This is a genomic window from Bordetella genomosp. 12, assembly GCF_002261355.1.
Taxonomy (GTDB): Bacteria; Pseudomonadota; Gammaproteobacteria; order Burkholderiales; family Burkholderiaceae_B; genus Bordetella.
Window position 1 is genome coordinate 1,767,588 of sequence record NZ_NEVU01000003.1, and the last position, 113,907, is coordinate 1,881,494.

Here is a 113,907-nt window from a genome sequence, read left to right on the forward strand (position 1 = left end):
AAATGCGCCCTCATTTCCATGGACTCCACCTTGCGCTCGAATATCTCGGTCGGGCTGCCCCTGGATCTGCTGGTCTATGAGGCCGCCACGCTGCAGGTCACGCATTTCGCCAGCATCGACGAGCAGAACGAGTATTTCGCCATGATTCGCGGCAGTTGGGGCGAACGGCTGCGTCAGGTGTTCGCGGAGATCCCGGATCCCCTCTGGAGCCGGCCGGAAGATCCGGATTCACTGGTGCCCGCGCATCGGGTGCATCAACCCATGCGCATCCGGCCCACGGGCCTGGCCGACCAACCCTATGCCGCCCCCCAACTGCTGGCGCAGGGCGCGAGTCCCCAGCAAACCGGCTAAACGCCGCAGCGCCGCCGGCGGCCTGCCAGCAAACGATCCAGCGAGCAGCCGGCGGCCCCGCAAGCAAAGAGCGCAAAGAGCATCAGGGCCAGCATCAAGGGAACCTTAAAGCCCAAGCCGTCGGCGGTCTCGATCTGGTTCCAGCCGGCCCAGCCCAGATCAAAGTGCACCGCATAGACCGCCACGAACACAATGTAGAGCAGCACACCCGCCGCCCAACGCGTGCCCAGCCCCACGATCAGGGCCAGCCCCAGGGTCAGCTCGAGCACGCCGGCGGTGACCCAGTTCACGTCGGCGGGCAGCCAGAGTTGCGGCACCGGCATATCCAGCCCACGAAACCAGGCCGGGGCCTGCAACCCGCCGCTGAGTTTGGTCCAGCCCGCGCGCGCAAACTCCAGGCCGGTCCACACGCGCAACAGCAACAAGGCCACCGCGGGTTCAAGCCGACGCGCGCGCGAGAAAATCTCGAAATTCATGCTGTAGGTCTCCGTAGAAAGGTGAGGTCCAGGCCGACTGGCGCACAAACTCCTCGATGAGCACGCGCCAGGCCGACTCACCCAGGCCGTCGCGCAAGCCGGGGAAGCTCGCATCCACCATCTGGCTGGCGCCCAGGTAGACCAGATAGCGATAGACGCGCATGCCCGCCGCGCTATAGCCCGGCGGAATCTGATCGCTCAGGCCTCTGACATAGTCATAAAACGCTGCAGACACGCCAGCTCCTGGTTGATCTCTTGCGGCCCGGGCAGGTCGTTGTCCCACTCGAGCAGGATGGCAAAGCCGTATTGCTCGTGCAGTTGCCGCGCCCAATGCGCGGTGCCCTCGGACACGCCGCGGCTATGCGTGTCGATATACATCCCAAAGCGCGGATCGAATTCGTGCCCGGCCACATGCATATAACTGACGCGTGCCAGATCGATGCGCGACAGAAAACGCGCGATGTCATCGCCGCCATGGTTTTTGTGATTGACGTCGATATTGTTCAGGTCGAGAAGGATGGCGCAATCGGCCCGATCCGCCACCTCGGCCAGAAACTCCGCTTCGCGCAGTTCGCCGACATTGGTGTACCAGGTGCTGTTTTCGATACCCAGGGTCAGGCCCAGGATGTCCTGCGCCTGCCGGATCCGGTCGGCCACACGGCGGGCCTCGGCGCGCGTGAAGGGAATGGGAAACAGGTCGTAAAGCTGATGAGCATCGCCGCTGGCGGCCAGGTGGTCGGAGTAATGACAGCTGCCCAGCTCACGCATCAGCGCGGCGACGGCCCGCAGAAAGCCGCCATCCAAGGCCGCGTGGCCGCCCAGATTGAGCGACACGCCGTGCAAAGCGAGGCTGCGGCCGCTGGCAAGCAGGCGATGCAACGGCGCGCGATCACGCCGCAACCAGTTTTCTGGCACCACCTCAAAAAAATCCGCCTTGACGGCGGACATATCCCAAGTGGACATCTCACGCCGGTAACCCAGACCGACGTGAGGCGTCGCTAACGCTTGGCGCACGAGGCGTCCTTTTTGCCGCAGCCTGCATCGGGCTGCTCTTTTGTCGAGGACGTTTTGCTGCCGGCCGCGGCTTTGTCTTGATTGTCTTTGCCGCCGTGCTCGCCTTTGGGTTGCGAGCTTTCTTTCTTGCCGCAAGCGCCGGCGCCGCAGGACTGATCGGCGCCCTCGGCCGCGGCGACCGACGCCACCAGCGTCGTGGCCAAGGCTGCAATGGTTTTGAGGTAGGCAGCGGAGTGGGACATGGAGGGGCTCCTTGCAGGGGCTATGCCGGGTTGGCGTTTTACTGACGTCTCAATGACACACTCATGCTCTCACCCACGCCCCGGCGATGGCAGCGCCCACCCGCAATATCGGACGTACAACCGGAGCCGGCGGTTTCGCCGCGCCAAAGAGGGCTTTCCGGAATCACGAATACCCAGGGTGGCCGCCCTCGCGCACACTAGGCAGTTACCGTCACCGCCAGCGCGCTCACAAGGATCGCCGCCAGTGACGGCCAGAACAAATGGAGTGAGACTTGATGACGCGTATCCCCGTTGGCCGCCGCGCGGCCCTGATGGCCCTGGGTGGGCTGCTGACCCTCAGCGCCCAGGCCCAGGACAAAAACTTCCCCACGCATGCACTCACCCTGGTGGTGCCGTTCGCCGCGGGCGGGCCGACCGACGTGGTGGCCCGTTCGCTGGGCGCATCCATGAGCAAAACGCTGGGCCAGCCCATCGTGGTCGAGAACCGCACCGGCGCCGGCGGCACGCTGGGCCCGTCATTCGTCTCGCGCGCCCAGCCCGATGGCTACACGCTGCTCATCCACCACAATGGCATGGCAACGGCGCCGGCGCTCTACAAGAAGCTGCCCTATGACCCGCTGAAGGATTTCGAGTATGTCGGCCAGGTCGCCGACGTGCCCATGACGCTGATGGGCCGCAAGACCCTGCCGCCTGGCGACATGCCCGCCTTCATTGCCTATGCACGCGCCAATGGCAACAAGATCAACCTGGCCAATGCCGGGCCGGGCGCGGTCTCGCAACTGTGCGGCACCCTGTTGCAGGATGCGCTGGGCACCCAGTTCACCGAAATCCCCTACGCCGGCACCGCCCCGGCCATGAGCGCCTTGCTGGGCGGTCAGGTGGATGTGCTGTGCGACCAGACCACGCAAACCCTGCCGCAGATCAAAGGCGGCGCCGTCAAGCTCTACGGCGTGACCACGCTCGACCGCATCAAAGCCCTGCCCGACGCACCGACCCTGCAGGAAAGCGGCCTGAAGGGCTTTGAAGTCATGGTGTGGCATGGCATCTATGCCCCCAAAGGCACGCCCAAGGCCGCCATCGACCGCATCAACGAAGCCTTGCGGATCGCGCTCAAGGATCCGGGCTTTGCCACCAAGATGAATGAACTGGGCGCCGAGATCGTCCCGCCTGCCAAACAGACGCCCGAGGGCCTGCACAGCTGGCTGCAGTCGGAGACGACCAAGTGGGGCGGCATGATGAAAAAGGCCGGCATCGAACCTCAATGAGGTTGCGCGCCGGCCCGGAGGCGGCACCCATGCGGGTGCCGTTTTTTTTGCCTAGCGTTGCAGGTTCTTCCAGATGCCCAGAATCGCTTCCGATTGATTCAGGGTATAGAAGTGCAGCCCCGGCACGCCGTTGTCCAGCAAGGTCTGGCACAACTCGGTCACCACGTCCTGCCCGAAGGCACGGATAGATGCCTTGTCGTCGCCAAACTCGGCCAGCCGCAGACGGATCCAGCGCGGCAGTTCCGCGCCGCACATTTCCGAGAAACGCGAAAGCTGGCTGTAGTTCGTGATGGGCATGATGCCCGGCACGATGGGAATGCTCACGCCGCGCGCCTGCGCCCGATCGACGAAGTCGAAATAGGCGTCGGCATTGAAGAAATACTGCGTGATCGCCGCATCCGCGCCGGCCTGGACCTTGGCCACGAAATGGTCGAGGTCGACCGACGGGCTGGTGGCCTGCGGATGCATCTCGGGATAGGCCGCCACTTCGATGTGGAACCAGTCGCCGGTTTCTTCGCGGATGAAGCGCACAAGCTCGCTGGCATAACGCAGCTCGCCGGCATCGCCTCCCATGCCCGAGGGCAGATCGCCGCGCAGCGCCACGACGCGATGCACGCCGGCCTGCCGGTAGTTGTTGAGGATCTCGCGCAATTGCTCGCGCGAAGCCCCGATGCACGACAGATGCGGCGCCGCATCGCAACCGAGGTTGGTCAAGGTCCGCACCGTGTCTTCCGTACCGGCGCGGGTGGAGCCGCCCGCGCCGAAGGTCACGCTCACATAACGCGGCTGAATGGCCAGCATCTGCTTGGCCGCGCGCACCAGCCTTTCCTGGGCCGCGATATCTCGCGGCGGAAAGAACTCCAGGCTGAACGCGGGAGAGGTTGAGTCGGTCATCAAGGTATCAGGTAGGACAGCAGGCCCGAGATGATGCTGTACAGAATCGCACCCGCCACGGCCCACCAGAAGCCGTTGACCTGGAAGCCGCGCAGAATCGAGCCGGCCAGCCAGAACAACAAGGCGTTCAGGATAATCAGGAAGAGGCCGAGCGTGACGATGGTGATGGGCAACGTCAGCACGACCAGGACAGGCTTGACCAGCATATTCAACAGACCCAGCACCAGCGCGGCCACCAGTGCCGAACCGAAACTGGCCACCGCGATGCCAGGCAAAAGATAGGCTACGGCCAACAGCGCCACAGCATTCAGAACCCAGACCAGAATCAAAGCCATATCGATCTCCTGTAGGAAAGGTGGCCCCAAGGGCCACCCCTATTGTGCTACATCCCTCGGATTAGTAGCGATAATGACCCGGTTTGAAGGGGCCTTGGACCGGCACGCCGATGTATTGCGCCTGCGCGTCCGACAAGGTCGTGAGTTTGACGCCGAGTTTCTTCAGGTGCAGGCGGGCGACTTTCTCGTCCAGATGCTTGGGCAGCACATAGACCTGCCCGCTGGTGTACTGGTCGTTGCGCGTGAACAGCTCGATCTGAGCGATCGTCTGGTTGGCAAACGAGGAAGACATCACGAACGAGGGATGGCCGGTGGCGCAACCCAGGTTGACCAGACGGCCCTTGGCCAGCAGGATGATGCGCTTGCCATCCGGGAAGATCACGTGATCGACCTGGGGCTTGATCTCTTCCCACTTGCAATCCTTCTCGATTGCCGCGACGTCGATTTCGTTGTCGAAGTGGCCGATATTGCAGACGATGGCCTGATCCTTCATGGCGTCCATGTGGGCGCGGGTGATCACATGGTAGTTGCCGGTGGCCGTCACGAAGATATCCGCGTGGGCCGCCGCTTCTTCCATGGTCACGACCTTGAAGCCTTCCATGGCGGCCTGCAGGGCGCAGATCGGGTCGATTTCGGTGACCCACACCTGAGCGCGCAGCGCGGCCAGCGCCTGGGCGCAACCCTTGCCCACGTCGCCATAACCGGCGACCACAGCGATCTTGCCGGCCACCATCACATCGGTGGCGCGCTTGATGCCGTCGACCAGCGACTCACGGCAACCATAGAGGTTGTCGAACTTGGACTTGGTGACCGAGTCATTGACGTTGATGGCGGCAAAGGCCAGCTCGCCCTTTTGCGACATCTGATAGAGACGATGCACGCCCGTGGTGGTTTCTTCGGTCACGCCCTTGATCTGCGCCAGGCGGGTCGAGTACCACTTGGGATCGCGCGCCAGGGTTTCCTTGATGGCCGCAAACAGCACACGCTCTTCTTCGCTGCTGGGCTTGTCCAGCACCGAAATATCGCTCTCGGCCTTGGTGCCCAGATGCAGCAGCAGGGTGGCGTCGCCGCCATCGTCCAGAATCATGTTGGCGTGACGGTCTTGCGGCCACTCGAAGATCTTGTGGGTGTACTGCCAGTACTCTTGCAGGGTCTCGCCCTTGATGGCGAACACCGGCGTGCCGGTCGCGGCGATGGCGGCGGCGGCGTGATCCTGCGTCGAGAAGATATTGCACGAGGCCCAGCGCACTTCGGCGCCCAGCGCGACCAAGGTTTCGATCAGCACCCCGGTCTGGATGGTCATGTGCAGGCTGCCGGCGATGCGCGCGCCCTTGAGCGGCTGGGCGGCGGCGTACTCTTCGCGGATGGCCATCAGCCCCGGCATTTCGGTCTCGGCGATGGCCAGCTCGCGGCGGCCCCAGCCGGCCAGACCCATGTCGGCGACGAGATAATCGGAAAAGCCTTTGTCGGACACTGCGTTCACGGTGTAGATCTCCACGTAAAGATGATGAACGGCGCGCACTGGCCGACCGACGTGAAGAACCATGAAGCCATGGCGCCCTCACCTTGCCGGCCTAGCGGCTAAGGTGAGCGCCGTTGCAAAACGCCGCGCAAGGCGCGGCGCCTGGACAATGATTCCTGAGCCTGGCGAGCCGTACCAGCCGGCTTTCGTCGCAGCGCTCCTCAGGGATGAGCGGCATTGTAGCGGGTCGGACAAGCTGGCGGGAAGCCCCGGCCCGGGGATCAGACACCCAGTGCCTGGCGGGGCGCACTCTGCGCGGCCATGCCGTCGATGGGCACCAGCGCCGCCAACAGGTCGTGCGCCACGGCATCCCAGCTGCGCGTCACGGCCCAGTCGCGCACGGCGCGCCGGTCGAGGTGGCGCGCGGCCAGGCAAGCGCGCGCCAGATCGTCGTCCAGCACCCCGGTCTGCCCTTCGCGCACCACGGCCATCGGCGCCTCACTGCGAAACGCGGCCACGGGCGTGCCGCAGGCCATGGCCTCGAGCATGACCAGCCCAAAGGTGTCGGTCAGGCTGGGAAAGACAAATACGTCCGCCGCGCTGTAGAGCGCCGGCAATTGCGCATCGCCCTGCGCGCCGAGGAAATGCGCTTCGGGAAACTGGCGCCGCAGCCGGGCCAGATCGGGGCCCGCGCCGGCCACCACCTTGCTGCCCGGCAGTGTCAGCGACAAAAAAGCGTCCAGATTCTTCTCCCGCGCCACGCGGCCGACCGACAGCCAGATGGGGCGGGGCAGATGGGCCAGCAGTTCGGAGGCCAGCGGCTGAAAATGCGTGGCGTCCACGCCGCGCGTCCAGATCTTCAGATTGCCGATCCCGCGTGCGGCAACGACGTCGGCCACGGTGGGGGTGGGCACCAGCACCCGCTGGGACGGCCGGTGAAACCAGCGCATATAGCGCCAGGGCAAGCCGGCGGGGATGCCCATGCGGGCCTGGAGGTAATCGGGGAACAGCGTATGAAACGAGGTCGTGAATCGCCAGCCGCGCTTGAGCGCCATGCGGCGCGCGGCCAGGCCCAGCGGGCCTTCGGTGGCGATATGCAGGGCGTCGGGCACCCATTCGCCCATGAGGCGCCGCACCTGGCGCCGGGGCGTCAGGCACAGCCTGAGTTCAGGCTCGGAAGGCGCCGGCACGGTGCGGCTGCCCTCGGGGCTGATCACCCGGACTTCATGGCCCCAGGCATGCAGCAGCGCACACATGGCCGTCCAGGTGCGGACCACGCCGTTGACCTGCGGATGCCAGGCATCCGTTACAAGAGCGATACGCATGCCACAACTCCAAGGAGTGAATGGCGTCGATTAGGCCCGCAGCGTATGACAGGGCCAAGACAGCATGGCTCAGTTGTTGCGGCGCGGGTAGCCCTGGGCACGGATACGCACCCAGACCTCGCGTTTTTCTTCCTCGCTCATGAAGACCCAGTTGGCGACTTCCATGGCCGTACGGCCGCAACCCCGGCAGATATCGTCAAACAGCGTGGAGCACACGGCCACGCAGGGCGAATCGCTGGCGGTAAAAGCGCCAGGCTGGGCGGGTTCGGTGGGGTCTTCACGGCTACTCATGGCCGCAAGCTTAGCACCGGGCCTGCGTCCCTTTTTGCATAGCCCTATCGTCGACCGGCCCTTGCTTGACAGCAGAAAACCCCCGGCGCAGCACCTGCCGCGCCGGGCCGAGAATGATATGATCCATATATGAATCATATATTGGCAATCTCATGGGCATCGTAAATATCGACGACGAGTTGCACGACCAGCTCCGCAAAGCCAGCGCCGTGGCCTGCCGCTCCATCAATGCGCAGGCCGCCTTCTGGATCAAGATCGGCATGCTGTGCGAACTGAACCCCAACCTGTCTTTCAACGAGGTGCTCGCGGGCGAGTTGCGCGCCGCGGGCGTCCAGGCGCCGGCCCTCAGAGAGGCAGCGGCATGATCAAGCGGCCAGATGAAATCGCCTTGATGGCCGAATCGGGCCGACTGCTGGCGGCGGTGTTCGCTCGCCTGGATCAGTTGTCACTGGCCGGCATGTCCACCATGCAGGTCAATGACCTGGCCGAACAAGTCATCGTCCAGGAGCTGCAGGCGCGGCCGGCCAGCAAAGGCCAATATGGCTATGCCTACGCCCTGAATGCCTCGCCCAACCAGGTGGTCTGCCACGGCATGCCCTCCCATGACGACATCCTGCGCAATGGCGACATCGTCAACTTCGACATCACCCTGGAGAAAAACGGCTACATCGCCGACTCCAGCAAGACCTACCTGGTGGGCGAGGTCAAGCCCGCCGCCCGGCGTCTGGTGCAAGTGACCTACGAAGCCATGTGGCGCGGCATTCTGGCCGTGCGGCCGGGCGCGCGGCTCGGAGATGTCGGGCACGCCATCGAACAGCATGCGCGGCAACATGGTTACTCCGTGGTGCGCGAATACTGCGGCCACGGCATCGGCCGCAAGATGCACGAAGAACCGGAAGTGCTGCACTGGGGCCGGCCACGCACCGGCCTGGTGTTGCGCGAAGGCATGGTGTTCACCATCGAACCCATGATCAATCAGGGCGGCGCGGACGTGCGCACGGAAGACGACGGCTGGACCGTCGTGACCGAAGACGGCAAGCTATCGGCTCAGTTCGAGCACACGGTCGCCGTCACGGCCCACGGAGTGCGGGTGCTGACACTGCGCGCCGACGAAAAACGCAAATAACGCGCATAAAAAAACCCTGGCGCAAAGCCAGGGTTTCTCGGCGCTCAAGACCTCAAACGGCCTTTTTGAGCGTCTGCACCTTGTCGGTGGCTTCCCAGGAGAACTCCGGCTCGGAACGGCCGAAGTGGCCATAGGCGGCCGTCTTGGTGTAGATCGGGCGCAGCAGATCCAGCATGTTGACGATGCCCTTGGGACGCAGATCGAAGTGCTCGCGCACCAGCTTGGCGATCTGGTCGTCGGGGATGACGCCCGTGCCTTCGGTATAGACCGTGATGTTGATGGGCTCGGCCACGCCGATGGCGTAGCTCACCTGCACCTGGCACTGACGCGCCAGGCCGGCGGCCACTACGTTCTTGGCCACATAGCGGGCCGCATAGGCGGCCGAGCGGTCGACCTTGGACGGATCCTTGCCCGAGAAGGCGCCGCCACCGTGAGGGCATGCGCCGCCATAGGTGTCGACGATGATCTTGCGGCCGGTCAGGCCGCAATCGCCTTGCGGGCCGCCGATGACGAAGCGGCCGGTCGGGTTGACCAGGAACTTGGTCTTGGGCGTGATCAGGCCATCGGGAAAGCACGGCTTGATGATGTCTTCGATGACCGCTTCGTGAATGGCCGATTGCTCGATTTCGGGCGCGTGCTGCGTCGACAGCACCACGGTGTCGACTTCGACCGGGCGGCCGTCGACATAGCGGAAGGTAACTTGCGACTTGGCGTCCGGACGCAGCCAGGGCAGACGGCCATCCTTGCGCAGTTCGCTCTGGCGCTGCACCAGGCGGTGGGCGTACCAGATCGGCGCGGGCATCAGATCCGGGGTTTCATCGCACGCATAGCCGAACATCAGGCCCTGGTCGCCAGCGCCTTGATTGAGATAGTCCTCGGAGCTGCGGTCCACGCCCTGGGCGATATCGGGCGATTGCTTGTCGTAGGCGACCAGCACCGCGCAACCCTTGTAGTCGATACCGTAATCGGTGTTGTCGTAGCCAATGCGGCGGATCGTGTCACGCGCCACCTGGATGTAATCGACGTTGGCGCTGGTGGTGATTTCTCCGGCCAGCACGACCAGGCCCGTATTGCACAGCGTCTCGGCCGCGACGCGGGCGTTGGGATCCTGCGTGAAGATGGCGTCGAGAATGGCGTCGGAGATCTGGTCGGCGACCTTGTCGGGGTGGCCTTCCGAGACCGACTCGGAGGTGAAGAGAAAATCGTTATTAGCCACGATGCGTCCTTACGTACATGTCCGGCCGAAAGCCGGCCCTCAAGTTGAACGAGGCGCGTTGCGCCCCGGATCTTCCTGGCAAGAAGGGCATCTGGGCGCGACGCTTTAGCGGATTTGAAGCAGCATGCGCTGCAACGTCGCTCCGCAAGTTGTCGGTTAACTCAGCGACTTCGGGCATTTTAGGCGAAAATGAGTGTCCGGGCGAAGCAACCCTGTTGGCCGTAGCGTTTTTGCGGACGGACCCACGGCCCTGCCGCGCCATTTTTGACCACGACCACATGCTGCTCGCCTTTTTCCGCTTCATTGCCCTGTTGCCCCTGCCCGTCCTGCAGGCGTTGGGGCGAGGCCTGGGCAAGCTGGCCTATGCCTGGCCGGGCAAATACCGCCAGCGCCTGCAGGCCAATGCTGCGCAGGCCGGCTATCCCCAGCCGGCCTTCGCGCGCCGCGCGGCCGGCCAGATCGGCGCCACCATGCTCGAGTCGCCCTGGATCTGGTTCCGCGAGCAAGACAGCCTGCGCCGGATCCATCTGGATGACGCCAACCGCGCGGTGCTCGAGACCACGCTGGCCGAGCAGCGCGGCACGGTATTTCTGACGCCCCATCTGGGCTGCTTTGAAGTCATGGCGCGCTACCTGGCGCACAAAATCCCGCTGACGGTCATGTTCCGCCCGCCGCGCAAGGCCATCCTGGCCCCGCTGCTGGAGACGGCCCGCAACAACTCGGCCGTGCGCGCCGTGCCCGCCAACATGCAAGGGGTGCGTGAATTCGTTCGTGCCCTGCGCCGCGGCGAAGCCGTGGGCCTGCTGCCCGACCAGGCGCCAGGCGTGGGCGATGGGGTCTGGGCGCCCTTCTTCGGGCGCATGGCCTACACCGTCACCCTGCCGGGCAAGCTCGCCGGGCAGACACGCGTGCCCATCATCCTGTGCGCGGCTCAACGCCTGCCGCGCGGCCAGGGCTGGCAACTGCATTTCGTGCGCGTGCCCGAACCGCTGCCCGAAGACCCGCAGGCCCAGGCGGCCTTGCTCAATCAAAGCATGGAAGCGCTGATCCGCCGCTGCCCCGACCAGTATCTCTGGGGCTACAACCGCTACAAAACCCCGCGCGGCGCGCCGCCCGCGCCCACCTCGATATGAGTTCCGACTTCAAGACCCGCGCCCTGACCGGGCTGCTGCGCTGGTTTGGCCGCATGAGTCCGCGCGCGCGCCAGCGCGCCGGCGCCTGCGTGGGCTGGCTGGCGCTGCATCTGGCCAAGTCACGCGCCCGCATCGTCAGGCGCAACCTCGAGATCTGCTTTCCCGACGAGAGCCCGCAAACCCGCGAACGCTGGGCCCGCGAACACTTCCGTGCGCTGGGCCAGTCCATCGTCGACCGCGGCGTGCTCTGGTATGGCAGCCCCGAGGCCATACGCGAGATGGCCAGCGTCAGTGGCGCCGACACCATCAACGCCCTGACCGCCACCGGGCGCCCCGTCATCCTGCTGGCGCCGCATTTCATCGGCCTGGACGTGGCGGCCACACGCCTGACCATGGAAGTCCCCAGCGGGGCGACCATGTACACGCCGCAACGCGACCCGGCCGTCGACGCCATCGTGCGCGCCGGCCGCATGCGTTTTAACGAGGTCTTTCTCGTCAGCCGCAAGGAAGGCGTGCGCGACCTGATCCGCCATTTCCGCCAGGCCCGGCCGGTCTATTACCTGCCCGACATGGATTTCGGGCGCAATGGCTCGGCTTTCGTGCCGTTTTTCGGCGTACCCGCCGCCACGCTGGTCGCCACGGCGCAACTGGCGCGCAAATGGAACGCGGCCGTCCTGCCCATTCTCGACTTCTGGGATCCCGCCACCGGCCGCTATCACGTGGAAGTCCTGCCCGCCTTGGCTGACTTCCCAGGCGAGGCCAGCCTGGAAGAGGCCACGGCGCGCCTGAACCGCGAGCTCGAAAGCTGGATCCGCCGCTGCCCCAGCCAGTACTACTGGGTCCATCGCCGCTTCAAGACCCGCCCGGAAGGCGCGCCCAAGCTGTACTGACCGCCCGGCTGCCATGCGGGGAGGAATGGGTGATAATCCCAGCATGATCTGGAACTTCACCAAAATGCATGGCGCGGGCAACGACTTTGTCGTGCTCGACGGCGTGCGTCAAACCATCGACATGACCCCGGAGCGCGCGCGCGCCCTGGGCGACAGGCATTTCGGCGTGGGCGCTGACCAAATCCTGCTGGTCGAGCGCGCCACACGCCCGGACGCCGATTTCCGCTACCGCATTTTCAACAATGACGGCAGCGAGGTCGAACATTGCGGCAACGGCGCGCGCTGCTTCGTGCGCTTCGTACACGAGCAAGGGCTGAGCGACAAGAACCCGCTGCGCGCCGAGATCGTCAGCGGCGTGATCCTGCTCGACGAAAGCGCGGACGGCCAAGTCACCGTGGACATGGGCGTCACGCGCTTTGACCCGGCGGCGCTGCCCTTCGATGCCACCGGCCTGGCCACGCGCCAGCAAGGTCAGGACACGCTCTACACCTTGCCGCTTGACGGCGCCGAGGCGGACCTCTCGGCCGTGGCCATCTCCAACCCCCACGCCGTGCAAGTGGTGCCCGACGTGGCCACCGCCGCCGTCGCCCGCCTGGGTCCGCAGATCGAATCGCACCCGCGCTTTGCACGCCGCGTCAACGCCGGCTTCATGCAGATCATCGACCGCCACACGATCGCGCTGCGTGTCTACGAACGCGGCGCCGGCGAGACGCTCGCCTGCGGCACGGGGGCTTGCGCCGCCGTCGCGGCCGGCATCCGCCGCGGCCTGCTCGACAGCCCCGTGCGGGTGCAGACGCGGGGCGGGGTACTGACCATCGCCTGGGACGGCGCGCAACTGCGCATGACCGGCCCGGCCCAGTCCGTCTTCCATGGCCAGATCGATATCGACAAGCTGGTCTTTTCCATGGCGCTGAACCGCTGAGCGCGCCGCATCCATCAGGGCGACATGACCACCAACGATCCAAGCGCGCAGGATATTGCGCACTACCTGCAGGAACACCCTGCCTTCTTCGATGAGCATGCGGCGGTGTTCGCCACGCTGCATATTCCCAATCCTCACGGCGGGCGCGCGATTTCGCTGGCCGAGCGCCAGATTCTCACGCTGCGCGAGCGCAACCGCAGCCTCGAATGGCGGCTGAACGAACTGGTCCGCAATGCGGGCGACAACGAAACCATCAGCCAACAGGTCACGGCATGGTCCGAACGCCTGCTGCGCGAAACCGATGCGGCCCGCATCCCGGCCGAGATCACCCTGGGCCTGGCCCAGCAGTTCAACCTCGACCACGCCGGCCTGCGCCTGTGGAATCTGACCGGCCTGCAAAGTGATGGCGAACATGGCTACGGCGCTGCCGTGTCGGATGACGTGCGCACCTTCGCCGACAGCCTGAAAGCCCCGTATTGCGGCAACGACACCGGCTTCGAGGCCGTGCGCTGGCTCGATGGAACGCCCAAGTCGCTGGCCCTGGTGGCCTTGCGGCTGCAAGCCGATGCCCCCAGCGTAGGGCTGCTGATCCTCGGCTCGGATGACGCGGCACGCTTTACGCCCGACATGGGCACGGCGTTTCTCGACACCATCGGCCGGCTGGCTTCGGCCGCGCTGCACCGCCTGGCCTGATCGCCCATGAGCGAGGCGGACGCGCCGCTACAAGCCTGGCTGCGGCATCTGCAGACCCAGCGGCGCTATGCCGACCATACGATCGCGGCGTATCGCCGCGACCTCGACGCGCTGGCCGCCCTCGCACAGAGCGCCGGGCTGCCGCTCCAAGCCTTGTCCACCGGCCACATCCGGCAGGCCATCGCGCGGCTCCACGCACAAGGCCTGGGGCCGCGCAGTCTGGCGCGGCGCCTGGCGGCCTGGCGGGGTTTTTATCACTGGTGGGCGCCCCAAGCGGGCCTGGCCAGCAACCCCGTGGCAGGCGTGCGCGCCCCCAAGGCGCCCCGGACCCTGCCCAAAGCCTTGTCGGTCGACCAGGCTCAGGCGCTGCTGGACCATGCCCCGGCCCGACTGGCCAACGAGCCCGCAGGACTGCGCGATCACGCCATGTTCGAACTCTTCTACTCCAGCGGCCTGCGGCTCTCGGAGCTGATCGGCCTGGATACGCACTACCAGCGCGACGCCGGCATCGAGCCGCGCGGCTGGCTCAATCGCGGCGAAGCGGAAGTCATCGTGCTAGGCAAAGGCGGCAAGCGGCGCAGCGTCCCCGTGGGATCGGCCGCGCTGACCGCGCTGGACGCCTGGCTGGCGGCCCGCCCTGCCCTGCTCGCCGCGACCACGCCGCCCGCGGATCGGCATGCCCTGTTTCTCGGGGCGCGCGGCGCCCGCATCTCGCCGCGCGTGGTGCAGCAGCAACTGGCCCGGCTCGCGCAGGCCGCCGGCATGCCCGCGCATGTCCACCCGCACGTCCTGCGCCACAGTTTCGCCAGCCACGTACTGCAATCGGCCCAGGATCTGCGCGCCGTGCAGGAACTCCTGGGCCACGCCAATATCGCCACGACGCAGATCTACACGCGGCTGGACTTCCAGCACCTGGCCAAGGTCTACGACCAGGCCCACCCGCGCGCCAATCGCAAACCCGGCAGCAAGGACTGAGGCCCGCGCGTCAGTACGTCATGCGCACGCCCAGCAGGACCGAGCGCCCCGGCAAAGGCGCCGACGTCGCCAGGAAAGAGGCGTGGTTATAGGCCAGCTTATCGAGCAGATTGTTGCCGCGCAGATAGACGTCGTACTGGGCGCCTGCCGCCTTGAAGCGATAGCTCACCATGGCATTGACCAGGGCATAGCCCGGCGTCTCGCTTTCGTAGCTGGCGATGTCCTTCTGACGGAAGACATAGGCGTACTCCAGCCCGCCGGACCATTGCTGCCACTTGAGGTTGGCGCGCGCGCCCAGCCGCGCGGCCGGAATGCGCGGCAGATTCCCCTGCCCGCCGGTCAGCTTGCCGCGCACATAGTCGCCGAACACACCCGCTGAGAACAGCGGCGAGAACTGATGCGTGACCTGGCCTTCGACACCGGTGAACTCGGCGTCTTGCTGGGTGTATTCGATGAGGCGGAAGTCCTCGAAGCGGTCCAGCGTGTTGGCGTAGATGTAGTTCTTCACGCGATTGTGAAACGCGCTCAGGCTGAAGGTCGTGTCGCCCTCATGCTTGCGCAAGGTCAGGTCGATATTGCGCGAGGTCTCGCGGTCGAGTTTGGCATTGCCGATCTCGTAGGTATTGGTCGCCAGATGCACGCCATCGGCATAGAGCTCCTGCGCCGAAGGCAGGCGTTGCGACCGCGACACCGACAGGGCCAGCGCATAGCGCGGCGCAAAATCCCAGATCGCGGCAGCCGACAGCGAAGTGCCCGACAGGCTGGACTTTTCTCGCGGCCCGGCCGGCGAGACACTCTGCCAATCCTGCCGCGCCCCGGCCTCGAAGCGCCAGTCCGCGAGACGGTACGATTCGAGCAGGAAGATACCGTTGGCGCGGGTCTTGCTGCGGGGCAGGAAAGCTTCCTCGCCATCGGCCCTGAAGTCGCTGAAGGCCGTCTGCACACCCATGACACCACGCAGGCCCATCCAGGGTTGATGCTCCAGCTCCAGGCGCGCATCGAAACCTTCGTTGCGAAAGCGCGTGCCCACCGTACCGCCTTCGATTTCATCGTGCTGGTAGTCTGTCAGCCCGCTGCGCAACCGCAGCTTGCTGAAGCCGGGCAGCGGATCGAGATACTCCGCGCGCAGATCGACGCGATTGCTGCGCAGCTTCACGTAGGGGATATCTCCGCCTTCACCATGATCGTGATCATGGTCGTGCCCATCGTCATCGTCGTGATCATGCCCCCCGCAATGCAGGTGGTCGCCATGGGGGTGGCAGCTCTCATACTCATGATTGTGCCCGGGCAGGCCGTACTTGCTGTCGATGTGCGTGAACGCCACACCGATATAGCCGCGCGGACCGATCCATGACAGCCCGACGGAACCCTGAGTGGATTCGCTATATGAGCCGGCCAGTTTTCCGCCTGGCCAATCCGGCACGTCGTAATCGCTGGTGCGGCGCTTGAGGCCTTCGACGCGCACCACGAAATCGTCCGTGCCGCCAGTGATGCCGATCACCCCCGCGCGTTCTTTGGTGCCTGTGGCGCCGCGCAGTTCCGCTTCCGCAGCCAGGCCGGACTCGGGCTTTTCAGTGGGCACGCGTTTGTCGAGCACGTTGACCACGCCGCCTATCGCGCCCCCGCCATAGCGCAGCGTGGCCGGGCCGCGCAACACTTCGATGCGGTCGGCCAGCAAAGGCTCGATCGTGGTGGCGTGGTCGGGCGAAATCGACGAGGCATCCATCAACTGCGAGCCATCGGACAACACACTCACGCGCGGCGCAGTCTGGCCGCGAATGACGGGCCGGCTGGCGCCACCCCCGAAGGTATCGGCATGCACCCCGGGCAGACCGTTGAGCGTATCGCCCAGCGTGCCTTGGCGGCGCTGCACCAACTCCTGGCCCTCCAGGACCGAGGCCGGCAAGGCCGTGCTGTTCAGATCCTGCCCGAGCGGATCGGCGGAGACGGCGATGGGGGTCAGCGTGGCGGCCGGGGCGGTGCTCTGCGCCAGGGCGGCGGGTGAGGCGAACACCATGGCAAGCGCGACATGGCAAGGGCGCGGCGAGAACTTCATCCTCTTTTCCTAATGTTATATCATTTCAGTTCGGAGTCAGAATGATATAACATTCTAAAAGTGAAGCAAGTCAAAGCGGGACGAATTCAGCCCCCACCGGCGAGCTGCCCGCCCAGCAACAGGAGCCCCAACACCAAAACCGCCAGCGCCGCGAGCGATTCGATCGCGTAACGCAGCCGGGCCGCCAGCCGCGGCGACTGGCGCGCCTGGCGCGTGAGCGCATCGCGAGACCACACGGCCAGCATGGCCAGCACGGCCACCGTCAGTCCGGTGCCCAGCCCCATGGCCAGCGCCGCCACCACGCCCGCGCCAAAAATGTCCTGCGACAGCGCAAACACCAGCACGATCAAGGCGCCGCTGCAGGGCCGCACCCCCACGGCGGCCACCGCGGCCCCGGCGCGCCGCCAATCCAGCCGGCCACTCATCATGGCCAGCGGCGGCACATGGCCACAGCCGCAGGCCGCGTGATGCAGATGGCGCCGGCCGCCCGCGCGGGCGCCGATCCAGGGACGGACGGCCTTGGCCCACAGCAACCACGCGCCCAACACCACGATCAACCCATGCGAAGCCAGCTCCAGCCATTGCGTGCCGGCGTTCATGACGTGGGCGGTCACGTTAAAGAGCCCGGCCAGCAGCGCCACCATGACAATGGCCACCAGTGCCTGCAGCAAGGCCGACAGCAAGGCCAGGACCGCGCCGTTACGCGCGCTTTGATGATTGGCCAGCACAAAAGCGGAGATCACGGCCTTGCCATGGCCCGGCCCCAGGGCATGAAACACGCCATAGGCAAAGGACAGGCCGACCAGCAACCAGGAGCCTTCGTGCTGCCAGGCCCGCACGGCGCCGGTCAGCTGGCGATAGAAATGCGACTGCCAGACCGAGATCTGGGCAAACCATTGCGCCAGCCAGCCGCTCGACGGTGGCGCGCTCTCGGGGACGGCAAAGGGATGGGATTGCGCCCAGGACGCCCCGCTCACCCACCACAACGCCGCCGCCAACAGGACGGCCGGCCAGAGCGCACGCTTCATGAGCAGCGCAGCTCGTTGCGATGCGTCAGGCCCTTGGTGATGGCGAACAGCTCATCGGGCAGGGTATCGACATCGGACGGGATGGCGGCCAATTGCTGCATGGTTTTCCAATCCAGTGCCTGGGGCGGCCGGTAACTCTGGCGACAGTTGGCCGGCGCGTTGCTCAGCCGCCAGGCCTGCGGCGCATCGAAGGCATAGGCCACGAAATAGGTCGGATCGAAAACGTCGATACTCAATCCGCTGGCGCCGGGCGCGACGGGCTGTTTAAGCGGCAACGTAAACGACAGCGCCAGGCGTTGGCCATCCCAACGCACCTCGCTGTCGACCGGGGCGGCAAACGGCAAGGTCGCGCCGTTCTGCGTGACCCGTGTGAAATAGTGCGAGATCGGCTCGCCAAGCGCCTTCATCCAATCCTGCGCCATGCTTTTGCGCGTGCTCTCGGCCAGGCCGCCATCGGCCTGCCGGGGCAGGCCCTGGGTGGCATAGGCGCCGAACATCTCGTCGAACTGCCAGGTCTGCCGCAAGGCGCTCACCCGCCCCTGCGGATCGAAGATGACCTCGGCCTGGGCGTCCACCCACATATGCGGGTGAGCCCAGCCGGCCAGCGGCAACCCCGCCAGCATCAAGGCCGCAAGGCCGCGGCCAACTGCTGCACATTCCATTCAAACATTCCCAGATAGGTCGCGCCGGGCTGGCCGGGCTTGGCCAAGGCATCGGAATAAAGCGTACCACCCAGCCTGGCGCCAGACTCGCGCGCGATCTGCTCCGCCAGCCGGGAATTGCCGATGTTCTCGATGAAGATGGCCGGCACCTGCTCACGCTTGACGCGCTCGATCACGGCGGCAAAGCCCGCCGCCGACGGCTCGGACAGCGTGGACAGGCCGGCCACGGGAATGAAGCGCACCCCATAGGCGTCGCCGAAATAGCCAAAGGCATCGTGCGTACTGACCACCTTGCGCCGCGCCTCGGGGATGGCGGCGAAGGTCTGCTGGGTCTTGTCCTGCAAGGCCTGCAAGCGTGCCACGTAGGCCTCGGTACGCTGGCGATACTGCCCGGCATGCGCCGGATCAGCCTGCTCCAGCGCCCGGCCGATGTTGCGGGCATAGATCATGCCATTGCGCAGATCCTGCCAGGCATGCGGATCCTGGTTCCCGTGGTCATGCCCATGATCATGCCCATGGTCGTGGTCGTGGTCGTGGTCGTGGTCGTGGTCGTCATCATGCTCCTGCGCCTGGGCGAAGGCGCGCGGCTTGACTCCCTCCGAAGCGACGACCTGCCGCCCTTTGAATCCGGAAGCCTGCACCAGGCGCGCCAGCCAGGGCTCGAAACCCAGCCCGTTGACCACCAGCAGGCTGGCCCCAGCCAGTTTGCGCGAGTCGGCCGCGCTGGGTTCGAAACCATGCGCGTCGCCGTCGGCGCCGACCAGGGTCTGCACTTGGACATCCGGGCCGCCAATCTCGTTGGCCATGTCCTGCAGAATGGAAAAACTGGTCACCACCTTGAGCGGGGCGGCCCAGGCCGCCGCGGCAGGCAACATCGACAGCGTGGCGATCAACGCATAACGCGCCCAGACAGGTTTCATACTCAGACCTCTTTGGAAAAAGCCGGCCCCTGCCTGCGGCGCAACAAGCCGCCTTGCGGGCCCAGCATCAAGGAAAGGAGATAGATCAGGCCGGCAGCCAGAATGATGGCCGGCGACGCAGCCAGGTCGAACTGAAAGGACGCCACCAGACCGGCCCAGGACGCCAGCGCGGCCAATGCCACGGCCAGCGGCATCTGCGTGGCCACGCGCTGGGCCCAGAAGCGGGCGGCCAGCGCGGGCAGCATCATCATGCCCACCACCATCAAGGTGCCCAATATCTGGAACCCGGCCACCAGGTTGATGACCACCAGCGCCAGAAAACCGAAATGGGCGAGCCAGCCGCGTCCGCCAGCGGCACGCAGAAATCCCGGATCAAAACATTCGGCCACCAACAGGCGGTAGAGCAGCGCCAGGCCGAACAAGGTCAGCGTACTGACGGCGCCGGCCAGCAAGAGCGCATCGTCGTCCAGACCCAGCACGGTACCGAACAGCACGTGCAGCAAGTCGACGTTCGAGCCGCGCAGAGACACCAGCAACACGCCAAGCGCCAGCGATATCAGGTAGAACGCCGCGAAACTGGCGTCCTCGCGCAAGGGCGTCAGCCGCGTCACCAGGCCCGAGAGCAGCGCGACGGCCAGCCCGGTGGCGATACCGCCCGCCATCATGGCCCCGAGCGACAAACCGGCCAAGAGATAGCCTGCGGCCACGCCCGGCAGGATGGCGTGCGACATGGCGTCTCCCATCAGGCTCATGCGGCGCAAGACGAGAAACACCCCCAGCGGCGCGGCGCCGAATGCCAATGCCACCGCCCCGGCCAGGGCACGGCGCATGAAGCCGAAATCGAAAAAGGGCGCGGCCAGCGCCTGCCACAGACTCATGCGTACCCCAGATGCAACTGACCATGCGCCAGGCGCTCGGGCGCCAGCACCTCGGCCGTGGGGCCCCAGTCCAGCACCCGCCCCGACAGCAGCAGGGTCTGGCTGAAATATTCTTTGACCAGCGCCATGTCGTGCAGCACGGCGATGATGCTGCGGCCCTCCGCATTCAGGGCGCACAACAAGGCCATGAGCACCCGTGTGGTCTGCCCGTCCACGGCGGCGAACGGCTCATCGAGCACCAGAATGGGCGCATCCTGCATCAGCAGGCGGGCAAACAGCACCCGCTGCAATTGCCCACCCGACAGCGCCTGCAATGGCCGCGCCGCCAATTGCTCCAGCCCCACCCGGCGCAAGGCCTGATGCGCCCGCGCCGTCTCGCTGCCGCCCACCGCCCGCCAGGCGCCGATGCGACGCCAGCCGCCCAGCACGACGGCATCGAGCACGGAAATGGGGAAATCCCGGTCCAGCTCGGCGGCCTGGGGCAGCCAGGCAACGGCCTCGGGATCGCGCCGCAGCTGCCCGGCCATGGGCGCCAGCACCCCGGCCAGCCCCTTGACCAGCGTGGACTTTCCCGCCCCGTTGGGCCCGACGATGGCCGTCATGCAACCCGGCGCGAACCTGCCGCTCACGTCGCGCACGGCGGCATGGCCGCGCCAGCCGAAGGTCGCGCCCGTCAGCTCGATGGCCGCCGGCTTCAGCACATGGCCCATGCGAGCAGGCTCCAGATAAGCAGGCTGGCCGCCACGGCCCACCTCATGCGCCAGATAAAGCCATGGCGCAACAGCGACGATGAAGAAAACAGGGACATGGGGAGAAGGCGGTCACAATTCCATTATGTTATATCATACCAAACAGGAAGACGGACCCCGCGGTGCGAGGTTTTCTGATACCTTCGCCTCATTCCTGAACCGCCCCGAACCCTCTTATATGTCAGCCCCTGCCCGCAACAGCCGCGCCGACGACGTCGGCGAGCAACTACGCCTGGCCGAATCGCTCTGCGCCGAGCGCGGCCGCCGGTTGACCCCCATCCGCCGCAAAGTCCTCGAACTGCTGCTCACCCACGGACGCAGCCTCAAGGCCTACGAATTGCTCGACGCCATGCGCGCCGTGCATCCGGGCGCCGCGCCGCCGACGGTTTACCGCGCCCTGGATTTCCTCATGGACGAAGGCCTCATCCACCGCCTTGACGCCGTCAATGCCTGGACGGCCTGCCATGACGCAGCGGGTGCCCCGCACGATCTGCTGGTGGTCTGTACCGGCTGCGGCGCCGTCGCCGAAGTCAGCGATCCGGCCATGAGCCGGCAGTTGGCCGAGCGCGTGGCCCAGACCGGCTTTGCCCTGGCCACGCACGAGACCGAAATCCGGGCGCTCTGCCCCCAGTGCCAGAAAACCGCGCCCGCCGGCCACGCCCATCAGCACCATCACCACTAGCCTGCCCCCTTGCAAAGGCCGGATTTGCCCCCATTTGCGGGAATTACCCGAGATTGGCTGGCTAAGGGCCGCGATCTGCGCCAAAAATGACGCTAGGGCTGTTACGGGGTTTGCCCCTGACAGCCGACTGTGCTGTAATCCTGCGTCCGGTCGCGATTGGCTGCCCTTGTGCAGACCATCTCGGCAGCCCCAACTCAAGCCGCGAGTTGTCGCATTCACGTCGCAGGCGAGGGCTGGCAGCGCGCAGGGGTAGCCCCTTGCACCAGCCAGCCGCAGGCGGCGGCTCTTCCGATAGGCACCCGCCCGTCGGGCCAGCACTTTGCCCATCCCGCAGCCGTTTTAAGCATCCAGCATCGCCATGAACACCTCGCGCAGTTTGGACAAAATGGTTCCCGTCACCATCCTCACCGGCTTTCTCGGTGCAGGCAAGACCACCCTGCTCAAGCGCATTCTTACCGAGTTTCACGGTCGCCGCGTTGCGGTCATCGAAAACGAATTCGGGCCCGAGAGCATCGACAACGATCTTCTGGTGCAAGACAGCGATGAGGAAATCATCGAACTGTCCAACGGTTGCGTCTGCTGCACCGTGCGCGGCGATCTGATGCGCACGCTCAACGAGTTGCGCGTCAAGCGCGAAGCGGGCCAGCTGACCTTCGAACGCGTCATCATCGAGACCACGGGCATGGCCAACCCCGGCCCGGTCTGCCAGACCTTCTTCATGGACGACGACATCGCCGAGTACTACCGCCTGGATGCGGTGGTCACGGTGGTCGACGCCAAGCATGGCATGGCCACGCTGGACGCGCAGCCCGAAGCCCAGAAGCAGGTCGGCTTTGCCGATCGCATCCTGGTCTCCAAGCGCGATCTGGTCAATGACGCCGACTACGAAGCCCTGCGTGCCCGCCTGCTGCGCATCAACCCGCGCGCGCCCATCACGCCGGTGCACTTCGGCGAAGTCGAGCTGAAGTCCATCATCGACATCAGCGGCTTCAACCTGAACTCCATCCTGGACATCGACCCGGACTTCCTGGCCGACGAGCATCCGGATGCCAAGCACGACCACGATCATCATGATCACGGCCATGGCCACGACCATGACCATGATCACGACGGTGACTGCGGCGCGCATTGCAATCACGCCCACCATCATCATCATCATCACCAGCACGACGACGAAATCGGCGCCTTCGTGTTCCGCTCCAACAAGCCCTTCGACCCGGCCCGCCTGGAAGAATTCCTCGGCGGCGTGGTGCAGGTATACGGCCCGGACCTGATGCGCTACAAGGGCATCCTGTACATGAAGGGCATCAACCGCCGCATGCTGTTTCAGGGCGTGCACATGATGATGGGCGCCGAGCCCGGCAAACCCTGGACGGCGGCCGAAAAGCCGTCGACCAAGATGGTCTTCATCGGCCGCAAACTGCCGCAGGAGATTTTCACCCGCGGCCTCGAACAGTGCCTGGTGGGCTGAAGCCCATCCCGGCCCCGACCCGAAACGTACTGCAAGGAAAACCTTAGCGCCAGTACACAACAGGCCTGCCGGGCGGCATCTCAGGGTGCCGCCACGGATCGATTCATAGTGGAGTGTTTTCATGGCTACGAAGGCAGCAACCAAGAAATCAAGCAAGTCGACGAGCGATACGGCGATTGATCTGCCCAGCGAAGAAGAATTGCTGGCCATGCCCGAGTCCGACTACATGAACGAGCGTCAACTGGCGTTCTTCAAAGAGCGGCTCAAACAACTCGAACAGGACATCCTGGCCAACGCCGGGGAAACCACCGAGCACTTGCGCGAAACCCAATTCGTGCCGGACCCGGCCGACCGCGCGACCATCGAAGAAGAACACGCCCTGGAATTGCGTACGCGCGACCGTGAGCGCAAGCTGCTCAAGAAGGTGCAACAAGCCATCGCCCGCATCGACAGCGGCGAGTACGGCTGGTGCGAAGAAACCGGCGAACCCATCGGCGTGCCGCGTCTGCTGGCCCGTCCGACCGCCACGCTGTCCCTGGAGGCGCAAGAGCGCCGCGAAATGCGTCAGAAGCTTTACGGCGACTGAGCCTTTTACCCAGGCTGACTCAGGGGCTATGCGGGTGCAAACCGGCATGGCCCTTTTTCTTTACCCCCGACATTTGCCTGCAAAAAAGGACCACATCACGGGGGCAGCCTTGAAAAGCAGGACGCGCGCCCCCAGATAGGTCCTTCAAAGGAAGGAAAGCATGGAACAATTTCACGCCACCACCATTGTGTGCGTCCGCCGCGGCAACCATGTCGCCCTGGGCGGAGACGGCCAGGTGACCCTGGGCAATATCGTCATCAAAGGCACGGCCCGCAAGATCCGCCGCCTCTACCACGACAAGGTCCTGGCGGGCTTTGCCGGCGCCACGGCCGATGCCTTCACGCTGCAAGAGCGTTTCGAAGCCAAACTGGAAAAACACCAAGGCCATCTGATGCGCGCGGCCGTCGAGCTCACGCGCGACTGGCGCACCGACCGTGTGCTGCGCCGCCTGGAAGCCATGCTGATCGTGGCCGACGTCGAACATACGCTGGTGCTCACCGGCAATGGCGATGTGCTCGAACCCGAGCATGGCTTAGCGGCCATCGGTTCCGGCGGTGCCTATGCGCAATCGGCGGCGCTGGCCCTGCTGCGCAACACTGAGTTGCCGCCCGAAGCCATCGTCAAGCAGTCGCTGGAGATCGCAGGCGACCTGTGCATCTACACGAATCAGAATCACGTGATTGAGACGCTGGGCGGCCAGACCCGCTCCGCCTGAGGATCCAAGCCATGTCCGCATCGAACATGACCCCCGGAGAGATCGTCTCCGAGCTCGACAAATTCATCATCGGCCAGAACCGCGCCAAGCGCGCGGTCGCCGTGGCCTTGCGCAACCGCTGGCGCCGCCAGCAGGTCGCCGAGCCCCTGCGCCACGAGATCCATCCCAAGAACATCCTGATGATCGGCCCCACGGGCGTGGGCAAGACGGAGATCGCGCGCCGCCTGGCCAAACTGGCCAACGCGCCCTTCATCAAGATCGAAGCCACCAAGTTCACTGAAGTGGGCTACGTGGGCCGCGACGTCGACACCATCATCCGCGACCTGACCGAGTACTCGATCAAGCAGACGCGCGAAATCGAAATGCGCCGCGTGCGCAGCCATGCCCAGGATGCCGCCGAAGACCGCATCCTCGATGTCCTGGTGCCGCCGGCGCGCAACGCCATGGGCGAACCGCAGCGCGACGAAAGCAACACCACGCGGCAGACCTTCCGCAAGCGGCTGCGCGAAGGCTCGCTCGACGATCTCGAAATCGAAATCGACATCGCCCAGCCCATGCCGCAGATGGATGTCATGACCCCGCCCGGCATGGAAGAAATGGCCGAGCAGTTGCGCGGCATGTTTGCCGGCCTGTCACGCGACAAGACCAAGCCGAAGAAGATCAAGGTCAAAGAGGCCTTCAAGCTCATCATCGACGAAGAGGCGGGCAAGCGCGTCAATGAAGACGACCTGCGTGCCGCGGCCATCGCCAACGTCGAGCAGAACGGCATTGTGTTCCTGGACGAAATCGACAAGATTGCCGCGCGCCAGGAAAGCGGCGGCGCTGACGTCTCGCGCCAGGGCGTACAGCGCGATCTGCTGCCCCTGGTCGAAGGCACGACGGTCAACACCCGCTACGGCATGGTGCGCACCGACCACATCCTTTTCATCGCCTCGGGGGCTTTTCATCTGTCCCGTCCGTCGGACCTGATTCCCGAGTTGCAAGGCCGCTTCCCCATCCGCGTCGAGCTCGACTCGCTGTCGGCCGAGGATTTCGTGCGGATTCTGTCGGAGACCGACGCCTCGCTGGTCAAGCAGTACACGGCGTTGCTGGCCACCGAAGACGTGCAACTGGCGTTCACCGAGGACGGCATCAAGCGCCTGGCCGAACTGGCATTCTCGGTCAATGAGCGCACCGAAAACATCGGCGCGCGCAGGCTGTACACCGTGATGGAAAAACTGCTCGAAGAGCTGTCTTTCGATGCCGCCGCCAATGGCGGGCAGGCCGTGAAGATCGATGCCGCCTATGTGGAGTCGCAGCTTTCGGAGGCCGCCGCAAGCCAGGACCTGGCCCGCTACGTGCTCTGAGGCGCCGCGCCGCCTACCCACCCTGCCCCAGCCATGGGGCAGGGTTTTTTTTGGCCCGTGTTTACTTGGAAATCTCGGTCACGACGTATTTGCCATCCTTGCGGCTTGCCGTGAACTTGACCTTATCCCCGGGCTTGAGATGGTTCAGCAAGGCAGGGGCTGCCTGATAAACCAGCGTCATGGCGGGCAGATCGAGCGCGCTGATCGCGTCATGCTTGAGCGTGACCGTGCCGGCCGATGCGTCGACGCGCCGGACCTCGCCACTGGCCTGGGCCGATTGCGCCAGCACCTGCGGACTGGCCAGGCTGACAAAGGCCATGGCCGTCGTCATGGCCATGGACATGGTGTATTTGCGTGAAAACGCCATCGTGATTCCTCCTGCCGGGCCCAACTGGACCCTCAACTACAGAATACCGCGAGCGTGGCACCGCCAATCCGCTCGAAACGCTGCCAAGCACTGCGAATCGCAACAGTGATGACAATCCGCTGCAAGCCCTAGAATAGCGGACTTCGGGGGACACTCCCCCCGCCTTCAGACCCCAAGGATATTCATGGCAAACCGCCTCTCCGTCATTGCCACCCGCACCGGTGACGACGGCACCACCGGCCTGGGCGATGGCAGCCGCGTCGCCAAAGACGATGCCCGCGTCATTGCGCTGGGCGATGTGGACGAATTCAACAGCACGCTGGGCCTGCTGCGCTGCGAGCCGCTGCCCGAGGTGGTCGCGGCCGATCTGCTGACGCTGCAGCATGACCTGTTCGATATGGGTGCCGAGCTGTGCATTCCGGGGCATGTAGCGCTGTCCGAAGCGCAGGTGGCTTTTCTCGACGCGCGCCTGGCCTTCTACAACGCGGCCCTGCCCCCCTTGCGGGAGTTCATTCTGCCCGGCGGCTCGCGCGCCTCGGCGCTGGCGCATCTGGCCCGCACCGCCGCCCGGCGTGCCGAACGCTCGGTCATCACGCTCGGCGCCCAGGCCCCGGTCAATGCGCCGCTGCGGCAATACCTGAACCGCAGCTCCGATCTGATGTTCGTGCTGGCCCGCTATCTCAATCAGGCGGCAGGCCAGGCCGATGTGTACTGGAGCAGCCGCCACTCGCGCGTCAGCGCGGACTGAAACGCAACATCGCCCCGAAGGGCGATGTTGCCTGGGCCTTGCGCGGTCAGTTCACGCCGGCCGCGTGGGCCTGCTCATCCGCGTGGTAGGAAGACCGCACCATGGCGCCCACCGCCGCGTGGCTAAAGCCCATGGCATAGGCTTCGCGCTCGAACATCGCGAAGGTATCGGGATGCACATAGCGCAGCACCGGCAAATGGTGCTCGGAAGGCTGCAGATACTGCCCGATGGTGAGCATGTCCACGTTGTGCGCGCGCATGTCGCGCATGACGTCGAGGATTTCTTCGTCCGTCTCGCCCAGGCCGAGCATGAGGCCGGACTTGGTGGGCACATCCGGATGCAGCAGCTTGAACTCGGCCAGCAATTTGAGCGAATGCAGGTAATCCGACCCCGGGCGCGCCTGCTTGTACAGGCGCGGCACGGTTTCGAGATTGTGATTCATCACATCCGGGGGGCCGGCGTTGAGAATGCCCAGCGCCCGATCGAGGCGGCCGCGGAAGTCCGGCACCAGCACTTCGATGCGGGTAGTGGGCGAGAGCTCGCGGATCCGGGTGATGCATTCGACGAAATGCGCCGCGCCGCCGTCGCGCAGGTCGTCGCGATCCACGGAGGTAATGACGACATAAGAAAGCTTGAGCGCGGCGATGGTGCGGGCCAGGTTTTCCGGCTCTTGCGCATCGAGGGGGTCGGGGCGGCCATGGCCCACATCACAGAAGGGACAGCGACGCGTGCACTTGTCGCCCATGATCATGAAGGTGGCCGTCCCCTTGCCGAAGCACTCGCCGATGTTGGGGCAGGAGGCTTCTTCGCAAACGGTGTGCAGATTATGCTCACGCAGGATGCGCTTGATGTCATAGAAGCGCGAACCTGGCGCCGCCGCACGCACGCGGATCCATTCAGGCTTTTTCAGGCGTTCGGCCGGAATGATCTTGATCGGGATGCGAGCGGTCTTGGCCTGGGACTTTTGCTTTTGCGTGGGATCGTAAGCCGACGCAGCGGAGGCGCTGGTATCGGTCGTGGACTGGCTTGCATCAAGCGGCGTGGACATGGAACACCCTCTGGGCCGCCGCGGGCGTGACGACCAGGAACAAAAACGGCATTTTACTACCCCAGCACCGGCGCGCCCGCCGCCGATGCATGCGCGCCGGCGCGGCTCAGGCGCGCTACCAGCTCGTCGGCCAGCGCCTGGCCCACTTCGCGCAGGCTACAGGACACGCCACAGGATGCCATATCCGTGGTGCGCAGCCCTTCATAGCCACAGGGGTTGATACCGGAAAAAGGCGCCAGATCCATGGCCACGTTCAAGGCCAGGCCATGGTAGGCGCATCCATTGCGAATCTTGATACCCAAGGCGGCGATCTTGGCCGTGCCGCCCCCGTCCTGGCGGACATAGACGCCGGGTGCGCCGGGCTGACGCTCGGCCGGGATGCCGGCCTGGCGCAACACGGAGATGGCCGCCTCTTCGAGCAGGAACACGTAATCGCGCACGTACATGCCAGCGCGGCGCAGATCGAACAGACTGTAGGCGACGATTTGACCGGGCCCGTGATAGGTCACCTGGCCGCCGCGGTCACAGCGCACCACTTCGATTCCGCCGGGATTGAGGATGTGTTCCTCGCGCCCCGCCTGACCCAGGGTATAGACGGGCGCATGCTCGCACAGCCAGATTTCGTCTGGGGTGACCGGACTGCGACTGGAGGTAAAAACCTGCATGGCCTGCCAGACCTGGGAGTAAGCGACCCCCGCATCCAGCCAGGCCACGTTGACGTGCTTGCCCACGCTTACAGAACGATGGACACCATGGGGTGGCCATGCAACGCACGATACAGCGCGTCGAGCTGCTCGCGCGAGACGGCGCGCACGGTGAACGTCAGGCCGAGATAATTGCCGCCCTTGCTGGGCCGCATCTCGACCGAAGCCGGGTCGAACTCCGGGTCGAACTGCAGCACGACCTCGGTCAGCGTCTGGGCGAAATCCGGGTGTTGCTTGCCCATCACTTTGATGGGAAAGTCAGACGGATATTCGATGAGGGAATCTTCGGGGGGAATATGCATCATGAGCGTTTGCCTAACCGCCGGATGGCACGCCGGCCATCCGGCCTGAGGCCGCAATCAGAGCGCGGCGATACGGGCATCATAACCCGCGCGTAACAGGCGATAAACGGGGCCGGGCTTGCCGTCCCCCACAGGCTTGCCGTCGATGCGCGTGACGGGCAGGACTTCCTTGGTGGCCGAAGTCACCAGGACTTCATCGGCGCTTTCGACCTCGGCGCGCGGAATCGGCCGCGCCTCGAAGCTCACGCCGGCCTCTTCGGCCAGCTCGGCCATCAAACCGTAGCGTATCCCTTCGAGGATGAGGTTGTTCTTGGGCGGAGCCAGCAGCTTGCCGTCACGCACGACCCAGATATTGCTGGACGAACCCTCGGTGAGCAAACCATCGCGGTATTGAATCACTTCGTCGACGCCGGCTTCGACCGCTTGCTGGCGCGCCAGCACATTGCCCAGCAGCGACACCGACTTGATCTCACAGTGCAGCCAGCGCTCGTCTTCGATGGACACGACGGCCACGCCCTGCTCGCGCTGCTTGGCCGAAGGCAGCACCAGCGGCGTCACCATGGCGAAGACCGTCGGCGTGATGGGCTGGGCAGGAAAGGCATGGTCGCGCTTGTAGACGCCGCGCGTGATCTGCAGATAGACGATGCAAGCGGGACCGGCCGCGCTCGCGATGAGCCGGTCGATCACGGCGGTGAGCGCCGCGCGATCCATCGGCATGGGGATGCGGATGGCGGCCAGGCTGCGCTCCAGGCGCTTGAAGTGCTCGGCCATGCGGAAGGCCTTGCCCCGATAGGCCGGCACGACCTCGTAGATGCCATCGCCAAAAATGAAACCGCGATCCAGAACCGAAATCTTGGCCTGGTCGGCGCGGGTGAACTCGCCATTGAGATACACCAGGCTATCGCCCGGCATGCCCGGAATCATGAACAGCTCCTAGAAGGAAAGTGGCCGAGGCAAACGGAGATTTCCGCTCGCCTCACATGCCGGACATAGCTTACACCCGCGCGCGTGGACTGCTTACTGGAACCAGCGCTTGACCGTGTCGGTCATGCGGCCGAAGAAACCGGCGCGCTCGACATCCTCTTGCACGACCAGCGGCTCGGAACGCAACACCTTGCCATCGAGGGTCAGTTGCAGCGTGCCGACCTGCTGGCCCTTGACCAAGGGCGCGACCAGCGGGTCGGTGCGCTGCGCCACGGGCTTGATCTCGCTGCCCTTGCCGCGCGGCACCGCCAGCCAGATGGGGTTGGGCGGGCCCAGCTTGACGTTCTCGGCCTTGCCTTCCCAGACGCGCGCCTCCAGGCCCGGCTGACTCTTGTCGTAGAGCTTGACCGTGTCGAAGTTCTGGAAGCTCCAGTTCAGCAGCTTGAGGCTTTCCTCGGCGCGGGTGGATTCGCTGTCGGCGCCCACCAGCACGGTCAGCACGCGGCGATCACCGCGCAAGGCCGTCGACACCAGGCAAAAGCCGGCCGAATCGGTGTGGCCGGTTTTCATGCCATCCACGGAGGGATCGGCCCACAGCAGGCGGTTGCGGTTGGGCTGCGTGATCTTGTTGTAGGTGTAGCTCTTTTGTTTGTAGTAATGGAAGTATTCGGGATGGTCGGCCACCAGATGCGTGGCCAGCGTGGCCAGATCGCGCACGGTCGTGATGTGCTGCGGATCAGGCAGGCCGGTCGCATTCATGAAGTGCGTGCCCTTCATGCCCAGGCGTTCGGCTTGTTCGTTCATGAGCGCGGCAAAGGCGGTTTCGCTGCCACCCACGGCCTCGGCCAGCGCGACCGAGGCGTCATTGCCCGATTGCACGATCATGCCCTGGATGAGCTCGTCGGCCGTGACCGGCTTGCGCGGCTCGATGAACATGCGCGAACCGCCGGTGCGCCAGGCGTGTTCGGAGACAGGCACCTGCTGCTCGAGCGTCAGGCGCTTCTCGTCGAGCGCATTGAACACGACGTAAGCCGTCATGATCTTGGTCAACGAGGCAGGTTCGACCTTCTGATCGGGATTGGACGCGGCCAGCACCTGGCCGCTGTTGACATCGACCGTGATCCAGGCGCGCGCGGCGACCGTGGGCGCCGGCACCGAGGCCAGGTCACCGACCGGCACCACGGAGTCCGCCGGGGCTGCCGTGGCCGCGGTGGACATGGAGGCCGCGGGCGACACGGCGGCCGGCGTCTGTTGCTGGGCCAGGGCGGGCACGGAGCCGGCCAACATGACGGCCAGCACGGCACTCGAAATCACACGACGGGAAAATACGGTAGGAGCGGGGGCAGATTGGGACAAGGTCTTTATCGGCTATGAAGTTCAAAGAGGGCCGGCCGCGCTCACGGCGGCCAGAACAATTATAGGCAGCCTATCCGACTCTCTCGGCGGCGAAACGTTCCTCGTTGCCGCCGAACATGCAACCTGATGCAACGTCTGGAAAAATTCAGCCCAATGCCAGCTTCAGGCGCTGCGCGACCAGATTGCGCAAGGTGATGAGCTTGCCGTGAAAGAAATGCGAGGCGCCCGGGATCACGACCAGGGGCAGATTGCGCGGCCGTACCCAATCCAGCGCTTCGGCAAGCGGCACGACCTCGTCGCTCTCGCCATGCACGAGCAAGGTCTCTTCCGGCAGCTCGACGTCGCGGAACTGAAAGCGCCCCACGGCCGGACCCATCAACATGAGCGCGCCGGGTTGTGCCTGTTGTTCGGCCAGCGTGGCGTATACCTGCGCGGCCACGGCGGTGCCAAACGAAAAACCGCCCAACACCCAGGGCGCCTCGGCCAGTTCGGGCAAGGCCTGCCGGATCTGCGGAATCAGACCCAGCATGTCGGCGGTCTCGCCCACGGCATTGTCGAACTCGCCTTCGGACGCGCCCACGCCGCGGAAATTGGGCCGCACGACCACCAGGCCGGCGCTATTGCAGGCCCGAGCTATCGTGGTGACCACTTTGTTGTCGCGCGCGCCGCCGTGCAGAGGATGCGGATGCAGCACCAGCGCCCAGCCCCGGGGCTCGTCATCGGGATAATCCACGGCGCACTCGATGCGCCCGGCAGCGCCGGTGAAAGCCAGAATATCGGTGTGTGCAGCCATGAGTCGATCCGGACGGAAGCAAAACCGCGATGTTAACCGGCGCTCTGGGGCAGTACGGTGGGCAGCCAGGCGGCCAGTTGCTCCGCCGCGGCATCGGTGGCCTGGCGCAGCGCGGCCACACCGCCGGCGGCGTCCTGCGTGGGAGCGGCGGCCTGAGCGGCGAAACGCCGCTGACCCAGGATCTTGCCATCCTGGAGCAGCACGGCCTGCAGCACGACCTGCCCCTGGCTGGACGAGCCGTCCGCCGCGAAGACCTGCTCAAAGCGCGTGAGCGTGACGCGCAACTGCGGCGCGCCCGTGCCCGCGCCATCGGCCAGCACCGCGCCTTCCTGCGACAGCCTTTCCTGCAGCCGCTGCCGCACCAGGCTGGCGGGCGCTTCGCTCCAGCGGAAACCGGCATAGGCCTTGGGGGCCGTGCTGTCAGCCACCCGCCAGATCACGCCGGTATCGCTGAGCGACGGTGCGGCCGAGAAAGCCAGCACAATGGGCTGGCGCGCGGGCAATTGTGCGCTGGCGGCCGGCTCCGGCCCGAGGTCAAACAACGCGGCCTGGGGCGCGACGCGGCCCACGCCGCAGCCGCTCAATGCCAGGGCCAGCATGGCCATGAGGCAGATTCTCTTCATGGATTCATCTCCTAAAGCCGGCGAAGCCGGGCTCGCCCGGGCCGGGCTCGACAGGCGCGGGCCCGAACAATATGGACTGCGGCGTATCGCCCACGCGGCGCAAGGCGGACTGCGCGCCGCGCGCCGCGCCCGTCACCGACTGAGCCATCTCGGTCATGGCCGGCAGGGTTTCGCGATCGAGGCGGGCGGCGGCCCGCGCGATCTCCTGCAGGCTGCGCCCGGCGGTCGACAGCGGGCCGTCCGGCGCGTTCAGGCGCGCCAGCGATTGATTGGCCGATTGCATCAAGAGCGCCGCGTCGGCGGACGTTTTGTGCAGTGAATCCACCAAAGGACCGAGCTTGCGCAGCGACGGCGCCAGATCACGGCTGGCATCTTTGAGCTGGGTGCTGATCTCGGCGGTATTTTTGAGGGTCTGGCTAAGCGCCTCGATGTTGGCCGGGCTCATGAGCTGGCGCAACTCTTCGGCCGTGGTTTCGACCTTGGCCAACAGGGCCGAACCGCGCTGCTCCAGACGGTCGAACAGACCCGGCTTCAAAGGGATGTCGGGCGGCTGATCACCGTGGGCCACGAGCTGCTCGGTCGAGCCGCCGTTGTCACGCAGCTCGATGGTGGCCTGGCCGGTCACCCCCTGAACGCCCACTTCGGCCCAGGTCGAGGCCGTGATGGGCGTGCTGGGCGAGACGCCGATACGGATGCGCACCTGGCCAGGCCGGTTCGGGTCGAGCATCAGCGACTGCACCTTGCCCACGGGCACGCCTTGATAGCGTACGGTCGACTGCGCCGTCAGGCCGCTGACCGAGGCCGACGAAACGATGTCGTAGACCTTGACCGTCGAACGATCGCGGCCGACCCATATCGCCACCAGCGCGGCGGCCACGAGCAACACCACGGTGAAAATTCCCGCCAGCAAGGCATGACTACGGTTTTCCATTGCCTGCGTCCTTTGGTGCAAGATCCCCGAGCGCGCGTCTGCCGCGCTCGCCCAGGAAAAAACTTTGAATGAAAGGGTGGTCGATCTTCAGGATCTCGGCGACCGTATCGCAAGCGATGACCCGCTTGTCGGCCAGCACCGCCACGCGTGTGGCCAGGGCCAGCAAGGTATCGAGATCGTGGGTGACCATGACCACCGTGAAGCCGAGCTGCCGGTGCAGGCTGCGCACCAGCTCGACGAATTCGTCGGAGCGCAGCGGGTCCAGGCCCGCCGTCGGTTCGTCCAGAAAGAGCAGCTCGGGATCCAGCGCCAGCGCGCGCGCCAGGGCCACGCGCTTGATCATGCCGCCGGACAAATCGGAAGGATTTTTCAGAGCGTCGTTCGCATTGAGCCCGACCATGTCCAGCCGGCTCATCACCACGTCCTGGATCAGATCCTCGGGCAGCGTGCGCAGTTCGCGCAAGGGCAAGGCGATGTTGTCGAACACGGACAGCGCCGAAAACAGCGCGCCGGCCTGAAACAGCATGCCCCAGCGCTCCGACAGCCGCCGCCGCTCACGCATGGTCAGCGTGGTGATATCCCGGCCCAGAATGCGGATCTCGCCCGCGGCGGGCTGACTCAGCCCGATGATCTGCCGCAGCAGCACGGTCTTGCCCGAGCCCGACCCGCCCACCAGCACGAGGATCTCGCCGGGATAAACCGTGAGATTGAGATTGTCGTGCACGACGTGGTCGCCAAAGGCGGTGCGCAGGCCCGAGACCGAGATCACCGGCGTGACGGTCAGGCAATCATCGGGAATGAGGGCGGTATCCATCAGATGCCCATCTTGCTGAAAATCACCGCATACAGGGCATCGACCAGAATGACGCCGGTGATCGATGTCACCACGGACGTGGTCGTGCCGCGCCCCAGGCTTTCGGTGTCGGGCTTGATGCGCAGACCGAAATGGCAGGCCACCAGCGCGATCAGCACGCCGAAGGACACCCCTTTGAAGATCCCGATCCAATAATTGGTGAGCGTAATGGCTTGGGGCAGCGACTCGATGAACCATTGCGCCGATATCCCCAACTGCATCTGCGCGGCCAGCATGCCGCCCATGAGCGCCATGGCGTCGGTCCACAGCACGAGCAAGGGCATGGTCAGCGCCAGCGCGACCACGCGCGGCAAGATGAGCCGCTGGCTATGCGAAATGCCCATCACGCTCATCGCATCGAGCTCCTGGGTCACGCGCATCACGCCGATTTGCGCCGTGATGGCCGAGCCCGAGCGGCCGGCCACCAGAATGGCGGCCAGCACCGGCCCGAGCTCCCGCACGATGGAGACCCCCAGCAGGCGCACGATGAAGCGATCGGCGCCGAAGATCTGCAATTGCTGGGCGGACAGATAGGACAGCACCACACCGATGAGAAAGCCGACCAGCGCGGTAATGCCCAGCGCCTGAGCACCGGTGCGGTAGACCTGCGCGGAAATTTCACGCCAGGGGCCGCGCGAAGGACGCAGGACGAGACCGACGAAGTCGATCATCAACTGACCCAGCATGCGCACCAGCCGCAGGCCGTTATGGGCGGCGTCGAACAGCGCCTGGCCGATGGCCGTCAGCCAGCTCAGGCGATCCGGCGCCGGCTCGTGCGGCGCGGCCTGGCCAGGGTTGGCGGCCAGGGCATCGAACACCTCGCGCTGGCCGTCGGTCAGGCGCAGGCGCTCGGGCAGGCGTTCGCCCCAGGCGCGCCACAATACGTTCGCGCCTATGGTGTCCAGCCGCTCGATGCCGCGCAAATCCCAGCGCGTGTGCGCATCGGCTTGCGACAGGGCATCCCGGCGGGCTTTGACCTGGCCGCGCGCGGCCAGAGCCTGCAGGCTCCAGTCACCTGCCAGATAGATCACGGCGCCTTCCCTGCGCAGGGGAGGCGCCTGACAATCGCGGTCGGGCTGTCGTTGCTGATGCATGGCGTGATGAAAAACAGGGATTCTAGCCGTTACACATCATATAACGCCCAGATGACGCAGCCCGTTGCCCTACAATTCCGCCCATCATGCCCGTCCACGCCCTAGACCTGCCTGCCCCCGATGCGCTGCAACACGCCCTTGGGGCGCGTCTGCCCGGATTCACCCATGTGCAATGGGTGGCCAGCACCGGCTCGACCAATGCCGACCTGCTGGCGCGCGCGCGCCAGCACCGCGACGCCAAGCCCTGGCTGCTGGGCGCGCATCTGCAGGAAGCCGGCCGCGGCCGGGCCGGCCGCGCCTGGAAGAACCGCAGCGGCGCCACGCTGATGTTCTCCTGCGCCTTCGATGTGCGCCTGCCGCCCGCCCAGTTGCCGGCCATCTCGCCATTGGCGGGGCTGGCCGCCTGTGAAGCGCTGCGGCGCTTGAGCGGGCACCCCGGCGTCTGTGTCAAATGGCCCAACGATGTGCAGTGGCATGACGCCAAGCTGGCCGGCGTGCTGGCCGAGACCACCCGCAACCCGGATGGCGACGGCCATACCGTCGTCATCGGCATGGGCCTGAACCTGCGTGACGCCGAAACGCTCTCGGCCAACCTCGACCGCGCCATCGCCGACTGGTCGCAGGTCGAAGGCCATACCCGCGCCCATGAGGCAGCCGATATCGTGCAGGCGGCCGCCCTGGCCTGGCAACAGGCCGTGGCCGACCTCGAACAGCACGGTTTTGCCGCCTTCGTCGACCGCTACGCGCAAGGCGACGCGCTGGCCGGGCGCATGGTCAACGTGATCGACCGCGGCGAGGTGCTCTACAGCGGGCAGGCCGCCGGCGTCGATGCCTACGGCCGGCTGCAGGTCCAGTGCGCCAGCGGCCTGGTGGCCGTGACCGCGGGCGAAATCTCGGTGCGCCCCCAACCATGATCCTGCTCATCGACTCCGGCAACAGCCGCCTGAAACTCGGCTGGCTCGACCCCCAAAGCGGGGCGCGCGAACCCGCCCCCGTGGCCTTTGATAATCTCGATCTGCAAGCCCTGGGCGCCTGGCTGCAAACCCTGGAGCGCCAGCCCTCGCGGGCCATCGGCGTGAATGTGGCCGGCGCGCAGCGGGGCGCGGCCATCGCCGCGGCGCTCAACGGCTGCCCCATCGAATGGATGCGGCCGCGCAACGAGGCGCTGGGCATGATCAACGCCTACCGCAATCAGGAGCAGCTTGGCGCGGACCGCTGGGCCGCCATGCTGGGCCTGCGCATGCGCCTGCCCGAAAACCACCCGCCTGCCCTGCTGGCGTCCTTCGGCACGGCGACCACCCTGGACACCTTGAGCCCGGACAATGCCTTCGCGGGCGGCCTCATTCTGCCCGGACCGGCCATGATGCGCGGTGCGCTGGTGCACGGCACGGCCAATCTGCCGCTGGCCGAAGGGCCGGTCACCCTTTACCCGACCGACACCCACGAAGCCATCGCCACCGGCATCGCCGCCGCGCAGGCCGGCGCGCTGGTGCGCCAATGGCTGGCGGGCCATCAACGTTATGGCGAAGTGCCCGAGGTCTATGTCGCCGGCGGCGGCTGGACCGAAGTCCAGCCCGAGATAGAACGCCTGCTGCAGCTTGTCGGCGCCGGCCTGGGCGCGGCCCCCGCGCCCGTTTTCCTGCGGGCGCCCGTGCTCGATGGCCTGGCCGCCCTGGCGGCCGACCGGGCACACTGATACGAGAGGATTCCGATGCGCATCCTGTTTCTGGTGCTTCTGCTGGCCAATCTCTGGGCTTATGGGCTGGGCCAGGGCTGGTTGGGGCCGCGCCCCGATGACGAAGGCCGCGACCCCCGCCGCCTGAAGCAAGAGCTCAATGCCGCCCAGATCAGCGTCACGCCCCGCAGCCAGGGCTAACGGCCCGTTCTGCGCTCGGCGCCCAGCATGTCCCGCAGCGCGGCGAGACTGCGCGCTACCGCGCCTTTGTGATCCTGGGTCCAGGTCCGCGCGGCGCAGGCGCGCCGCTGCAGCAAGGCCGGATCGGCCAGCCACTGCGCGGCCAGTTGCAAGGCCTGACGGGCATCATGCACACGCTCGGCCGCGCCCGCCTCGATGGCATCGCGCGTGGCCTGTTCAAAATTGAAAGTATGCGGGCCGGTGATCACCGGCGTACCCACCGCGCAAGCCTCGATGAGGTTCTGCCCGCCCAGCGGCACGAAACTGCCGCCGATGATGGCCACGTCGGCGGCCGCATAATAAAACGGCATTTCGCCCAGGGTGTCGCCCACCACGAGGTCGATATCCGGTCCGGGTGCGGCCTGCAGCGCCGAGCGGCGCACCACGCGCATCCCCAAACCCTGTGCCTGCTCCCAGGCTTGATCAAAACGCTGCGGATGGCGCGGTATCAGCAGGAACAGGGGCCGCGGCCGGGGCAGCTCGCGCAGGGCCAGCAGAAACAGCGCGTCTTCGCCCTCGCGCGTGCTGGCGATCGCCACGACGGGCCGGCCGACGGTTTCACGCCAGGCATGGCCGGCACGCAGTTGTGCCGGCGGCAGATCGACATCGAATTTGAGGTTGCCCGTCACGGTGACGGCGCGCGCGCCCGCGGCCTCTAGGCGCTGGGCGTCGGCCTGCGTCTGCGCCAATGCCTGTTGCAGGCCGGCCAGCGCCTCGCGCATCACGCGCCCCATGCGCAGCGAGGCTCGCAACGAGCGCGCCGAGAAGCGCGCGCTCACCAGCGCCATCGGCACCTCGCTGGCGCGCGCGGCCGCCAGCAGATTGGGCCAGAGTTCACGCTCGATGATCAGGCCGCAACGCGGGGCGTAATGGTCGAAGAAACGGCGGCAGGCGCGCGGAAAATCGTAAGGCAGCCAGGCCTGGCGCAACTGGCCGCGGGCGATGGCCTGGCCAAACAGGCGCGCGCCCTCGGCGCGGCCCGTTGCGGTCATGTGCGTCAGCAACACGGGCAGCCCTTGGGCCAGCAAGGCCGTCACCAGCGGCTGGGCCGCACGGGTCTCGCCCAGGCTCACGGCATGCACCCAGACCGCGCCGCGCAGGGCGCCGGCTTCGGGATGGCCAAAACGCGTACGCGCCAGCACCTCCCAGTCGCCCGGCACGCGCTTGGACCGCCGCCACATGCCCAGCCACAACAGCGGCGCTGCCAAGCAAAATAAACCGGTATAGAGGCCGCGCCGCACGTCCGCCTCCGCTTAGCGCGCCGCCAGCGCCTGCTCCACCGCAGCCATGACGGCCTCGCGTGACGGAGAGGCGCCGCGATCACCGAGGCTGGCGGTGTAATTGGACCCGACCAGCGGGGTGCGCACGGGCGTGGACGCGCGGTAGATGCCGATGGTCGGCCGACCCAGCGCCGCCGACAGGTGGGTCAGACCGCTATCCAGACCCACCATGAGACGCGAGCCGGCCAGCACCCGCGCCACCGAGGTCAGATCCATGCGCGGCAGCACTTCCACCCCGTCCATGCCCGCGACCAGCAGGCGGGCGCGCTCGGCTTCCTGATCATTGCCGGCCAGCAGGCGCAGCGTGCAGCCGGCGTCCTGCAGGCGGCGGAACACGGCCCGCCAGTCTTCTTCGGGCCAGAGTTTGTCCTCGCGGCTGGCCGAGGGCATGATCACGGCATAGCCGCGATCGGTATCCAGATGGTGCAGGCGCCGGCCCGCCTCGACAACGGGCGGGTTGGCCGGACGCGAAAAAAAGGCCTGCAACCCGAAGTCGGGCGCGCCGCTATAGGTGTAGCCGAAGGTCTGCGCCGCGAGCTTGCGCTGCCGAATGACGGCGGGCTGCCAGAACTCGACCCGGTGCCGCACGTTGTAGAACAGCGAGGCCAGCGGCTCGCGCGCCGAGCGCCAGTCCAGCCCATGCCGCACGCCCCGGGTCTGGCGGACCAGCCAGGCCGATTTGAGCAGCGCCTGCATGTCCAGGACGATGTCATAGGGTTCGCTGCGCAGGCGTTCGGCCAGGGCACGGCGCTCGGCGCGCACCTGCTCCGACCACCACGCTTTGCGCCAGCGTCTGTGCGCCACCTTGATGACATTGCCGACGGCCGGATGCCAGCCGGGAATCTCGGCGAATGCTTCTTCCGCAATCCAATCTATCTGGGCATCGGGCACATGGCGGGCAATGTCAGAAATTGCGGGCAGCATGTGCACCAGATCGCCCAAAGAGGACGTGCGAACGATCAATATGCGGGTAGGCATCAACGCTAGGCGCACCCGGAAATCGGGCGCTGGATCTTGTAAACCCTCGGAATTTACATCAATTAGCCAAGCGGCTGGTCAGACAGGCAGTTGCCCGGTCCGCCGCGCCTCCTCCAGGCTGACCGCCTGCCGGTCGCGCGCCGACATCAAAGCGGGGGCCTGAGGCCAGCGGATGCCGAGGGCGGGATCATCCCAGCGCAAGGCGCGCTCATGCGCCGCCGAGTAATACGCCGTGACCTTGTAGACCACCTCAGAGCCCTGGGCCAAGGCCAGAAAGCCATGCGCGAACCCCGCCGGCACCCACAGGCTGCGACGATTGCCGGCCGACAGCGTCTCCCCGACCCACTGGCCGAAGGTCGGCGACCCGGGCCGGATATCGACGGCGACATCGAACACTTCGCCGGCCACCACGCTCACCAGCTTGCCCTGGGCATGCGGCGCCAATTGGTAATGCAAGCCGCGCAACACGCCGCGCTCCGAGCAGGAGTGGTTCTCCTGCACGAAGGGCCCGGGCGCGGGCTGGCCGTGGGCACGCAGGCCCGCCTCGAAGACATCCTGGCGAAACCGCTCGGCAAACCAGCCTCTGCCATCGCTGAGCACCTGCGGCGCGATCACCAGCACGCCGGGCAAGGCGGTCGCATGGATGTTCATGGCCGCCCCTCCTGCAGCACCCGCAACAGGTATTGGCCGTAGCCGTTGGCACCGATGCGGCGCGCCTGCGCCGCGAGCTGGTCGGCATCGATCCAGCCAGCCTGGTAGGCGATTTCCTCCAGGCAGGCGATCTTCAGACCCTGGCGCTGCTCGATGGTGTTCACGAAATGGCCGGCCTCCATCAACGCCTCGTGCGTGCCGGTGTCCAGCCAGGCGAAGCCGCGGCCCAGCAGCTCGACGCGCAGGTCGCCGCGCGCCAGATAACACTGATTGATGTCGGTGATTTCCAGTTCGCCACGCGCCGACGGCTGGAGCCCGCGCGCCATCGCGATGACGTCATTGTCATAGAAATACAGACCCGTCACCGCGAAGTTCGAGCGCGGCTGAGCGGGCTTCTCTTCGATGCTGACGGCTCGTTGCTGCGCATCGAAGGCCACCACGCCGTAGCGTTGCGGATCCCGCACCTGATAGCCGAACACCGTCGCCCCTTGCGCCCGGGCGGCGGCCGCCTGCAGCAAGGGCGTGAAATGGTGGCCATAGAAAATGTTGTCGCCCAGGATGAGGCAGACCGGATCCTGGCCAATGAAGTGCTCGCCGATCAAAAATGCCTGGGCCAGCCCCTCGGGCGCGGTCTGCGTGGCGTAGCTCAGGCTCAGGCCGAAGGCCGATCCGTCGCCCAGCAGCCGCTGAAAGCCGGCCAGATCGGCCGGCGTGGTGATGAGCAGGATGTCGCGGATCCCGGCCAGCATCAATACCGACAGCGGGTAATACACCATGGGTTTGTCGTAGACCGGCAGCAATTGCTTGGACAGGCCCAGCGTGGCCGGGTACAGCCGGCTGCCGGTGCCGCCGGCCAGGACGATGCCTTTGTGGATCATGCCTCGTGCCTCCAGGGACTGGCGCGCCAATCCGCCAACAACCGGTCCACGCCCTCACGCCAGTCCGGCAGGCGCAGGCCGAACGTCGCCTGCAGCCGGCTGCAATCCAGGCGCGAGTTCAGCGGCCGGGCCGCGGGCTGAGGATAGTCCGCAGTGCTGATCGCCTGCACGGCCGGCACGCGCACGGCCCAGCCCAGGCGCCGTGCCTGCTCGATGACGTATTGCGCATAAGCATGGCGCGAGACGGCGCCGGCGGCGGCCAGGTGGTATAGCCCGCCGACCGCGGGCCGGGCCAGCGCCTGGCGCAAGGCCAGTGCCGTCACGTCGGCGACCAGATCCGCGCTCGTCGGCGCCCCGATCTGATCATCGACCATGCGCATGCGCGCCGCGCTGGCCGCCAGCCGCAACACGCTGCGCGGAAAGTTCTCACCGTGCAGGCCATAGACCCAGGAGGTGCGCAGCACCAGATGGTGCGCGCCGCTTGCATGCACGGCCTGATCGCCGGCCAGCTTGCTGCGGCCATAGGCATTGAGCGGCGCGGCGGGGCTGTCCTCGGCGCGCTCGCCCTGCCCCGCGCCGTCATAGACGTAGTCGCTGGAGTAATGCACCAGCCACCCTCGACTGGCGCGCATGTGCCGCGCCAGCAGCTCGGGTGCCTCGGCGTTGACGCGCATGGCCTGCTGCGGCTGGGTCTCGGCCAGGTCCACGGCGGTGAACGCCGCCGCATTGACCAGGATGTCCGGAGCGGCCTGGCGCACGAGGCGCTGTAGGCCATCGAGATCGGCCAGGTCCAGGCCGCCATCGCGCCCCAGCGCCTGCACCTGCCCCAATGGCGCAAGCGCCCGTCTGAGCGCGCGGCCCACCTGCCCGTCCTTGCCCAGCAGCAGAATCTTCATGATCCGTCCGCGCTCATCCAGCGCGCCCGATAGGCCCCGCTTTCGATGTCCTCGACCCATTCGGGATGGTCGAGATACCAGGCCACTGTCTTGGCCAGCCCGCTGCGGAAATCCTCGCGCGGCGTCCAGCCGAGTTCGGCGGCCGCTTTGCCGCTATCGAGCGCGTAACGCCGGTCGTGCCCGGGCCGATCGGCCACATGGGCGATGAGATCACGGTAATGACCCTCGGCGGGCGGACGCCACGTTTGCAGGAGGTCGCACAATTGCTGCACCACCTCCAGATTGCGCAGCTCACAGGAGCCGCCGATGTTGTAGGCCTGCCCTGGCCGGCCGTGATGCAGCACCGCGCACAAGGCACGCGCATGGTCTTCCACGTAGAGCCAATCGCGCACCTGATCGCCAGCGCCGTAGATGGTCAGCGGCCAGCCCCGCAGGGCCGACAGCAGCATGAGCGGGATCAGCTTCTCCGGAAACTGGCAGGGTCCGTAGTTGTTCGAAGCGTGGGTGACCAGCACCGGCAGCCCATAGGTACGCTGCCAGGCGCGCGCCAGATGGTCGGCGCCGGCTTTGCTGGCGGCATAGGGGGAGCTAGGCGCGTAGGGGCTGGTCTCGATGAAGCGTCCGGCCCGGTCTCCCAGGTCGCCATAGACTTCGTCGGTCGATACCTGCAGAAAACGGAATGCCTCCCGCGCCGGCGCCGGCAACTGGGCCCAATACGCACGGGCCGTCTCCAGCAGCACATAGCTGCCGACCAGATTGGTCTGGATGCATTCGCCCGGACCGTCGATGGAGCGGTCGACGTGCGACTCGGCCGCCAGATGGATGACGGCATCGGGGCGATGCCGCTCGAAGACCGCCTGCAAGGCCGCACGATCGCAGATATCCACCCGCTCGAAGGCATGGCGGGGATGCGAGGCGCACTCTTGCAAAGACGCGAGATTGCCGGCGTAGCTGAGCTTGTCGACGTTGACCACGCTGTCCTGCGTGTCGCGGACGAGGTGCCTGACCAGGGCCGAACCGATGAAACCGGCACCGCCGGTAATCAGGATTTTCATGAAGGCATGTACTGCAAGACCGCGGCCGGGCCGGCCGCAGGCCCCCATTGTAGCCAGTGCCTTGCCGGGCGCGGCGGCCGCCCGGCAACCCTGAACCGGACGAAGCCCCGAAATAGATAACAGAAATTTGCAATGCAATTCCCTATAATCCGCCCGCGCCGCGCAAGCGGCCGCACCCTTTCCCTGCCTGACCCGTCCGCCCGGGCGCACACGATCTCGATGCTCAACCGTTTGTTTTCCTGGCTGCTGGTCGCTTCCATCACCGCCATGCCCACGCTGTTACTGACCACCTCCGGTGGCGGCAGCGCGGCCTTCTATCTCGCCATTCTGCTCTGCCTGGCCGTGCTGGCCAGCGCCGGCCGACCGCCCGATCTGCGCGACTACCGCCACCTCATGCTGGCCGCCGGCGCTCCGCTGGCGGTGATGTTGTTCAGCAGCGCCCTGCACGCCAGCTGGAGCAACGCCACGCTGGAACGCGGCCTGCGGCTGGCGCTGGGACTGCCCCTGTTGCTGGCGGCCGTGCATGCCGTGGGCGCGGACCGCCTGAAGCAAGCCCTCTGGGGCATCCTGGCGGCGGGCTGGGCCGGCACCGCCACCCTCATCACGCTGGTGCACGGCAATCTGGCCCGCCGGCCGCTGACCGATCAGTACAACGCGGTCGGGTACGGCAACCTCCTGCTGCTGTTCGCCGTTCTGTCCCTGTTCTCCTTGAGCTGGCGGCTCACGCGTTACGTCCGGCTGGAGAACGCCTTCAAGCTGCTGACGCTGCTGACCGCCTTCACAGGCTTCATCCTGACCCAGACGCGCAGCGGCTGGGTCGCGCTGCCGGTGTTCGTCGTGCTGGCCCTGGTCGTCTATGCCCGCATCCGCCACCCGCTGCGCCTGGCGGCCGCGGCGCTGGGCATTCTGGCCGTGCTGATGGCGCTGGGCTCGCTCAACGCCTCGCTGCGCGAGCGCGTCGACCAGGGTGTGATGCAATTCCGCGAATGCCAGACTGCCCCCCTGAGCAACACCTCGATCTGTATACGCCTGCAGCTCTGGCGCGCGGCCTGGACGATGATGCAGGACAACCCCCTCAAGGGCGCGGGTCCTGCGGGCTTCGCCCCGCAACTGCCCGAACTGGCCGCCCGCGACGTGGTCTCGCCTCACGTCGCGCGCGAATTCGGCGAACCGCACAACGACCTTCTCGATGCCCTGGCGCTCTACGGCATCCCCGGCGGCCTCGCCCTCCTGCTGCTCTACGCCGTGCCCGCAGCGCTGTTTACGCGCCGCCTGGCCTACCGTCTGCCGCAATCCCGGCGCGCGGCGGCAGCCATGGGCCTGGCCGTCTGCCTGGGCTTTGCCCTTTTCGGCCTGACCGAGCTGATGTTCCGGGGCATGCGCACCGTCGGCTTCTACGCCCTGCTGGTCGCGCTGTTCGCCGTGCTCTCCGAGCCCGGGCATGGCGCCGGGCGGCGATTGAGCGCACAATAAGTCCAAAGACCCGGCCACGGAAGCCGGGCTCGTAAGCTGGGATCGCAACACAGCTAGGAGACAGCCATGCGCATAGCCGATGCTCAATGGGTTCCCTCCACGCCGCACCAAACCTGGGATGCGCTGTTCGATCCCGCGGTTTTGCAGCGGTGCCTGCCGGGATGCATCCGCGTCAACCGCCTGACCGACACCGAGTACACGATCACCGTGCGCGCCAAGGTCGGCGGCATGGACGCCGAATACGAAGGCGAGATCCTCGTTTCGGACCTCAAACCGCCGGAAAGTTGTTCGCTGGCCTTCGACGGCAAGGGGGCCGCGGCCGGGCTGGCCATCGGTACCGCCCAGGTGAGCCTAAGCCCCAAAGACCACGGCACCCGCATTTCCTACACCGTGGCGGCGATGGCCGGCGGCAAGCTCGCCGCCCTGGGCGAGCCCGCCATCCTCAAAGCCGGCGGCAAGATCATCGACAAGTTCTTCGATGCCTTCGGCAGCCATGTGGCCGCCCAGCCCCGCCAGGCGCCCCCGCCACCGCCCCCGGCGCCGGAGCCGCGCGGCCTGGTGGCCTCGCGCTGGTCCTGGGTCATGGCGCTAGCGGTGGTGGTGATGCTCGTGGGTTATCACACCCTGTTCAAATAAGCCGTCCGTGCCGGTGATATTCTTGCCGGCATGACTGCTCCTGCAACCGAATCAGAAACTTCTCCGCACTCCCGTCGCGACCTGCTCATGGCCATGGCGGGGGTGTCAGCCACCGTCGTTCTGGTGGCCTTCGACTCCACCATCGTCAGCACGACGCTGCCCCGGGTCGCCGAGGCCCTCAACGGCATGGCGCTGTATGCCTGGGTGGGCACAGGCTATCTGCTGGCCACCGCCGCCTCCATCCTCATCTTCGGCCGCCTGGGCGATATGTTCGGACGCAAACCGCTGATGCTGGTGTCCGTCTCGCTGGTGGCGTTGGGTTCCATCGCCTGCGGGCTGTCGCAGAGCATGACGCAGTTGATCGCCTTCCGCACCCTGCAGGGGGTGGGCGGGGGGATGATGATCGCCACGGCCTTTGCCGCCCCGGCCGATCTGTTTCCCGATGCCCGCGAGCGGGTGCGCTGGATGGCCCTGGTCTCGGCGGCGTTCGCCATGGCCAGCGGCATCGGGCCGGTGCTGGGCGGCGCGGCCACGCAGGCGCTGGGCTGGCGCGCCGCGTTTTTCATCGCCCCCATCGCCGCGGTGGTGGCCCTGTTCCTGCTGGCGCGCTATTTTCCGCGCATCGCCCCGGCCCACGCCAAGGCGGGGCGGATCGACTGGCTGGGCGGGCTGCTGCTCATCATCCTGGTCGCCGCGCCCCTGGCGGCCATGGAGCTGGCCTTTGCCCCGGGCGACAGCGCCCGGCCGGCTTTGGCCGCCGGCCTGGCCATCGCGGCGGTGGCCGCCGGCTGCTGCCTCATTCCTCACCAACGGCGCGTGGCCTCGCCGATCTTCCCCTTGCGCATTCTCTCCGGCCCGGAGCCGCGCCTGCTCAACCTCGCCGCGGTGGCCGTTGGCGCGACCATGTTCATCCTGGTGTTCTACAGCCCCTTGCTGCTGCAGCAAGTGCTGCACTACAGCCCCAGCGAAGCCGGCCTGCTGCTCACGCCGCTGGTGGCCGCCATTTCTCTGGGCAGCATCATCAATGGCCGCTTGTTTCCCAAGCAGGCCGAGCCGCAGCGCCTGATGGTCTTCGGCGGTCTCTTGCTCGCGGCCGGCTCGGCCATGGTGCTGGCCACCGGAGAAGGCACGTCGACCTGGTGGATCGTCGCGGCATTCGCCGTCAACGGCACCGCCCTGGGCTTTTTGCTGCCCAATCTGACGCTGTTCATGCAGATGCTGAGCGAACGGCGCGACGTGGGCGTGGCCTCGGCCCTGGTCCAGACCACCCGCGCGGTGGGCAGCGCGGCGGGTACGGCGCTGGTGGGAATCGCGATCTCGCATACGTCGGTGCTCATCGGGGTCCGCATCGGCCTGACGCTGTGTCTGGCACTGTCGCTGCTGACCGCGGTCATCGCCCAACGCATCAAAATGAAAAACGTCATCACCCGCCGCGCCTGATCGGACCACCATGCAACGTCGCGAACTTCTGGAATTGATTGCGCTGGCTGCCGTCTGGGGCGGCTCCTTTCTATTCATGCGGCTGGCGGTGCCGGAGTTCGGCCCCGCGGCGCTGATCGAGCTGCGCGTCGGCCTGGGCGCGCTGGTGCTGCTGCCCCTGGCCATCCTGCGCGGCCGCCTGGGCATCATGGCGCGCCACTGGAAGGCCATCTTCGTGGTGGGGATGTTCAACGCCGCCCTGCCCTTTCTGCTCTATGCCTACGCCTCCCTCTCGCTGGGCGCGGGCTTTCTGTCGGTCGCCAACGCCGTCACGCCGGTCTGGGGCGCGGTCATCGGCTGGGTGTGGCTGCGCGATCGGCTGCCGGCCATGCGTGTGCTGGGCCTGGCGATCGGCTTTCTCGGCATCGTGGTGCTGGTGTGGGACAAGCTGCAGTTCCAGCAAGGCGGCACCGGGCCGGCCGTGCTGGCCGCGATCGCCGCGCCCCTGTTCTACGGCATCGCCGCCAACTGGACCAAACGCTTTCTGAGCGGCGTGGACGCGCTGGCCAATGCCACCGGCAGCATGCTCAGCGCCACCTTGGTCTTGCTGCCGCTGGCCATCGCGCATTGGCCCGAACAGGCCGTATCGTCGCAAGCGTGGATCGCCACGGTCTTGCTCGCGGTGCTGTGCACGGGCGTGGCCTATGTGATCTTCTTCCGTCTGATCCTGGTATTGGGCCCGACGGCGGCGGTCAGCGTCACTTTTCTCGTACCGGTGTTCGGGGTGTTCTGGGGCGTGACGCTGCTCGGAGAAGACCTCACGCCCCGCATGATCACCGGGGCGGGCATCATCCTGGCGGGTACCGCCCTGGCCCTGGGCCTGCTCCCGCCCAAGAAGCGCTGAGCGCGCTCAGAACTTGTCGGCGCGCCCCGTCAGGGCCACGCCGACGCGCAGCGCCGTATACGCCAGGACGTCCACCGCGCGCCACATCCAGCTGCGCCGCTGGTAATCCAGGGGGCGGATAAGCTGGCCGCCATCGGCGATGGCGCGCTCCAGCCGCGCTTGCAGATCCCGGGCAAAGGCGGGGTCATCCACCACGATATTGGCCTCCCGCGCCAACAGCAGGCTGAAGGGATCCAGGTTCGACGACCCCACCGTGGCGATGTCGTCTATCACCGCCACCTTGGCGTGCAGATAAGCCGGCATGTACTCGTAGATTTCGATGCCGTCGCGCAGCAACTGATCGTAAAGCGAACGCGTGGCGAAATACTGCAGATAGTATTCGGGCCGGCCCTGCAGCAGCAGGCGCACCCGCACGCCCCGGGCGGCGGCCTGGGCCAGCGTGCGCCGAAACTGCCGGCCCGGAAAGAAATACGCATTGGCGATCAGGACCTCGCGCCCGGCATGCTCGATGCCGTTGAGGTAAGCCCGCTCAAACGTCTGCCGGAAACGCAGGTTGTCGCGCAGCACCAAGGCGGCGCGCAGGCTGCCGCAAGCGCGGCCGTGCTGCGGCTGCGGCCGGCGCAGGCGCAACCGGCGCCAATCCGAAGGATGGCGCCGCAAGCGCGCCCAGCTCAGCCTGACCCACAACAGATCCTGGGCATAGATGATTTGCGGCACCAGCGGCCCTTCGATGCGCACGGCAAAGTCAAAGCGCGGGCCCGGAATATCGTCGGTCGGATCGAGGTCGTCATAGTCATCGACGATGTTGATGCCCCCGACGAAAGCCATGGCCGCGTCGATGACGGTGACTTTGCGATGCAGGCGGCGCAAGCGATTGCGCGAGAACGCCAAGCGCCCCAGCCAGCGGGGTTCGGGGCGGAACACGCGGCAGTGCCCGCCGGCGGCATGGATGCGCTGCACCACTTCCGGCACGGTCGCCGCGCTGCCGAAACCGTCGAGCACCACCCGCACTTTGACGCCGCGCTGCGCGGCGCGCTCCAGGCAGTCGAGCACCTGCCGGCCGGTGCGGTCCAGAATGAAGATATAGGTTTCCAGATGCACGCTCACGCTGGCCTGATCAATGGCCGCGCACAGCGCCGGGAAGAAATCCGCGCCGTTCTGCAGGAGATCGATCGCATTGCCGTCCGTCCAGGACAGACGGGCAGTGTCGGCCCTCACGGCAACTCGAGCTCCGTGAGCAAAGGCGCGTGATCGGACAGCCGTGCCCATTGACGCCCTCGCAAGACCCGGGCGCTGCGCACCGCAAAGCCGCGCTGGTAGATGCGATCGAGGCGGAACCACGGGAACAGCGCCGGAAACGTACGGGGCGGCGGCAAGGGGCAATAGGCGCCGCCCATGCCCAATTGGTTGCTGCGCTCGATGACGGCGCTATTGCCCGGCACGCCGCGCAACACGTCGCTTAGCCGGCGCATGGAGTCACGCAGGCGAGGCAGCTCGCCCCCCGAGCTGCGCGGCGCATGCGAGAACACTTCATACAAGCCCAGTTGCTGCACGAACTGCGGGGCCAGTTTGTCGCCCCAGTCATTGAAGTCGCCCGCGATGAGCAAGGGCGCATTGTCGGGCACTTCGGCGCGGATGCGCTCGATCAGTGCCTGGATCTGGCGCTGACGGCTGCTCGCGAACAGCCCCAGATGCACCACCAGACAATGCACTTCGGTGCCGCCCACATCGATCCGGGCGTGCAGCAGACCGCGCTGCTCCAGCTTGTGATCGGAGATGTCCTGGTTGAAATGATCGAGAATCTGAAACCGCGACAGCAGCGCATTGCCGTGATCGGTCGCATCGCGCACGGCATTGCGGCCGTAGGCGACATTCAGGTGCAGCGCCGCGCCCAGCGATTCATGCTGGGCATGCAGTATGGAGGAGGTTTCGTTGCGCCCCTGAACCTCCTGGAGGAACACCAGGTCAGGACGCAGGCCGTACAGGCCCAGGCGCAGGTCATGCAATGACTCATGGCGCCCAAGGGCAGAACGCCCCTTGTGGATGTTGTAGCTGACGACTCGAATAAGCGACATGAACCGTATGGCGCCTCATCTGGTCAGGAGTCTCGGCAAGCACGGCCCGGACCCTCCTGAGGCCTCGGGCCGGCGCGGCACCGCATCACGCGGCACCGCACCCTGAGCTTACTTCATTTCACTTCGGTGTTGCGCAGGCGGATGTGCAGCTCGCGCAATTGCTTGTCATCGACCGACGAAGGCGCTTGCGTGAGCAGGCACTGCGCACGCTGCGTCTTCGGGAAAGCGATGACGTCGCGGATGGATTCCGCGCCCGTCATCATCGTGACGATGCGGTCCAGACCGAAGGCGATGCCGCCGTGCGGGGGCGCGCCGTACTGCAGCGCGTCGAGCAGGAAGCCGAACTTCTCGCGGGCTTCCTCGGCGCCGATCTTCAGCGCGCGGAAGACCTTGCTCTGCACTTCCTCGCGATGGATACGCACCGAACCGCCGCCAATTTCCCAGCCGTTGAGCACCATGTCGTAGGCCTTCGCAAACGCCTTGCCCGGATCGGTTTGCAGGAAGTCCTCGTGGCCGTCCTTCGGGCTGGTGAAGGGGTGATGCGCGGCAGTGTAGCGGCCCTCTTCTTCGTCGTACTCGAACATGGGGAAGTCCACCACCCACAGCGGACGCCAGCCGCCGGTGAACAGGCCCGTCTTCTTGCCGAACTCGCTGTGGCCGATCTTCACGCGCAGCGCGCCGATGGCATCGTTGACCACCTTGGCGCGGTCGGCGCCGAAGAAGATGATGTCGCCGTCTTGCGCGCCGCTGCGCTTGACCAGTTCGGCCAGGGCGGCGTCGTGCAGGTTCTTGACGATGGGCGACTGCAGGCCCTCACGGCCTTTGCCCGTTTCGTTGACCTTGATGTAGGCCAGGCCTTTGGCGCCATAGATGCCGACGAACTGGGTATAGGCGTCGATCTCGCTACGCGAGAGTTCCGCGCCACCCGGCACGCGCAGCGCCACGACGCGGCTGCCCGCGGTGGTGGCGGCCGAAGCGAAGACCTTGAAATCCACATCGCGCATGATGTCGGTCACGTCCGTGAACTCCAGGTTCACGCGCAGATCCGGCTTGTCCGAACCGTAGCGGGCCATCGCTTCGGTCCAGGTCATCATGGGGAAAGACTCGGGCAGATCGACGTTCTGAACCACCTTGAAGACGTGGCGGATCATGCTTTCAAAGATGGCGCGGATCTCGGTTTCGCTCAGGAACGAGGTTTCGCAATCGATCTGCGTGAACTCCGGCTGGCGGTCAGCGCGCAGATCTTCGTCGCGGAAGCATTTGGTGATCTGGTAGTAGCGGTCAAAGCCCGAGACCATCAGCATCTGCTTGAACAGCTGCGGCGATTGCGGCAGGGCGAAGAAATGACCGGCGTTCACGCGCGAGGGCACGAGATAGTCGCGCGCGCCTTCGGGCGTGCTCTTGGTCAGCATCGGCGTTTCGATATCGATGAAGCCGAGCTGGTCGAGGAACTTGCGCACTTCGATGGACACCCGGTAGCGCAGCATGAGGTTGCGCTGCATCTGCGGACGGCGCAGGTCCAGCACGCGGTGCGTCAGCCGGGTGGTTTCCGAGAGATTGTCGTCGTCGAGCTGGAAAGGCGGCGTCACCGAGGCGTTCAGGATCTCGACTTCGCGGCACAGCACTTCGATCTCGCCCGAGGCCAGCTCGGCGTTGGTCGTGCCTTCGGGACGCTCGCGCACCAGGCCGGTCACGCGCACGCAGAACTCATTGCGCAGACGCTCGGCGGTGCCGAACGCTTGCGCGTTGTCCGGATCGAACACGATCTGGGCCAGGCCGGCGCGATCGCGCAAATCGATAAAGATCACCCCGCCGTGGTCGCGGCGGCGGTTCACCCAGCCGTACAGGGTGACAGTCTGGCCGAGATGGTCACGGCAAACCTGGCCGGTATAGCAGGTACGCATGCGGGATAACTCCGTTGATAGGCTTGAAAGCGCAAAAAAGGTTAAGGCTCGGCGCGAGGCGCCTCTGCCGGTGGGTGGGGGTGCGTGCCGGTGATGTCCGGCGGCGCCACGACACCCATGGAAACGATGTACTTCAGTGCCGCATCGACCGTCATATCCAGATCGATGACCTGATCGCGCGGCATCATGAGAAAAAAGCCCGACGTCGGATTGGGCGTCGTCGGCACATAGACACTCAGATGCTCGCCCGGCAGATACGAGGCGACCTCACCGCTGGGCGCGCCGGTCAGAAAGGCGATGGTCCATGAGCCGGCGCGCGGATACTGAATCAATACCGCCTGCCGGAATGCCCGGCCATTGGGCGCCAGGATGGTGTCGCTGACCTGTTTGACCGAGTTATAGATGGAGCGTACCAGCGGAATGCGTCCAAGGATACGCTCCCACTGATCAAACAGGCTGCGGCCCAACAGATTGGCGGCCAGCACGCCGGTCAACAACACCACGGCGATCACCAGCACGAAGCGAAAGCCCGGTATGTCGATGCCGAACAGGGATTCGGACGACAGAAAGCCAGGGACAAAGCCTTCGAGCGTGGCCACCAGCAGACCCAGCACCCAGATCGTGATGGCCAGCGGCACCCAGATCAAGAGGCCGGCGATGAAATACCGCTTGAACACGATCAGGTCGTCGAGCCGGAGGTCGAGGTCGATGCCGGGGCTGCCGGCGTGCTGGCCGGCGCGCTGGCCGCCGAGCTGTCGGCCGCCGGGCTGCTGCTTTCGGCCGCAGCGGACTTGCCGGCGGGGGCATTGCCCGAGCTGTTATTGCGGAAATCGGTCACGTACCAGCCCGAACCCTTGAGCTGAAAACCTGCGGCGGTGACCTGCTTGGTGAAGCTGCTCTTGCCGCATTCCGGGCAATCGGTCAGCGGCGCGTCGGAAATCTTCTGCAGAACGTCTTTGGCGTAACCACAGCTGCTGCACTTGTAAGCGTAAATAGGCATGAATGAGGACTCCCAGCCTCACTGGCGAATCAATCCGGCCCGGTCGGCCCGGCGTCGGATACGCGGCACCGTCCAGGCTCAGCCGAAAAAATACGGGAAAGTCTTGAATTTTAGCGGTTTTTCCGGCGGACTCCGGCGCCTGCCGGCGCAGGCGCCGATGATATGGCCCTTTTATACCGGCAAGAGGAACATCCCGGCGGCCACCAGCGTGGGAACCAGGGCCGCCAGAAAGAGTTTCCCCGAGGAAATACTGCCATCGGGGAAGGTGTTCTTCAGCAGGGCGAAGCCGGCCGGATTGGGCGCGTTGGCAATGACGGTCAAGCCGCCGCCGGTCACCGCGCCAGCCACCAGCATGTAACGCCACGCGGGGCTGCTGCCCTCGACCAGAGATCCCAGATAGGTCAGCGCGGCATTATCGGTGATGGCCGTCAGAGCCGTGGCCCCCCAGAAGAGCACCGTGGGCTGCAACCCGCCCAGCAGATCCTGCAACCACCATTTTTGCAGGCCGCCCAGCACTACCAGCCCGGCCAGAAAAAAGCCCACCATGAGGCCTTCCTTGATGAGCAGGCGGTTCTGATGGCGCTTATAGGCCTCGGAAAACCCGATGAACATCATCATCAGGCCGAGGAAGACGGCCGGATGGTGAGCGGTGAGCACCACGCCGATCAGAAAGAGCAGATGCACGGCGATCACCAGCGCGGGCACGGGCGCGCGGGCACTGTCGACCCCGGCCACCGCACTGGCGCGCGAACCCTGGCTGCTGGCCAAGAGCGCCTGACGGCAGATCACGGTCAGCACCGCGGCGTTGATGCCCACGGCCACCGCGGCGCGCCAGCCGAAATGCGAGGCCATGAAGGCGGTATCCCAGCCAAACGTGGAGGCGACCATGAGCACCGGCGGCGCGGCGTATGACGTCAGCACGCCCCCGATGGACACGTTGACGAACAATACGCCCAGGGCCAGATACTTGAAGCCGGCATGGCCATGCACCCTGAAGTAGCCATCGCGCAGCAGCAGCGCGGCCAGCGTCATGGCGGCCGGCTCGGTGATGAATGAGCCGCCCAGCGGCACCACCGACATGACCACGAAGAACGTCGCCAGCTCCCGGCGCACCGGCAGCAGCCGCGCCAGCGCGCGCACCACCATGCCGACCAGCTCCAGAATGGGCCGGCTCGACGCCACCACCATGATCACGAAGACGAATAGCGGCTCGGTGAAATTGCGCGTGTCCATGTAATGCACGGCGGCCTGGCTGCCCTGCATCGCGGCCATGATCACGATGAGCACGAATGCCCACACGCCAAAGACCGCCTCGACCTCGGACAGCAAATGCCACAGCCCGGCATGCGCCCCATTGCGATGCGCCAGCCGGGCGAATACCGGCACGGAGAAAGTGTGCAGCACGGCCACGGCGAATAGCGCGGTGGCGACGATTTCAATAGGCTGGATCATGCGGCGGCGATATCGGAGCGGCCTGCCGGCAGGCCGGCGCGGCAAGGGAGATTCGAGCGGTGCAATATAGCGCAGGCCGCTGCGCGCAGGGCCTCAAACACGAGCACGGCGCACCATGTCCGCCCCCTTCTCGGCGATCATGATGGTCGGCGAATTGGTATTGCCCGAGGTGATGGTGGGCATGATGGAGGCATCGATCACGCGCAGCCCCGTCACCCCGTTGACGCGCAATTCGGGATCGACGACAGCTGCCGCGTCGCTGCCCATGCGGCAGGTGCCCACCGGATGGAAGATGGTGGTGCCGATCTCGCTGGCCGCCCGCGCCAGATCTTCGGCGCTTTGCGCCTGCGGGCCGGGCTTGTACTCCTGCGGGCGATAGCCCGCGAGCGCCGGCTGGGCGACGATGCGGCGCGTCAACCGAATGCTGTCGATCGCCACTTGGCGATCTGCTTCCGTGGAAAGATAGTTGCACTGGATCTCCGGCGCGGTTTGCGCGTCCGGCGAGACAGCCCGCACACTGCCCCGGCTCGTGGGTCGCAGATTGCACACCGATGCCGTGAAGGCCGCGAACGGATGCAGCGGCTCGCCAAAGCGCTCGAGCGACAACGGCTGCACGTGGTATTGCACATTGGCGCGCGGCTGCGCGGCATTCGAGCGCGCAAACGCCCCCAGTTGCGAAGGCGCCATGCTCAGCGGCCCGCTGCGCGACCACGCGTATTGCGCGGCCATCATGGCTTTGCCCCACCACTTGCCGGCGATGGCATTCAGGGTCTTGGCATTGGAAACCCGATAGATCAGCCGCAACTGCAGATGATCCTGCAAATTGCCCCCGACCTCAGGCGCATCGTGCACCACCGGCAGCCCCAGGCTGTGCAACTGAGCGCCTGGCCCCACACCCGAGACTTGCAGCAACTGCGCCGAGCCGATGGCGCCGGCCGCCAGCAGCACCTCGCCGCGCGTTTGCGCCACGCGGCGCTGCCCATCCTCGGCGATGAACTGCACACCGACGGCTCGTCGTTGCTCGAACACGATGCGCTCGGCGCGCGCGCCGGTCATCACATGCAGATTGGGACGCTTGCGCGCGGGCCGCAGAAACGCCTTGGCCGACGTCCACCGCACCCCGCTGCGCTGATTGACCTCAAAGTAATCGCAACCTTCGTTGTCGCCCTGATTGAAGTCCCGGATGGGAGCGATGCCCGCTTGTGCGGCCGCATCCCGGAAGGCATCGAGCAAATCCCAAGACAAGCGCTGGCGCTCAACCCGCCACTCGCCGCCCGCGCCATGAAAATCACTGGCGCCGGCATGGTGATCCTCGCAGGACTTGAAATAGGGCAGGACCTCATCCCAACTCCAGCCGGTGTTGCCCATGGCGGCCCAGCCGTCGTAATCGGCGCGCTGCCCTCGCATGTAAATCATGCCGTTGATGGCCGAGCTGCCGCCCAGCACGCGACCGCGGGGATAGCCCAGGCTGCGGCCGGCCAGGCCCGGATCGGCCTGGGTGCGGTAGCACCAGTCCGTGCGGGGATTGCCGATGCAATACAGATAGCCGACCGGAATGTGTATCCAGTGCCAATTGTCCTTGCCACCGGCTTCGAGCAGCAGCACCCTGACTGCCGGATCCGCCGACAGCCGGTTGGCCAACAGGCAACCGGCTGAACCCGCTCCCACGATGATGTAATCGAAAACCAGGTCATTCGTACCGGCGGGCGCGGTCATGGCTAGTGAGTCTCCGTAATTTTGATCTGCGACGCGTGCGTCTTTGTGCGGCATTTGTAGACCAGCCAGCCGCCGCTGCCAACCCGTATCGTCCCCATTCGCCCGGCGGCATGCCCTGGCCCCGCGCGCGCCGGTAAGCCGATGCAAGCGCTCACTCACCGGCCGGGCCTTGCTGTGACTCGCTGCCGCCACGGCAAGGCCCGGCCGGCCCGGCGCTTACACGCCGGGATAACGCCGTTCCAGTTGCGCCACCGCCGCCTCGAGCTGCATGATCAAGGCCAGACTGGCCGGGGCCATCGGCGCACGCAGGGATTCGCGCATCAAGCCTTGGCGCGCCAGCAAACCCTTCAACGGGGCCGGATTGGGTTCGGCAAAGAGCAGCCGGATCACGGGCGCCAGCGCATGGTAGATCTGCCGGGCCAGCGCGACCTGTTGCGCTTGTATGGCCTGGTACAGGGCCACGAAGAGATCCGGCCGCACGTGCGCCGCCGCGGCGATCAAACCACTGCCTCCCATGGCCAAGGTAGACAAGATCTGCATGTCTTCGCCGGCCAGCACCTGCAGCCGGCCTTGCGCGATCAGCGCCTGGGTCTTGTCCAGCGAGCCGCCGCAATCCTTCACGGCGCGGATATTGGGGTGCTCGGCCAGGGCCAGCAAGGTGGCCGTTTCGATCTGCGCCCCCGTGCGATAGGGGATGTCATAAAGAATCAGCGGCACCGATGAGGCATCGGCCAAGGTGCGAAAGTAATCGGCCAGCCCGGCCTGGCCCGGGCGCACGTAGTACGGCGCGGGGGTCAGCAGCCCGGCCAGCGGGCGCGAGGTGAACACAGCCTGCCGGCGCAGCACATCACGCTGATGATTGCCCGCCAGGCCCATCACCACCGGCAAGGGACCGGCTTCGTCCAGCACCGTGTCCAGCACCGCCAATTGCTCGGCTTCATCCATGGCGGCGGCCTCGCCGGTGCTACCGCACACCACCACGCCATCGATGCCGGCCTGGCGGTACTGGCGCATCAGGCGGCGCAACGCGAACAGATCGGGGCCGTCTTCATGAAACGGCGTCACCAGCGGCAGCCAGACGCCATGAAAGGACACAGGGGTGGCCACGGGTGTGGCGGATTGGGTTTGCACTACGGTCGACATGGGTCACTCCTTCGGTATAAGCCCGTGCAGAAGTGCGATGTCGAGAAGGAGAGGGATTGCGCAGGGGATGCGCAGCCGGATCTGCCGCTGTTCCGTCGCCCATCTGACGGAACAGCATGCTCCGGTCAGATGAGCCGCTGTTTTTTGGATTTCAGGCCGAACGCCGCCACCGCGCAGCAAGCGCGGAAAATGCGAGCGGAGTAACGGGCCTGGGACATGAAAACAGGAAAAGGAAATTTGCGGGACTGAATCTACGCTGCGTCCCGCCCGCTGTCAACGCGCCAGGCTATCGAGATAGACCTGGCACAAGGCCTGCATGCCGTGCCGGTCAGCGTCGTCGAAGCGCCCGACAACGGGGCTGTCGACATCCCAGACGCCCAGCAACTGGCCGTCGCGCACCAGGGGCACGACGATCTCCGAGCGCGACGCGGCATCGCAAGCGATATGGCCGGGAAAGGCGTGCACATCGGGCACGACCTGCGTCTGGCGCTGGCTGGCCGCCGCGCCACACACGCCGCGCGCCAGGTCGATACGCACGCAGGCCGGTTTGCCTTGGAACGGCCCGAGCACGAGTTCGTGGCCATCATAAAAATAAAACCCTGCCCAGTTGATGTCCGGCAGCGCCTGCCAGGCCAGCGCAGCCAGATTGGCGGCGTTGGCGATGCGGTCATGCTCGCCGGCCAGCAGGGCCTGCGCCTGCGCGACCAACTCGCGATAGAACTGGGGTTTGGATGCAGTCGAAAGGGAAGCGGCCTGGAACATGGGGGCTGGTGTAACTAAAATTAACTGTACCGGAAGAAATCGTGCCTGGTGATTTTAGGCCCACGCCCGGGCACGGTAGCTGCGTGTGCAACAATAAATGCGCAAGCACGTTTCCATCCTTTCTACAAGCTCCCTCCATGGACAAGCCCTTCGAACCCGCGTATTCCTTCTCGGAACGCGCCCAGCAACTGACCAGCTCTGCCATCCGCGAAATCCTCAAAGTCACCGAGCGGCCCGAGGTCATTTCTTTCGCGGGCGGCCTGCCGGCCCCCGGCGGTTTCCCGGTAGAAGTGGTACGCGCTGCGTTCGACAAGGTGCTGGCCACCAATGGCCGCGCGGCCCTGCAATATGGTCCGACCGAAGGCTATGCCCCCTTGCGCCAATGGGTCGCCGAGGACCTGAACGCGGCCGGCGCCCACGTCACCGCGGACCAGATCCTCATCGTCTCCGGCTCGCAGCAGGCGCTGGATCTGCTGGGCAAAGTGCTCATCGACAAAGACAGCAAAGTGCTGGTCGAAGACCCCAGCTATCTGGGCGCGCTGCAATCCTTCAGCCTGTATCAACCCTGCTATGTGCCGGTGCCCACGGACGAAGGCGGCCTGATCCCCGAAGCGATCACGCCCGAGCTGGCCGCCGGGGCACGCTTCCTGTACGCCCTGCCCAATTTCCAGAACCCGACCGGCCGCACGCTGAACCGCGCCCGCCGCGAAGCGCTGGTCGCGCGCGCCGCGGAGATGGGCCTGCCCATCATCGAAGACGATCCCTACGGCGACCTGCGCTATGCCGGCGAACCGCAACCCGGCCTGCTGGCCCTGGGTACCGCGGTCGGCGCCACAGTGATCCGCCTGGGCACCTTCTCCAAGGTGCTCGCGCCCGGCCTGCGCCTGGGCTATATCGCGGCCCCGCGCGCCATCATCGACAAGCTGGTGCAAGCCAAGCAGGCAACCGATCTGCATACGCCCACCCTGACGCAGATGGCCGTCTATGAAATCGTCAAGGACGGCTTCCTGCAAGAGCACCTGCCCAAAGTGCGCGAAATCTATCGTACGCAGGGCCGCTGCATGATGGAGGCCATCAAGCGCGAATTCCCGGCCGGCGTGAGCTGGACCGTGCCCGAGGGCGGCATGTTCCTGTGGGTGACGCTGCCCGAGCACATCGACAGCGCCACGTTGCTGGCCGAGGCCGTGGCACAGAACGTGGCCTTCGTGCCCGGCGCGCCGTTTTACGCGGGCAAACCGCAGGCCAACACGCTGCGCCTGAGCTTCGCCACGGTGCCCGAGAACAAGATCAACACCGGCATCGCCATCCTCGGCAAGCTGCTGCACAAATACGTCTGAGCCTGCGGGCATGCGGTATAGTCGGGCGCGGCGGTCATCCGCCGCGCCCTTCTTTTTTCCACCGACCGTGCCCGCCGTGAATACCCAAGCTACCCGCCCGACCGACCTGAGTGACATCGTCTTTGACGACTGGGTCGAACGGTGGCTGCCGCGTTCCTGGCGGCCCTATGCGCGCCTGTGCCGGCTCGACCGGCCCATCGGCACGTGGCTGACGCTGCTGCCGTGCATCGCGGCGCTGGTGCAAGCCGCCGGCGGGCTGCCCGACCTCAAAAGACTCATCGTCTTTTCGCTAGGCGCCCTGCTCATGCGCGGCATCGGTTGCACCGTCAACGACATGTGGGACCGCGACATCGACAAACATGTCGAGCGCACGCGTTTCCGGCCGCTGACCAGCGGCCAGCTCTCCATGCGCCAGGCTGTCGGGTTTCTGCTGACGCAGTTGCTGGTCTGCGCCTCGCTGCTGTTTTTCATCAACGATCTGAGCCGCTGGTGGGCACTGGGTGTCTTGCCCTTCGTCTTCATCTACCCCTTTTGCAAGCGGGTCACGTATTGGCCGCAAGCCGTGCTGGGCGTGTGCTTCAACTGGGGCATGCTCATGGCCTGGACCGACACGCAGAACCATCTGCCGCTGGCCGCGGTGGCGATGTGGCTGGGCGCGGTGCTCTGGCAGATCGGGTATGACAGCATCTACGCCTATGTCGACGTGCGCGACGACCTCAAGCTGGGCCTGCACTCCACGGCCATGCGCTTCGGCGCGCAGGGCAAGGTCTGGATCAGCGGCTTCTACCTGGCCGCCGCGCTGCTGTGGACCTGGGGCGGCTACGCCATGGGCATGGGTGGCGCCTATTTCGTCGGCATGGCGGCGGTCGCCGCGCATCTGGCCTGGCAATTGGTCATCTTCGATCTGCAGCGTCCGGACCGCAACTTCATGCTGTTTCGGGCCAACCTCTGGACCGGCGCGCTCTTGATCGCCTCGGCGCTGGCCGGCACCCTGCTCTGAACCCGCTTCGCGGGTCCGCCAACGGCCCGCCCGGCGGCATTGCCCGCGCCCCTTAACTCTCCTGCTTTCTGCACGCGCCCCGAGCGCATCCGCCGCGCCGTCCTACGGCTGCCGGCGGCGGGTCCGCTCGTCTGTCACACCTGGTTAATTCCCGCCATCAATGGGATTGTCCCTGTTTATAAATATTGATTACTCGTGAAAATGGAATAATGTTTTCTGTTATCTAGGGTTTATCCTAGGGCGCAATAGGCAGAGAATGAATTCACCGGGAAACAAACAGAGGCAGCAACATCCGCCCCAGTTTCGATCCTCGATCAACACGGAGGAATTACCATGAAGTCGCTCGCTACTGCTGTACTGCTTTCCATGACTGTGATGGCCGGTGCCCAAGCCGCCGACGTCGAGCCCAGCCGCGCCCAGGTGCAGGCCGAACTCGCTCAGGCCAAGGCCGATGGTCAATACACCTTTGGTGAAGAAGCCTACCCCGCCGCCATCGTTGAACACGGCGCGCTGTCCTCGGCCCAGGTTCAGGATCAACTGGCTCAGGCCCAGAATGAAGGCCTGGTGACCACGGCCAATCTGGACTATCCGCCCGTTGCCGATACGGTCGACAGCCACGTCAGCCGCGCCCAGGTGCGCTCCGACCTGGCTCAAGCCAAGGCTGAAGGCCTGGTGACCTACGGCAACCTGGACTACCCGCCCCAGAACGGTTGATCGGCCGCGCCGGCATCGCCCCCGCCCCGGCGCACTGATTTCCCAAGGTCGACGCCCGCCTCGTGAGCTGCGCAAGCAGCCCGCCTGGCGGGCGTAGGCCATCTGGGCCGGCCGTGCCGGCCCGCGCCTGGCTCAGGCCCAGCCCTCCAGCCGCAGCGTGGCGCGCACCAGCCGCTCGCCTTCCTGTTCGATCTCATTGAGGCTCTGCCGCACGCTGTCCACATGCTCGGTGGCGGCCTTGTGTGCCTGATCCGGCTGGCGCGCCATCACCGCATTGAACAAGCGCGTGTGCTGCCGGTCGATCTGCCGTTTGTGCGGCTCGCGGTGATAAAGGTTGTTCACACAGGCGAAGACCGACCCCAGCATCAGATCGGTCAGCGATTGCAGGGTGTGGACCAGCACCGGATTGTGCGAGGCTTCGCAGATAGCCAAATGAAACGCATGGTCCAGGTGGGCATGGGTCGCGCTGTCGGTGGGCCGCAGATGAGCGGCCACCATCGCCTCATAACGGCGCCGGATCAGAATGAAGTCCGCCTCGGTGCCCCGGATGGCCGCCAGACGGGCCGATTCACCCTCGAGCAACGCACGCACCTCCAGCAGGTCATAGAGCGTGCGGGGTTGGGAATGAAACAGATGCACCAGCGGGCCGGCATCCACCTTGGCGATCTGCGCCACGAAAGACCCCCGGCCCTGTTCCGTCCGGATGATGTGCCGCGCGCGCAGCAACTGCAGCCCTTCGCGCAGCGCCGAGCGCGATACCCCCAGCTTTTCGGTCAGCCGGCGCTCGGATGGCAGGAGCTGGCCGGCCTTGAGCACGCCATCGACGATCAATTGCTCTATGCGCTGCGCCACACCCTCGCCCACCGGGCGCCGCTGGCCAGCCTCATCAATCTGTAGGTTGCTCACTGGTATGACCAGTTCCCGCCCGCTTCCGGTTCGGGACTCCATGAACGTTCAAGCAACTGAAATAAAACCATAAAAAAGTTTTTCGCACCAATATGGCAGCGCACAAACTGGTATGACCAGTGGTTCTGGATATGGACAGCGCCGATTCCAGGCCCGATGATCTGCCTATCTCTTTTGACTTTGCAGAGCGACTCCATGACCGAACGCATCGCCGGCCTGCAGGTAGCGGCCCCCCTTTTCCAGTTCATCGAAACAGAGGCCCTGCCGGGCAGCGGCCTGGACAGCAAGGCTTTCTGGGAAGGCTTTGCCGCCCTCATCCAGGAGCTGGCGCCGCAGAACCGCAAGCTGCTGGCCGAACGCGACCGCCTGCAAGCCGAACTGGACCAATGGCACCGCGACCAACCCGGTCCGGTCCGCGACCCGGCGGCCTACCGCGCGTTTCTGCAAAAAACCGGTTATCTGCAGCCCACGCCGGCCGCGGTGCGCGTGCGCACCGAAAACGTCGATGACGAGATCGCCCGCCAGGCCGGCCCGCAACTGGTCGTGCCCATGTCCAACGCTCGCTATGCCCTGAATGCCGCCAATGCCCGATGGGGCAGCCTGTACGACGCGCTTTACGGCACCGATGCGATTGCGGATAGCGCAGGCCCGGCCGGTACGGCCTACAACCCGCAACGCGGCCGCGCGGTCATCGAGCGCGCGCGCGAGTTTCTCGACACCGCCGCGCCGCTGGCGCGCGGCTCGCATCGCGCCGCCACCGGCTATTCCCTGCGCGGCGGCCAACTCATCGTCAGCACCGCCGAAGGCGACACCGCGCTGAAGCAGCCGAGCCAGTTCCAGGGCTATCGCGGCGAGCCCGCCGCGCCCACGGCCATTCTGCTCAAGAACAACGGCCTGCACTTCGAGATCCAGATCGACCGGCAGCACGCCATTGGCGCGACCGACCCGGCCGGCGTCAAAGATGTCCTGATGGAAGCCGCGCTGACCACCATCATGGACTGCGAAGACTCCGTGGCTGCGGTCGACGCCGAAGACAAGACACACATCTACCGCAACTGGCTGGGCCTGATGCGCGGCGACCTCACCGAGTCGGTCAGCAAGAACGGCCAGACCTTCACCCGCCGCATGAATCCGGACCGCGACTATCTCGCCGCCGATGGCAGCGCATTCTCGCTGCCCGGGCGCTCGCTGCTGTTCGTACGCAACGTCGGCCACTTGATGACCAACCCGGCCATCCTGGATCGCGACGGCCGCGAAATTCCCGAAGGCATCCTGGATGCGGTCGTCACGGCCCTGGCCGCGCGCATCGACCTCAAACAGCAACGCAATTCCCGCAAGGGCTCGATCTACATCGTCAAGCCCAAGATGCATGGCCCGGCCGAAGTCGCCTTCGCCGACACGTTGTTCGCCCGCGTCGAAGACCTGCTACAGCTCCCGCGCCACACCCTGAAGATGGGCATCATGGACGAAGAGCGGCGCACCAGCGTCAACCTCAAAGCCTGCATCGGCGCGGCGGCCGATCGGGTCGCCTTCATCAACACGGGCTTTCTGGATCGCACGGGCGACGAGATGCACACCGTGATGCACGCCGGCCCCATGATGCGCAAGGGCGACATGAAATCCAGCGCCTGGATCGCGGCCTACGAAAGCAGCAATGTGCTGGTGGGCCTGGATTGCGGATTGCGCGGCCGCGCCCAGATCGGCAAAGGCATGTGGGCCATGCCCGATCTGATGGCCGCCATGCTCGAGCAGAAGATCGCCCATCCCAAGGCCGGCGCCAATACCGCCTGGGTACCCTCGCCCACCGCGGCCACGCTGCACGCCCTGCACTACCATCAAGTCGATGTCCAGGCCGTGCAGCAAACCCTCGAGAAGACGCGCCTGGCCGACGTGGCCGATGGTTTGCTCACCGGCCTGCTGACCCTCCCGGTGGGCGACCCCAGCGCCTGGAGCCCTGCCGACATTCAGCGTGAACTCGACAACAATGTCCAGGGCATCCTGGGTTACGTCGTGCGCTGGGTCGATCAGGGCGTGGGCTGCTCCAAGGTCCCCGACATCAACAATGTGGGCCTCATGGAAGACCGCGCCACCCTGCGTATTTCCAGCCAGCATATCGCCAACTGGCTGCTGCATGGCGTGGTCAGCCATGAGCAGGTCGAGCAAACCTTCCAGCGCATGGCGGCCGTGGTGGATCAGCAAAACGCGGGCGACCCGCATTACCTGCCCATGGCGGGCAATTTCGATCGCTCTCAAGCGTATCAGGCAGCCATCGCCCTGGTGTTCGAAGGGCTCGAACAACCCAACGGCTATACCGAACCGCTGCTGCATCGCTTCCGCCAGGCCTTCAAGGCCGAGCACACGCGCTAGCCCCCCGCATGCCCCACGCATCAGGCCGCTGACGCGGCCTGATGCAGCCAGGCCTTAGCCGCGCGGGAACACCCACAGACTGTCGGCGGGCAGGGAAAGACGATACTTGCCGGCCTCGCGCCCCTGCGGCCCATATGCCCGCAGCGACAGGCCCTCATGTCCGCCCGCCCGGAACAGATACTCCCAGCGGTCGCCCAAATACATGCTGGTCGTCAGCGGCAGATCCAGATGGTTGCCGTCGGCGTCATCCTGCAGCCGCAATTGCTCCACGCGGATCACCGCCGTGGCGGGCTGCCCGGCCGCAACCCCTTCGGCGGCTCGTCCCCAAAGCGACCAGCCCGGGCCTTCGATGCGGGCACGGCCATCGCGCAGCTCGGCCACATTGCCTTCCAGACGATTGTTGCTGCCCATGAATTCGGCGGTAAACAAGGTGGCCGGCGAGCTATACATTTCCTGCGGCGTACCCTGCTGCTCGATCCGGCCGTTGTTCAACAACAGAATGCGATCGGAGATCGCCATCGCCTCGCTCTGATCGTGGGTGACCATCAGCGCCGACAGCCCGAGGCGCACGATGAGCTCGCGCAAGAAAGCCCGCGCTTCCTCACGCAACTTGGCATCCAGATTGGACAGCGGTTCGTCCAGCAGAATGACCGGCGGGCTATAGACCAGCGCCCGGCCGATCGCCACGCGCTGTTGCTGCCCGCCGGAGAGCTGATGCGGATGCCGCTGGCCCAACTTGCCCAAGCCGAGCTGCTCCAGCACATCGCCGACACGCTGGCGAATCTCGGCGCCGGGCACGCCACGCAGCTTCAAGGGGTAGGCCACGTTGTCATAGACCGTCTTGTGCGGCCAGAGCGCATATGACTGAAATACCAGGCCCAGATTGCGGTCCTCGGCCGGCACCTCCTGGCGGGCCGCGCCGTCGTAGACCAGGCGCTCGCCGATGCGGATGCGCCCGGCCTTGGGGCCTTCCAGGCCCGCCACGGCGCGTAGCAAAGTGGTCTTGCCGCTACCCGAGGGGCCGAGCAAAGAGACCACCTCGCCCTGGCGCAAATCCATCGACACCCCTTTGAGCACGGGATTGTCGCCGTAATCGAGGTGCAGATCTTCGACGGAAAGTTCAATCATGAAGTTTGACTCCGAAACGCAGAGCGACGCCCAGGCCCACGACGACCAGGACGATATTGATGAAGGAAAGCGCAGCCACGATGTCGATGGCGCCGGAGGCCCATAGCGACACCAGCATGGAGCCGATGGTCTCGGTGCCCGGCGACAACAGATACACGCCGGTGGAGTATTCGCGCTCGAAAATCAGGAACATCAGCAACCACGAGCCGATCAGGCCATACTTGGCCAGCGGCACGGTCACATGGCGGGTGACCTGGGCGCGCGACGCGCCCGTGCTGCGCGCGGCCTCTTCCAGCTCGGGGCCGACCTGCAGCAAGGTGGACGAAATCAAGCGCAGCCCATAGGCCATCCACACCACGGTATAGGCCAGCCATACGCTGAAAATCGTGCTGCGCATCGCACGCAGCCATTCGATGAAGTTCTCGCGCAGCCACTCGGCAAAGGGCAATGCGGACAGCCAGCCATCTTCGAGCGCATTGTCCAGCCACATCGGGACAAACAAAAACACCCACAGAAAAGCCAGGCCCGCCAACAAACCGGGTACCGCGCGCGGCACGAGCACGCTGTAATCCAGAAAGCGCGTCACGTTATCGGGCTTGCGATGCATGGCCAGGCCGATGAAGAGATAGCAGAACACGGCCAGCGCGCCGCCAAAGACGCCGATGGCCACCGAGTTGATGATGGCGCGAATCAGGTTGCTCTGCGAGAACACGGTGCGAAAAGCGTCCAGCGACAGCACGTCCAACAGCGACACGCCCATGCCCCAGTTGGACACGAAGGCCCGCAGCAGCACGCCGATCAAGGGCACGATGATGGTGACCAGCAACCAGAACGCCACCACGCCGCCGGCCAGCCAGCGCCACCGGCCCAGAGGCAGCGGTCGCGGGCGCGAAGCCTTGCCCTTCATGGTCACGAAACGATTGGCGGTGCGCATCAAGCGGCGCTGCAGCATGACCAGCGGGATGGTCATCGCAATCAACACCACCGCCACCGCCGCCATCAGGTGATAAGAGGGAATGCCCAGTTTGTTGGTGAGCTTGTACAGATAGGTCGCCAGCACCAGATTGCCCTCAGGGTCACCCAGCACCAACACCAGCCCGAAGACTTCCAGCCCCAGAAAAAACAGCAACACCGTGGCATAGAGCATGGCCGGACGCACCATGGGCAGACTGACGGAGGTCATGACGCGCAGCGGCGAGGCGCCACAGACGCGCGCGGCCTCCTCGACATCCGAGCCCATGCTGCGCAGCGCCGACGAGATATACAGATAGGCGTGGGGCACATGGGTCAAGCCCGCGATGATGACGATGCTGGTCAGCGAATAGATATTCCACGGCACCATCCCCAGCACCTGCTGCACCCACAGCGAGAAAAACCCCACCGGCCCGGCGGCGACCACGTAGCCGAAGCCCAGCACCATGGGCGAGACAAACACCGGCACCAGGATGAGCGGCTCTATCCAGCGGCGGCCCGGCAAGTCGGTGCGGACCATGAGAAAGGCCAGCATGCCGCCCAGCGGAATCGCGATGGCGGCCAGCCCGAAGGCCAGAATGAAGCCGCTCTTGAGCGCCTTGTAGAAATCAGGGTCGTCAAAGATGAAGTGAAACGCCCCCAGGCTGAACTGCTTGCTGGGAGAAAAGAACGGCGCCGACAGAAAGCTCTGGACGATGATGAACGACAAGGGCACATAAATCGCCAACGCCGTAAGCAGCACGACGACGCCGCGCGGCAGGGATTGCCATTTTCTGCGCAATGACTGCATGGAAGATCCTGTCTTCGGGTAAAGGATGGCCCGCAGCGCCAGGGCGCGGGCCTGCGGGCGGGCTGACGGGCCCGCCCTTGCGGTGCCGCCTTACTTGGCTGCGGCCGCGCGCCACTGCTTGATGAAGTCCAGGCGCTTGTTCTGTTCGAGGTACTCGAGCAGGCTGTCATTGACCGGAATGGGCTTGAGCGCCGAACCGAGCTTCTTGGTCATGCCATCGACGTCGTTGTCGCCATCGATGTCATCACGGATGGAGGCCATTTCGGCGCGATTGGCCACGATGTCCTGGCCCTTCTTGGACAACAGATAATCCATCCACAGCTTGGCCGCGTTCTTGTTCTTGGCCTTTTTGCTGATGAACGCCACGCGCGAGAGCACCAGCGCGTAATCCGTCGGGTACACAATGCCCAGCGAGGCATCGTTCTTGGCGCGCGCCTCGGCATACGAACCCAGGATGTTGTAGCCCACCAGGTTCTCACCCGAGGACACGCGCTCCATCATCGTGCCGGTGGAAGACTGGACCACCAGACCGCCTTTAGCCGTGTCGCGCAGCGTATCGAAGTAATGCGGGTCATTGGCCTTGTCCTGCACGGCCAGCATGAAGCCCACGGCGGACTTCTCGATATCGTAGGTCGTGACTTTGTTCTTGAACTTGTCCGGCTGGCTGGCAATCAGCTTGGCCAGTTGCGCATGCGTGCTCGGCACTTCGTTCTGCGGAATCAGACGCTTGTTGTAGATGAAGACGGCCGGCTCATACGTCGTCCCATAGGCCGAGTCCTTCCAGACCGCCCACGAGGGCAGCTTGCCCGCCTCGGCCGAACGGTACTGCAGCGCATAGTCGACCGCCAGCTTCAGCGCCGAATCCATCGACGAGCTCCAGACCACGTCACCGCTGCCGCTGCCCGAGGCCTGCTCGCTGATGTAGCGGTTGTACAGCTCGGTGCTGTTCATATCGTTGTATTCGACCTTCACACCCGGAAAGGCGGCCTCGAAGCCGGCAATGATGGGCGCGGCGGCCTTGGTGTCGGTCGTGGAGTAAATCACGACCTTGCCCTCTTTCTTGGCTGCGTCGATGATCTTCTGATAATCGGCGGGATAGCCCTCCGGCACTTGAGCGCAGGCCGCGCCGGCGGCGAGCGTGAAGGCGGCCGCCATCGTGGCGGCCAAGCATGACTTGGCAAACATGGCTGTCTTCTCCGTTGGAATGATGAAGCTGGCTCTTGGTCCAGCCTGCGTGCATCTTAGGTTTGGCAATCTGTCGGCGTCCTGTCACCGCGCCCGCCTGCCCATCAGGAAAACCCTAGGGCCGGGCGGCTTTCGCCGCGACCTCAGGCGTATCCGTCACCAAACGCAGCCATGTCTGCACGAAGCGGGAATGACGTTGCTGATCCAGGCCGACCAGCAGCGCCGGACTCAGAACGATGGGCTGCACGATGCCGCGCGCGCGCGCCTGGATGGCATCCGCCGTCCAGGGCCCCGGCGTGCCTTGCACGATCGCGCCCAAGGCCGCATGATTGGCGGCGACTTGCTGGCCGGCCGGCGACAGCAGCCAATCCACCATGGCGCGCCCCAGATCGGGATTGGGCGCGCTGCGCGCAATCAGCACCGAGCGCGCCAGCACCGGCACATAGTCCTGAGGCAGCACCACGCCGATCGACTCGCCCGCGGCCTGGCGCGCCAGCGCATACGATCCCAGCAGGTTGTAGCCCAGGTCGATCTCGCCGCGCCCGATGGCATCGAGCAATTCCCCGGTGGTCGGCGCCAAGCGCACACCGACCCGCCCCAGCGCGTTGGCCAGACCCCAGAAATTGGAAGACACCAGCTCATCCTGCTCCGCCAGGACATAGCCCACATTGCTGATGGCGATATCGTAGGTGGCCACGCGTGCGCGCAAGCTCGCGCCCTCCTGCTCCAACAGACGCAACAAGGCACGCCGCGTATGCGGCACCGTCTCCTCCGTGAAGCGCTTCGGGTTGTAGACGATGACAGCGGGCTCGAACGTGAATCCGTAAACTTCATCGCGCCAGACTGCCCACGACGGCAGGCGGCTTGCATAGGGTGAGGCATAACTCAGGGCATAGCCGTCGTTGGCCAGGCGTATCTGCAGATCGGGCGCCGAGCTGATCAGAACGTCGACGTCTTTGAGCCGGCCGGCCACGGCTTCCTCATAAAGTTCGCGGCTATTCATCTCGCGGTACACCACGGTGACATCCGGTCGCTCGGACTGAAAGCCAGCAATGAGCGGACCGATGACGGGCGTGTCGGTCGGCCCGGCCACCGTGAGCACCCGCGAGGTGGGACGCGGCGCGGGATAGCGGGTTTCCGCGATGACATTGGCCGCCGGCACGGGATGCGGCCACAGCGCGCTGCCCAGCAACAACCCGGCCAGCGCAACGGCCGCCAGCCGGGCCGGGCCGCGCGAACGCGCCATCGGCAGCACGACGCGGGCCTGCAAGCCGCCGCCTGGCCTGTCCTGCAGCCACAGCGAGCCTCCGTGCGCCTGGGCCACCGACCGCACGATGGCCAGGCCCAGGCCCGAGCCGGGCTGATCGCTGGCGCCACGCTCGAAACGCTGCTGCACACGCTCTCTGTCGGCCGCAGCGATGCCGGGCCCACGGTCCAGCACCGTCAGCGCCACCCGATAGGCCGCCACCGGCGTGACCTGGATTTCGACCGGCGACTGCGGCGCATACCGCAACGCGTTATCGACCAGATTGCGCAACATCTCGCGCAACGCGACGCGGTCGCCCATGACTCGAGCGCGCCTGACCTGCGGGGCGATGACGATACGCAGGCGCTGCGCGTCCAGCGGCCCGATGCGGCGGCGCGTCTCGTTGACGGTTTCGGCCACGCCGACGGCGGCGCGCTCACCGCGCCCCAATCGATGCGCGATCGTCGCGTCCATCAAGAGCTGATTGATCAACTGGCTGGCCTGGGTCGCGTTCTGATGGATGCGGCCCACGCGCTCGCGCAACCGCGCGGCATCCTGCTCTTCGAGCGCCACTTCGGCCTGGGCGCGCAGCGAGGCCAGCGGCGTGCGCACCTGGTGCGCCGCATCGGCCACCAGGGTATTGAGGCTGCCCATCATGGTCGAGAGACGGGCCATGAATGCGTTCAAGGCTTCGGCCAGACGCCGCACTTCGCTAGGCACCGGCGCACGCAAGGGAGCCAGGTCATCGGGCTCGCGATGCCGCAACTCGCGCTCGACCACGGCCAGCGGCGCGAAGGCGCGCTGGATCCCGAACCACAGCAAGGCCAGGGCCACCGCCACCACCGCCAGCAGCGGCCACAGGCTGCGATTGAGGATTTCCGCGGCCAGCGCGTGGCGCGAACCCAGCGTCTCGGCCACCCGCACCGTCACCCAGCCCGCATGCTGGCTGGCCGAGACCAGCCGGCCGACGGTGGCCACCCGGATCGCCTCATCGTGATAGCGCTCGTAGGCAAAGCGCGGCACCGCCGAATCGGCCAGCGGCAAGGCCGGCGCCAGATCGGCATAGCCGGTGATCGCGCGCCCGCTGCCATTGAGCACCTGATAGAACACCCGTTCGCTGACGGGCAACATGGCCAGAGAAGAAAACGGCGGCTCGACGGTCACCCCGTTATCGTCGATCTGCACCGACCCGGCGATGGTCAGCGCCGAGGCCGCCAGCAAGCGGTCGAACGCCTGTTCGGCCGCCCGGCTGCCGTAGGCGCGCAAAAAGAAAAACAAAGCGATCGAAGCGCAGGCCAGCGACAGCACGGCCAGCATGAACACCCGCCGGCGGATGGAAAAACCGTCATGCCGGCGCATCGGTGCGCGCCTGGTAACCGACGCCTCTGACCGTGACGATCTCGATACAGGCCGCCGCGAGTTTCTTGCGCAAGCGCGAAATCAGCAGTTCCAGCGCGTTGAGCGACACATCCTCGGCGTCGAACAGCTGCGCCATCAGGCGCTCCTTGGCCACCGTCTGCCCTTGCCGGGTCAAGAGAATCTCCAGCAACCGGAACTCGCGCCGCCCGAGCTCCAGCAACTGCCCGTCCAGCGTCACCGTGCGGCCTGACATATCCAGGCTCAGATTGCCCAGCACCACCACGCTGGAGGTCTGGCCCGACGGACGGCGCATCAGCGCACGCAGACGCGCCTCGAGCTCTCGCAGATCGAAAGGCTTGACCAGATAATCGTCGGCGCCCAGATCGAGCATATCGACTTTATCCTCGATCTCGGCACGCGCCGTCATGACCAGCACCGGCGCTTCTAGGCCGCCGGCCCGCCACGATTTGAGCACCGCGTAGCCATCCTTGCCGGGCAGCGTGATATCCAGCACCAAGGCGTCCCAGGCTTCGGCCGCCCCCCATTGCTCCGCGGCCAGGCCATCGCGCACCCAACGTACGCTATGCCCGGCGTTGCGCAGCTTGCTCTCCACGGCATCGCCCAGGTCGGGATTGTCCTCGACCAGCAGAATGCGCATGTCTCCTCTCTTTTTTCTTTATTCGCACCGGCGCAGTGTAGCCGCCCGCCTCAGTTGTTACCGCGCAGGCGGCGGCCCCAGGCGGTATGCCGAATCACCGCCTTCTCCAGTTCGGCCCCCAGGAAGACGAGCAGGCCGGCGCCCAAGACATCCAGCCACTCGCGTCCGCCCAACGGCGCCGATCCGAAGATCAGATGCATGAACGGCGCATAGGTGTACATAAGCTGCAGCACCAGGCACACCGCGATGGCCAGCCAGACATAGCGATTGCCGAACAAGCCCTCGCGGTTGAGCACCGAGGCGAAGATATGCCGGCTGCTGATCAGATAGAACATCTCCGACATGACCACGGCGTTGACCGCCATGGTCCGCGCCCGTTCGATGGCCAGCCCGTCGCTCAGCTCCCACAAGAACAGACCCAGGGCGCCCGCCATCATCAGCACCGACACCAGGCAGACGCGCCAGATGAAAAAGCCCGACAACAGCGGCTCGCCCGGCGGGCGCGGCGGCTGGCGCATGATGCCCGGTTCGGCAGGCTCGAACGCCAGCGCCAGCCCGAGCGTGCTGGATGTGACCAGATTGATCCACAACACCTGAGCCGGCGTCAGCGGCAGGGTCAGCTGAAAAACAATGGCAGCGATCACCAGCAGCGCTTCGCCGCCATTGGTGGGCAGCATGAACAGCACGAACTTCTTCAGATTGTCGTAGACGGCACGGCCCTCGCGCACGGCCACGGCGATCGTGGCGAAGTTGTCGTCGGCCAACACCACGTCGGCTGCCTCCTTGGCGGCTTCCGTACCCTTGTTGCCCATGGCCACGCCCACGTCGGCACGCTTGAGCGCGGGCGCATCGTTGACGCCGTCGCCCGTCATGGACACCACCTGCCCTTGCGCCTGCATGGCTTGCACCAGCCTGAGCTTGTGCTCGGGGCTGGCGCGGGCAAACACGTCCACGCTCATGACCATCTCACTGAGCGTGCGCTCGTCCATCAAGGCCACTTCGGCCCCGGTGACCACCGGCTTGCCCACGCCGATATTCAGTTGCGCGCCGATGGCGCGCGCGGTCTCGGCATGGTCGCCGGTGATCATCTTGACCTGGATGCCCGCACGGTGGCAGTCGTCCACCGCCGCGATGGCCTCCGTGCGCGGCGGGTCCATCATGCCCACCAGTGCCAGCAGCACAAAGCCGGCGTCCATGTCGGCGAAGGCCAAGGAACCGGTCGCGGGGCTGGCCCGCCGGCAGGCCAGCGCCAGCAGGCGCAAGCCCTTGGCCGCGGTGTCGGTGGCCATGCGGCGCCAGTAATCGACATCCAGCGCCTGCTCCTCACCCTCTGGCCCCATCTGGGCCTGGCACATCTCCAGCACCCGCTCGGGTGCGCCCTTGACGAAAATCCAGGGTTGGCCTGGCGCGGGTTCGTGGAAGGTCGCCATGAACCGGTGCTCGGATTCGAAGGGGATGCCATCGAGGCGCGGCCACGCCTGCCGCAGCGTCTCGTCCACCAGGCCGGCTTTGGCGCCCAGGACCAGCAGCGCCCCTTCGGTGGGATCTCCCTCGACCCACCACTGTTGCTGGTCCTGCCGCAGCAAGGCATCGTTGCACAGCACGGCGGCGCGCGCGCTCATGGCCAGGGCGGGATAGCGTTCGGGGTCGATGCGCTGCCCATCGATCTGGCAATAGCCCTGCGGCGCGTAACCCACCCCCTGGACATCAATGGCCAGGCCCGCGCAGATGACCCGCTGCACGGTCATTTCATTGCGGGTGAGCGTCCCGGTCTTGTCCGAGCAGATCACCGTGACCGAACCCAGCGCCTCGACCGCCGGCAGCCGGCGCACGATCGCCTTGCGCCGCGCCATGCGCTGCACACCCAGCGCCAGCGTCACCGTCATGATGGCCGGCAGGCCTTCCGGGATGGCCGAGGCGGCCAGCGCCACCACCATCATGAACATTTCCGAGGGAGGATGTCCCAGCCCCCAGACCCCGCCCACGAACAGCAGCGCCGACACCGCCAGAATGATCAAGGCCAGCACGCGGCCGAAATGATCCACCTGGCGCAACAGCGGCGTGGTCATATTGTCGATGCCGGCCAGCAGGGCATTGATCCTGCCGAGCTCGGTCTGCATGCCCGTAGCCACCACCAGCCCCCGGGCCTGGCCGAACACGACCACCGTGCCCGAATAGGCCATGCCGTAGCGATCCCCCAGCGCCACGTCCTCGGCCACCGGGGCGGTCTGCTTTTCCACGGGCAGGGACTCGCCGGTCAGCGCGGCTTCGTCCACCCGCAACTCCTTGACCTCCACCAGGCGCAAGTCGGCCGGCACCCGATCGCCGGAAATGAGAATGACCTGATCGCCCGGCACCAGATCCGCCGCATCGATTTCCTGACGCAAGCCGTCGCGCACCACCACCGCATGAGGCGACAGCATGGCGCGGATGGCATCGAGCGCGCTCTCGGCCTTGCCTTCCTGCACGAAACCGATGGCGGCGTTGATGATCACGGCGGCCAGCAGCACGCCCGTATCGATCCAATGGCCCAGCACCGCCGTCACCACGGCCGCGCCCATCATCACGTAGAGCAGGATGTTGTGAAACTGATGCAGAAACCGCATCAACACGCCACGGCCCCGGACCTGGGTCAGCCGGTTGGGGCCGTACTCGGCCAGGCGGCGGGCCGCCTCAGCCGCGGTCAGGCCGCCTGGCCGGGCCTGCAGAGCCTGCTCCACCGCCGGCGGCGGCAAACTGTGCCACGGCGTGGCGGTGGGCGGGGTGGAACCATCGCTGCTGTCGGTCATGGGCTTCTGACATCCTCATTCCATAAACAAGGCGTGGGCTGACCCCTTGGAGACCGCGTGCGGCCGGACATGAAACTGATTATGTCAGCCGCGCTTTCTTCGAGGGAAAACCCTAGGGCACTTCAACATTTGAAACATAAAATAAAACTAAATCTCATTGACATTTAATAATCCGGCAATATTTTCAATTTGTTGTTTAGCCAGAGGCGATCGCGGACAGCGATTTCTCCGTTTGGTTCAGCTCTAGGAAAAAGCCTACGAGCCTTGGGACAATCTCGGGATTCACGGTAATATTCATCGCTATTCCGTGCAATATCAGTAGTTGATGCGCCGGATAAAACCTACAACACCTATAACAATCAACGCGCGCAAATTCGCACAAAAATGACCCCTATTTCAGATCGCAAAATCCGTTTTGCCTTAGTAGGCTGTGGGCGAATTTCCAAGAACCACATCGCCGCTATCGCCCAGCACAGTGAACGCGCCGAACTGGTTGAGGTCTGCGACACCGATCCGGTGGCCCTGAAGGCCGCCGCGCAGGCCACTGGCGCCACGCCCTACGCCTCCTTGACGGACATGCTGGCGCAAAGCACCGCCGACGCCGTCATCCTTGCCACGCCCTCGGGCCTGCATCCCTGGCAGGCGATCGAAGTCGCCCAGTCCGGCCGCCATGTCGTGAGCGAAAAGCCCATGGCCACCCGCTGGGAAGACGGCAAGCGCATGGTCAAGGCCTGCGACGAGGCCGGAGTGCGCCTGTTCGTGGTCAAGCAGAACCGCCGCAATGCCACGCTGCAACTGCTCAAGCGGGCGGTGGAGGAGAACCGCTTTGGCCGCATCTATATGGTGACGGTCAACGTCTTCTGGACCCGTCCCCAGGAGTATTACGACGCCGCACGCTGGCGCGGCAAATGGGAATGGGACGGCGGCGCCTTCATGAACCAGGCCAGCCACTATGTCGACTTGCTGGACTGGATCATCGGCCCGGTCGAAAGCGTCTACTCCTATACCGCCACGCTCGCGCGCCGCATTGAAGCCGAAGACACCGGCGTGACCGCCTTGCGCTGGCGCCATGGCGCCATGGGCTCGATCAACGTCACCATGCTGACCTACCCGCAGAACCTCGAGGGTTCCATCACGATCCTGGGTGAGAAGGGCACGGCCAAAGTGGGCGGCGTGGCCGTCAACCGCATCGACGAATGGAAATTCGCCGAACCGCATCCGGACGACGAGAAGGTGCGCGAAGCCAGTTACGAAACCACCTCGGTCTACGGCTTTGGCCATCCCCTTTACTACGACAACGTCATCCGCACGCTGCGCGGCGAGTGCGAGCCGGAAACCGACGGGCGCGAAGGGCTGCAATCGCTGGCCCTGCTCACGGCCATGTACCGCTCGGCACGCGACGGCGTGCGCGTTCCCCTGCCCCTGGATTGAGGCCCGCCATGAGTATTCATTCCAGCGCAATCGTCGACGAGGGCGCCCGCATCGGCGCGGGTACCCGCGTCTGGCATTGGGTCCATGTCTGCGGCGGCGCCGAGATCGGCGAGAACTGCTCACTGGGCCAGAACGTCTTCGTGGGCAACCGCGTGCGCATCGGCAACCGCGTCAAGATCCAGAACAACGTCTCGGTCTATGACAACGTCTTCATCGAAGACGATGTGTTCTGCGGCCCCAGCATGGTCTTCACCAACGTCTACAACCCGCGCGCAGCGATCGAACGCAAAAGCGAGTACCGCGACACCCTGGTCAAACAGGGCGCGACGCTGGGTGCGAACTGCACCATCGTCTGCGGCGCGACCATCGGCCGCTATGCCTTCATCGGCGCCGGCGCGGTGGTCAACAAGGACGTGCCGGACTTCGCCCTCATGGTCGGCGTGCCCGCACGCCAGATCGGCTGGATGAGCCGCCACGGCGAACAGCTCGATCTGCCCCTGACCGGCGACGGGCAAACCACCTGTGCGCATACCGGCGAGCACTACACCCTCACAAACGGCGTCTGCCAACTGGCTTGAGTCCACCATGCAATTCATCGACCTGAAGAAGCAATACCAAGCCCTGCGCGACCCGATCAATACGCGGATACAGCAAGTGCTGGACCACGGCCAGTACATCATGGGCCCGGAGGTCAAAGAGCTGGAAACCGCCTTGTCCGCCTACACCGGCGCCAAGCATTGCGTCACGGTCGCCTCCGGCACCGAAGCCCTGCTCATCGCGCTCATGGCCCTGGGCGTGAAGGCCGGCGACGAAGTCATCACCACGTCCTTTACCTTCGTGGCCACCGCCGAGGTAATCGCCTTGCTGGGCGCGGTGCCAGTCTTCGTCGATGTCGAGCCGGATACGTGCAACATCAAGGTCGCGGATATCGAGTCGCGCATCACGCCGCGCACCAAGGCCATCATTCCGGTATCGCTCTATGGCCAGTGCGGCGATATGGATGAGGTCAATGCCATCGCCGACAAGCACGGCATCCCGGTCATCGAGGACGCCGCGCAGAGCTTTGGCGCGACCTATAAGGGTAAAAAGAGCTGCAACCTGTCGACCATCGGCTGCACCAGCTTTTTCCCGAGCAAGCCGCTGGGCTGCTATGGCGATGGCGGCGCCCTGTTCACCAACGACGACGCGCTGGCCCAGGCCATGCGCGAGATCCGCGTGCACGGCCAGTCCGGCCGTTACTATCACACGCGCATCGGCGTGGGCGGCCGCATGGACACCCTGCAATGCGCCGTATTGCTCGGTAAGCTGGAACGCTTTGACTGGGAAGTGCAGGAACGCCTGCGCATCGGCGCGCGCTACCAGGCGCTGCTGGCCGATCTGCCGGCCGGCGCCCGCACCGTGACCGTGCGCCCCGACCGTGACAGCGTCTGGGCGCAGTTCACGGTCATGGTGCCCAACCGCGACGACGTCATCGCCAAGCTCAAAGACGCGGGCATTCCGACGGCGGTGCACTATCCACGCCCCATCCACGCCCAACCCGCGTACGCCCAATTTGCCGCCGGCGACACGCCCGTATCCGACACCCTGGCCGCCACGGTCATGAGCCTGCCCATGCATCCCGACCTCGATGCCGCCACGCAGGACCAGATCGTGGCCGCTCTCAAACAAGCGCTGCAATGAGCAAAAAGGTACTTACCGTTCTCGGGGCCCGGCCCCAGTTCATCAAGGCCAGCGTGGTCTCGGCGGCCATCGCCGCCCACCCCGGCCTGCAAGAAGTCGTGGTGCATACCGGCCAGCACTTCGACGCCAATATGTCGGATGTCTTTTTCGAAGAGCTGGGCATGCAGCCGCCCGCGCATCACCTGGACATCCACGGCGGCGGCCACGGCGATATGACCGGCCGCATGCTGATCGCGCTCGAACGCGTCATGCAACAGGAACAGCCGGATATCGTGCTGGTCTATGGCGACACCAACTCCACCTTGGCCGGCGCGCTGGCGGCGGCCAAGCTGCACATCCCGGTCGCGCACGTCGAAGCGGGTCTGCGCTCTTTCAATATGCGCATGCCCGAAGAGATCAACCGCATCCTGACCGACCGCGTCTCGCGCTGGCTCTTTACGCCGACCGACAGCGCCAGCCGTCATCTGAAGGCCGAAGGCATCCAGGGCGACAGCGTGGTGCAGGTCGGCGACGTGATGTTCGACGTGGCCCTGCATCATGGCAACCGGGTCACGCAGGATGGCGGCCTGCTCGCCACACTCGGCCTGAGCGCCGGCGGCTACATCCTGGCGACCATCCATCGTGCCGAAAACACCGATCATCCGGAACGTCTGCAAGTCATCGTCGATGCCTTGCAGACGCTGAGCGCCCAGCGCCCGGTCGTCTGGCCGCTGCATCCGCGCACCCGCGGCATCCTGCAGCGCATGGACCTGCTCGATACCTTGTCCCAGCACGTGCGCCTGATCGAACCGGTGGGTTATCTGGACATGGTGCAGCTCGAGAAATACGCTGCCCTCATCACCACCGACTCCGGCGGCGTGCAGAAGGAAGCCTTCTTCCATCGTGTGCCTTGCGTGACGCTGCGCGACGAAACCGAATGGACCGAACTGGTCGAGGCCGGCTGGAATCGTCTGGCGCCGCCGACCAGTGCGCAAGCCATCGTCAGTGCGGCACAGCGCGCGCTTGAAGAGACCCCGCAGGAAGTGCAACCCTACGGCGACGGACAGGCCGCACGCAAGATCGCCGACACGCTGGCATAAAACGCGCCAGCGGGGCATTCATCATGCGCATTCTCCTGATCAATCACTACGCCGGTTCGCCGCGTGACGGCATGGAGTTCCGCCCGTATTACTTCGGGCGCGAGTGGCTCGCGGCGGGGCATGAGGTCAAGATCGCGGCGGCCAGCGTCTCGCACATCCGCGCGCATGCGCCCCACACCCGGGGCCGGCTCACGCGTGAATGGATCGATGGCGTCGAGTATCTTTGGTATGCGACGCTGCCCTATCAGGGCAATGGGGCGCGGCGCCTGCTCAACATGCTGCAGTTCAGCGCGCGGCTGTACCGGCTGCCAGGCGATCTGGGCGCGTGGCGGCCCGACATCGTCATCGCCTCGTCCACGCACCCCTACGACGTGTTGCCCGCCGCAAGGCTGGCGCGGCTTCGTGCTGCGCGCCTGGTTTTCGAGGTGCACGATCTCTGGCCGCTGACGCCGCGCCTGCTGGGGGGCTTTGGCGCCTGGCATCCCATGATCGCCAGCATGCAATACGCCGAGGATTACGCGTACAAGCACGCCGACCTCACCGTCTCCATGCTGCCCTGCGCGCTGCCCCACATGCGCAGCCGCGGGCTCGATCCGGCGCGCTACGCCCACGTGCCCAATGGCGTGCCGGTGGCCGAGTACAGCGCCCCGGATTTTGCCGATGCCGACTATCTGCGCGTGCGCGCGCAGATAGAGGCGCTGCGCCAAGATTGCGATTTCGTCCTGCTCTACGCCGGGACCCACGGCCACGCCAACGCGCTGGACACCTTGCTCTCGGCCATGGCCCAGTTGCGCCAGGCGCCGATCGGACTCGTGCTGCTGGGCAGCGGGCCGGATAAGGCCGCATTGCAGGCACAGGCGCGCGCGCTCGGGCTGGACCACGTGGTGTTCGCCGATCCCGTGCCGCGCCCGGCCGTCCAGGCCGTGATGACCCAGGTGGACGCGGCCTATATCGGCCTGCGGCGCAGCCCGCTGTTTACGTTCGGGGTCAGTCCCAACAAACTGTTTGACTACATGCTGGCCGGCAGCCCCGTCATCCAGGCCATCGAAAGCGGCAACGACATCGTCGGTGACGCGGCGTGCGGCGTCTCGGTGCCGGCCGAAGACCCGCAGGCGCTGGCGCAAGCCATCGTCAACCTGCGCGACACCCCGCTGGCCGAACGCCGCCTGATGGGCGCACGCGGCCGCCAGTATGTGCTGGACCACCACGACTATCCCGTGCTGGCGCAGCAATTCCTCGAGGCCGCCCTCGCGCGGCCCGCCCCCACCGAGCACTGAACTCATGAGCGACTTCATCCCCTTTGCGCTGCCGGACATCGGCGAAGAAGAGATCCAGGTCGTGGCCGATGCCATGCGTTCGGGCTGGCTGACGACCGGTCCCAACGCCAAGGCTTTCGAGCTGGAGTTTGCCGCCTATCTGGGCGCGGGCCTGGAGGCAATCGCCGTCAACTCGGCCACCGCCGGCCTGCATCTGGCGCTGGAGGCCATCGGCGTAGGCCCCGGCGACGAGGTCATCACGACCACCCACACCTTCACCGCCAGCGCCGAAGTGGCCCGCTATCTGGGCGCCGAACCCGTCCTGGTGGACATCGACCCGGCCACGCTATGCATCTCGCCCGCCGCGGTCGAGCGCGCGATCACCCCGCGCACCAAGGCCATCATTCCGGTGCATTACGGCGGCCTGGCCTGCGATATGGACAGCATCCTGGACATCGCGCGCCGCCACGGCCTGCGCGTCATCGAGGACGCCGCGCATGCCCTGCCGGCCAGTTGGCAGGGCGAACGCGTCGGCACCTTGCAAAGCGATCTGACCATCTACAGCTTTTACGCCACCAAGACGCTGGCCACCGGCGAAGGCGGCATGGTCGTCACGCGCGATCCGGCGCTGGCCAAACGCTGCCGCGTCATGCGGCTGCACGGCATCGACCGCGATGCCTTCGACCGCTTCACCTCCGATAAACCCGCCTGGTACTACGAAATCGTCGCGCCCGGCTTCAAGTACAACCTGACCGATACGGCCGCGGCCATGGGCCGGGTGCAACTGCGCCGCGTGCAGGCCATGCGCGATCGCCGCGCCGCCATCGCCGCGGCGTATGACCAGGCGTTCGCGGATCTGCCGCTCATCCTGCCGCCCTGCCCCGGACGCACGCCGCAGGTGCAAGGGCAGCCGCATCGCGACGACGACGAGCACGCCTGGCATCTGTATGTCATTCGCCTGCTGCCGCAAGCCGGCATCGAGCGCGATGCCTTCATCGTGCGCATGACGCAAGCCGGCATCGGCTGCAGCGTGCATTACGTGCCGCTGCATCTGCAACCTTACTGGCGCGACCGCTATCAGCTCACGCCCGACATGTTTCCGCACTCGCAGGCCGCGTTCGACGCCATGGTCAGCCTGCCGCTGTACTCGCGCATGAGCCAGGCCCAGGTGGACAAAGTGATCCGGACGGTGCGCGACCTGCTGATGTGATGATCAAACGCGCATTCGACCTGATATGCGCCCTGCTTGGGCTGCTGCTGCTCTCGCCGCTGCTCTTGCTGGTGGCCATCGCCATCAAGCTCGACAGCCCGGGGCCGGTGTTTTTCCGGCAGGAGCGCATCGGCCGCCATGGCCGGCCGTTTCGCATTCACAAACTGCGCAGCATGGCCGAACGCCAGGCCGCCCAGGCCAGCCAGATCACCATCGGCGCCGATCCCCGTATCACCCGCGTGGGCGCGCTCATCCGGCGCTGGAAGCTCGACGAGCTGGTCCAGTTGATCGACGTCGTGCTGGGCACCATGAGTCTGGTGGGCCCGCGTCCGGAAGTCGCCCGCTATGTCCGCCTCTACCCGCAGGAGGTCGCGCGTATTGTCTTATCGGTACGCCCCGGGATTACCGATCCCGCTTCGATTCATTTTCGTAATGAGAATGAATTACTCGGAAAGTCGGCCGACCCGGAAAAAACCTATCGGGAAATCATTCTTCCTGAAAAGCTCAAACTGCAAGTCGCCTATGTAAAGCAACAATCATTCTTCGGCGACCTTGTCATTATCGTGCGCACAATTGGCAGCATAGGGCGCTAAAAGACGACATCATTTGAAATAACCGTAATTGGGGACAGGCGTTGGTTCGGCGCGCTGCATGCTAATTTGGCTACCTGATCATTCAGTAGCCTGATCAAGTTTATGGCGTTGCGGGCGGTCGGCTATTTACCGCCCGGTGGAAGATTCACCTTGTTGCCCAGCAGTACCGTCGGCGCCTTGGCGTCTGGCTCCTCCCCGATCTGCATTCTCTTGCTTGCCCCCGGACAAAGCATCCACACCATTCGCTGGGCCAACGGGCTCGCGCAACGCGGACTGAACGTCCACCTTGCCGCGCTGGAAGCCTTCCCCCCCGGCGCCTACGATCCCCGCGTGCGACTGCACCGCCTGCCTTGGGGCCGGCCGTTGGGCTATGCCCTGGCCGCCGGCGCGCTGCGCCGCCTGGTGCAGCGCATCCAGCCTGACCTGACCAATGTGCACTACGCCACCGGTTACGGATTGCTGGCGCGCCACGCGGGCTGCCGGCCCATGGTGCTGTCGGCCTGGGGCAGCGACATCTACGAGTTCCCGCGTGCCAGCACCTGGCACCGCCGCCTGCTGCAACGCAACCTGAACGCCGCGACGGCGCTGTGCGCCACCAGCCAGGCCATGAGCCGCGAAATGTCCAAACTGACCCGCGGCGCCATCAACATCACACCCTTCGGTATCGATGAGTCGGCCTTCTCCCCGGCCAGCCACCGCAATCCCGACGGCCCGATCGTCATCGGCACGGTCAAAGCCCTCGAACATCACTACGGCATCGACGTTCTGCTCAGAACCTATGCCCGCACGCGCAGCCTGCTGTCGACCACGCACCCCGCGCTGGCCGCCCGCCTGCAACTGCACATCTACGGCGACGGCAGCCTGCGCGCCGAACTCCAGGCGCTGGCCGCCACGCTGGAGATCACGGGTTCGACCCGCTTCATGGGCAAGATTCCGCACGATTCGGTGCCGGAAGTGCTGCGCGGCTTCGAGGTCTACGCCGCGCTCAGCCGCATGGACAGTTTCGGCGTGGCCATTCTGGAGGCCAGTTCCTGCGGGCTGCCCGTGCTGGTCTCCGACGCCGACGGCCCGGCCGAAATCGTGGTCGACGGCCAGACCGGCTTTGTCGTGCCGCGCGAGGACGATCTGGCCGCCTCGCGGCGTCTGACCGAGCTGCTGCTCGACCCGGCGCGCCGCCAGGCCCTGGGCCAGGCCGGGCGCCAGCGCGTGCTGGAACGCTACACTTGGAACCTCAGCCTGGACGCCATGCTAGGCGTCTACCACCGCGCTCTGTCCAAGATCCGATAACGATGCTTTTGTTGCCCTGGCTGGTGATCGCCAGCTATTCCATCATTCATTTGCTGGAGTACCTGAGCTACTACGCGCGCGTAGCCGGGCGGCTGGCGGGCAAACCCGTGACCGGCTATGCCATCCAGAACGCCACCACCACGGTCACGCGTTTTTTCTACCTGGCCCTCATGCCGCTGCTGGGCTTTCTGATCGACAAACAAATCCCCACCTGGCAGTACATCGAAATGGGTCTGGGCGCGCTGGCCGGCGCCGCTCTGCTGTCGCTGCTGGGCTGGAGTCTGCGCTACCGTTGGATCGCCATGCTGACCAATCTGGTTCGCCAGCGCGCCGGCCAGCCGGCGCTCAGTCTGGCCGAAGTCCGCGCCGAGCTGGTCCTGCGTGATCCGGTTCCTACCCGGCGCATCGCCCTGATCGCGGCCGTGGTTTTCCTCTGTTATTGCCTGGGCGTGCTGCTTTCCTACTACTTCGCGCTGGTCTTTCACGAATACCGCAGCACCATCTCCCAACTTTCAGGCATGATCAACGGCGTGGCCACTGTGCTGCTGACCTTTGTGCTCGAACCGCGCATTGCCGGGATCGTCGATGCCCGCCCCACCGGCGACGTCTACCATGCCATCCAGGCCATGCTCACCGGCCGGCTCATCGCTGTCGGCATCCTGGCGCCCTTGCTGTTCTTCGGAATCTGCATCGGTTTCGCCTGAGGCGGTCACAGCCCGCAAGGGCGTGCTCGACGGATTTTCAAGCAGCCCGGACCGGCCCCAGGCCGGCTGCAACCCTGGCTATCGCTAAAATTGCTGCCTCACCGCACTTAATCGCACGCCTCATTGATGATTCTTCCGTATCCCATTCGGCGCCTGTTTGTCGATCTGCCGCGAGCCATCAAGCAATTGCTGGCCATCGTGCTCGACGCGGTGATCCTGCTGTTCGCCTTTCACTGCGCCCTATGGCTGCGTTTCGAGCTGTTCTTCGTCACCCAGCAGTATTTTTTCCTGTCGCTGCTGGCCTGCGCCGGCGGGATCGCCGCGCTGGGCGCCTTCGGCGTTTACTTCTACATCCTGCGCTACATGAGCGAGCGGGTGGTGGCCGCCATCCTCGGCGGCATCCTCGTGTCCGTCATGGTGGTGACGGCAGGCAATACCTTCCTGCAGCTATCGACCTTGTCGCGCGGTGTGCTGGTCATTTACGCGGCGCTGGCCCTGGTCGGGCTGATCGGCATCCGGCTGTTCGCCCGCAAACTGCTTTTCCCGGCCGACCACCACATGGCCGACCCCCGCATCCCGGTGTTGATCTATGGCGCCGGCGGCGCGGGCTCGCAACTGGCCGCGGCCTTGCGCGCCGGGCCTTACTATCGCCCCGTCGCCATGCTCGACGACGACCGCCGCAAACATCGCCTGGTGGTCTCCGGCCTGCGCGTCTATCCGCCCGAACAGCTCTCGCGCCTGATCGACCGCCACAACGTGCGGCAACTGCTCATCGCCATCCCGTCGGCCACGCCGCCCGAGATCCGCGCCATCGTCGAAGCGGCCGAACCCTACCGGCTGCGCATCCGCCTGGTGCCCAGCATGCGCGAGCTCATCGACCCGGTCAACGGCGTGCGCCTGCGCGACGTGCAGGTGGAAGACTTGCTGGGGCGGAATCCGGTAGCCCCTATCGAATCCCTGCTTGGCCAATGCGTGGTCGACCGCAACGTCATGATCACCGGCGCGGGGGGCTCGATAGGCTCCGAGCTGTCGCGCCAGATCCTGGCGCTCAAGCCCCGGCGGCTGGTCCTGCTCGAGATGTCCGAACCGGCGCTCTACACCATCGAGCAGGACTTGCGCGCGCGCGCCACGCCGGGCACCGAGATCATCGGCGTGCTCGGCTCGGTGCGGCATGCCGACCACTGCCTGGAACAGTTGCGGCAGCACGCCATCCAGACCATCTATCACGCCGCCGCGTACAAACATGTGCCCATCGTCGAACACAACGTCGCCGAAGGCATCTGCACCAACACCTTTGGCACCCTCAAGATGGCCGAGGCGGCCATCCAGGCCGGGGTGCGCGATTTCGTTCTGATTTCCACCGACAAGGCCGTCCGTCCCACCAACGTCATGGGCGCCTCCAAGCGTCTGGCCGAACTGGTGCTGCAGGCGCACGCCGAAATCCAGAGCAGCACCCGATTTTCCATGGTGCGCTTCGGCAATGTGCTGGGCAGTTCCGGCAGCGTGGTGCCCCTGTTCCGACGCCAGATTCTCGACGGCGGGCCCATCACCCTGACCCACCCCGACATCACCCGCTATTTCATGACCATCCCCGAGGCCGCGCAATTGGTGCTGCAGGCGGGCTCCATGGGCGAGTCCGGCTCAGTGTTCGTGTTGGACATGGGCGAGCCCGTGCGTATTCGTGACCTGGCCGAGCGCATGATCCGCATCTACGGCCTGACCGTCAAAAGCGCCGAACAGCCCGATGGCGACATCGAGATCCGCGTCACGGGCCTGCGCCCGGGTGAAAAGCTCTACGAGGAGCTGCTCATCGGTGCCGACGCGCGGCCCACGCTGCACCCGCGCATCATGCGGGCCACCGAGTACCACATCCCCTACGAACACCTCATGCCGCAGTTGCAGGCGCTGGAGCAGACCTTGCGCTGCCATGATGCCAGCCAGGCCGTCGCGCTGTTGCAGCAGATCGTGCAGGAATACGCGCCGTCGGGCCAGGTCCGCGCCGCCTGAGGCGGCAGACTCACACGCGGCCCAGCAACTCCGCCAGCTTGAGGTGGTTGACGCAGGTATTGAAATAGGTGCGTTGCGTGGTCCGGGCCGCGGCACGCATGGCCTGATAACGCGCCGTGTCCTGCAACAGGTTGGCCAGTTGCTGAGCGGCCGCCTCCACATCGACATCCACCGGTAAAGTCAGCCCGCCGCCGTGCTGGATCATGTCCGGTACGCCGCCGACCGCCGTGGCCACCACCGGAATGCCAAAGGCCATCGCCTCCATGATCGATACCGGTTGCCCCTCGGAGCGGCTCAGGTTGATGAACAGGCTGACCGCTTCGGTGGCATAGCAATGCCGCACGACATCATTGGGCACTTCGCCCGGCAGATGAATATGCAGATTGTCCGGCACGGCGGCATCCAGTCCGTGCGCCAGCTCAGCCTGCGACACACCGAAGTGGGTCCATGTGACGCGGCGATCGGGCAAGTGCCGCGCCAGCGCCGCGGCCAAGGCCCCGATCAGCGGCACGCGCTTGTTGGCGGTCGCATAAGAACAGGACACCAGCGAAATCGCCGGCGTGACCGGATCGGGATTGCTGCGATCAGAACCCTCCACCCCCAGCGGCGAGATGGCCATCCGGGCGCGGTAGCCGGGGTGGCGCTGGTCCAGATAGCCACACGCTTCGGGCGAGAGCAACACGACGCGATCCAGCAAGGGCAGGGTCTGAGCGCGATAGGGTATGTAGCCGTTGTTGTTGTTGCGCTCTTCATAAAGATCGTAGCCGTGCGCCCGCGTCACCCGGCGCACATGGCTCAATGGCAACAACCCCACCCCCGTGGCCTCGCCCTTGAACCAGTAGGTGTAGAGCACATCGTAGGCCGCCAGGGTGGCGCGCAATCGCATGACGGCCGCCATGCGCACGCTTTCCCGCAGAAAATGCCACACATGCGACCAGCCGCCCTGCCGCAGGCTGCGCCGGCCTTCGCGCCAAAAGGCGCGGCAGCCCAGCAGCAGGAGCAGATTGATGATCTCCTGGCCTGGCCGGTGCAGGCGCGCCAGACCTTGATCTATCCTGACCCCTGTCGGCAACGCCGGATCGACGCGGCCCGTCGGGCGCACCGGGAACAGGGTCACCTCATGCCCATAGGCCAGCAATGCCTTGAGTTCGGGCAGGATGAAAGAGCGCTCGCGCGCGCCCGCATCCGGGTAGCCGTTGGTGATCAGCGCGATTTTTCTAGCCGGCATGCTGCAGGACCCGCTCAAAAAAAGCCAAGCGCTGCGTTTCCTTGCTGGCGTAGCTCAGGCGCCGCTCGATGTCCTGCCTATCGGGCAGGCGTCCGCGCCAGGCCTGCACGAACGTACGCATCGCGCCCACTCCCTCTTCCACATTGTTCGGCGCATTGCCGATATTGAGCCAATAATCGGCGCCCTGCAGGTCGGCATCCGCATAGCCGGCCATCACGGGAATGCCATGCGCCAGGTATTCGCGGGTCTTCAAGGGCGCGGCCTGCTGCATGCCCTTGCGGTGCAGCGCCAGCGTCCCGATCGCGACATCCGTCTGCGCATAGCGTTGCGCCAGATCCGCGCCATACAGCCCGCCATGAAACTGCAGATTCTCCGTACCCGGGCCATGCAGGCCGGGCACGACGACATGAAAATCACACTCCGGCATGAGGCCGGCCAGACGCTGCACTTTATCCACACCGTGCCAGGGCTGGCCTGGCGAACCCACCAACAGCAGTTGCGCGCGCGTGTTGTGCGGCGGACGGCGCGCCTGCGCGCGCGAAAAATCAAAGCCGTTGCTGATGACCGCGCGCAGGGCGCGGCCAGGGGGCACGTCGTCGGCCAGCTCCTGGGTGACCGCCACCAACCCTGCCGCGGCGGCGGGAAACCAGTGGCGCGATAGCCGTTCGAGCAAAGACTTCGCGGGCGCCGCGCCACGGTACTCGTTGCGCGCGATGGAGTTGTATTCGATCACCATGGGCGCGACGTTGATGGCCGACACCGCGCCGGGCCACCACAGCATCTGGCGCAGATAGATGATGTCAGGCTGCCAGTTGCGCAGCGCGCGCCGAATGGACGCAAACGACAGCGCCGCAGCCAGAATCGGCGGGCGCAGGGATGTGGTCAGCAGAAACGCGGTATCCGGCGTGCGGGGGAGGGTCGGACGGGCCAGAATGAAGTGCCGGACCTCATGCCCCCGACCGCGCCAATCGGCTGCCTGGGCCGAAATTTTTTTCGCTACACCGGAATGTCCGCCGGGGACTTCAAACGTCAGGTAAGCGATTTTCATCTTGACCGTAAGGGACGTCGTCTATCGGCGGCATGATACCATTTCGAGCTACCCCGGGGCGTTTGCCTTCATCGCCTGCAACTGCATAAAAACAGGTCTTCCTGAACCGAAATGTGTGGAATTCTTGGCGGCTGGTGGCTGGATCGCTCGACCCCTCGCGACGTGTCGCTGGCCGGCGGGCTGGCCTGTCTGAAGCATCGCGGCCCGGACGACCAAGGCCACATCGCATGCCCGGTTCACCGCGGCCACCTCAGCCTGGGGCATACGCGGCTATCCATCATCGATCTGAGCCACGCCGGACATCAACCGATGGTGCGCGGCCCGCTCACCCTCGTCTACAACGGCGAAATCTACAACTACCGTGAGTTGCGCCAGACCCTGCGCGCGCAGGGGCACGCCTTCGATAGCGATTCCGACACCGAAGTCCTGCTGGCTGCCTGGCAACAATGGGGCCCGGCCGCGTTACGCCGCCTGACCGGCATGTTTGCCTTTGCGGTGTACGACGCGCGGGATGGCAGCCTCACTCTCGCGCGCGATGCCTTCGGCATCAAGCCGCTTTACTACAGCGCGGACGATCAACGTCTGGTCTTCGGCTCGGAACTGACCGCCGTGCGCGCACTGGATCCCTCGCTCAAGCGCCTGGATCACGACCGCGCCATCGACTATCTCGTGCGCGGCCGCTACGACAACGGCGCGGGCAGCTTCATCCACGATCTGCGCCAACTCGAACCCGCCCACCTGCTGCGCTACGAACCCGGTGCGCCAGCCATCGCGCAACGGTGGTGGCAGGCGCCGGTGGCCGAACGCTATACCGGCAGCTTCGAGAACGCCGCCGCCGAATTCCGTGACCGGTTTCTGGACAGTGTGCGCCTGCATCTGCGCAGCGACGTGCCGATCGGCGCGGCGCTGTCCGGCGGGCTGGATTCCTCGGCCATCGTCTGCGCGATGCGGCATGTGGAACCGGCCCTGCCCATCCATACGTTCAGCTACATCGCCGAGGGCGCCCAGTCCGAAGAGCGGTGGGTGGATGTGGTCAACAGCCATTGCGGCGCCATCGCGCACAAGATCACCTTGTCGGCACCCGAGCTCGCGCGCGACCTCGACGCACTGATCCTCGCGCAGAACGAGCCCTTCGGCAGCACCAGTATTTACGCGCAGTACCGCATTTTCCAGCACGCACGGCAAAGCGGCATCGTCGTGGCGCTGGAGGGCCAGGGCGGCGACGAGCTGCTGGCCGGCTACGGCGGCTATCCCGTCGAACGGCTGGCCAGCCTGTTGGGCAGCGGACAGCCGCGGCGCGCGCTGCAGTACGCCCGGCGGCTCGGCAATCATGGCCAGCGCGGATTGCGGCTGCTGGCGCAGGCCTGCCTGCTGGCATTTGCGCCGGACCGCTATCACGCGCTCAAACAACGCAGCCACGCGCAGCTGGACTGGCTCAACCTCGCGGGCAGACCGCTTGCGCCCCAGCGCCGGCCTGCCGCCCCGCGCGGCCGTCAGGTCATGGGCGCGCTGGCCGGCGCACTGCAAGGCGATGGTCTGCCCGCGCTGCTGCGCCACGGCGACCGCAACGCCATGCACTTCAGCCTCGAAAGCCGCGTTCCCTTCCTGACCTGCGACCTGGCCGAGTTCCTGCTGGGGCTGCCCGAGGACTATCTCTTGTCTTCCCGCGCTGACACCAAACACTTGCTGCGCGCCGCCCTCAAGGGCATCGTGCCGCAGGCCGTGCTCGAGCGCAAAGATAAAATCGGCTTTGCCACGCCCGAACAAGCCTGGATGCGCGCGCTGGCACCGCAGTTGCGGCAGTGGCTGCAGGCCGGCCCCCAAGTGCCCTTCATCCGGCGCGAAAAGATGCTCGCGCACTTTGACGCCATGATGGAGGGTCGAAGCGCTTTTTCCTGGCAAGCCTGGCGATGGGTGAATTTCTCTCGCTGGATGACCCTCAACGCCGTGGATGCCTGACACCGCTGGCCCACGCGTCCGAACCCAAACAAGGTAGCAGCATGCCCCCAACCCAGCCCGGCAGCGACGGCGGCCCGGTCTCTGTCGTGCCGCAGGCCAGTGTGACGCCCCCGCTTCAGGCCTTGCTGTTGTGCGCGCATCCGCCGGCGGCCGACCCGCGGGTGTTCTGGGTGGCCGAAGGCGCGGCGGCGGACCTCCTCGTACACATCCTCGGTGTCGGCCCGGCCGACTCCCCGCCCGTGCCTGCCCACACGCGGCGCGGGGGCCTGACGCTGACCTTGCCCAGGCAGGACAGCGAGACCTGGCGCGAACGCACGCAGCCCGGCGCGGCGCGCGAGGCGCTGGAAAGACTGCGCGGGCTGGCACGCATGTCTGCCGCCGAACTCGAAGCGCTCACGGGCAAGACCGTCAGCCCGGCCAGAGTGCCTGTCTTCAATTGGCAATGCCGCCATCTGCTCTCCTCGGCGGAAACCCTGCTGTCCGGCGCCCTCCATGCCCGCGGCCACCAGGTGCTGATTGCCGCCGATTTCGATGCGCTCATTGCCGCCCTGGCGCTCAAGCGCCTGAGCGATGGCGCGGTCAAAGTGCTTTACGACGCGCACGAGTTCTGGCCGACCTCCCTGGGCCCGGACACCAGCGACTGGGAACTGGATATCTGGTTTTCCTTCGAGCGCGCCCTGCTTGCCGAAGTCGACGCGGCGATCTCCGTCTCGCCGCCGCTGGCCGACCACATGACGGCCTTCTATGGCTACCGCTTCGATGCCGTCCCCAATTGCGAGCCTCTGGCCAGCGGCCGATTCGAGCCCCGCCCCCGCGCCGCGGCCGGCCAGGACTGCATTTTTCTTTTCCAGGGCAACTTCATGCCCGGACGCGGCATGGAATTACTTCTCGACGCCTGGCCCCACACCCCGGCCAATGCCATCCTGGAGCTGCGCGGGCCAGACCGGCCATATAAGAGCAGCCTCATGGAGCGAGCCCGGGCCAGCGGAATGCTGGGCAAACGGGTGTTCTTCCCCGAGGCGGTGGCCGAAAGCGAGCTGGTGGCCGCGGCCAGCGCGGCCGATGTGGGGCTGGTCCCCTACGAGCCCACGACACTCAACAGTCGCTACTGCAGCCCGAACAAGGTGTCGCAATACATGGCGGCCGGCTTGCCGGTACTGTCCAACCGCCTGGATTTCGTCAGCGCCATTCTGCATGCCGCGCAGGGCGGGCTGAGCGTCGACTTCAGCGACCCCGCGGCATTGATCGCCGCCGTCTCGGCCTATGCCGGCAATCCGCAGGGGCGCCGCGCCACCGGTCAGCATGGCCGGGCCTATTTCGAGGCGACATTCCACTGGGAAAAACAAAGCGAGCCGTTTTACACCGCATTGCGCGGCCTGCCGGCGGGCCCGGCCGCCCCGGAGCGGTTCGATTTTCACTTGACCGATTCGGCCGGGCAAAATAAAACAATGAAACAATATTTGCTGCGTTCTGCAACAAATATATGGCACCACCTGCCGCCGGGGCTGAAAAACCGTTTCCGCCCCTTGGCCTCGCGGCTGCTAAACAGAATACGTTTTCGCTGAACGCCGCCGGCCCGGAGTGGCTGCAAAAATACGAAAGAATATTACCAACGAGAATGCGTATTTACTGCAATTGAGAGCACCGGCGGCGGGCGGGTGAGGCGTCCGACGGTCGAGTATGATTATGCCCAGTCCCGGGGGATTGCCCGGCCACTTGAAACTGATCCCCCCTTGATGACCGAGAATCATTTACCGCTGTCGATTGCCGCGTCGTTTCCGTCGCGGATGACCATCACCGCCGGCGCTCCCGATTCCGCCCTCATCGGCTCTCTCTCGCTTAACCAGCATCAACTCAGGCAAACTGCCATTCCTGAGTCCTGTCCTAATAGTCCCAGCACCATCCTTACTGGTCGCCTGAGATCCCGCTGGTTCCGTCCACCTCCCTTCCGCTTGTAAAAAAAACGCGCTGCGGATTTGCGTTGGCATTCTTTTCGGATTGTCAGGAATATTAAGTATGTTTGATAGATCTCGGCTTTTGTGGAAACACCGCCACCTGCTGTGGGCGACCACCCTGACTGACGTGCGCATACGCTCCTCCGGGACCATTCTGGGCATCGTATGGACCCTGCTCTACCCCCTGATGTTTCTGGGCCTGTACGCCGTCGTCTACACCATGATCTTCAAGATCCGGCTCGGCGGCTTCTCGACCTTCGAGTATGTGCTGCTGATATTCAGCGGGCTGATCCCTTTCCTGGGCTTTTCGGAATCCCTGGGCAGCGGCGTCAGTTGCGTGCTGGGCAACAAAGGTCTGGTCAAGAACACCCTGTTTCCGATCGAACTGATCCCCGTGAAAACGGTCCTGGCAAGCTCGGTCACCATGCTGGTGGGCCTGAGCCTGCTGCTGATCGTGCTCTGGGCCAACGGCATCGTTCACCCGACCCAGCTGTTGCTGCCCATCATCATCCTGCTGCAGCTCATCTTCACCGTGGGGCTGATCTGGCTGCTATCGGCCATCAACGTGTTCGTGCCGGACATCGCGCAGACCGTGTCCATCATGACGCTCTTTCTCATGCTGGTCTCGCCCATCGCGTACACGCACTCCATGATTCCGGCGGCGGTGCTGCCCTTCATGTATCTCAATCCGCTGTACTACCTGATCATGCTGTACCGCGACGCGGTGTTCCTGGGTGACTTTCCGCTTTCCATGCTGTTGACCTTCACGCTGATCGCTTGCGGATTCTTCACGCTGGGTGGTTATGTCTTTTCACGCCTGAAGCCGCTGTTTGCCGACTATGTCTAAGCCGATCATCGAGATCTCGGATCTCTCGAAAATGTTCCGCATGTTCCGGTCGCCCCGCTACCGGATGATGGAGACGCTCGGCCTGCCGGTACCGTCGAGCAGCTATGAAGAATTCTGGGCGCTGCGCGACATCAATTTCAACGTCATGCCCGGCGAACGCATCGGGCTGATCGGCCGCAATGGCGCGGGCAAGAGCACGCTGCTGAAGATCGTCGCCGGCCTGCTGCGGCCGACCTCGGGCCAGGCACGGGTCAATGGCGAAGTCCAGGCTCTCATGGAACTGGGCACCGGCTTTCACCCCGAATTCACCGGACGCGCCAACGCGGTGTCGGCCCTGGCCTATCAAGGGGTGACCGGGCGGCGCGCCCAGCAGTTGCTCGAAAGCATCATCGAATTCTCCGAGCTCGATGAGTTCATGGACAAGCCGGTCAAGACCTACTCGGCCGGCATGTATTCCCGCCTGGCCTTCGCCGTGGCCACCGCGGTGCGCCCGCAGATCCTCATCATCGATGAAATTCTTGGCGCCGGGGATGCCTATTTCGCCGCCAAGTCGGCCGCGCGCATGCACGAGCTGACCTCGCAGGGCACAACCGTGCTGTTCGTGTCGCACGACATGGCCTCGGTGCAGATGATCTGCGACCGCTGCATCTGGATCGAACGCGGCCGCATGATCATGGACAGCGATCCCAACGATGTCAGCAAGCGTTATGCGCTGTCGATCCGCAAGCAGGAAGAACTGCGTCTGCGCGCCATCAATCTGAAGTTGCAGCGCGGCCACGTCAGCGAACTGCTCACCTCGACGGACCTGGACAAGACACTGGTGCTGCGTCTGGTGACCGCCGAGCATTGCGCGCCGCAAACGCCAGTGCCGGTCTACCAGGTGGACCTGCTGCACCACGACGAAGTGCTGGAATCGCTCATCGTCGGCGACGCGCGCGACGACGACCGCAGCGAACGCCTGCATCTGCTGACCGCCAAAGGCTTCATGGAATGGGGCCCGCCCGCCAAGACCCGAGCCGGCAAGCCCTATCGCCTGGTGGGCCGCTTCAAGGGTTCATACAACCATGCGCCCATCAGCTTGCGGCTGCCGCAGGGGATGGGCGACGACACGGGCTTCAAGGTCCGCATCACGCACGGCCCCGTCTCGCCGACTGAACCGCTGATCCTGCAGCTTTTCGACGGCGTGGATTACGTCACGCTGGGTACGCTGGACGCCACCGGGCAGGACAGCGCCGAAAGCGTCATCGCCATGCGCGCGGCCGCCACCGAAGAGGCCGAGCCCCCCAAGGAAGAGCCGGTCGAGCGCGATGAATTCACCTACGGCACGGGCGATGCGTGGATCACCGATGTCGACTTCCTCGACGCCGACGGCAACTCGCACCGACTGTTTCATTTTTCCGAGCCGATGTATGTGAAGATCGGCTGGCAGACCAAGAAGCCGATTGCCCGGCTGTCATTCGTGGTCTGCATCTACGGCCTGGACGGCCGCTGCGTGTCCCAGGTTGTCTCGCCTTTTGTCTCGACGGATATCGAGGGGCAGCAAGGCGTGATCACAGCGGCTTTCGAGCCATTGCGCGTGGGCAAAGGCGATTACCTCGTCTCCATCGGCATTTTCGACGGCCTCACGACGCACAGCCAGGAAGAAGCCACGGCGTACGAAGTCCAGGATCGCAAGTACCGGCTGCGGGTGACGCCGCCGCCGCAAGCCCTTCTCGAACGAGGTCTCGTCGTCGACGACGCCCGCTGGACCGTTACGCCACGCACAGGAGGTCAGGGATGAATTCCAATTACTACGAGCAGGCCACGCTTTGGGACAGCGCGCCCAGCGCGGCGCAGGTCGACGTGGCGCAAGCCCTGAAATCCCTGATCCCGGCCGATGTCCGCACGGTGCTCGATGCCGGCTGCGGCAGCGGCATCGTGACCAACACCCTGGTGGATCAATGGGAGGTCACTGGCTGCGACATCAGCCAAACGGCCCTGGCTCAGGTCAATGCGCCGACCATTCTGGCCGACCTGACCGAGCTGCCGTTTGCCGATCAGCAGTTCGACCTGGTGCTGTCGAGCGACGTGATCGAGCACATCCCTGACGAGGTCTACCGCGCAGCGATCAAGGAAATCGCGCGGGTGGCCGGCAAGTACATTCTGATCGCCGTGCCCTACCGGGAAATACTGGAAGCCTCCCTGGTGCAGTGCCCTGCCTGCCGGCACCGCTTTCACGCCCACTACCATCAGCGCTCCTACCGGGCCGCGGATTTCGAGCAGCTGTTTCCGGCGGACTTCGAAGTCGTCTCCACCAGCCTGGCAGGCGAGCGCTGGCCCTTCAGCAATCCCGGCCTGTCGCAAGCGGCGCTGATGCTGGCCGACACGGACTATGAATTCCCCTCGGCGGTCTGCCCGGCCTGCGGCACCCAACGCGGCCCGTCCGAGCGCTCGCCACAAGCCAGCATGCTCGAGCGGCAGCTCTGCGCCTTGCAGTATCTGCGCATCGAGAACGGACTGGAAGCGCCGCCCCTGCCTTCGGAACTGCTGGTGCTGCTCAAACGCAGCGGCACGCATGACGCCAAACCGGTGGCCGAACCGGCGTTCGCGGGCGACATCGCGCTGCCCGCCACGCTCGCCTTGGATCAATGTCCGCGCTTCGATCATCTGCTGAACTATCCGCTGCGGCCCTACCTCGTCGCCGATGGGGAGTTCGACGTTCTGTTATTGCCGGCCCTGCCCCACCGCATCAGCAGCGATGCCACTGCGCAACAGCCGGCGCCCGCGCTGGCGCTCTATGACGCGGTGCGCGAGGAATATATCGAACTGCAGGCCGAAGCTGACGATAACGGTGCATGGACCTGGCTCATGCCCGCCGCCTGCCCCAGTATCGTGGCCTACCGCCTGCGTGTTCCCCGCGCGGCCGGCCTGCAGCGCCTGACTCTGGAGCCGGCTCAGCCGCTCGACCACGCCGCCTGCTTTGCGCGCGCCTTCGACTACAGCACCGCCGCGCGCGAGAACCACGCCAGATTGCTGGAGCAACAGCAGGAGAACGCCCGCCGGCTCGCCGAGCTCAACGACCTGGCCAACGCGATCGAGGCCCGCCGCAACGAGCTGGAACTGCTGCATGCCGACCTGCAAACCCGGCATGGCGATCTGGAAACCCGGCACGGCGAACTGGAGATCAGGCACACGGATCTGGAGACGCGCCGCAGCGAGCTCGAAGCCACCCTCAGCAAACGCGGCTTTCTGCGCAAACTCTTTTCCTGAACTGCGGACGCCTTTTACTCGACCGACCCTTTTTCCACATGGACGCGAACGCCACCTCCTCGAACCCCGCTAAGTCTTGGCGGCGTTGGGCATGAAGATCTTCCACGGGCCCAACAACGTCGCCGGTGCGGCGGGTGTGCTCGCCAAGGCGCAGCGCGAGCTGGGCTTTGACGCCGAAGCCGTCTGCTATGGCACGGGAACCTATGGATACAAGGCCGACCGTTACCTCAAGCACTCCTTCCGGGACCGGTTGGCAACCGCGTTCAAGGAAGGGCTGACGCACGACGTTTTTCATTTTTATTTTGGCCAATCGCTCACCGGCGACAAGCTGTTCGACGTCCCCTGGCTGCGCCGGCTGAACAAGAAAATCTTTTTCTACTTCTGCGGCTGCGACCTGCGCGATGCGAAGTCCACCATACGCAATTACCAGTTCAGCGCCTGTAAGGTCTGTTGGCCTGCCGCCTGCAGCGCCAATCGCGATCTCGCGCTGGCCACGGCGCAAGACTCGGACGGCGTTTTCGTCAGCACGCCCGACCTGCTCGAATTCGTCGACCGCGCGGTCTGGTTGCCGCAACCACTGGATATGGAGCGTTTCGACACCTTGCGCCAATCATTGGCCCAATGCCCGATTCCCGATCTGCAAGGCAGAAAGCTGCGCGTCGTCCACGGGCCGTCCAGCCGCATACTGAAAGGTACCCGCTACCTCGAAGAGGCGATCGCGCAGTTGCAGGCCAAAGGCCGCAACATCGAATTGGTATTGGTCGAGAACATGAGCCATGCCGACGCCATGCAGTTATGTCTGAATGCCGACATCGTGGTGGACCAATTACTTATCGGGGCGTATGGGCAGTTCTCGGTGGAAATGATGGCCTTGGGCAAACCCGTCATCTGTTATATCCGCGACGATCTGCGGCCGCACTACCCTGCGGATCTTCCCATCGTCTCGGCCACGCCCGAGAACATCGGGCAAGTCGTGGATGACTTGAGCGCGGCGCCGCAATCCTGGGCGGACATCGGCGCCGCGGGCATGGCTTATGTGCGCAACTATCACGACGCGCAGGCTGTCGCCCGAATCGCTCTGCGTCAATACGGTATTTAAGCAACGCTTTTTTCAGAACCATAAGATGCGAATACTAATGATGACCGATGATGTGCAGATTGATCGCCGCATCATCCAGGAGGCAAAATCCCTCATTGCGCGCAACAACGAGGTCATCCTCTTGTCGGCTCCGGGCGCCGGGCTGCTCTCACATGAGATCATCGAAGGCGTGAAGGTGGAGCGCGTGTCCGTCGCCGCGCAGACCAGCCGGGCCGAGCGCCTGCTGTTGGCCGCCCACGGCCGCTTCATCCGCCTGGTCAATGCCGGTTCAAGCCGGGGCCAGCGCTACGGCGCTTTGCTGGCCAGCTTGCCTTTCCGCGTGCTGGTCAAGGTCAGAAGGCGTGCGCTGCAGATCCTGCGCCGCCGGCGCGCCGTGTCCGAATCCGCCCGGCTGCTGAACCTCATCAACCGCCTGCACAGCGTGGCCGCCACCGTGATCTGGCGCTTTTTCTGGTTGCTGGCCGTCATATCCAACCGGCTGCTGGCATTCTCGCTGCGCGTGGTGCGGCGCCTGCACGGCGGCACCAATCGCGATACGACATTGCTGGCGCGGGCGCGCTACCTGAAGCCGGATGTCATCCATGCGCACGATCTTCCCCAGCTTCAGGCCGGCGTCAATGCCGCACGCGCCTTGAAAGTGCCCCTCATCTATGACGCGCACGAGCTCTACCCGGAAATCTGCACGCTGACGCCCGAGCAGCAGAAAAGACTGGGCGCCAACGAGGCCAAACTGATCCCGCGCGCCGACGCCGTCATCACGGTCAACCCGCACCTGGCCCAGGAGTTCGCGCGCCGCTACAAGATCCCGGCGCCCGATGTCATTCTGAATGCCATCGATCCGTTCACCGATCTGCACGACCGGCCGCGCGATCTGTTCCGTGAAACCATGGGCATCCCGGCCGACAAGCAGATCCTGCTGTTCCAGGGCTGGATGTCGCCCGACCGCGGCCTGCAGGATCTGGTGCGGGCACTGGCCCAGGTCAGAAGCGACGTGCATCTCGTTTTCATGGGCTACGGCGACCTCGTCAAGGACCTGAGCGCCATCGCCGAGGAAATGGGTGTGCGCGATCGCGTGCACTTCAAGGACGCCGTCCCGCAGGCCGAGCTGCTGTATTGGACGGCCTCGGCCGACGCCGGCATTATTCCTTACCAGCCGGTGGATTTGAATCACTGGTTTTGCTCGCCCAATAAACTGTTTGAGTTTGTCCAATCGCGGCTACCCATTATCGCGAACGACCTGCCCTATTTACGCGACGTCATTACGACCGACCAGATAGGCCTGGTCGCCGACATGAAATCCCTCAGCGATCTGGCGGCGGCGATTAACACCATGTTCGATCCGGCACTGGGCGGCGCGCGGCGCTTCAAACCGGCGCTCGCGGCCGCACAATACAAATACTCCTGGCAGGCTCAGGAGGCCCAACTTTTTTCGATTTATGACCGTGTAATGGGCAATATTTAGCAAAAAGAAGCGGCGCGGTAAAAAACTTCCATATCGTGAAAATTCAAACTTTGGATCAACTATGATCAAAAAAATCCCGGGACACGAGAAACCCGGCGTTGCTCCAGCGGTTGAACTCCATTGCGAAGACAGGCGTGCATTGACCGCACGCGCTTGAATATGACACCAACACCGCTTGCCTTGCCCTCCGCCCTGCCGCCTTGTCTGCGCAGCGGGTGAGCCCGGCCTCGTTTCATGCTTACCGCCTTGCGGCCAGCCGGCAGCCTGAACAGGCCGTCCGGCGCGGACAAGGTATCTGTTCCCACTTATCTGCTTTCTTGTACGGAGTTCCCAAATGGCAGTCAGCTTCATAGACTTGCGTCGTTTTGAGCCTGGTTTTCAGGAGGCTTGGCAGCGCCAGGTCGCAGAAATGTCCGCCCGCGCCGAGTTCATCGGCGGCCCGAGCGTCAGCCGCCTCGAAGAGCGGCTGCGCGAGGCCACGGGGGTCAACGAAGTCGTGAGTTGCGCCAATGGCACGGATGCCCTGCAACTGGCCTTGCGCGCCGTCGGCGTGGGCGAAGGCGATGTCGTCCTGGTTCCGGACCTGACGTTCTGGGCCACCTATGAAGCCGTGGTCAACGTCAACGCCAGCCCTTACACGGTGGACTGCAACCGCGCCGACCAGAGCCTGGATGTCGATCTGGTGGCCGAACTGCTGCCCAAGATCAAGCCCAAGGCCGTGATTGCCGTGCACCTTTACGGCTGGGGCAGCGCCCGCCTGGATGAACTGCGCGCCCTGTGCCGCAACGCCGGCGTGGCGCTCATCGAAGATGCCGCCCAGGCCTACGGGGTGAACTTCCAGAACGAATCCATTTTCAAGGGCGCGCAGATCGCCACGACCTCGTTCTATCCTGCCAAGGTGCTCGGTGCGGCAGGCGATGGCGGCGCCGTGTTCTGCGCCGACAAAACCCTGGCCGAGACGGTGCGCCGCCTCTCCAACCATGGCCGTACCGCGCATTACGGCCATGGCGACGTGGGCTGGAACTCGCGTCTTGACGCCCTGCAAGCGGCGTTTCTCAACCTCAGCCTGGATCATATCGACGCACGGCTGGCATCGCGCCGCGCCGCCGCCGACGCCTACCGCCGCGCGCTGGGCGGCAAGTTCCCGGGCCTGAGCATCGTCGACGCGCCGGCCGGCTACGAAGAAAACGGCTACTGCAACGTTTGCTTCGTCGACGACCTGGACGTCAAAAAGCGCCTCGAAGCCGCCCTCAAGAGCGCCGGCATCGGTTTTGGCAATATCTATCCCTCGCCCCTGTCGCGCCAGCCTGGCGCAGCGCGCTACCTGAAGGGTCAGGCCAAGGGCGAGACCGCCGCCTGGCTGTGCGCGCACGTGCTGAATCTGCCTCTCTTTCCCTACATGAAGGATGAGGAGATCGCCGAGGTCGTCCAGACCGTCAGCCGCACGCTGCAAGGCTGAGCTGCACACCCGCCAACCACAGACACGCCGCGATCAGGAATACATCATGAAATACGCAATCATCGGCGTCGGCAACATGGGCAAGAACCATGCCCGCGCCGCGCATGAACTGGGCACGACCGAGTTGGTCGCGGTCGCCGACGCCTCCGAGCAGACGGCGGCCAATATCGCCAAGCTGTATCAATGCCAGGCCTACAACGACTACATCAAGATGCTCGACGAGTGCGACATCGATGCCGTGTCGATTTGCGTGCCCACCACGCTGCACACGCCCGTCGCGATGGAATGTCTGCGTCGCGGCAAGCATGTGCTGCTCGAAAAGCCCATTGCGCCCACCGTCGAAGAGGGCCTGCAGTTGCAGGCTTACGCGCGCGAGCAAGGCGTGCAACTGATGATCGGCCATATCGAGCGCTTCAACCCGGCGGTGGTCAAGGTCAAGGAACTGCTGCGCAACAACGAGATCGGCCGCGTGGTCTCCATCATGGCGCGCCGCGTGGGCATTTTTCCGCCGCAGATCCGCGATGCGAATATTGCGGTGGACCTCGCCATCCACGATCTGGACATCGTGAACTATCTGCTCGACGAGTTCCCGACCGACATCACCTCCGACAAACGCCGCAACCACATCGAGCTGCGCGAAGACTCGGTGGAGTTCTTCCTGCGCTACCCGTCCGCCTCGGCGTATGTGCAAGCCAACTGGATCACGCCGGTCAAGATACGCAAACTCAACATCACCGGCACCGACGGTTATCTTGAGATGGACTACATCAACCAGCGCATTCAGTTCTACAAGAGCAACTACGAAAAGTACCGCGACGAACCGGGCCACATCAGCGGCTATTCCGACTATGTGCTGAAGTACATGGAGCCGGACCTGGTCGAGATCCAGGTCGCCAAGCGCGAACCGCTGAAAGAGCAGATCTCCTACTTCACCCGCGCCATCCGCAACGGTGACGAGATCGACAACTCCTTTGCCATCCAGGCCCTTCGCATCGCCCTTCAAAGCTAGGATCACGAGATGACCGCCACCCCGAATTTTTTCGTCCATGCCACGGCTGAAGTCTCTCCCAAAGCCAATATCGGCGAGGGCACCAAGATCTGGAACTACGCGCAAGTGCGCGAAGGCGTGACCTTGGGCAGCGAATGCATCGTCGGCAAGAACGTGTACATCGACTTCGACGTGCGCATCGGCTCGCGCTGCAAGATCCAGAACAATTGCTCGCTCTACCACGGCGCGGAACTGGAAGACGGCGTCTTCGTCGGCCCCCATGTCATTCTCACCAATGACAAGAAGCCGCGCGCCATCACGCCCGACGGCCAGCTCAAGGGCAATTCCGACTGGGAAGTCGGCCCGATCCGCATCCGGCGTGGCGCAGCCCTGGGCGCCGGCAGCATCATCCTGCCCAATGTGACGGTGGGCCAGTTCGCCCTGGTGGGCGCCGGCGCCGTCGTCACCCGCGACGTGCCCGACTATGCCCTGGTGGCCGGCAATCCGGCCAAGGTCATCGGTTGGGTCGACGCCGAAGGCAATCGCGTCGAGCAGCCCCCGAGCGCCTGATCAGCCTGCGCCCTGCTCTCCCTGAAACACCGTTTTAGCCAAAGCCATCGTCATGTGCGGAATCATTGGAATTTTCTCGACCAGCAAACGACGCGCCGACTGGCCGCCGATGGAAAAGCTGCTGGACAGCATTCGCCATCGCGGCCCGGACGGCAACGGTGTGGAGCAGGAAGAAAGAAGCGACAGCTTCGTCAGTCTGGGTCATGCCCGGCTGGCCATCATCGATCCGGAGCACGGCCGCCAGCCGATGACCACAGCTGACGGCAATCTCTCCATCATCTTCAATGGCGAGATCTACAACTACCTCGAGCTGCGGCGCGAACTGTTGGCCAAGGGCCACCCCATCCGCTCGTACTCCGACACCGAAGTGCTGTTGTACGCCTATCGCGAATGGGGCGAAGACTGCCTGGACCGCCTGCTGGGCATGTTCGCCTTTGCCATCTGGGATCGCCGGGCGCAGCGCATCTTCTGCGCGCGCGACCGCATCGGCATCAAGCCCTTCTACTATTATTTCGATGGTTCCAGCTTCGTCTTCGCCTCGGAAATCAAAGCCATTCTCGCCACTGGCGCCGTCAAGGCCGAATCCGATGCCAATGGCCTGCAAGACTACCTGACCTTCCAGTTCTGCCTCGATGACAAGACCCTCTTCCGGCAGATCAAGAAGCTCAAGCCCGGCTGGAAGCTCAACATCTCCCTGGACAAGCAGCGGCTCAAGCTCGATCAGCGCGAGTACTGGGATGTCGATTACGACATCGATCATCAGCACGATGAGCGCTGGTTCGTCGACCACCTGGCCGGCCTTATCGAAGATGCCACCCGCATGCATCTGCGCTCCGACGTCCCGCTGGGCGCGCACCTGTCTGGCGGCCTGGATTCCAGCACCATCGTCTGTCTGGCCGCCGATATGCTGCGCGGCGAACGGCTCAAAACCTTCACCGGCGCATTCCCCGAAGGCCCGCAATACGACGAGACAGGCTACGCCAAACTCGTCGCCCAGGCCGCCAATACCGAGTACTACGAGACCTATATTCAGGGCAAGGAACTCCCTGACGTATTGCCGCGCATCATGTATTACATGGATGAGCCGCTGGCAGGCCCAGGGGTCATCCCGCAGTACTACGTCTCCCACCTCGCTGCCCAGCACGTCAAAGTCGTGCTCGGCGGCCAGGGCGGCGATGAATTGTTCATCGGCTACGCGCGCTACCTGGTGGCCTATCTCGAACAATGCCTCTCGGGGGCCATCTACGAAACCGCGCACGCGCAGAAGTATGCCGTGTCGCTCGAGTCCATCGTCCCCAATCTGCCGCTGCTGCAGACCTACCGCCCCATGCTGCAAGGCCTGTGGCGCGACGGCCTGTTCGACTCGCCCGACAAGCGCTACTTCAAACTGCTGGACCGCAGCGAGGGCATGGCGCAGCTCTTCTCGCGCGACACGCAGGCCAATGCCTACTCGCCGTTTGAGTCCATGCAGGAGATATTCAACCGCAAGGGGCTGCACTCTCTCATCAACCAGATGACCTACTTCGACTTGAAGAGCTCGCTGCCCGCGCTGCTGCACGTCGAGGACCGCACCAGTATGTCGGCCTCGCTGGAGTCGCGCGTGCCCTTGCTGGACCATCGTCTGGTCGAGTTCATGGCGCGCATTCCGCCCAACATCAAGTTCGCGGGCGGCCGGATGAAGCATCTGTTCAAGGAAGCTGTGCGCAACACCGTGCCGCAGCCCATCTTCGAGCGCAAAGACAAAATGGGCTTTCCCACCCCGCTGGCGCAATGGAGCAAGGGCGTGGCCAAGGACTTCGTGCACGACACCCTGCTGTCGCGCCAGGCCCGTGAGCGCGGCCTCTACGACATGGCGCAAGTCGAAGGCGCGCTGGCCAACGAGAAAGAGTTCGGCCGCGTGGTCTGGGGCTTGCTGTGCACGGAGCTGTGGCACCGCATCTTCATCGACGGCGACCTCCAACCGTCCGGCCTGCACGCTTAAAGCCGGCAGCGGCCCTCAGCGCCGCTGCTGCGCCCCAAGAAAAAACCCCCGCGCGCGGATATCCATCCAGCGTTCGGGGGTTTTGTCTTGCTGGCACCCTGCACCAGGGCGCCAGGCACGACGGCAAGTGCGCAATCAGAACGGAATGTCGTCGTCCATATCGGCCAGATTGGCCGCGCCACCGCCCATGGGCGCGGCGGCCGGAGCCTGACGCTGGGCCGGCGCCGGGCGTTGCGCCGGCGCGCGCTGCTGGCGCGGCGCTTCGTCGTAACCGCCGCCGCCACCGAAACCACCGCCTTCGGCGCCATCACGCCCGCCCAGCATCTGCATCTGGTCGGCGACGATTTCGGTGCTGTAGCGGTCAGCACCGGTGTCCTTGTCTTGCCACTTGCGGGTCTTCAGGCGGCCTTCGATATAGACCGAACGGCCTTTTTTCAGGTACTCGCCGGCGATTTCGGCCAGGCGGTTGTACATGACGACGCGATGCCATTCGGTTTCTTCGCGGCGCTCGCCGCTGGCCTTGTCTTTCCATTGCGACGTGGTGGCCAGGGAAAGATTGCAGATTGCCGCGCCGTCCGGGCTATAGCGGACCTCGGGGTCGCGCCCTAGGTTGCCGACGAGAATGACTTTGTTGACCGATGCCATGGCGATGCCCCTCTGTTGCGGTCTGCCTGGCCGCCCCCAAAGAGACGACGCCGGCAGCACCCAACGTAAAACCTGTTCAAAATGAAGGCCTTAAAGAACACGCCGGTCTCATGCGAAGACCGGCGTGGACGACGGACCGCGAAGTCCGCTTAAGGCCTGGAATAAGCGCCATTATCGACGATATCGCCAGCCTGCGCCATGCCGGACTGTGACCAAGGGTGGCGCACCCGGCGCCAGGCCGGGCCGGCGCCGGCTAGCGCAGGGGTTTCATGGCCCAGGCGGCGAGCAGCCAAAGCAGGGACAGACCGGCCGCGGCCAGGAAGACCCCGTCCGGGCCGCTGCGTGCGGCCAGCCAACCGCCCAGCGCGCCGCCGGTAAAAAGGCCGGCGGCCTGCGCCGTGTTGTAGAAACCCAGGGCCAGTCCCTTGTACTCCGGCGGCGCCACGCGCGACACCAGAGACGGCTGCAAGGCCTCCAGGACGTTGAAGGCCACGAAGAATCCGGTCAGGGCAATCGCCAAAGGCAGGAAGGCGTGCGCGGCCAGGGGCAGCAAGGCACAGACCACGGCCAGCCCGGCCACCGACGCCCGCAGAGCGGCGCGGTGGGCGCGATGTTTTTCGGCCAGAAAAATCACCGGCACCATACAGACGAAAGACAGCAGGATGACCGGCAGATACACATGCCAGAGCGCCCGCAGGTCCAGCCCGCCGGTGCGCGCCAGCAGCGCGGGCACCACGACAAACAGCGCCACCTGGATGAGATGCAGGACAAAGACCCCGAAATTCAGCCGCAATAGCTCGCCGTGCAGAAAGACGTCGCGGGCCCGTACGCGGCGCATGCTGCGCGCCTGCGTCAGCGGCACCACCGGCACCACCCAACGCGCCACGGCCAGGCTGGCCAGCCCGAGACAGGCGATGGTCCAGAACAGGCCATGCAGGCCCCACCAGCCCACCAGCACGGGCGCCAGCACCAGCGACAAGGCGAAAGACAAGCCGATGGAAGCGCCGACCATGGCCATGGCCCGCGTGCGTACCTCGTCGCGCGTGGCGTCGGCCAGCCAGGCCGTCACCGCGGCGGAAATGGCGCCCGCGCCCTGAATGGCGCGGCCCATGGTGATCCAGAACACGTCGTCGGCGCGGGCACAGACCACGCTGCCGGCTATGAAAAGCAACAGGCCCAGGATGACCACGGGCCTGCGCCCCCAGCGGTCCGAAGCCAGGCCAAAAGGGATCTGCATAATGGCCTGGGTCAGGCCATACATGCCCAGTGCCAGACCGACCCGGGCCGGATCCTCGCCGCCCGGCAGCCCGCGCGCGGCCACGGCGAATACGGGCAAAAGCAGGAACAGACCCAACATACGACAGGCGAAGAGCCCGGCCAGCGCCACGCTGGCGCGGCGCTCGGACGAGGTCAGTCTCAGCTTCTGGTGTTGCGCCATGTGTCTCTTGTCTATGTATGCGCCTGCCGCGCCGATGAAAAGGTCGCCAGCCGCCTGACAGCGCTCGGAGGGCGCCATCACTGCGAACGGCTCGGCGCGCTATAGTACCAAGTTGGCCTTTGAAACTGCTTAAACCCGGCCCGCTTGCGGGCAGGCAAGGAAGGACGCGGAATGGACGAGATACGCATTCGCGGTGCCCGGACGCACAATCTCAAGAATGTGTCACTGGATCTGCCGCGCCACCGCCTGGTGGTGATTACCGGCTTGTCCGGCTCGGGCAAGTCATCGCTGGCCTTCGATACGCTGTATGCCGAAGGGCAGCGGCGTTATGTCGAAAGCCTGTCGGCCTACGCGCGCCAGTTCCTGCAGCTGATGGACAAACCGGATGTCGACCTCATCGAAGGTCTGTCCCCGGCCATCTCCATCGAGCAGAAGGCCGCGGGCCACAATCCGCGCTCCACGGTCGGCACCATCACCGAAATCCACGATTATCTGCGCCTGCTCTACGCGCGCGTGGGCACGCCCTACTGCCCGGATCACGGCCTGCCCCTGCAAGCGCAAAGCGTCAGCCAGATGGTCGATACCGTGCTGGGATGGCCGGCCGACACCCGGCTGGCCATTCTTGCGCCCATCGCCCGCGCGCGCAAAGGCAGTTTCGAGGACGAGTGCGCCAGCCTGCAAGCGCAGGGCTTCGTGCGCCTGCGCATCGATGGCAAACTGGTCGAGATCGATCAGATGGCGCCGCTGAAAAAGACCGAAAAGCACGACATCGACGTCGTGATCGACCGGCTGCGCGCCCGCCCCGAAAGCAAGCAGCGTCTGGCCGAGAGCTTCGAGACCGCCTTGCAACTGGCCGATGGCCGTGCCATCGCGCTGGATATGGACAGCACGCGCGAACATGTCTTCTCCAGCCGCTACGCCTGCCCGGTCTGTAGCCATAGCCTGCCCGAGCTCGAGCCGCGGCTGTTCAGCTTCAACAACCCCATGGGGGCCTGCCCCAGCTGCGACGGCATCGGGCAAGTGGGTTACTTCGATCCCAAGCGCGTCGTGGCCTTCCCGGAGCTCAGCCTGGCGGCCGGCGCCATCCGCGGCTGGGACAAGCGCAATGCCTTCACGCACTCCTTGCTGACCAGCCTGGCCACGCATTACGAATTCGATATCGAAACGCCTTTCGAAGAACTCAGCGAAGCCACACGCGAAAAGGTGCTGTATGGCTCGGGCGAGGAGGAAATCGCTTTCTTCTATCTCAACGAGAAAGGCCGCAGCAGCGTCAAGCGCCACCCCTTCGAAGGCGTGATCCCCAACCTGGAGCGCCGCTGGCGGGAAACCGACTCGGCCACCGTGCGCGAAGAACTGGGCAAGTACCGCAATATCAAGACCTGCCCGGATTGCGGCGGCTCACGCCTGCGGCCCGAAGCGCGCCACGTGCTGATCGGCGACGAACCCGGTCAGGGGCAGGAGCGCGGGCAAGCCATTTACGAAGTCGAAGCCATGCCGCTGTCGGCCTGCCTGGCCTGGTTCCAGGCACTGCAACTGACCGGCGCCAAGCAAGAGATCGCGCAACGCATCGTGCGCGAGATCGAAGCCCGGTTGAGCTTTCTGAACAACGTCGGCCTGACCTATCTCTCGCTGGACCGCAGCGCCGACACGATTTCGGGCGGCGAGGCGCAGCGCATCCGTCTGGCCAGCCAGATCGGCTCCGGCCTGACCGGCGTCATGTATGTGCTGGACGAACCTTCCATCGGCCTGCATCAACGCGACAACGACCGGCTCATCGCCACCCTGCAGCATCTGCGCGATCTGGGCAACAGCGTCATCGTGGTCGAACACGACGAAGACATGATCCGCCTGGCCGACTGGGTGGTGGACATGGGGCCGGGCGCTGGCGAACACGGCGGCCAGGTCGTGGCGCAAGGCCGCCCCGACACCGTCCAGGCCGATCCCGCATCCCTGACGGGTCAGTATCTCAGCGGCGCACGCGCCATCGCCATTCCGCAACGCCGCCCCGTCACCGACGATCTGCCCTGGCTGGAGCTGACCGGCGCGACCGGCAACAACCTCAAGTCGGTCGACCTGCGCATCCCCGCCGGCCGCCTGGTCTGCGTCACGGGCGTTTCCGGCTCGGGCAAATCGACCCTGGTCAACGATACGCTGGCCGTGGCGGTGGCCCGCGCGCTGAACCACGCCCAGGGTGACGCAGCGCCTTACGCGACGCTCACCGGCCTGGAGCATTTCGACAAAATCATCAGCGTGGATCAAAGCCCCATCGGGCGCACGCCGCGCAGCAATCCGGCGACCTATACCGGCCTGTTCACGCCCATCCGCGAACTTTTCGCCGGCGTGCCCGAGGCGCGCACGCGCGGCTACGATCCGGGCCGTTTCAGCTTCAACGTCAAGGGCGGCCGCTGCGAGGCCTGCCAGGGCGATGGCGTGGTCAAAGTCGAGATGCACTTCCTGCCGGATATGTATGTGCCTTGCGACGTGTGCCATGGCAAGCGCTACAACCGCGAAACGCTGGAGATCCGCTATCGCGGCCGCAATATCAGTGAAGTGCTCGACCTCACGGTCGAACAGGCGCTGGAGTATTTCGATTCGGTGCCCGCGATCGCACGCAAGCTGCAGACGCTGATCGATGTCGGCCTGTCGTATATCCGGCTAGGTCAGTCGGCCACCACCTTGTCGGGCGGTGAAGCACAACGGGTGAAACTGTCGCTGGAGCTGTCCCGGCGCAGCACCGGCCGCACGCTCTACATCCTGGATGAACCCACGACCGGCCTGCATTTCCGCGACATCGAGCTGCTGCTCGAAGTCCTGAACCAACTCGTCGACAGCGGCAATACCGTGCTCATCATCGAGCACAATCTGGACGTCATCAAAACCGCCGACTGGCTCATCGACATGGGCCCGGAAGGCGGCGATGGCGGCGGCAGGCTGATCGCGCAGGGCACGCCCGAAACCGTTGCCGCAGAGACGCAAAGCCATACCGGCCATTATCTTGCCCGGGTTTTGCAGCGCAACAAAACCCGCTAGACTGGCATACAGCGCCTGCGGGCAAGCCGGGACCCACACCACATGTACACGTTGCTGATAGGCAATAAAAACTACTCCTCCTGGTCGCTGCGCGCGTGGCTGGCCCTGCGCGCGGCCGGCGTCCCGTTTCGGGAGCAGAAGCTGGGGCTGTTTACCGACGCCTTTGAGCAACGGCTGGGCGGCGTGACGCCGGCCGGCCTGGTGCCCGTGCTGCTCGATGGCGACTTCGCCATCTGGGACTCGCTGGCCATCTGCGAATACGCCGCCGAACGCCATCCCGAGCTGCATCTGTGGCCGGCCCCGGTGCGTGCGCGCGCCCGGGCCCGCGCCCTGGCCGCGCAAATGCACAGCGGTTTTGCCGATCTGCGCCGCCTGCTGCCCATGAATATCGAGGCCAGCCTGCCCGGCATCGATATCGGCCCGGCGCAACAGGACATCTCGCGTGTGCAGGCGATCTGGCAAGACACCCTGGCCGAGTTCGGCCAGGGCGGGCCCTTTCTGTTCGGCCGCTTCAGCATCGCCGATGCCTTCTACGCGCCGGTCGTGTCCCGATTCACGACCTATGGCGTGTCGGCCGCCGGCCCCGTGCGCGACTACATGGACGCCGTGCAGGCCTTGCCCGCCATGCGCGAATGGACCCGCGACGCGCTGGCCGAGGCCACTTTCGTGCCGGAAGACGAGCCTTACCGCAGCCAACGCTGAGGGCTTGGACCTTAAGCGCAAACCCGGTTACTTCTGGCACGGAAATCGGGTATGGTGCACGAATAAGGAGGCTGCCAGCGCAGCCTCAAGGCTCAATACCCAAGCAGCATCATGGACGCGGACCACGAATTACGCATCGCCAGCGCCCTCTACGCTGGGATTGCCGATACGGAGCAATGGCGCCAGGCTTTGATCCTGGCCGCACGCGCCGTGGGCACCGACCGCTGCACCGTGCTCGCACGCAATGTCGACACCGACTCCATCCTGGTGATCGACAACGCCGGGCTCTCCGCCGCTGCGCTGGACGAATACGAGCGCCACTACTACCAGTTCGACAGCTTCATGGAAGCCGCGCGCAACGTGCCCACCGGCGGCTGCCTGCGCGACGATCAGGCTTTCGGCCCGCAAGGCATCCGCCGCTCGGCCTTCTACAACGACTTTCTGTTTCGCCACGATATGGGTTCGCTGATGCTCACCCAGGCCCTGCGCACGCCCGACATCGAATGGACCGTCGCGTTTCAGCGCAGCCCGGGCCATACGCATTTCGACGATCAGCACGCCACGGCCCTGGGCAGGCTCGTGCCGCACCTGCAAAAAGCCCTGCAACTGCGCTTGCGGCTGCGCGAACTGGAGCGTCGCGCCAGTCTGGGCGAAGCCGCCCTGGACACCTTCGCTACGCCTTTGCTGTTCGTGGCCCCTTCCGGGCGCCTGCTGACCGCCAACCTGGCCGGCGAGGCCTGGTATGCGCGCCACGGCAAGCAACTCGAACACACGGCGCAATGGTCGCGAGTGCTGGCCGCGGCGACCGGCAGCATCGGTCCGGCCGTCGCCGAAGGCATGCGTCTGCCGGAGGGCGGCCACATCGTGGCGCTACCGGCCCCGCAAGCCTATCGCCGTGGCGAGGCGCAAGGTCCGGGCATGGCGCTGGTCATGGTGCACACCCACCTCAATCCCACGCCCCCCGCCCGCACCATGCTCAAGTCCCTGTTCGGCCTGAGCGCGGCTGAATACCGGCTGCTCGAGGTCCTCATGACCGGGGCCACGCTCTCTCAGGCGGCGCAGCAACTGGGGCTGTCCGTCGAAACCGTCCGCACCCAAAGCAAAGCCGTGCTGCAGAAAACCGGTACGCAACGCCAGGCCGGCCTGATGCGTCTGGTCAGCGCCCTGCAAAGCCCCATGCCGGCCCACTAAGCCATTGCAAGCGCGCGGGCAAGAAAAAACCCGCCGACTCTGATGCGACGGTTGCCCCGAATCGCATCACAATGGGCGGGAAAAGCACGGCGAATGTGCACCGCCATACTAGATGGCCCGCAACTGCCGCCGCATCCCCCAATTGGGGGAAAAAGCCCTTAAGCCATATCGAAAATCCGCCGATGTTCGCTGATGGCGTAACGATCCGTCATTCCAGCGATATAGTCGGCAATAGTCCGCGCCTGATCGCGCGCGTCGTCGCGCCGGTAGTCGGGCGGCAACAGACGCGGGTCGCCAAGAAAGACCTCGAAAAGCTCACGCACGATGCGTCTGGCCTTAGACGTCATGCGCACCACTTTGTAGTGCCGGTACAGGTTGTCGAACAGGAATTTCTTCAGGGCATCGGCCTCGCGCCGCACGGGCTCTGAAAACCCGGCCAGGGGCGCGGCCGCACGCACATCGTCGGCGCTGGCCGGCGCGGCATCGCGGATACGCGCCAGCGACGTGGCGGTCAGATCCATGATCAGCGTATTGATCATGCGCCGGATCGTCTCGGCCGTCGCGCGCCGCGGCGCCAGGTCGGGATAGCGCCCCCGCACCTCGGCATAGTGACGGGCAAAGAAGTCCACTTCGCCCATCTGCTCCAGCGTCAACAGGCCGGAGCGCAGGCCATCGTCGATGTCGTGATTGTTGTAGGCGATTTCATCGGCCAGATTGGCCAGCTGCGCCTCCAGCGAAGGCTGGGTGCGCGCCAGAAAACGCTGCCCCACCGCGCCCAATTGCCGCGCGTGGGCCACGGAACAGTGCTTCAGAATGCCTTCGCGGGTTTCGAAACACAGATTGAGCCCATTGAAGTCGGCATAGCGCTCCTCGAGCTCATCGACCACCCGCAGGCTTTGCAGATTGTGCTCGAAGCCGCCCGCCTCGGGCGCCAGCTCGCGCATGCAGGCATTGAGTTCATCCTGACCGGCATGCCCGAATGGCGTATGCCCCAGGTCGTGAGCCAGCGAAATGGCCTCGGTGAGGTCTTCCGACAGCCGCAGGCTGCGCGCCAGGGTACGGGCAATCTGCGCCACCTCCAGGCTATGCGTGAGCCGGGTGCGGAACAGATCCCCCTCATGATTGACGAACACCTGGGTCTTGTACTCCAGGCGCCGGAACGCATTGCAATGAATGATGCGATCGCGGTCACGCTGGAATTCGCTGCGGTTCTGCGCAGGCGGCTCATCGTGTTGCCTGCCGCGCGTGCGGGCCGGGTCAGATGCGTAAGAAGCCAATTCACTCATATGCACTGCCGTCCCGTCCCTCGCGTTAACCTGCCTGAACCGTTCTATCCAGCGCCGCGCGTACGGCCGCAGCAGGCGCGGTGCGCATCCCTGCCTGACCGATATGCGGCATCAGCACAAACCGTATTTCACCCGCCTCGGATTTCTTGTCAACCATCATGAGCGACATCCAGCGCTCGTAACCCAGGTCCGGCGCGGCGACCGGGCAGCCGATGGCCTGCACCAGTGCTCGCACCCGCTGCACATCGGCCGGGGGGAATCCATCGACCTCGGCCGACAGCTCGGCAGCCTGCACCATGCCGCAACCCACGGCTTCGCCGTGCAGCCACTGGCCGTAACCCAGGCCGGACTCGATGGCGTGGCCGAAGGTGTGCCCCAAGTTGAGGATCGCGCGCAGGCCGGACTCGCGCTCATCCTTGCCCACCACCTGCGCCTTGAGTTCACACGAACGACGGATCGCGTAAGCCAGCGCCTCGGGCTCCAGGGCCCGCAGATCCGCGACATGGGCCTCGCACCAGTTCCAGAAATCTGCATCCAGAATGAGCCCGTACTTGATCACTTCGGCCAGCCCGGCGGAGACTTCGCGCGCCGGCAATGTGCCCAGCACGTCGGTATCGATTTCCACCGCCACGGGCTGGTAGAAGGCGCCGATCATGTTCTTGCCCAGCGGATGGTTGACGGCGGTCTTGCCGCCCACCGAGGAGTCCACCTGCGCCAGCAGGGTGGTGGGCACCTGCACGAAGCGCACACCGCGCATGTACACCGCGGCGGCAAAGCCCGTCATGTCGCCGATCACGCCCCCGCCCAGCGCCACCAGGACGGCACGCCGGTCCAGGCGATGCGTCAGCATGGCGTCGAAGATCAGGTTCAGTGTCTGCCAGTCCTTGTGCGCCTCGCCATCGGGCAATTCGATGCGCAGCACCTTGCGGCCGGTGCGCGCCAGTGCCGCTTCGGCCCGCTCGGCATAGAGCGCGGCCACGGTGGGATTGGTGACAATGGCAATGGCCGTGGCGTCGGCAGGGATGCTTTCATCCAGACGATCCAGGCGACCCGGGGCGATGCGGATGGGATAGCGTCCGCCCGGAGTATCGACCTCGACAACATTCATAGCTTTTTCTCGTACGCTTGCAGCTTGGGCAGGATGGCCTTGACCAGAGTGGAGATCGGCGTGGAGCCGGTTTCTATCACCAGGTCGGCCACTTCGGTATAAAGGGGTTCGCGCTTGGTCATCAGATCGCGCAAGGTGCCCCGGGGATCGGCGGTGGCCAGCAAGGGGCGATTGCGATCACGGCAGGTCCGGCGGTAGAGTTCATCGACACTGGCGCGCAGATACATGACAATGCCGCGTTGGCGCAACAGACGGCGGTTATCCTCGGCCAGCACGGCGCCGCCGCCGGTGGCGAGAATTATCCCGCGGCGTTGAGTACACTCTTGCAGTGCGGTGGATTCCCGCCTGCGAAAGCCTGCTTCGCCCTCTATTTCGAAAATAACGGGCACACGCACGCCGCAACGCGCTTCCAGCTCATGATCCAGATCGATAAACTCGCGGCCCAGCGCCCGGGCCAGGCCGCGCCCGATGGTGGTCTTGCCCGCACCCATCATGCCGACCAGAAAAATCGGCAGATCGTGAGGCAGTTGTTCCAGGGCTTCGATGCATTCGCCTGCAACTGCCTCGGGGGCAGCCGCAGGATCGGGCGGCTCCTCGTCGGTGCCGGCGCACAAGTGGGCGGAAAGGTTCATGGCGGCATTATCCCATTGCTGCAAGTTGCCCGCTTACCACAAAGATTTATTTTGTTACACCGCCTCCGGACTGTCCTCGGAAGGCATCTCGAGATCACCGTAAAATCGCCGCGATGAGCAAGCGCCCGAATTCTTCCAAGCAGGATCAGCCCGCCCCCGGCGGCTCGATGTTTTTGCGATTTCTGGTCAAGACCGGCATATTTTTTGGCGGCCTGGCCCTGTGCGGCCTCGTCCTGGGAGGCATGGCGCTGGCGCTGGCCTGGCCCAATCTGCCGGACCTGCACGCCATGACCGACTACCGGCCGCGGGTGCCGCTGCGCGTCTATACCGCCGACAAGGTCCTGATCGGCGAATTCGGCGAAGAACGCCGCAACGTGCTGCGTTTCAATGAGATTCCGGACGTCATGAAATCCGCGGTGCTGGCCGCCGAGGACGACCGCTTCTATCAGCACGGCGGCATCGACTGGACGGGCGTGGTGCGCGCCGGCCTGACCAACCTCATCAATATGTCCAAAACGCAGGGCGCCAGCACCATCACCATGCAGGTGGCGCGCAATTTCTACCTGTCGTCCGAAAAGACCTATTCGCGCAAATTCTACGAATTGCTGCTCACGTTCAAGATCGAGTCCGAACTCACCAAGGACCAGATTCTCGAGCTCTACATGAACCAGATTTATCTGGGTCACCGCGCTTATGGCTTTGCGGCGGCGTCGCGCACCTATTTCGGTAAACCGCTGTCGCAGGTCACG

General features: G+C 65.3%; 107 protein-coding genes and 1 riboswitch (2 of these 108 running past the window's edge). Of the genes, 51 read left to right on the plus strand and 56 right to left on the minus strand.

All coding sequences use genetic code 11. From position 1 onward, the window contains the following. Window positions 1–351 carry the end of a proteasome-type protease gene (locus tag CAL22_RS20245; protein ID WP_094816262.1) on the plus strand. 513 nt of this gene lie to the left of the window's left edge, so only the last 351 of its 864 coding nucleotides appear in the window; its start codon lies beyond the left edge, outside the window; the stop codon is at window positions 349–351. On the opposite strand, the gene CAL22_RS20250 is transcribed toward CAL22_RS20245, so the two are convergent. The 4 genes from CAL22_RS20250 to CAL22_RS20265 are packed head-to-tail and all read right to left on the minus strand — an operon-like array spanning window position 348 to window position 2,083. Beyond that, a complete protein-coding gene (locus tag CAL22_RS20250; protein ID WP_094816264.1) occupies window positions 348–827 on the minus strand; it encodes a DoxX family protein in 480 nt (159 codons plus the stop codon). The two genes, CAL22_RS20245 and CAL22_RS20250, sit on opposite strands and share 4 nt — an antisense overlap. Then, a complete protein-coding gene (locus CAL22_RS20255; protein WP_094816266.1) occupies window positions 790–1,062 on the minus strand; it encodes an HvfC/BufC family peptide modification chaperone in 273 nt (90 codons plus the stop codon). Before CAL22_RS20255 ends, CAL22_RS20250 begins: the two co-directional genes overlap by 38 nt. After that, the gene (locus tag CAL22_RS20260) at window positions 1,026–1,790 is read right to left on the minus strand and encodes a DUF692 domain-containing protein (RefSeq protein ID WP_094816268.1); all 765 of its coding nucleotides are present in this window, start codon (window positions 1,788–1,790) and stop codon (window positions 1,026–1,028) included. The genes CAL22_RS20255 and CAL22_RS20260 overlap by 37 nt, the downstream gene beginning before the upstream one ends. A 35-nt stretch (window positions 1,791–1,825) precedes the next feature. Continuing rightward, on the minus strand, window positions 1,826–2,083 hold the full coding sequence (locus CAL22_RS20265) for a hypothetical protein (protein ID WP_094816270.1): 258 nt from the start codon (window positions 2,081–2,083) through the stop codon (window positions 1,826–1,828). Between the two features lie 275 nt (window positions 2,084–2,358). On the opposite strand from CAL22_RS20265, the gene CAL22_RS20270 reads away from it, so the two are divergent. Beyond that, window positions 2,359–3,348, plus strand: coding sequence for a tripartite tricarboxylate transporter substrate-binding protein (locus tag CAL22_RS20270; protein ID WP_094816272.1), 990 nt, complete (start codon window positions 2,359–2,361; stop codon window positions 3,346–3,348). Window positions 3,349–3,399: 51 nt separating this feature from the next. On the opposite strand, the gene metF is transcribed toward CAL22_RS20270, so the two are convergent. The 5 genes from metF to CAL22_RS20295 all read right to left on the minus strand — a co-directional run bounded on the left by metF (window position 3,400) and on the right by CAL22_RS20295 (window position 7,655). Next, a complete protein-coding gene (gene metF, locus CAL22_RS20275) occupies window positions 3,400–4,242 on the minus strand; it encodes a methylenetetrahydrofolate reductase [NAD(P)H] (protein ID WP_094816274.1) in 843 nt (280 codons plus the stop codon). Beyond that, a complete protein-coding gene (locus tag CAL22_RS20280; RefSeq protein ID WP_094816308.1) occupies window positions 4,242–4,577 on the minus strand; it encodes a phage holin family protein in 336 nt (111 codons plus the stop codon). The genes metF and CAL22_RS20280 overlap by 1 nt, the downstream gene beginning before the upstream one ends. Window positions 4,578–4,638: 61 nt before the next feature. Beyond that, on the minus strand, window positions 4,639–6,060 hold the full coding sequence (gene ahcY / locus CAL22_RS20285) for an adenosylhomocysteinase (RefSeq protein ID WP_094816830.1): 1,422 nt from the start codon (window positions 6,058–6,060) through the stop codon (window positions 4,639–4,641). A 98-nt stretch (window positions 6,061–6,158) separates the two neighbouring features. Next, window positions 6,159–6,268, minus strand: a riboswitch (S-adenosyl-L-homocysteine riboswitch). Window positions 6,269–6,320: 52 nt separating this feature from the next. Beyond that, window positions 6,321–7,364 carry a glycosyltransferase family 4 protein gene (locus CAL22_RS20290; protein WP_094816310.1) on the minus strand — a complete coding sequence of 348 codons (1,044 nt, stop codon included), beginning with the start codon at window positions 7,362–7,364 and terminating at the stop codon, window positions 6,321–6,323. A 69-nt stretch (window positions 7,365–7,433) separates the two neighbouring features. After that, window positions 7,434–7,655 (minus strand): DUF1289 domain-containing protein, encoded by a 222-nt coding sequence (locus CAL22_RS20295; protein WP_094816312.1) that lies wholly within the window; start codon window positions 7,653–7,655, stop codon window positions 7,434–7,436. Window positions 7,656–7,807: 152 nt separating this feature from the next. Here CAL22_RS20295 and CAL22_RS20300 point away from each other — a divergent pair, with 152 nt between their 5' ends. Together CAL22_RS20300 and map are read left to right on the plus strand one after the other, a co-directional pair. Further along, window positions 7,808–8,020: a ParD-like family protein gene (locus tag CAL22_RS20300; protein ID WP_094816314.1), complete on the plus strand. Its 213-nt coding sequence runs from the start codon at window positions 7,808–7,810 to the stop codon at window positions 8,018–8,020. Next, window positions 8,017–8,781 carry a type I methionyl aminopeptidase gene (gene map, locus CAL22_RS20305; RefSeq protein ID WP_094816316.1) on the plus strand — a complete coding sequence of 255 codons (765 nt, stop codon included), beginning with the start codon at window positions 8,017–8,019 and terminating at the stop codon, window positions 8,779–8,781. Before CAL22_RS20300 ends, map begins: the two co-directional genes overlap by 4 nt. Window positions 8,782–8,833: 52 nt before the next feature. On the opposite strand, the gene metK is transcribed toward map, so the two are convergent. Next, on the minus strand, window positions 8,834–9,997 hold the full coding sequence (gene metK, locus CAL22_RS20310; protein ID WP_094816318.1) for a methionine adenosyltransferase: 1,164 nt from the start codon (window positions 9,995–9,997) through the stop codon (window positions 8,834–8,836). 278 nt (window positions 9,998–10,275) lie between these two features. On the opposite strand from metK, the gene CAL22_RS20315 reads away from it, so the two are divergent. The 5 genes from CAL22_RS20315 to xerC are packed head-to-tail and all read left to right on the plus strand — an operon-like array spanning window position 10,276 to window position 14,610. Next, window positions 10,276–11,130, plus strand: a complete 855-nt coding sequence (locus CAL22_RS20315; RefSeq protein WP_208622034.1) for a lysophospholipid acyltransferase family protein — start codon at window positions 10,276–10,278, stop codon at window positions 11,128–11,130. Then, on the plus strand, window positions 11,127–12,020 hold the full coding sequence (locus CAL22_RS20320; protein WP_094816322.1) for a lysophospholipid acyltransferase family protein: 894 nt from the start codon (window positions 11,127–11,129) through the stop codon (window positions 12,018–12,020). Before CAL22_RS20315 ends, CAL22_RS20320 begins: the two co-directional genes overlap by 4 nt. A gap of 25 nt (window positions 12,021–12,045) precedes the next feature. Further along, entirely contained in the window at window positions 12,046–12,942 is an 897-nt protein-coding gene (dapF, locus tag CAL22_RS20325) for a diaminopimelate epimerase (protein ID WP_094816324.1), read from the plus strand. A 24-nt stretch (window positions 12,943–12,966) separates the two neighbouring features. After that, entirely contained in the window at window positions 12,967–13,635 is a 669-nt protein-coding gene (locus CAL22_RS20330; protein ID WP_094816326.1) for a DUF484 family protein, read from the plus strand. Between the two features lie 6 nt (window positions 13,636–13,641). Then, complete coding sequence (gene xerC, locus CAL22_RS20335; protein ID WP_094816328.1) at window positions 13,642–14,610, plus strand: tyrosine recombinase XerC; 969 nt, start codon at window positions 13,642–13,644, stop codon at window positions 14,608–14,610. Window positions 14,611–14,620: 10 nt separating this feature from the next. Here xerC and CAL22_RS20340 read toward each other — a convergent pair whose 3' ends face one another. The 6 genes from CAL22_RS20340 to CAL22_RS20365 form a co-directional block, all read right to left on the minus strand. Then, the gene (locus tag CAL22_RS20340) at window positions 14,621–16,666 is read right to left on the minus strand and encodes a TonB-dependent receptor domain-containing protein (protein ID WP_094816330.1); all 2,046 of its coding nucleotides are present in this window, start codon (window positions 16,664–16,666) and stop codon (window positions 14,621–14,623) included. 86 nt (window positions 16,667–16,752) lie between these two features. After that, on the minus strand, window positions 16,753–17,694 hold the full coding sequence (locus CAL22_RS20345; RefSeq protein WP_094816332.1) for a nickel/cobalt transporter: 942 nt from the start codon (window positions 17,692–17,694) through the stop codon (window positions 16,753–16,755). Then, on the minus strand, window positions 17,691–18,356 hold the full coding sequence (locus tag CAL22_RS20350) for a DUF1007 family protein (RefSeq protein ID WP_094816334.1): 666 nt from the start codon (window positions 18,354–18,356) through the stop codon (window positions 17,691–17,693). The genes CAL22_RS20345 and CAL22_RS20350 overlap by 4 nt, the downstream gene beginning before the upstream one ends. After that, entirely contained in the window at window positions 18,317–19,276 is a 960-nt protein-coding gene (locus CAL22_RS20355) for a metal ABC transporter substrate-binding protein (protein ID WP_094816336.1), read from the minus strand. Before CAL22_RS20355 ends, CAL22_RS20350 begins: the two co-directional genes overlap by 40 nt. Window positions 19,277–19,278: 2 nt before the next feature. Further along, window positions 19,279–20,154, minus strand: coding sequence for a metal ABC transporter permease (locus CAL22_RS20360; RefSeq protein ID WP_094816338.1), 876 nt, complete (start codon window positions 20,152–20,154; stop codon window positions 19,279–19,281). Beyond that, the gene (locus CAL22_RS20365) at window positions 20,151–20,864 is read right to left on the minus strand and encodes a metal ABC transporter ATP-binding protein (RefSeq protein ID WP_208622035.1); all 714 of its coding nucleotides are present in this window, start codon (window positions 20,862–20,864) and stop codon (window positions 20,151–20,153) included. The genes CAL22_RS20360 and CAL22_RS20365 overlap by 4 nt, the downstream gene beginning before the upstream one ends. A gap of 217 nt (window positions 20,865–21,081) precedes the next feature. Here CAL22_RS20365 and CAL22_RS20370 point away from each other — a divergent pair, with 217 nt between their 5' ends. The 5 genes from CAL22_RS20370 to hslU all read left to right on the plus strand — a co-directional run bounded on the left by CAL22_RS20370 (window position 21,082) and on the right by hslU (window position 25,703). Beyond that, on the plus strand, window positions 21,082–21,585 hold the full coding sequence (locus CAL22_RS20370; RefSeq protein WP_094816342.1) for a Fur family transcriptional regulator: 504 nt from the start codon (window positions 21,082–21,084) through the stop codon (window positions 21,583–21,585). A gap of 358 nt (window positions 21,586–21,943) precedes the next feature. After that, window positions 21,944–23,056, plus strand: a complete 1,113-nt coding sequence (locus CAL22_RS20375; protein WP_094816344.1) for a CobW family GTP-binding protein — start codon at window positions 21,944–21,946, stop codon at window positions 23,054–23,056. Window positions 23,057–23,177: 121 nt separating this feature from the next. Next, window positions 23,178–23,642, plus strand: a complete 465-nt coding sequence (gene dksA / locus CAL22_RS20380) for an RNA polymerase-binding protein DksA (protein WP_005016992.1) — start codon at window positions 23,178–23,180, stop codon at window positions 23,640–23,642. 160 nt (window positions 23,643–23,802) lie between these two features. Then, window positions 23,803–24,357 (plus strand): ATP-dependent protease subunit HslV, encoded by a 555-nt coding sequence (gene hslV, locus CAL22_RS20385; protein WP_094816346.1) that lies wholly within the window; start codon window positions 23,803–23,805, stop codon window positions 24,355–24,357. Between the two features lie 11 nt (window positions 24,358–24,368). Then, window positions 24,369–25,703: an ATP-dependent protease ATPase subunit HslU gene (gene hslU, locus CAL22_RS20390; RefSeq protein WP_094816348.1), complete on the plus strand. Its 1,335-nt coding sequence runs from the start codon at window positions 24,369–24,371 to the stop codon at window positions 25,701–25,703. 61 nt (window positions 25,704–25,764) lie between these two features. Here hslU and CAL22_RS20395 read toward each other — a convergent pair whose 3' ends face one another. After that, window positions 25,765–26,070 carry a copper-binding protein gene (locus tag CAL22_RS20395; RefSeq protein ID WP_094816350.1) on the minus strand — a complete coding sequence of 102 codons (306 nt, stop codon included), beginning with the start codon at window positions 26,068–26,070 and terminating at the stop codon, window positions 25,765–25,767. A gap of 184 nt (window positions 26,071–26,254) precedes the next feature. Between CAL22_RS20395 and CAL22_RS20400 the strand changes: the two genes are divergently transcribed. Then, window positions 26,255–26,818, plus strand: a complete 564-nt coding sequence (locus tag CAL22_RS20400; protein WP_094816352.1) for a cob(I)yrinic acid a,c-diamide adenosyltransferase — start codon at window positions 26,255–26,257, stop codon at window positions 26,816–26,818. Window positions 26,819–26,864: 46 nt separating this feature from the next. Here the strand turns inward: CAL22_RS20400 and lipA are convergent, their stop codons facing one another. The 10 genes from lipA to CAL22_RS20450 all read right to left on the minus strand — a co-directional run bounded on the left by lipA (window position 26,865) and on the right by CAL22_RS20450 (window position 35,446). Further along, a complete protein-coding gene (gene lipA, locus CAL22_RS20405) occupies window positions 26,865–27,866 on the minus strand; it encodes a lipoyl synthase (protein ID WP_094816354.1) in 1,002 nt (333 codons plus the stop codon). A gap of 56 nt (window positions 27,867–27,922) precedes the next feature. Next, window positions 27,923–28,597: a lipoyl(octanoyl) transferase LipB gene (lipB, locus tag CAL22_RS20410; RefSeq protein WP_094816356.1), complete on the minus strand. Its 675-nt coding sequence runs from the start codon at window positions 28,595–28,597 to the stop codon at window positions 27,923–27,925. Between the two features lie 2 nt (window positions 28,598–28,599). Then, window positions 28,600–28,875: a YbeD family protein gene (locus tag CAL22_RS20415; protein ID WP_094816358.1), complete on the minus strand. Its 276-nt coding sequence runs from the start codon at window positions 28,873–28,875 to the stop codon at window positions 28,600–28,602. 54 nt (window positions 28,876–28,929) lie between these two features. Continuing rightward, window positions 28,930–29,796, minus strand: coding sequence for a D-amino acid aminotransferase (locus tag CAL22_RS20420; RefSeq protein WP_094816360.1), 867 nt, complete (start codon window positions 29,794–29,796; stop codon window positions 28,930–28,932). A gap of 93 nt (window positions 29,797–29,889) precedes the next feature. Beyond that, on the minus strand, window positions 29,890–31,161 hold the full coding sequence (locus CAL22_RS20425; RefSeq protein WP_094816362.1) for a D-alanyl-D-alanine carboxypeptidase family protein: 1,272 nt from the start codon (window positions 31,159–31,161) through the stop codon (window positions 29,890–29,892). Window positions 31,162–31,297: 136 nt separating this feature from the next. Beyond that, window positions 31,298–31,945 carry an alpha/beta hydrolase gene (locus CAL22_RS20430; protein ID WP_094816364.1) on the minus strand — a complete coding sequence of 216 codons (648 nt, stop codon included), beginning with the start codon at window positions 31,943–31,945 and terminating at the stop codon, window positions 31,298–31,300. Between the two features lie 32 nt (window positions 31,946–31,977). After that, window positions 31,978–32,568, minus strand: a complete 591-nt coding sequence (locus CAL22_RS20435; protein WP_208622036.1) for an ABC-type transport auxiliary lipoprotein family protein — start codon at window positions 32,566–32,568, stop codon at window positions 31,978–31,980. A gap of 4 nt (window positions 32,569–32,572) precedes the next feature. Then, window positions 32,573–33,499 carry an MlaD family protein gene (locus CAL22_RS20440; RefSeq protein ID WP_094816368.1) on the minus strand — a complete coding sequence of 309 codons (927 nt, stop codon included), beginning with the start codon at window positions 33,497–33,499 and terminating at the stop codon, window positions 32,573–32,575. Then, a complete protein-coding gene (locus CAL22_RS20445; RefSeq protein WP_094816370.1) occupies window positions 33,486–34,313 on the minus strand; it encodes an ABC transporter ATP-binding protein in 828 nt (275 codons plus the stop codon). Before CAL22_RS20445 ends, CAL22_RS20440 begins: the two co-directional genes overlap by 14 nt. After that, window positions 34,313–35,446 (minus strand): MlaE family ABC transporter permease, encoded by a 1,134-nt coding sequence (locus tag CAL22_RS20450; protein ID WP_167383700.1) that lies wholly within the window; start codon window positions 35,444–35,446, stop codon window positions 34,313–34,315. The genes CAL22_RS20445 and CAL22_RS20450 overlap by 1 nt, the downstream gene beginning before the upstream one ends. 86 nt (window positions 35,447–35,532) lie before the next feature. On the opposite strand from CAL22_RS20450, the gene CAL22_RS20455 reads away from it, so the two are divergent. Genes CAL22_RS20455 through CAL22_RS21185 form a run of 3 tightly spaced genes read left to right on the plus strand, consistent with a single transcriptional unit; the run spans window position 35,533 to window position 37,322 of the window. Next, window positions 35,533–36,360 carry a biotin--[acetyl-CoA-carboxylase] ligase gene (locus CAL22_RS20455; protein WP_094816372.1) on the plus strand — a complete coding sequence of 276 codons (828 nt, stop codon included), beginning with the start codon at window positions 35,533–35,535 and terminating at the stop codon, window positions 36,358–36,360. Further along, window positions 36,357–37,142, plus strand: coding sequence for a type III pantothenate kinase (locus CAL22_RS20460; RefSeq protein ID WP_094816374.1), 786 nt, complete (start codon window positions 36,357–36,359; stop codon window positions 37,140–37,142). Before CAL22_RS20455 ends, CAL22_RS20460 begins: the two co-directional genes overlap by 4 nt. 15 nt (window positions 37,143–37,157) lie before the next feature. After that, window positions 37,158–37,322: a hypothetical protein gene (locus tag CAL22_RS21185; protein ID WP_094816376.1), complete on the plus strand. Its 165-nt coding sequence runs from the start codon at window positions 37,158–37,160 to the stop codon at window positions 37,320–37,322. Here CAL22_RS21185 and CAL22_RS20470 read toward each other — a convergent pair. From CAL22_RS20470 to rfbB, 6 genes are all read right to left on the minus strand, one after another. After that, on the minus strand, window positions 37,319–38,542 hold the full coding sequence (locus CAL22_RS20470) for a 3-deoxy-D-manno-octulosonic acid transferase (protein WP_094816834.1): 1,224 nt from the start codon (window positions 38,540–38,542) through the stop codon (window positions 37,319–37,321). The two genes, CAL22_RS21185 and CAL22_RS20470, sit on opposite strands and share 4 nt — an antisense overlap. Before the next feature lie 72 nt (window positions 38,543–38,614). Continuing rightward, the gene (waaC, locus tag CAL22_RS20475; RefSeq protein ID WP_094816378.1) at window positions 38,615–39,619 is read right to left on the minus strand and encodes a lipopolysaccharide heptosyltransferase I; all 1,005 of its coding nucleotides are present in this window, start codon (window positions 39,617–39,619) and stop codon (window positions 38,615–38,617) included. A gap of 78 nt (window positions 39,620–39,697) precedes the next feature. Further along, complete coding sequence (gene rfbC / locus CAL22_RS20480; RefSeq protein WP_094816380.1) at window positions 39,698–40,270, minus strand: dTDP-4-dehydrorhamnose 3,5-epimerase; 573 nt, start codon at window positions 40,268–40,270, stop codon at window positions 39,698–39,700. Beyond that, window positions 40,267–41,148, minus strand: coding sequence for a glucose-1-phosphate thymidylyltransferase RfbA (rfbA, locus tag CAL22_RS20485; RefSeq protein ID WP_094816382.1), 882 nt, complete (start codon window positions 41,146–41,148; stop codon window positions 40,267–40,269). The genes rfbC and rfbA overlap by 4 nt, the downstream gene beginning before the upstream one ends. Next, window positions 41,145–42,044, minus strand: a complete 900-nt coding sequence (gene rfbD / locus CAL22_RS20490) for a dTDP-4-dehydrorhamnose reductase (RefSeq protein ID WP_094816384.1) — start codon at window positions 42,042–42,044, stop codon at window positions 41,145–41,147. Before rfbD ends, rfbA begins: the two co-directional genes overlap by 4 nt. After that, window positions 42,041–43,099 carry a dTDP-glucose 4,6-dehydratase gene (gene rfbB, locus CAL22_RS20495; RefSeq protein WP_244193954.1) on the minus strand — a complete coding sequence of 353 codons (1,059 nt, stop codon included), beginning with the start codon at window positions 43,097–43,099 and terminating at the stop codon, window positions 42,041–42,043. The genes rfbD and rfbB overlap by 4 nt, the downstream gene beginning before the upstream one ends. 132 nt (window positions 43,100–43,231) lie before the next feature. Between rfbB and CAL22_RS20500 the strand changes: the two genes are divergently transcribed. From CAL22_RS20500 to CAL22_RS20515, 4 genes are all read left to right on the plus strand, one after another. Continuing rightward, window positions 43,232–44,572: an O-antigen ligase family protein gene (locus CAL22_RS20500; protein ID WP_244193955.1), complete on the plus strand. Its 1,341-nt coding sequence runs from the start codon at window positions 43,232–43,234 to the stop codon at window positions 44,570–44,572. Between the two features lie 66 nt (window positions 44,573–44,638). After that, window positions 44,639–45,208, plus strand: a complete 570-nt coding sequence (locus CAL22_RS20505) for an SRPBCC family protein (RefSeq protein ID WP_094816390.1) — start codon at window positions 44,639–44,641, stop codon at window positions 45,206–45,208. A gap of 30 nt (window positions 45,209–45,238) precedes the next feature. After that, the gene (locus tag CAL22_RS20510; RefSeq protein ID WP_094816392.1) at window positions 45,239–46,648 is read left to right on the plus strand and encodes an MFS transporter; all 1,410 of its coding nucleotides are present in this window, start codon (window positions 45,239–45,241) and stop codon (window positions 46,646–46,648) included. Window positions 46,649–46,658: 10 nt separating this feature from the next. Beyond that, the gene (locus CAL22_RS20515; protein WP_094816394.1) at window positions 46,659–47,531 is read left to right on the plus strand and encodes a DMT family transporter; all 873 of its coding nucleotides are present in this window, start codon (window positions 46,659–46,661) and stop codon (window positions 47,529–47,531) included. Between the two features lie 6 nt (window positions 47,532–47,537). Here the strand turns inward: CAL22_RS20515 and clsB are convergent, their stop codons facing one another. The 9 genes from clsB to CAL22_RS20560 all read right to left on the minus strand — a co-directional run bounded on the left by clsB (window position 47,538) and on the right by CAL22_RS20560 (window position 57,583). After that, the gene (gene clsB / locus CAL22_RS20520) at window positions 47,538–48,749 is read right to left on the minus strand and encodes a cardiolipin synthase ClsB (protein WP_094816396.1); all 1,212 of its coding nucleotides are present in this window, start codon (window positions 48,747–48,749) and stop codon (window positions 47,538–47,540) included. Further along, entirely contained in the window at window positions 48,746–49,606 is an 861-nt protein-coding gene (locus tag CAL22_RS20525; RefSeq protein ID WP_094816398.1) for an endonuclease/exonuclease/phosphatase family protein, read from the minus strand. The genes clsB and CAL22_RS20525 overlap by 4 nt, the downstream gene beginning before the upstream one ends. A 113-nt stretch (window positions 49,607–49,719) precedes the next feature. Then, window positions 49,720–51,510, minus strand: coding sequence for an aspartate--tRNA ligase (gene aspS, locus CAL22_RS20530; RefSeq protein WP_094816400.1), 1,791 nt, complete (start codon window positions 51,508–51,510; stop codon window positions 49,720–49,722). 41 nt (window positions 51,511–51,551) lie between these two features. Then, window positions 51,552–52,187 carry a DUF502 domain-containing protein gene (locus tag CAL22_RS20535; RefSeq protein ID WP_094816402.1) on the minus strand — a complete coding sequence of 212 codons (636 nt, stop codon included), beginning with the start codon at window positions 52,185–52,187 and terminating at the stop codon, window positions 51,552–51,554. 2 nt (window positions 52,188–52,189) lie between these two features. Beyond that, entirely contained in the window at window positions 52,190–52,510 is a 321-nt protein-coding gene (locus CAL22_RS20540; RefSeq protein WP_094816404.1) for an FmdB family zinc ribbon protein, read from the minus strand. 171 nt (window positions 52,511–52,681) lie between these two features. After that, window positions 52,682–53,962 (minus strand): putative Na+/H+ antiporter, encoded by a 1,281-nt coding sequence (locus tag CAL22_RS20545; RefSeq protein ID WP_094816406.1) that lies wholly within the window; start codon window positions 53,960–53,962, stop codon window positions 52,682–52,684. 93 nt (window positions 53,963–54,055) lie between these two features. Beyond that, window positions 54,056–55,678, minus strand: a complete 1,623-nt coding sequence (locus tag CAL22_RS20550; protein WP_094816408.1) for a GMC family oxidoreductase — start codon at window positions 55,676–55,678, stop codon at window positions 54,056–54,058. 216 nt (window positions 55,679–55,894) lie between these two features. After that, window positions 55,895–56,821, minus strand: coding sequence for a 4-hydroxy-tetrahydrodipicolinate synthase (dapA, locus tag CAL22_RS20555; protein ID WP_094816410.1), 927 nt, complete (start codon window positions 56,819–56,821; stop codon window positions 55,895–55,897). 273 nt (window positions 56,822–57,094) lie between these two features. Then, window positions 57,095–57,583 (minus strand): GAF domain-containing protein, encoded by a 489-nt coding sequence (locus CAL22_RS20560; protein ID WP_094816412.1) that lies wholly within the window; start codon window positions 57,581–57,583, stop codon window positions 57,095–57,097. A 137-nt stretch (window positions 57,584–57,720) separates the two neighbouring features. Here CAL22_RS20560 and CAL22_RS20565 point away from each other — a divergent pair, with 137 nt between their 5' ends. From CAL22_RS20565 to CAL22_RS20575, 3 genes are all read left to right on the plus strand, one after another. Continuing rightward, window positions 57,721–58,920 (plus strand): PLP-dependent aminotransferase family protein, encoded by a 1,200-nt coding sequence (locus CAL22_RS20565; RefSeq protein WP_094816414.1) that lies wholly within the window; start codon window positions 57,721–57,723, stop codon window positions 58,918–58,920. 76 nt (window positions 58,921–58,996) lie between these two features. Beyond that, on the plus strand, window positions 58,997–59,920 hold the full coding sequence (gene ubiA, locus CAL22_RS20570) for a 4-hydroxybenzoate octaprenyltransferase (RefSeq protein WP_094816836.1): 924 nt from the start codon (window positions 58,997–58,999) through the stop codon (window positions 59,918–59,920). A 333-nt stretch (window positions 59,921–60,253) separates the two neighbouring features. Next, on the plus strand, window positions 60,254–60,634 hold the full coding sequence (locus tag CAL22_RS20575; RefSeq protein ID WP_094816416.1) for a DUF4148 domain-containing protein: 381 nt from the start codon (window positions 60,254–60,256) through the stop codon (window positions 60,632–60,634). A 132-nt stretch (window positions 60,635–60,766) separates the two neighbouring features. Here CAL22_RS20575 and glcC read toward each other — a convergent pair whose 3' ends face one another. Further along, window positions 60,767–61,540 carry a transcriptional regulator GlcC gene (glcC, locus tag CAL22_RS20580; protein WP_094816418.1) on the minus strand — a complete coding sequence of 258 codons (774 nt, stop codon included), beginning with the start codon at window positions 61,538–61,540 and terminating at the stop codon, window positions 60,767–60,769. A 195-nt stretch (window positions 61,541–61,735) separates the two neighbouring features. On the opposite strand from glcC, the gene CAL22_RS20585 reads away from it, so the two are divergent. Continuing rightward, entirely contained in the window at window positions 61,736–63,907 is a 2,172-nt protein-coding gene (locus CAL22_RS20585; protein WP_094816420.1) for a malate synthase G, read from the plus strand. 54 nt (window positions 63,908–63,961) lie between these two features. On the opposite strand, the gene CAL22_RS20590 is transcribed toward CAL22_RS20585, so the two are convergent. The 6 genes from CAL22_RS20590 to CAL22_RS20615 all read right to left on the minus strand — a co-directional run bounded on the left by CAL22_RS20590 (window position 63,962) and on the right by CAL22_RS20615 (window position 74,034). Continuing rightward, entirely contained in the window at window positions 63,962–65,035 is a 1,074-nt protein-coding gene (locus CAL22_RS20590; RefSeq protein WP_094816422.1) for an ABC transporter ATP-binding protein, read from the minus strand. Further along, on the minus strand, window positions 65,028–66,797 hold the full coding sequence (locus CAL22_RS20595) for an ABC transporter permease (protein ID WP_094816424.1): 1,770 nt from the start codon (window positions 66,795–66,797) through the stop codon (window positions 65,028–65,030). The genes CAL22_RS20590 and CAL22_RS20595 overlap by 8 nt, the downstream gene beginning before the upstream one ends. Before the next feature lie 90 nt (window positions 66,798–66,887). Further along, complete coding sequence (locus tag CAL22_RS20600) at window positions 66,888–67,982, minus strand: ABC transporter substrate-binding protein (protein WP_094816426.1); 1,095 nt, start codon at window positions 67,980–67,982, stop codon at window positions 66,888–66,890. A 115-nt stretch (window positions 67,983–68,097) separates the two neighbouring features. Further along, complete coding sequence (locus CAL22_RS20605) at window positions 68,098–70,587, minus strand: sensor histidine kinase (RefSeq protein WP_094816428.1); 2,490 nt, start codon at window positions 70,585–70,587, stop codon at window positions 68,098–68,100. After that, entirely contained in the window at window positions 70,574–71,245 is a 672-nt protein-coding gene (locus CAL22_RS20610) for a response regulator transcription factor (protein WP_094816430.1), read from the minus strand. Before CAL22_RS20610 ends, CAL22_RS20605 begins: the two co-directional genes overlap by 14 nt. Window positions 71,246–71,295: 50 nt before the next feature. Continuing rightward, a complete protein-coding gene (locus CAL22_RS20615) occupies window positions 71,296–74,034 on the minus strand; it encodes a cation-transporting P-type ATPase (RefSeq protein ID WP_094816432.1) in 2,739 nt (912 codons plus the stop codon). 384 nt (window positions 74,035–74,418) lie between these two features. Between CAL22_RS20615 and CAL22_RS20620 the strand changes: the two genes are divergently transcribed. The 10 genes from CAL22_RS20620 to CAL22_RS20665 all read left to right on the plus strand — a co-directional run bounded on the left by CAL22_RS20620 (window position 74,419) and on the right by CAL22_RS20665 (window position 85,281). Beyond that, complete coding sequence (locus CAL22_RS20620) at window positions 74,419–75,465, plus strand: Gfo/Idh/MocA family protein (protein WP_094816434.1); 1,047 nt, start codon at window positions 74,419–74,421, stop codon at window positions 75,463–75,465. 8 nt (window positions 75,466–75,473) lie between these two features. Beyond that, window positions 75,474–76,043: an acyltransferase gene (locus CAL22_RS20625; RefSeq protein WP_094816436.1), complete on the plus strand. Its 570-nt coding sequence runs from the start codon at window positions 75,474–75,476 to the stop codon at window positions 76,041–76,043. Between the two features lie 7 nt (window positions 76,044–76,050). Continuing rightward, window positions 76,051–77,145 carry a DegT/DnrJ/EryC1/StrS family aminotransferase gene (locus tag CAL22_RS20630; protein WP_094816438.1) on the plus strand — a complete coding sequence of 365 codons (1,095 nt, stop codon included), beginning with the start codon at window positions 76,051–76,053 and terminating at the stop codon, window positions 77,143–77,145. Beyond that, window positions 77,142–78,224, plus strand: a complete 1,083-nt coding sequence (wecB, locus tag CAL22_RS20635) for a non-hydrolyzing UDP-N-acetylglucosamine 2-epimerase (protein WP_094816440.1) — start codon at window positions 77,142–77,144, stop codon at window positions 78,222–78,224. The genes CAL22_RS20630 and wecB overlap by 4 nt, the downstream gene beginning before the upstream one ends. 23 nt (window positions 78,225–78,247) lie before the next feature. Beyond that, a complete protein-coding gene (locus tag CAL22_RS20640; RefSeq protein ID WP_094816442.1) occupies window positions 78,248–79,501 on the plus strand; it encodes a glycosyltransferase family 4 protein in 1,254 nt (417 codons plus the stop codon). A 4-nt stretch (window positions 79,502–79,505) separates the two neighbouring features. Next, window positions 79,506–80,690 carry a DegT/DnrJ/EryC1/StrS family aminotransferase gene (locus CAL22_RS20645; RefSeq protein ID WP_094816444.1) on the plus strand — a complete coding sequence of 395 codons (1,185 nt, stop codon included), beginning with the start codon at window positions 79,506–79,508 and terminating at the stop codon, window positions 80,688–80,690. Next, entirely contained in the window at window positions 80,690–81,283 is a 594-nt protein-coding gene (locus tag CAL22_RS20650; protein ID WP_094816446.1) for a sugar transferase, read from the plus strand. The genes CAL22_RS20645 and CAL22_RS20650 overlap by 1 nt, the downstream gene beginning before the upstream one ends. Before the next feature lie 150 nt (window positions 81,284–81,433). Beyond that, window positions 81,434–82,570: a glycosyltransferase gene (locus CAL22_RS20655; protein WP_244193956.1), complete on the plus strand. Its 1,137-nt coding sequence runs from the start codon at window positions 81,434–81,436 to the stop codon at window positions 82,568–82,570. A gap of 2 nt (window positions 82,571–82,572) precedes the next feature. Beyond that, on the plus strand, window positions 82,573–83,274 hold the full coding sequence (locus CAL22_RS20660; protein WP_094816448.1) for a lipid II flippase family protein: 702 nt from the start codon (window positions 82,573–82,575) through the stop codon (window positions 83,272–83,274). A gap of 126 nt (window positions 83,275–83,400) precedes the next feature. Then, the gene (locus tag CAL22_RS20665) at window positions 83,401–85,281 is read left to right on the plus strand and encodes a polysaccharide biosynthesis protein (protein WP_094816450.1); all 1,881 of its coding nucleotides are present in this window, start codon (window positions 83,401–83,403) and stop codon (window positions 85,279–85,281) included. Window positions 85,282–85,291: 10 nt separating this feature from the next. Here the strand turns inward: CAL22_RS20665 and CAL22_RS20670 are convergent, their stop codons facing one another. Next, window positions 85,292–86,509, minus strand: coding sequence for a glycosyltransferase (locus CAL22_RS20670; protein ID WP_094816452.1), 1,218 nt, complete (start codon window positions 86,507–86,509; stop codon window positions 85,292–85,294). Further along, complete coding sequence (locus CAL22_RS20675) at window positions 86,499–87,557, minus strand: glycosyltransferase (RefSeq protein WP_094816454.1); 1,059 nt, start codon at window positions 87,555–87,557, stop codon at window positions 86,499–86,501. The genes CAL22_RS20670 and CAL22_RS20675 overlap by 11 nt, the downstream gene beginning before the upstream one ends. Window positions 87,558–87,668: 111 nt before the next feature. Here CAL22_RS20675 and asnB (CAL22_RS20680) point away from each other — a divergent pair, with 111 nt between their 5' ends. The 11 genes from asnB (CAL22_RS20680) to asnB (CAL22_RS20730) all read left to right on the plus strand — a co-directional run bounded on the left by asnB (CAL22_RS20680) (window position 87,669) and on the right by asnB (CAL22_RS20730) (window position 103,126). Next, window positions 87,669–89,516, plus strand: coding sequence for an asparagine synthase (glutamine-hydrolyzing) (gene asnB, locus CAL22_RS20680; protein ID WP_094816456.1), 1,848 nt, complete (start codon window positions 87,669–87,671; stop codon window positions 89,514–89,516). A gap of 41 nt (window positions 89,517–89,557) precedes the next feature. After that, complete coding sequence (locus tag CAL22_RS20685; RefSeq protein ID WP_143277010.1) at window positions 89,558–91,081, plus strand: glycosyltransferase; 1,524 nt, start codon at window positions 89,558–89,560, stop codon at window positions 91,079–91,081. Between the two features lie 451 nt (window positions 91,082–91,532). Beyond that, window positions 91,533–92,318, plus strand: coding sequence for an ABC transporter permease (locus CAL22_RS20690; protein WP_094816460.1), 786 nt, complete (start codon window positions 91,533–91,535; stop codon window positions 92,316–92,318). Then, entirely contained in the window at window positions 92,311–94,098 is a 1,788-nt protein-coding gene (locus tag CAL22_RS20695; protein WP_094816462.1) for an ABC transporter ATP-binding protein, read from the plus strand. Before CAL22_RS20690 ends, CAL22_RS20695 begins: the two co-directional genes overlap by 8 nt. After that, entirely contained in the window at window positions 94,095–95,567 is a 1,473-nt protein-coding gene (locus tag CAL22_RS20700; RefSeq protein WP_094816464.1) for a class I SAM-dependent methyltransferase, read from the plus strand. The genes CAL22_RS20695 and CAL22_RS20700 overlap by 4 nt, the downstream gene beginning before the upstream one ends. Window positions 95,568–95,658: 91 nt before the next feature. Beyond that, window positions 95,659–96,666, plus strand: a complete 1,008-nt coding sequence (locus CAL22_RS20705; RefSeq protein WP_094816466.1) for a glycosyltransferase — start codon at window positions 95,659–95,661, stop codon at window positions 96,664–96,666. A 37-nt stretch (window positions 96,667–96,703) separates the two neighbouring features. Then, window positions 96,704–98,128, plus strand: a complete 1,425-nt coding sequence (locus CAL22_RS20710) for a glycosyltransferase family 4 protein (RefSeq protein WP_167383701.1) — start codon at window positions 96,704–96,706, stop codon at window positions 98,126–98,128. Between the two features lie 334 nt (window positions 98,129–98,462). Continuing rightward, complete coding sequence (locus CAL22_RS20715) at window positions 98,463–99,587, plus strand: DegT/DnrJ/EryC1/StrS family aminotransferase (protein WP_094816470.1); 1,125 nt, start codon at window positions 98,463–98,465, stop codon at window positions 99,585–99,587. Between the two features lie 46 nt (window positions 99,588–99,633). After that, on the plus strand, window positions 99,634–100,596 hold the full coding sequence (locus tag CAL22_RS20720; RefSeq protein WP_167383702.1) for a Gfo/Idh/MocA family protein: 963 nt from the start codon (window positions 99,634–99,636) through the stop codon (window positions 100,594–100,596). 9 nt (window positions 100,597–100,605) lie between these two features. Further along, window positions 100,606–101,145 (plus strand): acyltransferase, encoded by a 540-nt coding sequence (locus CAL22_RS20725; protein WP_094816474.1) that lies wholly within the window; start codon window positions 100,606–100,608, stop codon window positions 101,143–101,145. Window positions 101,146–101,197: 52 nt separating this feature from the next. Further along, window positions 101,198–103,126 (plus strand): asparagine synthase (glutamine-hydrolyzing), encoded by a 1,929-nt coding sequence (gene asnB / locus CAL22_RS20730; RefSeq protein ID WP_094816475.1) that lies wholly within the window; start codon window positions 101,198–101,200, stop codon window positions 103,124–103,126. 135 nt (window positions 103,127–103,261) lie between these two features. On the opposite strand, the gene ssb is transcribed toward asnB (CAL22_RS20730), so the two are convergent. Continuing rightward, window positions 103,262–103,771 carry a single-stranded DNA-binding protein gene (gene ssb, locus CAL22_RS20735; RefSeq protein ID WP_094816477.1) on the minus strand — a complete coding sequence of 170 codons (510 nt, stop codon included), beginning with the start codon at window positions 103,769–103,771 and terminating at the stop codon, window positions 103,262–103,264. Between the two features lie 253 nt (window positions 103,772–104,024). Beyond that, window positions 104,025–105,209: an MFS transporter gene (locus tag CAL22_RS20740; protein WP_094816479.1), complete on the minus strand. Its 1,185-nt coding sequence runs from the start codon at window positions 105,207–105,209 to the stop codon at window positions 104,025–104,027. A 171-nt stretch (window positions 105,210–105,380) separates the two neighbouring features. Between CAL22_RS20740 and uvrA the strand changes: the two genes are divergently transcribed. From uvrA to CAL22_RS20755, 3 genes are all read left to right on the plus strand, one after another. Continuing rightward, on the plus strand, window positions 105,381–108,239 hold the full coding sequence (gene uvrA / locus CAL22_RS20745) for an excinuclease ABC subunit UvrA (RefSeq protein WP_094816481.1): 2,859 nt from the start codon (window positions 105,381–105,383) through the stop codon (window positions 108,237–108,239). 42 nt (window positions 108,240–108,281) lie between these two features. Then, window positions 108,282–108,941: a glutathione S-transferase family protein gene (locus CAL22_RS20750; protein WP_094816483.1), complete on the plus strand. Its 660-nt coding sequence runs from the start codon at window positions 108,282–108,284 to the stop codon at window positions 108,939–108,941. A 111-nt stretch (window positions 108,942–109,052) separates the two neighbouring features. After that, window positions 109,053–110,132 carry a helix-turn-helix transcriptional regulator gene (locus CAL22_RS20755; RefSeq protein ID WP_094816485.1) on the plus strand — a complete coding sequence of 360 codons (1,080 nt, stop codon included), beginning with the start codon at window positions 109,053–109,055 and terminating at the stop codon, window positions 110,130–110,132. Between the two features lie 158 nt (window positions 110,133–110,290). Here the strand turns inward: CAL22_RS20755 and CAL22_RS20760 are convergent, their stop codons facing one another. The 3 genes from CAL22_RS20760 to CAL22_RS20770 are packed head-to-tail and all read right to left on the minus strand — an operon-like array spanning window position 110,291 to window position 113,158. Then, window positions 110,291–111,418, minus strand: a complete 1,128-nt coding sequence (locus CAL22_RS20760; protein ID WP_094816487.1) for a deoxyguanosinetriphosphate triphosphohydrolase — start codon at window positions 111,416–111,418, stop codon at window positions 110,291–110,293. Between the two features lie 25 nt (window positions 111,419–111,443). Then, window positions 111,444–112,526 (minus strand): 3-dehydroquinate synthase, encoded by a 1,083-nt coding sequence (gene aroB / locus CAL22_RS20765; RefSeq protein WP_094816489.1) that lies wholly within the window; start codon window positions 112,524–112,526, stop codon window positions 111,444–111,446. Continuing rightward, the gene (locus CAL22_RS20770; protein ID WP_094816491.1) at window positions 112,523–113,158 is read right to left on the minus strand and encodes a shikimate kinase; all 636 of its coding nucleotides are present in this window, start codon (window positions 113,156–113,158) and stop codon (window positions 112,523–112,525) included. The genes aroB and CAL22_RS20770 overlap by 4 nt, the downstream gene beginning before the upstream one ends. Before the next feature lie 113 nt (window positions 113,159–113,271). Here CAL22_RS20770 and CAL22_RS20775 point away from each other — a divergent pair, with 113 nt between their 5' ends. After that, window positions 113,272–113,907: the 5' end (the start) of a penicillin-binding protein 1A gene (locus CAL22_RS20775; RefSeq protein ID WP_094816493.1), read on the plus strand. It continues 1,812 nt past the right edge of the window; only the first 636 of its 2,448 coding nucleotides appear in the window; it begins with the start codon at window positions 113,272–113,274; the stop codon falls past the right edge of the window.

Bases quoted from the DNA above. Each gene is read 5' to 3' on its own strand.
- CAL22_RS20250 (WP_094816264.1), bottom strand. From the start codon at position 827: ATGAATTTCGAGATTTTCTCGCGCGCGCGTCGGCTTGAACCCGCGGTG.
- CAL22_RS20260 (WP_094816268.1), bottom strand. From the start codon at position 1,790: ATGTCCACTTGGGATATGTCCGCCGTCAAGGCGGATTTTTTTGAGGTG.
- CAL22_RS20265 (WP_094816270.1), bottom strand. From the start codon at position 2,083: ATGTCCCACTCCGCTGCCTACCTCAAAACCATTGCAGCCTTGGCCACG.
- CAL22_RS20270 (WP_094816272.1), top strand. From the start codon at position 2,359: ATGACGCGTATCCCCGTTGGCCGCCGCGCGGCCCTGATGGCCCTGGGT.
- metF (WP_094816274.1), bottom strand. From the start codon at position 4,242: ATGACCGACTCAACCTCTCCCGCGTTCAGCCTGGAGTTCTTTCCGCCG.
- CAL22_RS20280 (WP_094816308.1), bottom strand. From the start codon at position 4,577: ATGGCTTTGATTCTGGTCTGGGTTCTGAATGCTGTGGCGCTGTTGGCC.
- CAL22_RS20290 (WP_094816310.1), bottom strand. From the start codon at position 7,364: ATGCGTATCGCTCTTGTAACGGATGCCTGGCATCCGCAGGTCAACGGC.
- CAL22_RS20295 (WP_094816312.1), bottom strand. From the start codon at position 7,655: ATGAGTAGCCGTGAAGACCCCACCGAACCCGCCCAGCCTGGCGCTTTT.
- CAL22_RS20300 (WP_094816314.1), top strand. From the start codon at position 7,808: ATGGGCATCGTAAATATCGACGACGAGTTGCACGACCAGCTCCGCAAA.
- map (WP_094816316.1), top strand. From the start codon at position 8,017: ATGATCAAGCGGCCAGATGAAATCGCCTTGATGGCCGAATCGGGCCGA.
- CAL22_RS20315 (WP_208622034.1), top strand. From the start codon at position 10,276: ATGCTGCTCGCCTTTTTCCGCTTCATTGCCCTGTTGCCCCTGCCCGTC.
- CAL22_RS20320 (WP_094816322.1), top strand. From the start codon at position 11,127: ATGAGTTCCGACTTCAAGACCCGCGCCCTGACCGGGCTGCTGCGCTGG.
- dapF (WP_094816324.1), top strand. From the start codon at position 12,046: ATGGGTGATAATCCCAGCATGATCTGGAACTTCACCAAAATGCATGGC.
- CAL22_RS20330 (WP_094816326.1), top strand. From the start codon at position 12,967: ATGACCACCAACGATCCAAGCGCGCAGGATATTGCGCACTACCTGCAG.
- xerC (WP_094816328.1), top strand. From the start codon at position 13,642: ATGAGCGAGGCGGACGCGCCGCTACAAGCCTGGCTGCGGCATCTGCAG.
- CAL22_RS20340 (WP_094816330.1), bottom strand. From the start codon at position 16,666: ATGAAGTTCTCGCCGCGCCCTTGCCATGTCGCGCTTGCCATGGTGTTC.
- CAL22_RS20345 (WP_094816332.1), bottom strand. From the start codon at position 17,694: ATGAAGCGTGCGCTCTGGCCGGCCGTCCTGTTGGCGGCGGCGTTGTGG.
- CAL22_RS20350 (WP_094816334.1), bottom strand. From the start codon at position 18,356: ATGGAATGTGCAGCAGTTGGCCGCGGCCTTGCGGCCTTGATGCTGGCG.
- CAL22_RS20355 (WP_094816336.1), bottom strand. From the start codon at position 19,276: ATGAAACCTGTCTGGGCGCGTTATGCGTTGATCGCCACGCTGTCGATG.
- CAL22_RS20360 (WP_094816338.1), bottom strand. From the start codon at position 20,154: ATGAGTCTGTGGCAGGCGCTGGCCGCGCCCTTTTTCGATTTCGGCTTC.
- CAL22_RS20365 (WP_208622035.1), bottom strand. From the start codon at position 20,864: ATGGGCCATGTGCTGAAGCCGGCGGCCATCGAGCTGACGGGCGCGACC.
- CAL22_RS20370 (WP_094816342.1), top strand. From the start codon at position 21,082: ATGTCAGCCCCTGCCCGCAACAGCCGCGCCGACGACGTCGGCGAGCAA.
- CAL22_RS20375 (WP_094816344.1), top strand. From the start codon at position 21,944: ATGAACACCTCGCGCAGTTTGGACAAAATGGTTCCCGTCACCATCCTC.
- dksA (WP_005016992.1), top strand. From the start codon at position 23,178: ATGGCTACGAAGGCAGCAACCAAGAAATCAAGCAAGTCGACGAGCGAT.
- hslV (WP_094816346.1), top strand. From the start codon at position 23,803: ATGGAACAATTTCACGCCACCACCATTGTGTGCGTCCGCCGCGGCAAC.
- hslU (WP_094816348.1), top strand. From the start codon at position 24,369: ATGTCCGCATCGAACATGACCCCCGGAGAGATCGTCTCCGAGCTCGAC.
- CAL22_RS20395 (WP_094816350.1), bottom strand. From the start codon at position 26,070: ATGGCGTTTTCACGCAAATACACCATGTCCATGGCCATGACGACGGCC.
- CAL22_RS20400 (WP_094816352.1), top strand. From the start codon at position 26,255: ATGGCAAACCGCCTCTCCGTCATTGCCACCCGCACCGGTGACGACGGC.
- lipA (WP_094816354.1), bottom strand. From the start codon at position 27,866: ATGTCCACGCCGCTTGATGCAAGCCAGTCCACGACCGATACCAGCGCC.
- CAL22_RS20415 (WP_094816358.1), bottom strand. From the start codon at position 28,875: ATGATGCATATTCCCCCCGAAGATTCCCTCATCGAATATCCGTCTGAC.
- CAL22_RS20420 (WP_094816360.1), bottom strand. From the start codon at position 29,796: ATGATTCCGGGCATGCCGGGCGATAGCCTGGTGTATCTCAATGGCGAG.
- CAL22_RS20430 (WP_094816364.1), bottom strand. From the start codon at position 31,945: ATGGCTGCACACACCGATATTCTGGCTTTCACCGGCGCTGCCGGGCGC.
- CAL22_RS20435 (WP_208622036.1), bottom strand. From the start codon at position 32,568: ATGAAGAGAATCTGCCTCATGGCCATGCTGGCCCTGGCATTGAGCGGC.
- CAL22_RS20440 (WP_094816368.1), bottom strand. From the start codon at position 33,499: ATGGAAAACCGTAGTCATGCCTTGCTGGCGGGAATTTTCACCGTGGTG.
- CAL22_RS20445 (WP_094816370.1), bottom strand. From the start codon at position 34,313: ATGGATACCGCCCTCATTCCCGATGATTGCCTGACCGTCACGCCGGTG.
- CAL22_RS20450 (WP_167383700.1), bottom strand. From the start codon at position 35,446: ATGCATCAGCAACGACAGCCCGACCGCGATTGTCAGGCGCCTCCCCTG.
- CAL22_RS20455 (WP_094816372.1), top strand. From the start codon at position 35,533: ATGCCCGTCCACGCCCTAGACCTGCCTGCCCCCGATGCGCTGCAACAC.
- CAL22_RS20460 (WP_094816374.1), top strand. From the start codon at position 36,357: ATGATCCTGCTCATCGACTCCGGCAACAGCCGCCTGAAACTCGGCTGG.
- CAL22_RS21185 (WP_094816376.1), top strand. From the start codon at position 37,158: ATGCGCATCCTGTTTCTGGTGCTTCTGCTGGCCAATCTCTGGGCTTAT.
- CAL22_RS20470 (WP_094816834.1), bottom strand. From the start codon at position 38,542: ATGTGGCGGCGGTCCAAGCGCGTGCCGGGCGACTGGGAGGTGCTGGCG.
- waaC (WP_094816378.1), bottom strand. From the start codon at position 39,619: ATGCCTACCCGCATATTGATCGTTCGCACGTCCTCTTTGGGCGATCTG.
- rfbC (WP_094816380.1), bottom strand. From the start codon at position 40,270: ATGAACATCCATGCGACCGCCTTGCCCGGCGTGCTGGTGATCGCGCCG.
- rfbA (WP_094816382.1), bottom strand. From the start codon at position 41,148: ATGATCCACAAAGGCATCGTCCTGGCCGGCGGCACCGGCAGCCGGCTG.
- rfbD (WP_094816384.1), bottom strand. From the start codon at position 42,044: ATGAAGATTCTGCTGCTGGGCAAGGACGGGCAGGTGGGCCGCGCGCTC.
- rfbB (WP_244193954.1), bottom strand. From the start codon at position 43,099: ATGAAAATCCTGATTACCGGCGGTGCCGGTTTCATCGGTTCGGCCCTG.
- CAL22_RS20500 (WP_244193955.1), top strand. From the start codon at position 43,232: ATGCAATTCCCTATAATCCGCCCGCGCCGCGCAAGCGGCCGCACCCTT.
- CAL22_RS20505 (WP_094816390.1), top strand. From the start codon at position 44,639: ATGCGCATAGCCGATGCTCAATGGGTTCCCTCCACGCCGCACCAAACC.
- CAL22_RS20510 (WP_094816392.1), top strand. From the start codon at position 45,239: ATGACTGCTCCTGCAACCGAATCAGAAACTTCTCCGCACTCCCGTCGC.
- CAL22_RS20515 (WP_094816394.1), top strand. From the start codon at position 46,659: ATGCAACGTCGCGAACTTCTGGAATTGATTGCGCTGGCTGCCGTCTGG.
- CAL22_RS20525 (WP_094816398.1), bottom strand. From the start codon at position 49,606: ATGTCGCTTATTCGAGTCGTCAGCTACAACATCCACAAGGGGCGTTCT.
- aspS (WP_094816400.1), bottom strand. From the start codon at position 51,510: ATGCGTACCTGCTATACCGGCCAGGTTTGCCGTGACCATCTCGGCCAG.
- CAL22_RS20540 (WP_094816404.1), bottom strand. From the start codon at position 52,510: ATGCCTATTTACGCTTACAAGTGCAGCAGCTGTGGTTACGCCAAAGAC.
- CAL22_RS20545 (WP_094816406.1), bottom strand. From the start codon at position 53,962: ATGATCCAGCCTATTGAAATCGTCGCCACCGCGCTATTCGCCGTGGCC.
- CAL22_RS20550 (WP_094816408.1), bottom strand. From the start codon at position 55,678: ATGACCGCGCCCGCCGGTACGAATGACCTGGTTTTCGATTACATCATC.
- dapA (WP_094816410.1), bottom strand. From the start codon at position 56,821: ATGTCGACCGTAGTGCAAACCCAATCCGCCACACCCGTGGCCACCCCT.
- CAL22_RS20560 (WP_094816412.1), bottom strand. From the start codon at position 57,583: ATGTTCCAGGCCGCTTCCCTTTCGACTGCATCCAAACCCCAGTTCTAT.
- CAL22_RS20565 (WP_094816414.1), top strand. From the start codon at position 57,721: ATGGACAAGCCCTTCGAACCCGCGTATTCCTTCTCGGAACGCGCCCAG.
- CAL22_RS20575 (WP_094816416.1), top strand. From the start codon at position 60,254: ATGAAGTCGCTCGCTACTGCTGTACTGCTTTCCATGACTGTGATGGCC.
- CAL22_RS20585 (WP_094816420.1), top strand. From the start codon at position 61,736: ATGACCGAACGCATCGCCGGCCTGCAGGTAGCGGCCCCCCTTTTCCAG.
- CAL22_RS20590 (WP_094816422.1), bottom strand. From the start codon at position 65,035: ATGATTGAACTTTCCGTCGAAGATCTGCACCTCGATTACGGCGACAAT.
- CAL22_RS20595 (WP_094816424.1), bottom strand. From the start codon at position 66,797: ATGCAGTCATTGCGCAGAAAATGGCAATCCCTGCCGCGCGGCGTCGTC.
- CAL22_RS20600 (WP_094816426.1), bottom strand. From the start codon at position 67,982: ATGTTTGCCAAGTCATGCTTGGCCGCCACGATGGCGGCCGCCTTCACG.
- CAL22_RS20605 (WP_094816428.1), bottom strand. From the start codon at position 70,587: ATGCGCCGGCATGACGGTTTTTCCATCCGCCGGCGGGTGTTCATGCTG.
- CAL22_RS20610 (WP_094816430.1), bottom strand. From the start codon at position 71,245: ATGCGCATTCTGCTGGTCGAGGACAATCCCGACCTGGGCGATGCCGTG.
- CAL22_RS20615 (WP_094816432.1), bottom strand. From the start codon at position 74,034: ATGACCGACAGCAGCGATGGTTCCACCCCGCCCACCGCCACGCCGTGG.
- CAL22_RS20620 (WP_094816434.1), top strand. From the start codon at position 74,419: ATGACCCCTATTTCAGATCGCAAAATCCGTTTTGCCTTAGTAGGCTGT.
- CAL22_RS20625 (WP_094816436.1), top strand. From the start codon at position 75,474: ATGAGTATTCATTCCAGCGCAATCGTCGACGAGGGCGCCCGCATCGGC.
- CAL22_RS20630 (WP_094816438.1), top strand. From the start codon at position 76,051: ATGCAATTCATCGACCTGAAGAAGCAATACCAAGCCCTGCGCGACCCG.
- wecB (WP_094816440.1), top strand. From the start codon at position 77,142: ATGAGCAAAAAGGTACTTACCGTTCTCGGGGCCCGGCCCCAGTTCATC.
- CAL22_RS20640 (WP_094816442.1), top strand. From the start codon at position 78,248: ATGCGCATTCTCCTGATCAATCACTACGCCGGTTCGCCGCGTGACGGC.
- CAL22_RS20645 (WP_094816444.1), top strand. From the start codon at position 79,506: ATGAGCGACTTCATCCCCTTTGCGCTGCCGGACATCGGCGAAGAAGAG.
- CAL22_RS20650 (WP_094816446.1), top strand. From the start codon at position 80,690: ATGATCAAACGCGCATTCGACCTGATATGCGCCCTGCTTGGGCTGCTG.
- CAL22_RS20660 (WP_094816448.1), top strand. From the start codon at position 82,573: ATGCTTTTGTTGCCCTGGCTGGTGATCGCCAGCTATTCCATCATTCAT.
- CAL22_RS20665 (WP_094816450.1), top strand. From the start codon at position 83,401: ATGATTCTTCCGTATCCCATTCGGCGCCTGTTTGTCGATCTGCCGCGA.
- CAL22_RS20670 (WP_094816452.1), bottom strand. From the start codon at position 86,509: ATGCCGGCTAGAAAAATCGCGCTGATCACCAACGGCTACCCGGATGCG.
- CAL22_RS20675 (WP_094816454.1), bottom strand. From the start codon at position 87,557: ATGAAAATCGCTTACCTGACGTTTGAAGTCCCCGGCGGACATTCCGGT.
- asnB (WP_094816456.1), top strand. From the start codon at position 87,669: ATGTGTGGAATTCTTGGCGGCTGGTGGCTGGATCGCTCGACCCCTCGC.
- CAL22_RS20685 (WP_143277010.1), top strand. From the start codon at position 89,558: ATGCCCCCAACCCAGCCCGGCAGCGACGGCGGCCCGGTCTCTGTCGTG.
- CAL22_RS20690 (WP_094816460.1), top strand. From the start codon at position 91,533: ATGTTTGATAGATCTCGGCTTTTGTGGAAACACCGCCACCTGCTGTGG.
- CAL22_RS20695 (WP_094816462.1), top strand. From the start codon at position 92,311: ATGTCTAAGCCGATCATCGAGATCTCGGATCTCTCGAAAATGTTCCGC.
- CAL22_RS20700 (WP_094816464.1), top strand. From the start codon at position 94,095: ATGAATTCCAATTACTACGAGCAGGCCACGCTTTGGGACAGCGCGCCC.
- CAL22_RS20705 (WP_094816466.1), top strand. From the start codon at position 95,659: ATGAAGATCTTCCACGGGCCCAACAACGTCGCCGGTGCGGCGGGTGTG.
- CAL22_RS20710 (WP_167383701.1), top strand. From the start codon at position 96,704: ATGATGACCGATGATGTGCAGATTGATCGCCGCATCATCCAGGAGGCA.
- CAL22_RS20715 (WP_094816470.1), top strand. From the start codon at position 98,463: ATGGCAGTCAGCTTCATAGACTTGCGTCGTTTTGAGCCTGGTTTTCAG.
- CAL22_RS20720 (WP_167383702.1), top strand. From the start codon at position 99,634: ATGAAATACGCAATCATCGGCGTCGGCAACATGGGCAAGAACCATGCC.
- CAL22_RS20725 (WP_094816474.1), top strand. From the start codon at position 100,606: ATGACCGCCACCCCGAATTTTTTCGTCCATGCCACGGCTGAAGTCTCT.
- asnB (WP_094816475.1), top strand. From the start codon at position 101,198: ATGTGCGGAATCATTGGAATTTTCTCGACCAGCAAACGACGCGCCGAC.
- ssb (WP_094816477.1), bottom strand. From the start codon at position 103,771: ATGGCATCGGTCAACAAAGTCATTCTCGTCGGCAACCTAGGGCGCGAC.
- CAL22_RS20740 (WP_094816479.1), bottom strand. From the start codon at position 105,209: ATGGCGCAACACCAGAAGCTGAGACTGACCTCGTCCGAGCGCCGCGCC.
- uvrA (WP_094816481.1), top strand. From the start codon at position 105,381: ATGGACGAGATACGCATTCGCGGTGCCCGGACGCACAATCTCAAGAAT.
- CAL22_RS20750 (WP_094816483.1), top strand. From the start codon at position 108,282: ATGTACACGTTGCTGATAGGCAATAAAAACTACTCCTCCTGGTCGCTG.
- CAL22_RS20755 (WP_094816485.1), top strand. From the start codon at position 109,053: ATGGACGCGGACCACGAATTACGCATCGCCAGCGCCCTCTACGCTGGG.
- CAL22_RS20760 (WP_094816487.1), bottom strand. From the start codon at position 111,418: ATGAGTGAATTGGCTTCTTACGCATCTGACCCGGCCCGCACGCGCGGC.
- aroB (WP_094816489.1), bottom strand. From the start codon at position 112,526: ATGAATGTTGTCGAGGTCGATACTCCGGGCGGACGCTATCCCATCCGC.
- CAL22_RS20770 (WP_094816491.1), bottom strand. From the start codon at position 113,158: ATGAACCTTTCCGCCCACTTGTGCGCCGGCACCGACGAGGAGCCGCCC.